The sequence below is a fragment of the Bacillus sp. YKCMOAS1 genome (assembly GCF_030268125.1).
GTDB classification, from domain to species: domain Bacteria; phylum Bacillota; class Bacilli; order Bacillales; family Bacillaceae; genus Bacillus; species Bacillus safensis.
On the sequence record NZ_BSEI01000002.1, the window covers coordinates 230686 to 346028 of the forward strand.

Below are 115343 nucleotides of genomic sequence, written 5' to 3' on the forward strand. Positions count from 1 at the left end.
AAGCAGGACGGACGGTGGAAAAGGTCATCATGATCGATTCCTATAAGAAAATTGGAGAAAGTGATTTAGAAGGACGATCCATCGAGGACGATATCGAAGCGATTGTTCATCAATCAAAGCAAAGTGAACTTGCCCAAGAAGAGCTCGTTCAAGAAGCGCTTGCTCAAAAAACGCGGGCTTATTATGAAACATTTGTTAAGGGGGTGAATCAAGGAAAGATACAAGCAGATATTGATTTCATCCAATCAGAAGAGCAAATTGAGATTCCAGACTGGATGGATCATTGGGAAAAGGCGACGACCGGTGCTTATCGCTATTATCAAGGCTACGGTCAACACGCTGACATGTTCAAAAACAAAGAATGTGCAGCCCAAAATGCCCAGCTGATCCAAAAGATCGTTAATCAAAAAAATAGAGAAGCCGTTTTGTAAACTTTAGTTCAGGCAGGGGTGCATATTGGCATCCTTGCCTGTCAAAAAAGGAAAGGAACTCATATGAAACCATCAATTATAAATAAATCAAATGTACATGAATCAATGGATACGATTTTACAAGATGTACAGAGAACGATTTTACAAACCAACGAAATCGAACGCTTCGCTGTTTTTTCTCATGAAAAAACCATTCGACCGCGGCCATATCACCTCTCTCATTTATTTCTCGACAATCACATGGAGCAGGAGGCCGCAGCTGAATCGATACAGATGCAAATGGCTTCCCCTGCTTTAGCGGACATGCCGCCCGCCCTTTCCTATGGAGGGGATCTAGATGTTAAGGCAGGAGCCCAAACCTTGCAGGACGCCTTAACAGAGGCGGCAAAAACGAAAAATGGGCTTACTTATATCGTCAATAGTGAAAATGAACTCACACAATCCTACGCGCAGTTAAAGGAGGATGCCGAGCGGGTTCTGACAGGTTTGAGGGCGTTAGGACTTGAACCGGGTGATCCTGTATTCTTTCAGTTTTCATCCAATCATGCGATGGTAACAGCCTTTTGGGCGTGTGTGTTAGGCGGATTTGTTCCAACACTAGTGTCCGCTGCACCGACCTATCGGGAAATGAATGCCTCTGTGAAGAAGCTTCATCATGCGTGGAACCTGCTGGAGCATCCGCTCATTTTAACAGATGACTCGCTGATTGATGAGGTGCAAGGATTAGCTTTATTGTGGCATACAGATAAGTTAAGTGTCGCAGCCGTTGAGCCGATGCTTTCTTTAGAAAGAGATAGAGAAGCTTATCCAGCGTCACCGGATGATTCAGTCTTTTTTATCTTAACGTCTGGAAGTACAGGGATGCCCAAATGCGTAGAGCATTCTCATCGAAGCGTGCTGGCGAATGTCAAAGGAACAGTGGCAGCCAATGGGTTTACACAAGAGGATGTGTCGTTAGACTGGATGCCCTTAGATCATATTGGCGGTATTGTGATGTTTCACCTTGTCAATGTGTACACGGGCTGTGAGCAGGTTCGGGCAAGAACAGATGATTTTATCGCTCAGCCGCTGCGCTGGCTTGACTGGATGGACCGCTACCGTGCAACGAAGACATGGGCGCCTAACTTCGCATTTGCGATGATCAATGATTATGAGAAAGACATCTCGTCAGGATCTTGGGATCTTTCTGCTATGACCTGTATGATCAATGGGGCAGAAGCGGTCGTACCGAAGACGATTCAACGATTTTTACACTTGCTGGCTCCGCACGGCTTAAAGGGAGACGTCATTAGACCGGCATTCGGCATGTCTGAAATCTCTTCAGCCGTTGTCTTCTCTTTTGCGATAGAGCGGGGAGATGAAAGCAGCGGGGTCCTAACCTTTGAGGAAACATCACTCACAGAGCAGCTAAGACCAGCGGAGGCACGGGAGACAGGAACCGTCAGCTTTACAGAGCTGGGAAGACCAATTCCGGGTATTACGATTCGTATCGTTAACCATCAGCATGAGCTTCTTCCAGAAGATCATATTGGCAGTGTGCAAATTAAAGGGCCAACGACAATGAAGGGCTATTACAAGAATGACGAAGCGAATCAAGAAGTTTTTCAAACAGACGGCTGGTTCCACACGGGGGATTTAGGTTTCCTGCACGAAGGAAGGCTGACATTAACCGGTAGAGAAAAAGACATGATCATCATCAACGGGAAAAATTATCACAACTATGAAATTGAAGTCATTGCAGAGGAAGTCCCCGGCGTCGAAACGAGCTTTGTAGCCGCTTGTTCCGCTCGGATGGAAGCATCTGCATCCGACGAGCTGATTCTCTTTTTTACACCGAAGCTGTATGAACCTTCTTATATCATGAGGGCAAGTCAAAATATTAAATCCCATATTGCAACAAAAATGGGTCTATCTGCATCGTGCGTGATCCCTGTCCAGAAGCATGCCTTTCCGAAAACAAGCTCTGGAAAAATAGAGAGGGCACAGCTCAAGAAGCGATGGCAGGAAGGCGAATTCGATGAAATCATCAAGGAGCTGGACATCAGACTTGAAAATGAACACACCTTGCCTGATTGGAGTTTACAAAAGAAGTGGATACCTGTTCCGCTCTATGAAGCTGAAAAACAAACATTAGGGAACACGGTGATCTTTGCAGATACTTTAGGACTGGCAGATCAATTGAGATCCCTTTCAAGCAATGAACAAACCTTTATTACGGTTGAACCGGGTCAAGCATTCACACAACTCACACATACACACTTCATCATCCACCCGAATCGGCCGTCTGACTACGAACAACTCTTTGAGACGCTCCGTTCGTATGGCGTTTCGGTGAAACAAATCATTCACCTTTGGAACTACACAACTCAAGAAGACACACTTCATGCAGCGTTGGCAAAAGAAGCGCAGAAAACTGGCAGCATGAGTGCATTATATGTAACAAAAGCGATCGCTGCCTATGAGGAGCCAGTAGAGATCACCTTTGTCTCTGCTCATGCGATGAATTTGCCGGAAGATCAAACACATGATGTGGAGAAAGCAACGACAGCAGGATTGATGACAGCTGTTCAGCATGAATGGCCGTTTATCAAGGTGAGGTGTCTTGATTTTTCTCTGGCAGAATCAGATACAGGTCGTTCTCATGCATCATCGATCATGACAGAACTTACACATGACACAAGCCATCATATCGCCGCTTATCGCGAAGGTGTTCGTTATACTCCTCTTTTAACGCCGCTTCATCTGGAAAAAGAACAAAGGAGGAAGAAGCCGCCATTTGAATCTTCCGGGATTTACGTGATAACAGGCGGGCTTGGCGGCATTGGACGGTTACTGAGTGAGCACCTGCTGACATCTTATCAAGCGCATCTTGTGCTGGTTGGAAGAAAGGCGAGAGAGGCTTTATCTATGGAGCAGCAAGACGTATTGATTTCACTTGAGAAACTAGCGGAAAAGCGCGGCGGTACAGTTCTTTATGAAAAGGTGGACATCACTGACGCAAAAGCCATTGAAGCGTTGATCTCAAAACAGGAGGCGGCTTTAGGCAAAAGGCTGCATGGCGTTATTCATTTCGCTGGCATCATTCAAGAAGAGCTGCTTCGTGACATGACGTCAGTGTCATTACATGCGATGTACGAAGCGAAGGTATATGGCACGATTGCGCTACATGAAGCAGCTTCTAAACGGCAGAATGTCTTATTCCTTTCTAGCTCGTCAGCTCGAACGTTAAAGGGCGGAATGACCGTTGGCGCTTATTGCGCGGCCAATGAGTTCGTTGAACAATTTGCTCATTATCAGAGGCTGACCTCTACAGTAAAGCCGTATTGCTTTAGCTTTAGTATGTGGGATGAGACCGGAATGAGTGAAGGCTCAATGATCAAGGGCATGCTAAAAGAAAGAGGCTATCTCCCGATTCCAAAACGGGCGGGCATTCAAACAATGCTGGCATGCTTGATGACAGATGCTCCTCTCATTTATATCGGGTTGGATCGGTCGAAGCAGGAAATTCAAGAAATGATACAGGAGGAGATACAAACAGAGCAGGCCGTATATGTCTTTTTCAAGACCGATCAAACAACGGCTATTGAAGAAAGGCTGTATCAGTCCATTTATACGTGTATACAGTCTCGTCTATCTGGGGAATGTTCCGTACATCTCTATCCTGAAGAATACTGGAAAGAAACAGAGGATGGGATGCCGGACGAAGTGCATTTCAATGAATTAATAGAGGAAAATGGACAGGGTTCAGAGGACAGAGCACCTCAAACTGAGACGGAAAAACTATTGGCACACATTTGGTCCGAACTGCTTGATGTTTCAAACATTAGCTGTGGTGATCACTTCTTTTTACTCGGAGGTCATTCGCTCAAGGCAACGCAAATGCTGTCAGCTGTTAGGCAGAAAACGGGATTTGACGTGCCGCTCGCCGTTCTTTTTGAGCATACGAGACTTGGAGAGTTAGCGGACTGGATTGATTTAAATGCCGAAGCCGATGAAGCGATTCCGATACAGAAAATAGAAAAGGGGCAGGAGCTTCCGATGTCCTATGCTCAGCAAAGACAGTGGTTTCTCTATCAATTACAGCCCGATCTAGCATTATACAATAATACGATTTCCTTTCGGATGAATGGACCTTTAGATGTAAAGGCGCTTCAGCACAGCCTGCAGCAAATGGTGCATAGGCATGAATCGCTCAGAACATCCTTTGCGATGAACGGCGATGAACCGGTACAGATCATACATGAGCATATGACTCTTCCAGCGCTTGAGGTGGTAGATGTATCAGACCTGGTATCACAGGAAGAAAAAGAACAAAAAGCGGCTGAATGGGCGAAAAGAGAAGCTGGCACACCATTCCGCTTAGAGCAAGATGCACTTTTTCGCGCGAAATTAATTCGGCTGTCAGAAACAGATCATTTGCTGCTGATGTCCATTCACCACATCGTGTCAGATGGCTGGTCGATTGGCATTGCCGCAAGGGAGCTATCCGAATGGTATACAGCGATGATTGAGGGGAGGGAGCCTGATCTCTCACCACTGCCGATTCAATATGCAGATTACGCACTATGGCAGAAGGAGTATTTGACGGGAGAAACACTTCAGAAGCAGCTTTCCTATTGGAAGGAGCAATTTGCGGTACCTGTGGAAGAGTTGATGCTGCCGTATGACTACACGCGTCCGGCCGTTCAATCCTATAGGGGAAAAACGAAAAAATCCCGCTTGTCGAAGCCGTTATCTGAACAGCTGGCGGTTCTTTCTAAGAAAACAGACAGTACCCTTTATATGACATTACTTTCGGCTTTCTCTACCTTGCTGCATCGATTGTCTTCACAGGATGAGTTTGTCATTGGATCCGTCATTGCCGGGAGAAATCGGACGGAGATGGAGCAGCTCATCGGCTTTTTCGTGAATACGCTGGCACTTCGAATCGATCATAGCGGGAATCCGGCTTTCACAGAGCTATTAGAGCGAGTGAAGGAAACAACAATGGGCGCCTATGCACATCAGGATGTGCCGTTTGAGATGGTCGTAGATGAACTGAATATTGTACGTGAGGCTGGGAAGCAGCCGCTGTTTCAGGTCATGTTCGTTCTGCAAAACCTGCCTCTTGAAGCTTCACCGATGGGTGAGGCGACATCCGTTTTAGCCATTGAAGATAATGATACGGCCAAGTTTGATCTATCCCTGTTTGTTTTTGAAGGAGCGGAAGGTCTTCAATTAAAACTAGAGTATGATGCAGACTTATTTTCTGACGACACGATGGAACGGTTCCTTCGTTACTACGAACAGCTGCTTGCATGTATTTGTGAAAATCCAGCCCAGCCGATCAGACAAATGAATTATCTGCCAGAGAAAGAGAAGCAGCAGCTGCTCTATGAATGGAGCGGCAAAACAGAACAACCAGCGGGCCCGCTTCTCATCACAGAACGGTTTGAAGCACAGGTGAAAAAGACACCTCATGCGATCGCCCTCGAATCTGGGGAAGACCAGTGGACGTATCAGGAGTTACAAGAGAAAGTCGATTGGCTTGCCGCTTATCTGCAGCAGCGAGGAGTGAAGCCGCATGAACCAGTAGGGCTGCTGATCGACAGGTCGCCTGAAATGATTTTTGGGGTGTTGGCGATTGTGAAAGCAGGCGGGGCCTATGTCCCAATTGATCCTGAATATCCAGATGCACGAATTGATTATATGCTGAGGGATACAGGTATTCAGCTGTTACTAACAAAAAATGAATGGCTGAAACAAGTCTCGATCAGTCAAACCGAGCTCATTTGTCTTGATCAGGGATATGAAGAGTTTTTATCAGAGGGAGAACTCAAACCTGCTGCCTTAAAACCTGATGGACTCGCTTATATCAATTACACATCAGGATCAACCGGTCAGCCAAAAGGGGTTTTGATTCCGCATCAAGCGGTCATCCGGCTTGTATGTGAAACAGATTATGTCACCCTTGATGAACATACGCGTATTTTACAAATCGCTAGCTTTTCCTTTGATGCCTTTACGTATGAAATATGGGGAGCCCTGCTCAACGGAGGAAGGCTGATACTGACCGATCGAAATACGATTTTATCAATGGATACGCTGGCTGACACGCTGACATCTTACAAGATCACAACAGGATTTCTGACAGTGCCGCTGTTTAACCGATTAACAGAGGAACATCCAGAAGCTTTATCTGGATTCGATGCCTTATTGGTCGGTGGTGATGCTTTGTCAGCTGCTCATATCCGTAAAGCGCTGCCGTATTTACCTGAAGGCCTTTTAAACGGCTATGGACCAACTGAGAATACGACGTTCTCCTGTGTGCATCACATTCGGGCAGTGGATGAGGGGCAGGCGGCGGTTCCTATCGGTCAGCCAATTGCGTATTCACAAGCTTATGTACTAGACGACCAGCTGCAGCCGGTTCCGCAAGGTGTCATTGGAGAGATCTATGTAGGCGGTACAGGGCTTGCACTCGGTTACCTTGGAGATGAAGAAAAAACATCACAATCATTTATCCCGCATCCTTTCCAAGAAGGAGCGCGTTTATATAAAACTGGCGATCTGGGCCGCTGGCTGCCAAACGGCATCATCGACTGCCTTGGAAGAATCGATCATCAAGTGAAAATTCGCGGACACCGCGTCGAATGCGGAGAAATTGAAGCCGCTATGCTGCGCTTTGAAGACATCATAGAATGTGCAGTCATTCCGCATCAGCATGAGAGTGGCCACAAGCGGTTAATCGGTTATTTTGTCCAAAAGGGCAGCGTGACCACGCAAGACATTCGCCATCAATTAAAAGAAATACTGCCAGATTATATGGTGCCAAGCCTATTAATAGAGCTGGAGGAACTCCCGCTCACGGCAAATGGCAAGGTAGACCAAAAACGTCTCCCGCCGCCAGAGTGGAGACAGGAAGAAGTGGACAAACCGGCTGACAGGGCACTCAGTGAGGAAGAACGTGTACTGGAAAAAGTGTGGACTCAGCTGCTCGGCGCTCCTTCGATTGGCGTACATGATAACTACTTTGAGCTTGGCGGAGATTCGATTATTGTCATACAAATGGTAGCGCGCTTAGCACAGGAAGGCTACGTCATTCAGCCGAGAGATGTATTTGAAAAACAGACGATTTCACAGCTGGCACTCGCTATGAAAAAGTCAGATGCTGCTGCGTTCTATGATCAGTCGCCTGTCACAGGAGCTGTTCGTCTGCTTCCGATCCAATCATGGTTCTTTGAGCAATCATTGACAAACCAAGATTACTGGAATTTATCTGCGCATATGGAATTCAAGCAATCCATACAGCTCAAGCAGCTGACACAGGTTCTCTCAAAAATTGTCGATCATCACGATATGCTGAGAGCGATTTATACACAAGCAGCAGATGGCTCGTGGATTCAAACCATTCGTGCGCCTGGCATCACCCCTTGTGTCACCTTCTTTGATTTAACGGGTGTTTCTCAGGAGGAAGCGCTGGAACAAATCCGCATGGAGACCGCCGCTTGTCAAGGAACGTTGTCATTAGAGCGAGGGGAGGTCATCAAAGCCGTTCTTTTTCACACAAGTGAAGGTACGTCTGAACTCTTTATCGCTGCCCATCATCTTGTGATGGATGGAATCTCATGGCGCATCATACAGGAAGACCTATTAAATGGACTGAAGCAGCTTGCGGCAGGGCAGGAAATCGCGCTTGCAAAGAAAACTGCGTCCTATCAGCAGTGGGCAGAAGCTCTTTATAAATATGCACAAACCGATCATTTACAAGAGCAGGTTCCTTTTTGGCAAAATATCATCAGTCAAGAGGAAGAGGGTTCTCCTTTTCAAACACCTGCGCTTTTCAATATAGAAGAACATGCAGAGATCCTGTCTATTCAATTGACGAAGGATCAAACAGATATTTTATTAAGACAGGCATCTCAAGCGTACCGAACAGAGGTAAACGATTTACTTTTATCAGGACTCACGCAAGCCGTTGGAAAGCCACTACTTATTACGTTAGAAGGGCACGGACGCGAGGATTTATTTGAACAAATGGATTTGTCACGAACAGTCGGATGGTTTACAAGCTCTTATCCTATTTTTATTCCTTTTATTCAAACCGATGTTGAGAGACAAATCAAAGATGTCAAAGAAACCTTAAGAGCTGTGCCGCAAAAGGGAATCGGCTATGGCTTGCTTCAATACATGACAGCAACTTGTTTACTCAAAAAGGCAGCGCCGCAGATGAGCTTTAATTACCTTGGACAGTTAGATCAAATAGACGAGACACACCTTTATATAGCTGATGAACGAAATGGACATGTACATGATCCAAAGGCAGAAAGACAGCATTTGATCGATGTGTACGGATATGTTGTGAACGGTCAGCTTCAGATGAATTTTATGATAAACCGTGAACTGCTTCAGTATGAAGAGGTGCGTCTGTTACCTGAACGGTTCAAAGAAAAAATGGAGGATATTCTGACGCATTGTGTAGAGACAAAAGGCGGTTTTACGCCATCTGATTTTCCAATGGTTCAGCTGACGCAAAAGCAAATCGATGATCTCCCAGACAATGTAGTAGATGTGTATCCACTATCTCCAATGCAGCAAGGGATGCTGTTTCATGCTCTATTAGATCAAGCGTCACAGGCGTATTTTGGTCAAGTGCATATGACGCTCGAAGGCTTAACGGACGGTGCAGCCTATGAAAAAGCATGGAATCTGCTTGTGGAGCGTCATTCAATTTTGCGGACAACATTTGCTTGGGAAAGGCTAAAGGAGCCTGTTCAGTTGATTCAATCAGAAGGAAGCATTCATCTCACTCAGCACGATGTGCGCCACCTGAGTGAAATGGATCAGAAGGAAGCCATCCAGAAATATTTGCAAACAGATCGTTTAAAGGATTTCAAACTAGAAGATACGGATGAACCGCTGATTCGTATTGCCTTATTCCATCGTGATGAAAACACATGCACGTTTGTTTTTAGCTTTCATCATATTTTAATCGATGGCTGGAGCTTGTTCAGCTTTATTGAAGAATCCTTTTCTTTGTACCGCTCTCTTGTGGATGAACGGGAGGTGGATCTTCCTGCTGTCCGTCCATATAAAGATTTTATCGAGTGGCTGCAAAAGCAGGATCAAGAGAAGGCGCTAGCGTTCTGGAAACATTATATGTCAGGAGTAGAGGAGACTACGCCGCTTCCAGGAGACGACGGGCATGCTTCGGATGAAGATGCAGGTGTTGATCAGCTAAGTATCAAACTAACGCCCGAGATGCAGGAGAAACTCGAAAAGATGACAGGAGAGCAGAAGGTGACAATGAGCACCCTGATTCAGACAGCATGGGGGCTGCTTTTGCATCTTCATTCAGGATCTGATGATGTCGTGTTCGGAGTGACAGTGTCAGGACGGCCGGCGGATTTACCACAGGTTGAAAGCATGACAGGGCTCTTTATTAACACATTGCCGCTCCGTTTGCCGATCACACCAGAGTGGACCATTTCCAAGCTGCTGGCACATACGCAGGAAACAGTTTTTCAAATGCGGGAATTCGAATATACCGTACTGCCAGATATTCAGCAGCTGACCCACATCCCGAATGGAGATTCATTGTTTAACAGCATTGTCGTGTTTGAAAACTATCCGATTGAATCTATCGAGCCATACGGAGTGCGCATTTTAGACATTGCGAGTCATGAAGAAACGAACTATGACCTGACCCTTGTGGCAGTTCCGGGAGATACGCTGGAGCTTCGGGTCACATATCGCCTCAATCAATATACAGAAAAGCAAATACAATCGTTGATGCAGCAGCTGATCCACACACTTGAAGCGATGACAGAACAAATGGAGACACCCCTCTCTTCCTTCACAATCGTGACGAATGAAGAAAAAGAGCGGATGATCACCGATTGGGCAAAAAACGCACAAGTCAGTGTGCTGTACCCAGATCAAGAAGAGGTCTATTCAGGTGTGCATGATCCTTCCTGTGAGACGGAAATATATGTCCTGAGCGAGGAGCATCAGCTCATGCCGATAGGATTCCCTGGAGATATTTTTATCGGCGCAAAGGATATCAAAGCACTTTGCGGGGAGCTTGCTGATTGGATGGAGACGCATAAAATTCCGCATCCATTCAAACATCAAACTGGCGAATACCTCTATCCGACAGGGGATGTCGGCGTTTGGACTGAAAAAAACAAGATTCAGATTTTGGATTGGATGTAGGAGGAGAAGAACGATGTTAGTGAGTAGACGAAAAGGACATGCAGCAAATCATATCGTCAGAATCAACGGAAAACGGATGGATCTTAAAGCATTAGAGCAAGTCATGATGCTTCATTTTCCGCTTAAGGAATGTGCCATCATTCCGAAGAAAAATCAAGAAGGCAGTCTATCGCTTGTGCTATTTGCACAGGCGAAGGATCCTTCGCTGACAAGGGAGGACCTGATGAAAGGTCCACTTCACCCTCATGAAGTGCCAGCCGTTCTCATTTTATTACCTTCTTTGCCAAAGACAGAAAGTGGAGCAGTCGACACAGAGGCACTGCTTTCAATTGAAATCATAGATCAAGAGGAATTAAGAAAGATAGAAGAGCGCACCAAAGCTATAGATGGAGTAGAGGAAGCGGCCGCTTTCATTGAAAGTCAGTCAGAAAAACAAACGCCCTATCACTTAGATGACCTGTTTTCTAATCGACAGCGTACTCAAGGGAACGGATCGCTTTCGAAAAATGAAGCGAGCGAGACAAAACAATCAACTGTACATGAGAAGCCGCCTGCACTTGTGTATGGCGGAGATGTGATCAAAAAGCCAGGCGCACCTGTCACACTGACAGAGGTGCTGATTCGAGCAGCTTTTATGTCACCAGACCGCGGGGTGACTTATTTGAAAGAAGACGGGCATACGTTGACCCAAACCTATCCTGAATTACTAACAAGCGCTGAACGGGTTCTGTCCGGTTTAAGGGCAGCAGGACTGACAAACGGTGATCAAGTGTTACTTCAATTGAAAGATCATCAAGATTTTATCACGGTGTTCTGGGGCTGTATTCTCGGAGGAATCATTCCGACCCCGGTCTCCGTGCCGCCTGTTTATGATGAAATCAATCAAGGGGTGAATAAGCTGAAGGGCGTGTTTCAGCTGCAAAATGAACCTTTCATTATTACGAATGAAGCAAATGCTGAGGACATTGCTGGGCTACGTGAGACATTTGAAGCAAAGACCATGCCTATCTTAACAATTGAAACATTGCTGGCGTATGAACCAGATGAACAACATTATGAGCCGGAGCCGGATGAGCCTGTGCTGCAGCTGCTGTCTTCAGGAAGTACGGGTGTGCCAAAGTGTATCCGTCATCATCATCAAAGCATTTTATCTAGAATTATGGCTTTTGAGCAGGTAAACGGTTTTACACATGAGGATGTGTCGCTTAACTGGATGCCGCTTGATCATGTTGGTGGGATTGTCATGTTTCATGTACATGACGTCTACCTTGGCTGCCAGCAGATTAGTCCATCCATCGATCAATTTATCGAGCGGCCGATGGTGTGGCTCGATTGGGTAGAAATATACGGTGTGACAAGGACATGGGCGCCAAACTTTGCTTTTGCCATGATGAATGAATATGAGGAGGACATTCGTAAAGGGAGCTGGGACCTGTCTACTCTGACTTATATCATGAATGCAGCCGAAGCAGTTGTCCCGAAAGTCACACAGCGCTTCATGCACATCATGGGTCATCACGGATTAAGTCGTCATGCGATGGTACCTGCTTACGGCATGTCAGAAACATCCTCAGCCATTGTTCAGTCAAAGAAATTTATGCGGAACGGTGAACAGGATGGCCAGCTGACGATTGATCAAAATTCATTAACAAGTGAGATCGAATATGTGACGCACGATCACCCGAACAAGATGACGTTTACAGAAGTCGGCACACCGATTCCGTCTGTATGGATTCGAATTGTAGATGAGCATCACGAGGTGCTGCCAGAAGATCAGGTTGGGCGCTTGCAGGTGAAGAGTCCAACAATTATGATGGGCTACTATCAAAATGAGGAAGCTAATCAAGAAGTATTTGCGGAAAACGGCTGGTTTCACACGGGGGATTTAGGCTTTATTCACGAAGGGCGTCTCGTTCTGACAGGTCGAGAAAAAGACATCATTGTTATCAACGGCGCTAACTATTTAAATTACGAAATTGAAGCGGTTGTAGAAGAGGTGGACGGGGTTGAAGTCACCTTTGCCGCTGCGTACGGCATTTATAATCCCGAATCAAGCAACGACACGCTTGCTGTCTTTTTTGTCTCACAAAGGGATTCAATAGAGGAACAAATCACAATGATTCAACAGATTAGAGAGGCCATCATTCGAAAAATCGGCATAGAGCCTGATCACATCATTCCGGTGAAAAAAGATCAATTTCCGAAAACGGAGAGTGGGAAAATCCAGCGTGCTCAGTTAGGCGCAGCACTAAAAGATGGAGCCTTCCGTGACATTGAACAGGCACTGGATCTTGCTTCTGAAAATGAACAAACACTCCCAGATTGGTTTTTTAAACGCATTTGGGCTAAGGAGAATATCGGTCCAACTCAGCCTTTTGCTGAACATGTCCTCGTTTTCGAAGATGAAAAAGGACTTTATCAATCGCTTTACGCCCAATTTGAGCAAAAGAATCAGCCATATATTTCTGTGAGAAAAGGGCATGAATTTTTGCGTCTGTCTAAAGGGATGTATCAGATAAACCCGAGAATCAAGGGAGATTACGTCAGGCTCATTGCAGCACTTGAAGCAGATGAACTAAAGACCGGGCGCATGCTCCATCTGTGGAATGTGTCAGACAGAGAAAACATCGTTGATCCTGCGCATTTCAAAGAGCTGCATGCCAGCACCAATCAATCCATTTTGTACTTGTATCAAGCATTGAGACAAGCAAATAAAGAGCCCATCCGTTTTGTCGTTGTGACAAAAGGTGGTCAATTTGTGCAGCTTGAAGACGATCTTCATGTGGAGAAAACGCCGCTTGTAGGCCTACTAAAAACCATACCGCAAGAATGGGAAGGAGCAGAGGTGTCTCACCTTGATATTGAAGCGGAGAATGTAGAACAGGATGCCAAGCATATTGCGGAAGAATTGTCTGCGATTCATATAAAAGCAGAGGTGTCTTACCGAAATGGGGACAGATTCGTACCAAAGCTGGAAAAAGTCAATATGATGGAAGCATCTCAAACAGAAGGGTTTTTAGAATATGAAGGTCTTTATTTATTGACTGGAGGACTTGGCGGGATTGGGTTTGAGCTGTCTAAGCAGATGCTCCAATTTGGCTTAAAGCTCGTCTTGATTGGACGGACATCTCTGGAAGGCAGCTTGGAAAAGAAAGAAGCCTTCTCACAGTTAAAAGGTTTTGGTGACGTCATTTATGTCCAAGCGGATGTGACCAACTTATTTGACGTCGAACAGGCGATTTATGAAGCAGAAAAGCATTTTGGACAATCGATCCGAGGTGTGCTGCATTTGGCCGGTGCTGGCAATGTGTCTGAGCATTTTCAGCAGGCGGACAAGTATACACTGGCTCATACGTCAGAAGAGGATTTCACAAAAGAAATGTCAGGGAAAGCAGACGGAGCATGGGTGCTGCAGGAAGCCTTTAAGTATGATCCGACAATACCGTTTGTCTTTTTTGGATCGGTCAATGGCTTTTTTGGCGGCACGACATTTGGGGCATACTCTGCGGCCAACAGCTTTTTAGATGGACTCGCCCACGCTCTCACCTTTCAACAAGGAAGACGAGCGATCTCATTGAACTTCAGTATGTGGGATAATCTCGGTTTGTCTAAGGGGCATACCGGAGCAGCTCTCACCGTTCGCAAGGGATTTCAATTGATTGGAAAGAAGCAAGGTCTCCATTCTTTATGTCTAGGTGTTCGGCTGAATGAAGCGCATCTATTTATCGGACTGGACGGAGCAAACCGAGACATCGCCGGGTATCTTCAGCCAGCTCCAATACCGGTCTTTGAAAAAAAGCTTTTTTACACTGTTCAGCCTGGCAAAGAAGTGCATGTTGAAGAGATCAAGAGCATCGCAGAAGGCAAATGGGACATTCAGCAAGTACAGGAAATACCGAAAAAACAAGATGGCTCTATTGATCATAAAGCTCTCAAATTGAATCATGACAAAAACGTACAAAGCCTTGAAAAGCAATTGCCAGAAACGAAGACAGAGCAGCGTCTTGCCGTCATATGGGAGGATATTTTAGATGTGGATCGCGTGTACAAAGAGGATCAATTCTTCGACCTTGGCGGACATTCACTAAAAGCGACTCAAACCATTTCTCGGATCAATCATGAATTTTCAATGAAGGCACCTTTAAAAATATTATTTGAAAGCAAACATCTGGCACATCTGGCGCAAATGATTGATGACATCAAAGGGGCGTCAGCCGTTCAGGAAGCCAAAATTCCAAAGCTTGAAAAGAAAACAAGCTATGAGCTGTCACATGCCCAGAAGCGCATTTGGTTCTTATCCACATTAGAAAAGAGCCATCATTACAATATATTAGGTGCTTGGAAGCTGACAGGACCATTACACATTCAAGCATTAACAAAAGCGATTGGCCTTTTAACAAAGCGGCATGAAGCACTTCGGGCAACATTCGAATCACTTGGCGGCAAGCCGGTCCAACTCATTCGAGAAGACCTTCCGCCATCTGTGACAGTGGCAAATTTCTCGTTATTTAATGAAAAAACAACAACGAGAAGACTGAAGCAGCTCATTCAGCAAGAGGCAGAACGCGTCTATGATTTAGAAAGAGGGCCTCTTGCGCAGTGGACGATAGTAGATATGGGGAAGGAGGAGTATTATCTCCTTTGCGCGCAGCACCACATCATTTCAGATGCATGGTCACTCAGCCTGCTCATTCAGGAATTAGAAGTGGCATATGACGCACTGCTTGCAGATGAAACGCCGCAGCTCCCAGCCTTAGAAATCGAATGGACAGATTATGTACATTGGGAAAATGAACAATTAAAGCATCATCAAGCAGACAAAACCTATTGGCTCAATACGTTACAAGGTGAACTTCCAGTGCTGGATCTGCCGTTTGACCGTCCTCGTCCGCCGGTTCAAACATTTAACGGTGCTACAGAGCAAATCGTATTGGATGAACCGCTTATCCGCCGCTTGCAGGCTTTGTCTAAGCAGCAGGGCACGACACTGTTCATGACGATGCTGTCTGCGTACTACGTCCTGCTTCACAAGCTGTCCGGACAGACAGATATCATTGTTGGATCGCCAATTGCAGGCCGGGATGCCAAACAATCAGAGCAGCTTGTTGGGATGTTTGTGAATACACTTGCGCTGAGACAGGACGTCTCAACAGCAGATACGTTCGCCGCTCTCTTGGAAAACGTGAAAGAGATGACATTAAAAGCGTTTGAACATCAGCATTATCCATTTGATAAGCTTGTCGATGACCTTTTGTTAGATCGAGATTTAAGCCGGTCACCTATTTTTCAGGCGGCCATGGGGTATGTCACCAATTCGCTTGATGTAAACCTTAAAGGGCTGACAAGTGAACATGTGATGGTCCATCATACAGTATCTAAATTTGATCTCACCCTGCATGTATTTGAACAGGAAGAGCAGCTGTCGATTCATGTGGAATACAATACGGATTTATTTGATCAAGAGACCATCCATCGTTATATGAACTATTATCTCCATGTGCTAGACGGCATGACGGCTCAGCCTGAGCGTACATTTTCTGATTATTGCTTAATGGACAAAGCGGAACAGGCGGCGATGATTATAGGGGAAAATCAAACGGAAACGCCTTATCCAAAGCGTACGCTTCAAGAATTGTTTGAAGAACAGGTGCAGCGTGATCCGCATCGTATTGCCCTGTCCTATATGGATGAGCATATGACGTATGAAGCCTTGGATAAGAAGGCGACAAAGCTTGCTGCTTACTTGCAGTCAAAAGGAATTGGACCAGGCTCCCTTGTCCCGATGCTTTTTGATCGTTCCTTTGACATGATTGTTTCGGTACTAGGAATCATCAAATCTGGTGCTGCATATGTTCCGATGTCACCTGAATATCCTGATGCACGCATCCGTCTCATCGTTCGTGATACGCAAAGCGATGTGATCATCACCCAGTCTCATTTTGCAGACCGTCTAGTGGACTTTACATGTACAAAGATTGTCATGGACAAGCCAATACCAGAAACAAATGCAGTGTATCAAAGAGAATCATCGATCATAGGTGAAGACCAGATAGCCTATGTTAATTACACATCAGGCTCAACAGGTGCACCAAAAGGCGTAATGCTTCCTCATGCAGGAGTTGTCCGCTTGGTTAGAGAAACAAATTATATAAAGCTCGGTCCAGATGACAAAATGCTTCAGCTCTCAAACTATGCTTTTGATGCCTTTACATTTGAATTATGGGGAATGCTGCTGAATGGCGGTCAGCTGATTCTGCTCCCAAAATATGCAGCACTGAATATGGACGAATTAACGCAGTTCATCAAAACGCATCAAGTAACAGCCAACTGTCTGCCAACCGCTTTATTTAATCGATTGGTGGAGCATGATCCAAAAAGCGTGGCAGGCTACCGCACATTACTCGTTGGCGGGGAAGCCATGTCTAGTGAGCATGCACGAAAGGCACTGCCGCATATGGAAGGTGTGCTCGTCAATGCTTACGGGCCAACAGAAAACACGACCTTAGCCACAACACATCAAGTCACACACGTGCCAGCAGGTGCAAAATCAGTTCCAATTGGTGTGCCGGTGTCGAACTCAACTGTTGTTATACTGGACGATGCGCTCAACCCAGTACCAGCAGGAGTCAAAGGAGAAATTTATATCGGTGGAACTGGCCTTGCTAAAGGCTACCTTCATGATCCAGAGCGGACAAAGGAGCGGTTTATTGACAATCCTTTTCCTGAACTAAAGGGAGACAAGCTGTATCGTTCAGGCGACCTTGGTACATGGCGGTCAGATGGCACCATTGAATACCTCGGCCGAAAAGATCATCTAGTGAAAATTAGAGGCTACCGAATTGAATGCGGAGAAATTGAGACAGCACTGCTCAAGCATCCACAAGTCAAAGAATGTACAGTCATCGCCAAAACGTATGGCAGCTCAAAACGGCTGGCAGCCTACCTTGTGACAAACGGAGAAAATCCTGTTCCGGGCTGGAAAGCCTTTTTGCAGGAAAGCCTGCCAGGCTATATGATTCCAAGTTACTTTGTCGTACTGGATGAAATGCCGGTGACAACGAACGGGAAGGTTGATCAAAAAGCACTGCCAGAGCCAACAGAAACAATCTCCCTTTCCCATGATGACGACAAACCGGTCACCGAAACGGAGGAACGGATTGTCGCAGCTTTCAAGGAAGTGCTTGGTGTGAAGCAAGTAGGTATGCATGACTCCTTCTTTGATCTGGGCGGCGATTCCATCATGAGTATTCAGGCTGTCGCCAAATTAAAAGAAAAAGGTGTCCATGTTGATCCAAAATGGATTTTCATGCACCCTGCGCCTGCGCAATTAGCCGCACATTTGGACGCAGTACCAGAAGCCGCTGAGAACGTCGAAAGGTCTCCGAAGGACTACGTGATCGAGCTGAAAAAAGGCGATTCAGCCGAACCAAGAATATTCTTTGCACCGCCTGCTGGTGGAACGGTGATGGGCTATATTGATGTTGCTAAGCTCATGACACATCAAGGTGCTGTGTACGCCTTGCAGTCTCCTGGCCTATATGAGGATGAAGAGCCGCAATTTCTCCATTACACGGAGCTTGTGACCCTTTTTGTTGAAGCTATTGAAACGTTCTACCGTCCGGGCATTGACTATCTTGCAGGGCATTCAATGGGCGGGCATCTTGCCTACGGAATGAATCAGCGGCTCTCTCATGCAGGAAAAGCACCGAAAGGACTCATCATTTTAGATACGGTGCCAGTGCTAAGAGATGAGGCAGATCAGGCACTTCATGCCGATATGAACGAAGAAGAAGTGAAAATGCTCGCACTTGTCCTTGGAATGGGGAACCTGGTCGGCATCCAGCCAGAAGCTTTACAAGGATTGAGCTTCCAGGAAGTGAAGCAGAAAATACTCAAAGAGGCAGAAAAGGATGAGGTTGTTCATCAATTCATGAATGATCAATATTTAGATAAATATTTGCAAATGCAAACGCATAATACGATCATGTCACAAGCCATTGAATTAGAAAAAGAACCATTCCCTGTGCCATTTTATATTGTCCAAAGCAGTGATCACGCAAGCGATTTCCAGAAGAAGTTCGCAGACTGGGAGGCTTATACGAAAGGGTCGTGCTCGTATTACCACATCAAAGGAGACCATGTCACCATGATGAAAAGACCGCAGGCAGATGAACTGGCACGGATTCTTCAAACGATTATAAAGGGGTAAAAACGTATGAATCAGTTATTTAAAACCTTTGAAAAAAAATCAGATCTCATTCAGCTTATATGTTTTCCTTTTGCCGGCGGATATTCCGCCTCATACCGTCCACTCTTTGAACAGCTAAAAGACATGGCCGAAGTCACAGCAGCAGAGCCCCCAGGGCACGGCACTAATCTCATGCCGCTTGAATCAAGCATTGACAGGCTGGCAGAGCTGTATAAAGAAGGACTCACGGACAAATTGAACCGTCCATTTATTCTGTTCGGACATTCAATGGGAGGACTTGTGGTTTACAGACTAACCCAGCTGCTAGAAAAAGAAGGGATCTATCCGGCAGCAGTGGTGATCTCAGCCATTCAGCCCCCGCAAACAAAACGGCAGATGCTGACGCATTTATCCAATGACGCATTTGTACAGCATATTGCCGAAATGGGCGGGATTCCAAAGGAATTACTAGAAAACAAACCAATGATGGATTACTTTACACCATCCTTGCGTGCAGACTATCGGGCGCTGGAAACCTTTCAGCACACAGATCAATCGATCATCGACACACCTGTTTATTTATTCAATGGAAAGCAAGATGAGAAATGCATGCAGGATGCAAGCGGCTGGCTAAAATGGGCAAAAACCATCGAACGCACCAATTTCGATGGAGGTCACATGTACATCAACACACATCCAGAGCCATTTGCAGAGCAGATGAGACATGTGATTGAACTTGTAGCCAAGCAGCAATTGATCAAGAATTAAGAAAAAACGACCCATCAATAGGGTCGTTTTTTACTGAGGAATAATACTTGAAAACGCTGATATAGCTAATGAAAATAAGAATAATAAAACGAATGGGATGTAAAATTTATAACTTCTATTTTCTTGATCTTTTAAGTGAGAATAGCACCACACACTAAATGCGACTATAACGAAAATGTTGATGTTCCATAAAAATGGAAGTGTAATCGTGCGTTCAGCATTAGATACCTTTAATAGGTATAAAATAATAACAATCAAGTTGCCTAATAAAATGTAATAGTAAGCTAATATCCCTTTTTTAAAAATATTTTTATAGGAATCTTTTATTCCGAAAATAATAAAACTTAAAAAAATGACTAATGAAAAAAATAAAACTTCAATCATTGGCTTGAATATTTCTCCAATCACAGCAAGTGAAATACCTATCCACTTACTAACTTCAATTACATCTTGATTCCCATCAATTTGTAGCTCTAGTAGATTTTTATTTATTTCATCCATTTTTAATATAGAAAGGATGAAAGCTATTATACCAGAAAGCATACATACTAATAAAATGTGTTTTTTCATAATAGCACCCTTTAACAATATCAAATTTTTATAAAATAAAATTCAATCATCGAAGCAATAAATAATAAGAAAAAACCGGTTATAAGCTGACTAGCATAGATTTTCCCTTTTGTTTTAAATGAAATTTTGTTTTTAGATATGATATATCCTATAATCTGTCTTGAGATATCAAAAGAGACAAAATAAAAAAGAAACAAACCGACAATCTCCATCGGAGCGTGGAAAATAATATAGTATAATGCTATATCAATTCCATATATATATGTATACGATATAAAAAATGCACCTAAGAAAAAACCATTTAGAAAAATAATCATGCTAGATAACAAACCTAAACTAACAATTCCAGATATTAATATTAGGAGTGACACAAAAAGGTTATTAAAAAAAATTTCTTGATAGCTATGAATCTCAATGTTGTTTTTAAAATCTATACTATCTATAAATGTTGAAGCAAAAATACTTAAACTAAAACCTCCTAAAAATAATATGATAAAAACTGAAAATTTTTAAGATAATTTTTCAAAAAATTTCTTTTCGAGTTGATCTTCATGAAAAGTCACTCCTGAAGATTTTTTTTCTGAGTGAATGATACTACCATTATCAATAAAAAGGATTTCATCACATAAGTCTGCAGCAAATTGAATGATATGTGTGGAGAGCAAAATGATTTTGTTGGCATCTCTGAAATTTCTTAAATGTTTTTTCATGTCAGCCATGTTTGTAGGATCAAGACCTGTAAATGGCTCATCTAATAAAATAATGTTTGGATGATGTAATATTGTTAAAATAAAAGACATTCTTTGTCTCATACCTCTTGAAAGAGCAGAGGAACGACGGTGAATTTGTTCTTCTAATCCATATTTGCTCAATAAATTCTTGATTTGTTCATTTTCTAAAGGTTGTTCTACAAGCATAGATTGATATTTTACAAGTTCAAAACAGGTTAAGTTTTCAAATAGAGTTGGATCGTCTTCCATATATCCGACAGAAGAAAAATTTTGCTTACTATGATTTATTAATATTTGACCTTCATCAGGATTTATCAATCCAGCAACCATTTCTAAAATAGTCGTTTTTCCAGCACCATTTTTACCTAATAGTCCGATAATTCTACCCTCTTGGAAATGCATCTCAGGAATCTTAACTTTAAAGTTAGACTCTTTGTATTCTTTAGTTAGACCTTGAATTGATAACATACAATCCCTCACTCAAATAATGTTTTAAATGATTTGTAGTTTTTATTGATTGTTCTATGCCAAAATTTAATCATTAAAAATAAAATGATGAATGAACAAGCAGCCATAACAGAATTTGTTAAAACAAAATATACTGTGCTATATGAGGAAATCACTGATAAAGCTAGAATGAAACCATAACAAATATTTAAAGTCAATTTACTAAGAGAACTTGGAACTTGATAAACAAATTCCCAATTAAAATAAGGAAATACAACAGTAGAACCGACAGTACAAATACCGACGAGAATACAAGTGTTTATTAAAGTAATCATCACGTAAAAAGGCTGATCAAGTTTTAATACAAAGCTTGAAAAAACGATATATAAAATACAAAAAAACAAGTGTAATATAATAGATAAAATAATCTTGTTTTTAATTTTATTTTTCACTAAGTTAGGTAGATTCTGTTTTAAAGGAAGAATGGGTCCATCAATATCAAAAGAGACATATGGTTGTATTGCGTTCGATATAATAATCATTGGAAAAATCACACTAAAAATAAATAAAAAATCATTTTCTATATTCAATGTTTCAAGTTGATTTGTATTAACACCATAAAGAATTAGACCAAATAAACCCCCAGATAATGTTAATATAAATAATAATACTGACCATTGAATAGGAGGATTTCTCATGAGAAGTGTAATTTCATAAAACAAAATATGATTAAACTCTCTAGATGTTCTTTTTCGTTTTTCTTTTAATTCTTTTTGGGAATTAAAAATTGGTACATTACGAACATTTTTCTTCCAATTCATCAATAACAAAAAGCTAATGAACGTGAATGTTAAAATAAAATATATTGAATAACTAGATAAAGAATTTGTTAATAAATTGAATCTAAATACAGTGAAAACCCACAGTGCAATGAGGCCAGTAGTTATATAACCAATACTCGATGAAATTGAGAAAAACTTCGGATTAGAAAGTAGCAACAAGACATGTAATCTAAGTAAGTAACCTAAAATAAAAGAAGTGGCGGCTAGAGCTGCTATTGTAAAAGCTCCCTCATACCCATTTATAATTAAATTTGCTAAGTAAGACCCTAAAATGAAGAATAATATACCAACAATAGTACTGAAAAACTTACTCATATCTTTGCTGAAGATATATTGATCTAGATGAACTTTTAAAATAGCCATCTGTTTTTTATCATTAGAGAAAAGTATTCTCATCAAACTTTTATCAATATTAACTGTAAACATAAATATAAACAGTGATAAATAGATTATTGATAAATCCTTAACGAAAAAAGGAGTTAATATACCTAGTAATAGTGGTGTTATTATGTATAAGAAAGCAAAAAATACAAAAATGAGAGCATTATTTTGTTGGTGTCTTCTTAGATCATTGATTAACAAGATTTTTGTATATGTTAAATATTTATGCATTTACAACACTTCCATTTTAAAGGTGTATAGAGAAGGCTGTTACACCTTCTCTATTAAATCTTTTTTAGAAAGAAATAGCGTATTTCACTCCGTATTTTCTAGCATAGCTAATGACCAGAGAAGCAATAGCACCAAGTCCAAAAGTACCTAAGACAGCAGCAACAGCACCCACTGTACCTGCTGCATTTAGAATTGCACTAACAGAAGTTATAGCCCAGCCAGGTATTTGAGGATAGTTTGCTACTAGATTTGCAAAAGGTGTAACTGGTTCAAGAGTCAATAAAATCATAGTTGTTAAAGTTAGAGTGAAAATAAGACTCAAGCCTACAATTGCAAAAAATCTATTTTTTAAACTCAATTCCATAATTAACACCCCTCCCTTGCTTATATACCCATACTATACAAAAAAAGGATATTAAATAAATGGGTTTTTTATACTGTATTTTTATTTCTCTGTAACGAAAGATTTAGTATTATTTTGATGAAATAAGAGAAAAGGTAGTGAAATTACTCGAGTTTATATTGATAGTGACATTACTTCAGTAACTAGCTATGAAATACAAGATAAAACCACTAAATATAATTAAACAATTAATAAGACATAAGAAAAGCGGCTCTCTTTAAAGAGGCCGCTTTTTCTTATGAATGCTGTTTCTTTACCACATTCCCGCCAATCACCCCGCCAATGACCAGCACCCCTCCGAGGAAATGATACCAATCAATCGTTTCGTGTAAAATGAGAACCCCGGCGGCGACTGTGATAAACGCGGATAAATTGTTAAAGATGCTGACCTTTGCCGCTTCAAGCTGAGAGAGTGCATAGTTTGATAAATAAGCTGTGAGAAGCGAGGAAAGAATACCTAAAAAGAACATCGACCATACAAAGGACGCTTCTGTAAATGGGCTGAAAAACTCCGGCAATGAGCCATTGATCGAATGCCGGATAAGCGCAGCGGCATTGAAAAAGACAAAGCCAAAGAAGGTCATCACAAAAGTGAGTTCGATCACATGGAATCGTTTTGTAATTACTCTGGCAAACACACTATATGCACTGGATGACAAGGCTGAAAGTAAAATCAGCACATAGCCGATGAAGTGAGAATGCTGGACATCAATTCCCTTCATGACAAAGAGAAGCATCACACCGCACACAGAAAGGAAGGTAAACAGCACTTGTATCCATGTCGCACGTTCCTTTAAAAACCAGGCTGCCAGCAGCATCGTCAAAATGGGAATCGTCGCTTGAATGATGCCAGCCTCTGAAGAAGATGTATACATCAATCCCCACACTTGAAAAGCAAAGAACAAAACAGGATAAAGCAAGGAAAACGGTACGATATAAATGAGATCACGCCATTGAATGGATATGCGATTCTTCTTTCGTAAAAATGGATACAGCAATAGAGCGGCTGCAAAAGAAACAGTAAAGCGGTGTGCCAATAAATCGATTGGGTTTGCTGATTCTAATGCTATTTTGACAAACAAAAAGGAAAAACCAATGATAGAGGCGTATGCGATCGCAGCAGCATACGCTTTTTGTTTTGAAATATTCATAACGTGACTCCTTACATGAGCATGCATGCTTCAAATGAATTGACCGGTTCTGTTCTTTTATCGTAATCGGATTATCTAACGTGTACAATAAGAGAACATGATATCTGTACCGGTACAAGGAGGAAAAGGCGTGAGGAAATATGATCAGCTTGTATTGAGTTTAAAAGGAAAAATGGATTCTGGTGAGTACAGTGCTGGGATGAAAATTCCATCCATTCGCCACTTAGCGGCTCAATATGCAGTGAGTAAAAGCACTGTCATCAAAGCGCTACACACATTGGAGCGTGAACATCTGCTGTATTCTGTAGAAAGAAGCGGCTATTATGTCGTGAAAACGAAGCAGCCAGCAGGCAAGCAGGATGGCACATGGATTGATTTTGCTTCCTCTGCACCTGATCCCGTTGTGTTTCCATATGTCGATTTTCAGCACTGCATCAACCAAGCAATCGATTTGTATCAAAATGACTTATTTATTTACGGCACAGCCAACGGCTTACCATCCCTGCTGCCAGTCATTTCAAAGCGATTAATGGATTATCAAGTGTTTGCTCATCCAGAACAGATTGTCATGACCTCTGGCATACAGCTCGCTTTATCCATTTTAAGCACCATCCCTTTTCCGAATGGAAAACAAACCATACTAGTCGAACAGCCGGGTTATCACTTATATCTCCAATATTTAGAGAAAAACCAATTGCCTGTACGCGGAATTCAGCGGACGGAAAAAGGGATCGATCTGATCGAATTAGAGCGTATCTTTCGAGAAGAGGAGATTCGTTTTTTCTATACGATGCCACGATTTCAAAACCCGCTTGGAACGAGTTTATTAAAGCAAGAAAAAAGAGCGATAGCAGCCCTTGCCGAGAAATATGATGTCTACATTGTTGAGGATGATTATATAGCAGATTTAGAATTCGACACAAAAAGAGACCCGATCTATTCATACGATCAGGCAGGAAAGGTTATTTATTTGAAAAGCTTTTCGAAAATCATTTTTCCAGGGCTTCGAACAGGAGCGGTCGTCTTACCTGAAGAACTGATTACTCCTTTTAGCGAACACAAACGGCTCATTGATATCGATAGCTCCATGTTGTCTCAGGCAGCTTTAGAAATATATTTAAAAAGCGGGATGTTTGAGCGGCATAGAGACAGAATGCGGGCGAGCTATCGAAATCGCTCCAAGCAGCTCGTAGCAAGTTTAAAAAATGATCAGGGCGCTTATCAGCTGGGAGAATGGGAGCCTGCTACCCATACACATGTACGTGTCGACCGGTCGATTCCAATGAACCAGCTCATTCAGCAGCTGAAAAAGGCATCTGTTTCCATTCAGCCAATTGACCGTCATTACCTGCAGGCCTATCAAAAGGACCCGATTTTTCAGCTAAACATCTGGCAGGTGAAAGAAGAGCAGATCACACGCGGAGTCGATCTATTAAAGACGGTATTTCAGCAAATCACACGTTATTAAAGGCGGGACAGTACATCACTGCAAGTGAGTCTCTCAACGCTATCAGCCGCAGCAGACTTTCGTGTGCATACCGCCATTTGGTAGGCAGGGTCAAGTGAATATGTTTGAACAAAGCAAGGCGTTTCATGATCAGGTAATGTCAACGTAGCCTGTCCATCCTCTGAAAGACGGGCTGTAAAGGACGAAAGACCATAGGATAATCCTTTTCCAGTCAGTTTGATAAAAGCCTCCTTCATTGACCATAGATGAAAGAAATAGGCTTCCTGCCGCTCTGCCGGCTGTGAGAGTAAATCCTGATACTCATCCGCTGAAAAAAATCGCTTGGCAATCGCCAGATCAATAGGTTTGATTTCCTCAATATCAATGCCAACAGGTGCATCATCTACTGCGCAAACGACCCAATCGCCAGAATGAGAAAGATTAAAATGAAAAGAAGGAAGCTGCCGGACGACAGGTTTGCCATTGCCCTCAGTTTCAAAAACGATCTGATCCATAGGCAGATCGTACATATCATGAATCGTTTGACGAACCAGCACCTCACCTAACAAGGTTCTTCTGGCATCGATTAAAAAACGAAAGCGATCAGCCGCTGCACGCTTTTCAGATGACACAAAGGACTTCAAACGCTCTATTTGTTGTTGTGAATTGATTTCATCTAAGTGTTGTAATTGGATAGCAAATATCTTCATAACGAACCTCTAATTTTTTACATTCATTGTACCATTGGAGAGTGACGTGCAAAAGGGTCCATTAACGTAAAAAAGACAGCGAGCCTCGCGGCTTTTACGTCTGTTTCATAATGTGTACACCATTCGGATCAATTGTCTCCATTTTATCAATATCCGTCATGACCACATCAAGCAGGGAAAGGCGTTCTCCTTTTTGCCAGTGAATGGGCTGATTCAAGGGTGATAGCAGCTGATCCACTTTAGGTGTCTGTGACAAATCAGCAGCAGCAATTGTCATAGCAAGCAGCGCATCGTTTCCAGTTTCAATGACATCTGTACGCCGCTGTAATTCAAGCCTTAGACGAAGAGGTGTCGAAAGAAACGTTCTCCGTTCTCCTTCTTGGACAGACCAGTTTAATTCTTTAGCTTGTGCAAGCAGCTGATCATATTCTTCGTTTGAGACAAGAAAGCCGATGTGATCAAACAAGACTTTTTTACTATATCCGAATGTGATATTGATCTGACCTTTTCTCATTTCAATGATTCGAAAGGTTGGCTGCTTATCTCTAAAATCATCCCATGTGAGCGGGGGATGAAAGGAACCATCCTTTGTGAAACGTCCTTTTACTTCAAAGCCCAGCGAACGATACGCTTGTTCTGTCTCTTCAACAAATGGTGTCCAGTAATGATAGTGGAAAAGCTGCATGAGATCTCCACCTCCTATGTGTGAATATTCTGTTTTTTTATTTTAACACAAGAAAAGCCATTCTGATCTTAGAATGGCTTGTTCTCATCTAGTAAGGGTTTGAACAGGTTTTTCTGCTGTTTTTGTAATGAGCAGCTGCAGGAGTCGTGTTGATTGCGGCAAGGAGAAACGAAGGACAAGACCTGTGAAGATCGCAGTCAAAATCGTTCCAATGCCGATCGGTCCGCCGAGCATCCATGCAAATAAAAGCACTGTTAACTCAATGCCATTTCGAACCCACTGTACGTTCAGTCCCGTTTTCGCTGAGATGAGCAGCATTAATGAATCCCTTGGCCCAGCGCCAAGATTGGCTGAGACATAAATGCCAACACCGTATCCAGAAACTACAACACCCGTAATAAATACATATAAAGCCGGTAAATACCCATGTGGTGCAGGTAATATCGCATTAAAGAAATCAATAAACACACCAATCAGCACCATATTCAGTAAAGCGCCGATCTTTGGAAATGATTTCGTGAAAATAGAAGTCAGTGTCACAATAAGTGCACCAATGATAATGGACCATTGTCCAATTGTGAGTCCAAAATGCTGAAACAGTCCGTAGTGGAAAGCGTCCCAAGGACCAATCCCAAGGATCTTCCCTTTCACTGTCAGCGATAGTCCAAAAGCTAGTACGATCAATCCAACAAAATAAAAAAACCAACGTAAAAGATGTTCCCGCTTCAAAAGCATTCCCTTCTTTCTTAAACACTCGATTTCCATCGTAACATACTCTCACACCCCTTTAAATGGCTTTGCTCAATTGTAATCGCTTACTCCAAAAAGAATTTTTTTGATTCGTAAAGGTCAAAACATCAAAACAAACAGCAAGACTTTCGAATTGTTTTTTTTACCAAACCAAGCCATTAATTTCCTCCTTTTAAAAGAAAAAGAAAAAAATTCAATATATTTTGACAAAAAAATAATCTAAACCAATTAAAGAATAATTATCTTTAGATAGAAGAGATTGTATGTAAACCATGTCATTAGACCTGTTGGAAAATACGGAGGTTTACGATAAAAAAAGATCATTTTATTGGAAAAAACATATGCAAATCAAACGCTGAGAGGTATCTGTTACTAAAGGTCTATTTTTGTCGAAATTAGTCATTTAGTCATGTTGTTACTTTTGAAATGTTACTGATATTCTTTACCAAAGTGTGGGAGGTGAACTGGTACATACCATTACGAGATAAAGCAAGAAAAAGGGGAGGTCAAAAAATGAATATATTGAAAAGAACAAGTCAGTTATTTCTTATATTGGTGCTGATTGCTGGAAACTTATTAACGGTCTCACCAGCTGTTACAAACGCCGCTGGGACGGTTGTTGTGAACAATACGGATTCTTATATTATTGGGAGTAGACCGCTGGTTCTTCAGCAGCTTGATGGAAATAACCCAACAAACGTAAAAGCTAGTGTACAGGTGAAAGGAATCGCTGTAGGTGCAGTGAATGGTGTTGCCGTAAGTGATCGAGAAAATACTGTATATGCAACTGCAAATGCAACTTCAAATACCGCTAGCCCTATACTATATAAAATAAATGCGACTTCAGGGCAAGCAGAGAGCGTAACCTCATTACCTGAAGGTGCTACTAATGCCGTTGTGTATCAAGATAAATATATATATTCTTATGCTTCTAATGGTGAGTATTTCCTTGGAACGTACGATTTAGTTACGGGTAAAAAAACAGCAAAAAAAATCGTAGGCTATGACATTGGGTCTGGTGTTGGCGGAGACCTTGTCGTTGATAAGGACGGTTATCTTTGGTTCGCATCAAATGGCAGTGGGGCCATTGCGCAAATGAACCCTAATACAGCAGAGGTCATTCGTGTCATTCCAATTAAAAATGCGGATGGTAAAACGATTGACGGAGGCGTTCGGGGGATTAGCTTTTTGCCCAATGGACAAATGCTATTACAGTCTGGATTAAATGATTCTATTGGTCATTCCACTCTTTTTACACTTGATGCGAAAACATTAAGTACAACTTATATGGGCACTGTAGGTGATTCATTATCTTACGACCTAGCTTCACGTGTAAAACCAGAATTTGATCCATATCCGCCAGAGCTTGAATCGGAAAAATCAGTTGTCTTACAGAAAAAAGCAGAGGGCAACACGGATGAGAAGCATCCAGAAGTAGGCGATACCCTTCTTTATACAATTAGAGCCAAAAATACAATACAATACGGCATTCTTAAAAATCTAATCATTTCAGATCAGCTTCCAAGCAGTTTAAGCTATGTTGCAGGCTCACTTAAGGTAGATGGTGCCAGTGTCACAGATGCAAAAGATCAAGACAAAGGTGATTATACAAACGGCACTGTTGCAGGACAAGTAGGTGACGTGAAAGATACCGATTGGCACACTGTGACATTTGAAGCGACAGTAGGAAAAGGTCAGGCAGGCAAGGATATTAAAAATACTGCCAATGTAAAAGGGGAGAACACACCACCAGGCAATCCAACAACAAACATAGAAATCTATCCTAGAGATCCTAAGCTTGAATCAGAAAAATCAGCGGTCTTGCAGAAAAAAGCAGAGGGCAACACAGATGAGAAGCATCCAGAAGTAGGCGACACATTGCTTTATACCATCCAAGCCCGTAATGCTGTTGAAGATAGCTTCATTGAAGATCTTGTCATTTCTGATAATTTACCTCAAGGGTTATCATATGTACCAAATTCACTTCAGGTAGATGGAAATCCAGTCACGGATACAAAAGATGATGACAACGGCGATATAACAGATGGAACTGTTACTGGAACATTCGGTGAAGTGAAAGATGCGAAATGGCATACAGTGACGTTCGAAGTGACGGTTAACAAAGGCCAGGCAGGCAAAGACATTCAAAATACAGCGAGTGTCACAGGCGGTAACACACCACCAGAGAAACCGACAACAAAAACAGAAATCTATCCTCGTGACCCGAAGCTAACATCAGAAAAATCAGCTGTCTTACAGAAAAAAGCAGATGGTAACACAGATGAGAAGCATCCAGAGGTTGGTGACACTCTTCTTTATACAATTAAAACAAAGAATACGAAAGAAGACAGTCTCGTTGAAAACTTAGTGATCTCAGATGAACTGCCGGAAGGCTTGGCATATGTACCGAATTCACTACAGGTGGATGGAGATACAGTCACAGACGCAAAGGATGACGATAACGGAGACTTTACAAACGGAGCCATTTCAGGACAATTTGGCGACATTAAGGATACAGATTGGCATACGGTGACGTTTGAAGTGACGGTTGAAAAAGGACAATCAGGCAAAGACATTCAAAATACAGCCAATGTCACAGGGGGCAACACACCACCAGATAAGCCAACAACAAAAACAGAAATCTATCCGCGAGATCCAAAGCTTGAATCAGAAAAATCAGCGGTTTTACAGAAAAAAGCAGAAGGTAACAAAGATGAGAAACATCCAGAAGTAGGCGATACCCTTCTTTATACGATTAAAACAAAGAATACGATAGAAGACAGTTTGATTAAAGATTTAGTCATTTCAGACCAATTACCAAAAGGACTGAAGTATGTCACTGGATCCCTGCAAATTGATGGAGAATCCGTCACGGACGTAAAAGACGATGATAGCGGAGACTACACAGATGGAAAGGTTACAGGATCTTTTGGTGATGTGAAGGATACGGACTGGCACAACGTGACGTTTGAAGTAACAGTTGAAAAGGGACAGGCTGGTCAAGACATTCAAAACACAGCTAGCGTCACAGGCGAAAACACACCGCCAGAAGAGCCAACAACCGAAACAAAAATTTACCCTCGTGACCCAAAACTAACATCAGAAAAATCAGCGGACATTCAAAAAAAGGCTGAGGGCAACACAGATAAAAAGACACCACAGGTCGGCGATACCCTTCTTTATACGATCAAAACAAAGAATCTTGAAGAAGACAGCATCGTCAACAATCTCGTGATTTCTGATGAACTACCAGAAGGTCTTGAATATGTCGAAGGTTCACTAAAAGTGGATGGACAAGCCGCGACAGATGCAAAAGATGAAGACAACGGAGACTACACAAAAGGCATAGTAACCGGTCAATTTGGCGATATCAAAGATACGGACTGGCATACAGTGACCTTTGAAGCGAAAGTCGCAAAAGGCCAATCAGGTAAAAGCATTCAAAACACAGCGAAAGTAACAGGCGAAAACACGCCGCCAGAAGAGCCAACAACCGAAACAAAAATTGATCCAAGAGATCCAAAGCTTGAATCAGAAAAAACATCTGAAATCTCTCAAAAAGCAGAAGGCAATACAGATGAAAAACAAGTACAGGCAGGCGACACGCTCCTTTACACCATCAAAACAAAAAATAGTGTAGAAGACAGTGTCATCAAAGATCTAGTCATCGCAGATAAACTGCCAGAAGGTCTTGAATATGTCGAAGGGTCATTAAAAGTAGATGGACAAGCCGCGACAGATGCAAAAGATGACGACAATGGAGATTACACAAAAGGCACAGTAACCGGTCAATTTGGCGATATCAAAGATACGGACTGGCATACAGTGACTTTTGAAGCGAAAGTCGCAAAAGGCCAATCAGGTAAAAGCATTCAAAACACAGCGAAAGTAACAGGCGAAAACACGCCGCCAGAAGAGCCAACAACCGAAACAAAAATTGATCCAAGAGATCCAAAGCTTGAATCAGAAAAAACATCTGAAATCTCTCAAAAAGCAGAAGGCAATACAGATGAAAAACAAGTACAGGCAGGCGACACCCTCCTTTACACCATCAAAACAAAAAATAGTGTAGAAGACAGTGTCATCAAAGATCTAGTCATCGCAGATAAACTACCGGAAGGTCTTGAATACGTCGAAGGATCATTAAAAGTAGATGATCAAGCTGTCACAGATGCAAAAGATGATGACAACGGAGACTACACAAAAGGTACGGTGAATGGTCAATTTGGGGATATCAAAGATACCAAATGGCATACAGTCACATTTGAAGCGAAGGTTGCCAAAGGATCTGAAGGGAAAACCATTCAAAATATTGCAGTCGTAAGTGGTGAGAATGTAGACGATCCAGACAAACCTGAAAACTCAACAACTGTAGAACCACCGCATAAGCCAGAAGTGCCAGCAAATCCAGATACGCCTACTAATTCAGATACGCCTTCTAGTTCAGAAACGGAGACACCTGGTCATCATCTTCCGAATACTGCAACTGCGATGTACAACCTTTTACTAGCAGGTTTTGCACTCGTATTAATAGGTGCAGCTCTTATCGTCTGGAACAGAAGAAAAAGAAACGGATAACCGGTCATGTTTCAAAAATTCATCTCAGCGATATTGATCATAGCAGGGCTTTGTCTTGCGATTGTAGGATATTTGAATATCGTTGATGGACAAAAAGAAGTAGGTCAGTCATTTCAGTATGCACAAGCAGCCATTCAGCAAAAGGGGAAAACAGATTCCCCTTTTGCGCCGCAGACTGGTGAAGCGATTGGGCTTTTGCACATCCCAAAGCTAAAAGCTGAGTTACCGATTGTAGAAGGAACAGATGCAGATGATTTAGCAAAAGGCGTTGGTCACTTTCACGAGAGTTATTTTCCAAACGAGCACGGACAAATCGTTTTATCAGGGCACCGTGATACGGTGTTTAGACGAACAGGAGAACTTGTGAAGGGAGATCAACTGATTATTGAGCTTTCATATGGACGTTTTGTCTATGAAATCGAGAAAACAAAGATAGTGAAGAAAGATGATCAAACAATTATTACGTTACAACAGGAAAAGGAAGAACTTATCCTCACCACATGTTACCCTTTTTCTTATATTGGTCCTGCACCAAACAGATATATCATATATGGGAAGCGTATTTAGTCACTGGAACAGCCTGCAGATTAACCGATTTGATCGCTTAATCCCTTCATATAGAGGGAATTGTCTATATCATATCTAGTGATGCAGGAGGGGGCAATTTGTTAAATAACGATTATGTTAAATATATAGATAAATTTGGGAGAATTGTTCTTCCGACAGAGATGAGAAAACGGTTGAACATTCATCCGCAAGATTTTATGGAGATTTATCGAGAAGAAGATCAAATAGTGATGAAGCCGTATTGGCAGGACAAACCTTGTATCGTAACAGGGCAAGTGACGTGTTCCAATAAGGTGCTATCCGGCGGTGTGGTCATCAGTCCAGAGGGAGCAAGGCTGCTCCTGCAAGATTTACTGGCGCTTCGCCTGCAAAAAGAGATATAAAAAAAGGCTGTCCTCACCACGTGAGAACAGCCTTTTTTCATCATACTGGATTCAAAATCCGGTTTAAGAATTGTTTTGTACGTTCTTCCTTTGGTCGTTTGAAGATTTCTTCCGGAGGACCTTGTTCGACGATGACGCCGCCATCAATAAAAATCACTTCGTCTGCTACTTCTTGGGCAAACTTGATTTCATGTGTGACAACCGCCATGGTCCATCCTTCCTTCGCTAGATCCTTCATGACCTTTAAAACTTCCCCGACAAGCTCAGGGTCAAGCGCAGAAGTTGGTTCATCAAAAAGCATAAGCTCTGGCTGAATGGCAAGTGCACGGGCAATGCCGACACGCTGCTTTTGACCGCCTGAGAGCTGAAATGGATACAGGTCTTTTTTATCCTCAAGACCGACCTTTTGCAAGAGCTGAATGGCTTCTTTTCGAACCATTTCCTTTGGACGGCGCTGCACCTGGACAGGACCTTCCATTACATTTTCAAGCACTGTACGGTGAGGAAACAGGTGATAATCTTGAAATACCATTCCTGATTTCCGGCGTAGCTTTAGCAGATCAGCTGATTTATTTTTTTTCGAAAAATCAATCGAGAAATCATCGAAGGTAAAGGAGCCGCCATTTGGTATTTCAAGTGCATTTAAACAGCGAAGCATCGTTGTTTTCCCAGAACCAGATGGACCGAGAATGGCCACAACCTGCCCTTTATTGATCGAAAAATCAATCGACTTTAAAATCTCATTTTCACCAAAGGATTTCTTGAGACCTTTGACTGTTAGCATGTCGTTCCCTCCTTACCTTGCGACATATCGATCAAGTCGTTTTTCAATTTGATGCTGAACGAGCGATAGAATGAAGCAGAATACCCAATAGATGAGGGCTGCTTCCATATAAATAAACAAGATCTGATCCAAGTTTGCCGCAGCAATCTCCTGTGATTTACGGAACATCTCTGCCACGAGAATTTGGGAGGCAAGGGATGTATCCTTCACCAAACTAATGAATGAATTAGACAGCGGTGGAATCGATACACGCACAGCCTGCGGTAAAATCACGCGGACGAGCGTTTTGCGATGCGTCATTCCGATTGAATAACCAGCTTCCCATTGTCCTTTTGGAACAGACAGGACGGATGCACGGATAATTTCCGACGCATACGCACCTACGTTTAAAGAAAAAGCAATAATGGCACTTGGATATGGATCCAATGTGATATTAAATGTTGGAAAGAAATAGAAAATAATAAACAATTGCACAAAAAGCGGTGTTCCGCGAACGGCCGACACGTAGATGGAGAAAATCCATCTGAGGGCTTTAATTTTAGACATTCTCGCAAGAGCTGTCACAAGCGCGATAAAAATACCAATAATAAAGGCAATGATGGCGAGGGGAATTGTATAATAAATCCCCTGCATCACCATTGGCCAAAAAGATTGCTGAAGAAGATCCCAAGGAATGACGACTCCTAGGATGTTATTTTGTAACATCTTCACCAAACCATTTCTTAGAAATCTTAGCGAGTGTACCGTCTTTTTTCATTTCTTTTAATGCGCCATTCACTTTGTCAACGACTTCGCCGCTGCCTTTTCTGAATGCGAAATAAGTTTCTTGAGGATCTCCTGTTTCAAATGCAACTTTTAGGTTTTTGTTACCGCTTGTTTTCAAGTAATTCAATACAGCCAATTTGTCATTGAACGTCAAATCAGCACGTCCTTGCTGAATCAATTGAATGGATTGTGCAAGACCTTCGACGCCTTCGATCTTAGCACCAGCATCTGTTGCTAGTTTGTTGTAGTTACTTGTTAACGATTGTGCTGCTTTTTTGCCTTTAACATCAGATAGTTTCTTGATGTCATTGTTATCTGATTTTGTCACAACAATAGCTTGAGATGTCGTGTATTTATCAGAGAAATCGTATTGATTTTCACGGCCAGTTTTCCCAACTTGGTTCGCTACCACGTCAAAACGTTTTGCATTCAGTCCAGCAAACATACTGTCCCATTGTGTTTCTTTGAATTCAGGTTTTAAGTCAAGGCGTTTTGCTACTTCAGTGATGACTTCTACATCGTAGCCAGTTAATTTATCTGTCTTTTTGTCATGGAAAGTGAAAGGAGCATAAGTACCCTCAGTTCCAATGGTTAATACACCTTTATCCTGAATGGATTTCCAAAGGTCTCCTGATTCCTTAGACCCAGATTGTTTATTCGCGTTGTCGCTTGCACCAGATCCACATGCCGTGATCAATGCAACACAAACGCCTAAAATAATGGCAAAGAACATTTTTTTCATTTTATTCCCCACTTTTCTTGTTGGTATTTACAACATATGATCTTACAGAGAAGCAACCTAAAAGTAAAGCATTTGAAACTAGCTTGAGCGAATCTCACCAACTTTATGCCTGCAAATGGTCGAACGGACAAACGTAGAACTATACCCTAATCAAAAAATGAATAAAACCAAATGCATGATCAAGAATGTTAGATAACCTATTTAATGGTAAAATTTGTTGTAATGAGCTCTCTAAGAAAATGAAGTGGTCCTACAGTGAACGAAAGGGAAGTGTGATCATTTGCATACATCGAAACAAAAACCTGTCATGATCTTAATACACGAAATATACGGAATAAATGATCATATGAAGAGTATGATCCATTATTTCGACAAAGCGGGTTTTGAGGTTTATTGTCCTCATTTATTAGGACAGGCGAAACAATTCTCCTATGTCGAAGAGAAAGAGGCATACGGCTATTTTATGAATAAAGTTGGTTTTGATGAGCCGATAATGAGCGTACTGAATGTGGCAAAAGAGTTAAAAACGAAGAATGCCGCGATAGACATATTTCTGTTAGGTTTTAGTGTGGGGGCAACCATTGCTTGGCGATGCAGTCAATATGAGCAGTTGTTTACCGGAGTCATTGGGTTTTATGGTTCAAGGATCAGAGATGACATTGATCTTGTGCCTGCCTGCAAAACGCTGTTATTTTTCCCGGAAGTCGAAGCATCCTTTAACCCCCAGGAGCTTGCGAGTGTTTTGGGGAAAAAGGAAAAACTTCGCGTGACAATAGTAGAGGGAGAGCATGGATTCGCGAATCCATATTCCACGGCTTTTCACGCTGAATCGAAAAATCACTGTTTTCAGGAAATAGATGATTTTATCAAAGGGTGTTTGTTAAAAGAATGAGGTGAAACCAGTGTGTGAAGATGAGGTGCCATGCTGGTTTTTTGTGCAAATATTTTGGGTTCGATTAAATGATCAAATCTACCTCATATTTGTGCGAACATTACTAAAATAAAGACTTTGAGACAGTGACCATAGAAGGAAGCATATTTATTATAAAAGATGTATAATTAGTAGGTTGTTTTGAAAATGGAATGAATCACATGGAGACATGTTTTGATAACAGAGCATCTTAGAAGAAGGAGGGCATCATTGTGGATGTTGGACAAAATCAGCCTGATCAATTGAAAAGGGCGATGACCTCCCGCCATTTATTTATGATTTCACTTGGCGGTGTCATTGGGACAGGCTTTTTCTTAGGAACGGGCTATACGATTGGACAAGCAGGGCCAGTCGGAGCTGTTCTTTCATATATTGTGGGCGGATTGATCATGTATTTAACCATGCTGTGTCTTGGGGAGCTGTCGGTTGCACTTCCTGTGTCGGGGTCGTTTCATACGTATGCGACGAAATTTGTCAGCCCGGCAGCGGGTTTTGCTGTCGGCTGGATTTATTGGCTCGGCTGGGCGGCAACGGTCGCCCTTGAGTTCTTATCAGCAGGACAGCTGATGAGGCGCTGGCTACCGCAAGTAGATGTGTGGATTTGGTGTCTCATATTCGGACTCTGTCTTTTCTTATTAAATGCCCGGTCAGCGAAAGCGTTCGGGGAGTCGGAGTTTTTCTTTTCTACCATTAAGATTATTGCAATTTTACTCTTTATTGGCGTAGGCGGAGCGGCGATGTTTGGGTTTATTGATACAACGAGCGGTGAACCCGCCCCTTACTTCAGCCATTTTGTGAATGATGGGCTGTTTCCAAATGGTCTGCTTGCTGTTGTGGTTACGATGATCACGGTGAATTTTTCGTTTCAGGGAACAGAGCTGATCGGGATTGCGGCAGGAGAAAGTGAAAACCCTGAGAAAACCGTTCCCCGTTCGATTCATCAAACCGTATGGCGTACACTTGTCTTTTTCGTCTTATCTATTTTCGTCTTAGCCGGTATGGTGCCTTGGAAGGAAGCCAGTGTGCTGCAAAGTCCATTTGTTACTGTGTTTGAGAGAACGGGCATTCCTTTTGCGGCAGACATCATGAACTTTGTCATTATTATTGCTTTATTATCTGTTGCGAACTCTGGCTTGTATGCATCGACGAGAATGCTGTATTCCTTATCGAAGGAAGGAATGGCAGGAAAAGCATTTAGACGCGTCAATCAGCGCGGTATTCCGATGAATGCCTTACTGCTCACTTTCCTGTTTACAGGGATTTCGCTGTTATCCGGTTTTTTTGCAGAGAAAACGGTATTTGCCTGGATCGTGTCCATTGCCGGAATGAGTGCCCAGACAGGCTGGATCACGATTACATTATCACAGCTTCTTTTCCGTAGAAAATATTTGAAGGCAGGCGGAAAGCTGGAAAACTTAAAATTTAAAACGCCTCTTTATCCGGTGCTGCCAATCATTGCGATTACACTGAATACCATCGTGTTGGTCAGCCTTGCCTTTGATCAAGAGCAGCGCATCGGGCTATATGTCGGCGTACCGCTCATGATCATTGGATATGTTGTCTACCATCGCTATGTGAAAAAGCATCAGGCACAAAGTGAGCCGCTGAAGCTGCAAATCCATGGAGATGACGAGATTCGGTTTTAAAATCAAAAAACACTAAATTTAAGAAATTTAAAAACACCTCTGATATCAATCTGAAGGTGTTTTTTTTGAAGTGATTCTGGAAGTTCTCAACTAACAACAAAAGTTAGTTCATATCCTGCTGTTTAAAATCTTGTTGTTCAAAATTTTGGAGCTTATTCTGATATCCTACGTTATTATTACCCCAAAGCTTCTCGTAATCCCATCCTGTTAGCGCTTTCAAAACACTTCTTGTTTCATCATCAGCCTGTTCCATTGAACCATTATTCTTTAACCTATTAATTTCATTAATCATAATGGAATGAGTTTTCTTAGATAATTTAAATTTAAATGAAATAACTAAACTAATACCGACTAGCCCTACAGTTCCGAAAAACAGAATACCTACAATCCCATTTATTGCTGTAGTAGACTGTGTCGTCGCGTTTGCAACGAATCCACTTTCCTGTAAAATAACTCCTACCAAGAATGTGGCTAAAGCTGTAGTACTCTTGCGTGTAAAAGTCATAATACCTGCAAATATTCCTTCTCTTCTTTTACGAGTGACCATTTCATCTACATCAGGAATGAAAGTGTAAATATTCCATGGTATATAATATAATCCACTCTTTCCGATACCTAAGATAAAAGAGAAAGCATACAGCGCTATAATCATATAAGTTGGTTGTGTGAAGTATAAAAATATATAACCACTGATACATGTAATAATAGCAGTATAAGATATTTTCAAAGATGGCGCAGGACCTATTTTAATCACGAGCCAACCAAACAATATTGTACATACCATTTGAAGTAATGAACCAATAGATAATAAATCGGCTGCGAGCACTGCATCTTTATTTAAAGAAAACACAACAAAGTAGACAAAGACAGCGTTTAAAATATCCATGGCAGTAAACGAGCAAATATACATCGTGAGGTGCTGACGGAAACTTCTAATTCTAAAAGTAGATGTTAAGTCAATGATGACTTTTTTTATGGATTCTATAGCAGGTACTTTTTCTACACCATCAGGTTCTATCATGTCTTCTTCTATTTTACGTTCCCATGTTGTTCTATGTGTAATTAATAATGAAGCCATAAAAATAAAGGTGAAGATAATCCCATTGTAGAGAAAAACTTGCGGTGAATCTTTTCCGAATATTTCGAATAATCTGCCTGGAATAAAGGTAGCTAAAAATGTTCCTAGTCCTGAATAGATTAATCTTATTGTTGAGAGCTTGGTCCGTGCATTAAAATCATTCGTCATTTCAGCTCCAAGTGTTTCAAATGGAATTAATACCATTGCTGCAAGGAATTCTAACAAAATATAAACCGTTAAATAGTACCAGTAATTCATATCTGAAATCCAAAGAAGGGAATAAATAACCATCAAAGGGCTTCCAACTAGCAAAAAGAACCTGCGTCTTCCAAATTTTTTCCCAAGTTTTGTACGACCAAAATTGTCAGTGATATGGCCCATAAGTGGGCTTGCTAAAGCATCAATAATACGAGCAATTGCAATAATAGATCCTGCTTCAACAGGGGTAAGACCACAGTATGTAATGAAAAAATATAACATCCATGCGCCTATGATAGCGAATGCTCCCCCTCCAAATAAATCCATTGTTCCATAACCAAGATAATTTTTGAGTGTTAGTTTCCTGCTCTCAGTCCGCATTCTTATTTCTCCTTTCCAAGCCTACTTATAAATTTAAAAAAACATATAAAATAAAGATGTATGACAAGGAAAAAATAAAAATATTAAACACCTGAATACGCCATAAAACCTCCATCAACAGGAATGGTCACGCCAGTAACAAATGCTGACATATGATCATCAACAAGCCATAATAGGGTACCAAGAAGATCTTCTGGCGTACCAAACCTTCTCATTGGTGTGTTCGAAATAATCTTATGAGACCTCTCTGTATAATCTCCTTCTTCAGTTAGGAGAAGGTTTTTATTTTGTGAGGTTAAAAAGAAGCCCGGTGCAATGGCATTTACTCTAATTCCTGCCTCGGCCATATGGACAGCTAACCATTTGGTGAAATTTTCAATTGCTGCTTTTGCCGCGCTATAAGCAGGCACTTTGGTCATTGGAGAAGGGGCACTCATAGATGACATGTTGATGACAACTGCTCCCTTTTGATGAACCATATTTTTAGTGAAAATTTGTGTAGGAATGAAAGTCCCCATAAAATTTAAATCAAATACATTTTGTACACTCTCTGTACTTAAATGAAAAAAAGTATTTACCTTAGGATTAGTAAGGTCTTCTGTTTGAAATATTTCGTTGGTTGTATTTGCACTGGAGTGGTTACCACCAGCTCCATTTATCAATATTGTACAATTGCCTAATTCCTCTGTTACAATCTTCTCGGCTTGTTCAATACTCTCTTTATTCAGAACATCACATTTTATCGCAATCGCTTTCCCGCCCATAAGGTTAATTTCTTCGGCTACCTTTTCACCTTTTTCGACGGTTCTATTTAAAATAGCCACAGACACGCCATGTCTAGCAAGTTCCTTAGCCATGGCGCTGCAAAGGACTCCACTCCCTCCTGTTATAACAGCTACTTTACCAGCTAAATTTTTATTTTCTTGTATGTTTACCATGTAGCTTCCTCCTTTGCTTCTTTTCGTACAGAATGGTTATTTTTTAAAGCATCCCAAGCTCCCCACAAATACATAATTCCAAGTGCTCTATCATAAAGACCATATCCAGGCCTACATTGTTCATCCCAAATGTGTCTTCCATGATCGGGTCTACAATAACCTTTGAATCCGCTTTCATAATAAGCATGTATAATGGCTGAAACATCTACTGATCCATCTTTTGATCGATGCGATGTTTCAACAAAGTCCCCGTTATCATATACACGTACATTTCTTATATGAGTAAATGGTATTCTATCAATAAATTCGTGAATCATAGAAACTAAATCATTTTCTAAGTTTGCTCCTAAAGATCCTGTACAGAGCGTTATACAATGATGTGGGCTATTATTTAGTTGTAAAATTTTTCTGATGTTATTTTGGTTAGTTACTATTCGCGGTAGACCAAAGACAGGCCAAGGTGGATCGTCAGGATGAATTGCCATCTTAATATCATGAAGTTCTGCAATTGGAATAACCTGATCTAAAAAATATTTCAAGTTGGCCCATAAATCATCTTCTGTTATATTTTTGTAGGCTTCAAAAAGTTGGTGGAGGTGATTTAACCGCTCTGGTTCCCAACCTGGCATGGTTAAACTGGAGTTCTCACTAATTTTATTTACTAAGTCTTTCGGATCAATATCTTTAATTCGACTATGTTCATAAAATAGAGCTGTAGAGCCATCAGGAAGTGTTTTATTTAAGTCTGTACGGATCCAATCAAATACAGGCATAAAGTTATAACATATGACTTTAACACCGACCTTTGCTAGCTTCTGAATTGTTTTCTTATAATTTTCTATGTATCGATCTCTAGTTGGAAGTCCGAGCTTAATGTCTTCATGAACATTCACGCTTTCAACCACTTCAATATGAAGGTTATGTTTATCAGCTAATTTTTTCATTTCTACAATTCTTTCTAGTGGCCACTCTTCTCCTACGGGCACATCATGCAGTGCCCAAACAATTCCTTCCACTCCTGGAATCTGCTTTATTTGTTCCAGTGTTATCGTGTCGTTTCCTTCGCCAAACCATCTAAATGTCATCCTCATATACCATCACCCCTAAAATATAAGTAACAACCTATTTTTATTTAAAATAATTTGGATATTCTTTCTTCAATAATTCTTTATCAACAAGTGCAATTTTCAAATGCTCTTCCATGATTGTTTCAGCTTTATCAGCATCTTGATCTTGTATAGCTTTGAAGATATTTACATGTTGAGAAAAAATATTATCCCAATTATAATCTGTTACTAGCCTTAACATGCGACTCCTATTAAAGTGTACATTCATTTGTTGAATAACTAACCATGTTTTTTCTTTTTTACACCGTTTGAAAATAGTTCTATGAAACTCCTCATCTAATTCAAACATTTTTTTATAATCTTTTTTCTTAACGCAAATTTTTTGCATACTTAAATTCATATCTAAATCAATAATCAACTCTTCAGAAGGTTCCTGGCAGGCTAGTCTAATCACTGCCTTCTCGAGATGTTCTCGCATAAACCGTGCTTCCTCCACAAGGTTCAAATCAATTAAAGAAACAAATGTACCTCGTTGAGGGTAGATACTTAATAATCCTTCTTGAGATAATTTTAAAAAGCTTTCTCTTACAGGAGTTCGACTAACATTAAATTGAACGGATATTTCTTTTTCAGAAATATTTGTCCCAGGTGGAAGCTTCAGGCTTAATATTTGATCTTTTAGCATATTGTAAACTTGTTCCCTCGTAGAGAGGTTTTGGTTTTTAAAATCAATATTCATTATTCTAATCTCCTTTCTCTAACATACTACCATACAAGTGCATTAGAATGGTAGACACTAATTTAATTTTTCTGAATATTTATCCTGTGAGCATTTATATAACTCTTGATGATTCTAAACCATGATCAATCATAAAAGTGCGGGATATTAAAAAGAAAATTCAAAAAACTATACAAAATTCAAAAAGATTGAGTTATAATGTTTTTGAGCTACCATACTAGTATAACTAGAATATTAATAGAACGAACGGTACTCTGATCTATCAGTTAGGTGAATCATTCAGTTTTTTGAAAGCGCTATCTCAATATTAGAAGTGAAAATTTATCTTCTTGCAGAAGGGAAAGATTGATATGACCAACATCGCAATTATAGGAACTGGATCTATTGCAACTGCCCATATCGAGGCTTATCTTGCAATGCCTGAAATCAGTAAGATTGTAGCTTTAGCTGATATTTATCCTGAAAAAGCAATGTCTGCAGCAACAAAATATAACCTAGAAGCACGAGTTGTCGCTAACTACCAAGAGTTATTGAATGATCCTACGATTGATGCCGTTTCCATTTGTACACCTCCTTATATGCACGCAACCATTGCCATCGATTTTCTTAAAGCAGGCAAACATGTCTTAGTAGAAAAACCTATGGCTTCTTCTCTAAAAGAATGTGACGAAATGATAAAAGCATCTATTGAAAGCCAAAAGCTTTTATCCGTTGTTGCTCAAAACAGGTTTATGACGCCCATTATGAGATTAAAACATGTCCTTGATCAAAACCTCATTGGAAAAATCGCTCATACTCAAGTTGATTCTTTTTGGTGGCGTGGTCATAGTTACTATGATTTATGGTGGCGCGGTACATGGGAAAAAGAAGGTGGAGGTTGTACACTTAATCATGCTGTCCATCATATTGATATGTTGCAATGGATGTTAGGATTGCCGACTGACATTTTTGCAGCAACTAGTAATACCTTGCATGATAATGCAGAGGTTGAAGACCTTTCTATTGCGGTACTTCGCTATGGAAATGGCAGCTTAGCACAAGTAACCAGTTCTGTTGTTCATCATGGAGAAGAACAACAATTGATTTTTCAAGGTGAAAAAGCTAGAGTATCTGTCCCATGGAAAGTAAATGCTCAAATAGCTAAAGAAAATGGGTTTCCTCAAGAGAAAAATGATGAGGATTTAGAAAATCGTATTCAGGAAGCTTTTAATCAATATCCGGAATTACTATTTGAAGGGCATAAAGGACAAATAAATAATTTTTTAATGGCCATCAAGGGTAACCAGAAGCTTTTAATTGATGGAACAGAAGGAAGAAAAACACTAGAACTTATTACAGCCATCTATAAATCTGCAAACCAAGGTGTTCATGTGAAGCTTCCTCTTTTAGCAGACGATCCTTTTTACACACGTGAAGGCATGCTCGCGAACGTTAAGCATTTTTATGAAAAACAAAGCAGCGTAGAAAATTTTTCAGACGATACGATAACCGTTGGAGGAAATTACGAGAAACTATGAGTCTAACGTTATTAAATTATTAAAAATAAACTGGAAGCTAGCTAGAGGAGGAACAATCATGCAGAAAAGTGATGGAATGAATTATGCTCCTAAGGGAAAAAGTGCCCCTGTCGTTACAGAAGGACAATTCGTAATAGCAGCTATAGGTCTTGATCATGGACACATCTATGCAATGTGCAATGGATTAACTGAGGCTGGGGCTACATTAAAATGGGTTTATGATCATGATCAGAAAAAAGTACAAGAATTTTGTAAAGCATATCCGGAGGTACAGGCAGCCAAAAGTGAGAAAGAAGTTCTAGAAGATCCAGATGTAAAGCTCGTGGCAGGCGCAGCCATTACATCTAAACGCTGTGATTTAGGGCTGCGTGTTTTAGATCATGGTAAGCATTATTTTACGGATAAATCTCCTTTTACAACGTTAGAACAATTGGAGCTTGCTCGTAAAAAAACAGCTGAAACGGGGCTTAAATGGGCTGTTTATTATAGTGAACGTTTGCACGTGGAGAGTGCCGTATTTGCTGGTCAACTGATTGAACAAGGAGCCATTGGAAAAGTGGTGCAAGTTCTTGGAACTGGCCCACATCGTAGTAATGTAGAAAGCAGACCAAGCTGGTTTTTTGAAAAGGAGTATTATGGAGGTATTCTATGTGATATTGGTAGTCACCAAATTGAACAATTCCTTTACTATTCTGGCGCAAAAGATGCAAAAGTTGTACATAGTAAAGTGGGCAATTATAAACATCATCAGTATCCAGAATTGGAAGACTTCGGCGATGCTACTTTAATTGCGGATAATGGGGCTACAAACTATTTTAGAGTAGACTGGCTGACTCCTGATGGCCTTAGCACTTGGGGGGATGGGCGTACATTCATTCTTGGAACAGATGGGTATATTGAAATTCGCAAATACGTAGACATAGCAAGGGATAAAACAGGAGACCAGTTATACTTAGTAAATCAACAGACAGAGCAACATTTTTCTCTAAATGGAGAAGTAGGATTCCCTTACTTTGGTGAACTTATTTTAGATTGTTTAAACGATACTGAAAATGCTATGACTCAAGAACATACTTTTAAAGCGGCAGAACTATGCTTAATTGCACAACGAGACGCAATCTATGTAAATACGGAGTTTGAATTAAGTAAGATTTAAAAAAGTGAGGTGTTATTTTTGTTAATAACACCTTATTTCATTTAATTGATTTTCTAAACATAAGTATAGAGGTGACTATATTGTCTACATTTCTAAGCGAAGATATGATGCTTAATCACGAAAGTTCAAAAGTTCTTTATCATGATTACGCGAAAAATATGCCAATCTATGATTTTCATACGCATTTAATGGCTGATGATATTGCTACTAACAAAAAATATGAAAATATGACTGATATTTGGCTGAATGGAGATCACTATAAATGGAGGGCTATGCGATGGTTAGGTGTAGAAGAAAGATTGATCACGGGGAATGCAAGTGACAAGGAAAAATTCTTAGCTTGGGCCCAAACGGTTCCATATACAATAGGAAACCCTCTTTATCATTGGTCACATTTAGAATTAAGTCGTTATTTCAATATAAATGAGTTGTTCTCAGAAAAAAATGCACATAAAATTTGGGATATCTGTAATGAGAGATTAAATGAAAGTAACATGTCCACAAATGGAATTTTAGAAAAATTTAATGTAAAAGTTGTATGTACTACTGATGATCCAATCGATACTTTAGAATTTCATCAAATCATACGTAAAGATGTAGGAATTACAACTAGGGTCCTCCCTACATTTAGACCGGATCATGCTTTAAATATTGAACAATCAAATTTTGTGAATTATATAGAAAAATTAGGTGAATCAATCAACGGCGTTGTTTTAACATATGAAAACTTTATCGCTTCATTACATTCACGAATTGATTATTTTCACGCGAATGGATGCAGAATTTCTGATCATGGTTTTGAAAGTTTTCCGTTTTCACCAGCTACTGAACAAGAAGTGTCTTCTATATTTGTACGTGCGCTGCAAGGAAAAACACTATCCCTAGAGGATATTAATAAATTTAAAACAAACACTCTTCTTCACCTGAGTAAAAAATATCATTCTCTTCATTGGACCATGCAATTACACATAGGTGCTTTAAGGAATAATAACACACGAATGTTCAAGTTAACGGGAAAAGATAGTGGGTACGATTCTATGTCTGACTTCCACCTAGCAAGACATTTAAATGGTTTTTTGAATGTCTTAGACAAAGATAACCTTTTACCTAAAACGATTATCTATAATTTAAATCCCGTTCATAATGCGATTGTGGCCTCTACTATAGGGAATTTTCAATCTTCTGATGCCAGAGCAAAAATTCAATTTGGATCCGGGTGGTGGTTTAATGATCAAAAAGACGGCATGCTAGATCAAATGAAAACATTATCTAATATAGGTTTGCTTAGCACTTTCGTAGGTATGCTCACAGACTCAAGAAGCTTTTTATCGTTCCCTCGTCATGAATATTTCAGAAGAATTTTATGCAATTTATTTGGGACTTGGATAGAAAATGGGGAGCTTCCAAGGGATTACGAATTTATAGGAAAAATGGTCAAAGATATTTGTTATCACAATGCCGTGAATTATTTTAATATTGAAATAAATGAGACAGTACCAATGAATACGAATTAAAAATATATGAAGACTGATTATCAATAAAGTGAAAAACTGGACATGATGTACTCATGTCCAGTTTTTTATTAATGAACGCCTTTCATCGCTTTCTTAATCACTGGTGTCAGTAATAGCATTACAACGCATAAAACGATGGCCAGCAATCCGATGATACCGAAATAGACGGTTTCTGGCACTTTATCAAACAGTTTGACTACTTGCGCATTGATCGCCTGTGCCATCGCATTTGAAAGGAACCAAAGGCTCATCGTTTGTGCTGAGAAGGCAGCAGGTGCCAGCTTTGTTGTCGCTGACAGTCCAACTGGTGATAAGCAGAGCTCTCCGATCACGACGAGGAAGAAGCTCAGAACGAGCCATAATGGGCTCACAAGTGTGTTCGGACCAGACATGTATGCAGGAATGATCATGATGATGAAGGATAATCCTGCAAACAGAAGGCCGAGTGAGAACTTAATCGGGGTAGACGGCTGTTTCTTGCCAAGTCTGACCCATAACCAAGCAAACACTGGAGACAGCAGCACAATAAAGATCGGGTTCAATGATTGGAACCACGAAGACGCTAGTGTCATCCCAAGGAAATTCAAGTTTGTTCGTTGATCTGCATATGTCGCTAAAATGTTTGAACCTTGTTCTTGAATCGCCCAGAACATCACCGCAGCAAGGAACAATGGAATATAAGCGAGAACTCTGGATTGCTCTACTTCGCTCGTCTTTTTACTGAAGTACATGATAATGAAATAAACAATCGGAATGAGCACACCAAGAACACTGACAAACCAAGTGAATAAATTAATTGTGAGTGCGCCTGTTTGAATGCCAATGACAGCAAAAACTGCGAGCAAGATCACAACCAATGATCCGTAAATTTTGAAGTTCTTACGTTCGGCAGCTGATAATGGATTTGTCACATAAGTGCCGGCAAGACCAAGGTTCGGTTTTTTTGTGACCACAAATGTAATGAGTCCAACAAGCATCCCGATGGCAGCGAGTGAGAACCCGAGGTGGAAATTCACTTTTTGACCGAGTGTTCCGACAATTAATGGGGAGATAAAGCCACCCATGTTGATCCCCATGTAGAAAATACTAAATCCAGAGTCCCTACGTGGATCTGTTTTTGTATACAGGTCGCCAACAATATTTGAAACGTTTGGCTTAAGAAGACCTGTCCCAATAATAATCAGTCCCATACTAATAAAGAGCGCTGTTGCTCCACTTGGCAAAGCCAAAATCACGTGGCCAAGCATAATGAAAACTCCGCCATAAAACACCGTACTGGACGAACCAAATACCCGGTCGGCGAGCCATCCGCCAATAACTCCTGACATATAGACAAGCGCACCGTAGACAGACATGATCGAATTGGCTGTCGTCTGGTCAAAGCCTAGACCGCCTTTTGTCACCTCTGTGTACATATAATAAATAAGCAGTGCACGCATGCCATAATAGGAGAAACGCTCCCAAAATTCAGTGAAAAACAGCGTGTAAAGTCCTTTAGGATGTCCAAAAAACCCTTTTTGAGGAACACTTTTAACAATTTTATCGTGGTCAATTGTAGACATGGCATAGATCCTTTCTTAAAAAAAGAGATATGAGAAAAATGATATTCTTGTATAGTTCTTGTGTCAATATAAAACTATTCTAAAACAGGAAAATGTTAGTTCAATAGGCTTAAAGACTCAAAAAAATGAAAAATTCATTGAAGTAAAAATTATCGGAAAGTTATTCCGGAAGAATTTATTTAAAATTTGAAGCAATGTACAAGCAAACCTTTACCACATGCATAGGATGACGAGAGAACATGTGTGAAAAGGAGTGATTTAGGTTGGGGGAATTGAATGAAGCTGATCTAAAAAAACCTGTTGTCAATGTACTAGATTTTGGCGTGATTGCTGACGGGAAAACGGATTGCACAGCCAAGCTCAATGAATGTTTAGAATGGACAAAAGCACAAGGGTATTCCCATGTCTGGCTGCCGAGCGGCACATATTTAATAGATGCGGTGTACAGAGGTGATTCATTTTTTCCTTTCCGAGGTGCAGGTATACGGGTGCCAAGTCATATATGCATTGAGATGGCGTCAGACGCTGTGATAAAGGTAAAACCAAATGATTCATGGGGGTATGCAGCCTTTTATATAGGAAAGGTTCAGAATGTGACCATCCGAGGAGGACGTATTGAAGGGGATCGTCATGAGCATGTATACAAGCCGCTACCCTCTGAACGAAAAACCCATGAATGGGGCTTTGGGGTGTGCATTGAAGGTGCCTCCCATGTCGAGGTAAATCATGTCCAAATCAAAAATTGTACGGGAGACGGCATTATTGTCAGTCCCCATGGTTTGTTGACAGAGGGTGAACCGTACTCGCCTGCTTCATCTATTGATATTTCCGGCTGCACCATCACAGATTCGAGGCGCAACAATATTTCGATTACAGGCTGTGATGGCGTCATTGTGGAGGACTGTCTCTTGGAAAGGGCGGGAGTCAATGGGGTCGAGCCGAGAATGGGCATTGATATTGAAGGCTATGGAGAAAATGCCGTTAATATGGAAGAACCGCTGAATATTCAGATTCGAAACAACATCGTCAGAGGAGGTGCTGCAAGCTCCATCTATAACTTTAATGGCTATGGTGTGATCATTGAAGGCAATCATACAGATAGCAGTATCTCCTATGGCTTCTCCACCGAAACGATCATTGCCAACAATATGATTCGTGCAGTGGGAGGAGGGGTTACAAAAGCAGGGATTACGAGCTTAGGCGTCTCACTTGGCCAAACCGAAAACAATGTGATTATTATTGGCAATATGATTGAGGGGTTTGAAAAAGGGATTGACGTGAGGGGAGACAGCGTACACATTACGGGTAATAAAATTAGTCTTTTTGAAGATGCGGCTGTGTCCGTTTATATGGCGAATCGTATTCTAATAGAAGGAAACCATATTGAATCAGGAACGAATACCGGAAAAAGGAGCGCCTCGCTGCGTATCTATCAATCGGATAGTGTCGTCTTTTCAAACAATACGGTCTATTCTGTTATCGATGCGGCCGTGGTGAGAGGAACGAATATCCTTATCCAGCACAATCAATTCAAAGAATTCAGCAGAGGAATCTGGGTGCAGGAAGGGGAAACAGGGATCAACGGCAACCACTTTATTCAAGAAGGACACCCGGAGCTAGATTCTTCCTATACGATCAGTGTCACCGGAAATGCAAAGGCTTTCATCTGGCAGAATCGCTTTAAAAACTATCAAAACTACGCTGTATACAGCAGCACGACAGGGGCATTAGAAATTAAAGACAATTCCTTTGAAGAAACATCCTTATATGTGGTGATGTATATTAAAAATGGTTCACCACAAATTGGAGATAACCGCTTCTATTTGAATCGATCGATCGGACAGCCGACAGCGATCTTTATTGACCAGGCTTCGTCAGCTCGTGTGCTACGCAATAACATCATCAATCTATCTCCTCAAAAAGCGATTGCCGTCCGCACCGCAAATTCCACTCATTCTGTCATCGCTCACAACATGCTGGAACGCAGTCAATTGTTGACACATACCACAGACCGGCTCATCGGAAATATTGAGATTGATACGCCATCATAAGCGTTTGAAATCCCTTATTTTGGAGGTTCAGAAGGCGGTTGACAATCCTGTAAAAAGGGCATATAGTAATAATTATTTTTCATTTTTCGCAACATTTGCCCTTTTTTTATTAATAAAACCGATTAATTCAATCAGAAAAATGTATCTTCTAAGGACTTCAGTTTGATACATGTAGGATATAGAAAGGATGAAGAACAAGTGTCACAGCCGAAAAGGAAGCTCAAGCTAGGCGTATTCATCGCAGGAACTGGACATCACGTTGCCTCTTGGAGACATCCGAATGCAGTACCAGACGCAGCCATGAACCTAGACTATTTTAAACAATTAGCGAAAAAGGCAGAGGAAGGAAAGCTGGATTTGCTCTTTTTAGCTGACAGTTTATCCATTAATCAAACCTCTCATCCGAACGTATTAACGAGATTTGAACCGCTCACGCTGCTTTCATCGATTGCTGAGTCTACTTCAACCATTGGTTTAGCAGCAACAGCATCCACTACATACAGTGAGCCTTTCCATATTGCAAGACAGTTTGCCTCCCTTGATCATTTATCAGGCGGAAGAGCGGCATGGAATGTGGTCACATCTTCTATTGAAGAAACAGCGAAAAATTTTAGCGGAGAAGAGCATTTAGCACACCATAAACGTTATGAGCGGGCAGAGGAGTTCGTCGAAGTCGTCAAAGGTCTCTGGGATTCTTGGGAGGAAGACGCCCTTGTCAGAAACAAGGAAACAGGAGAATTCTTCGAATCTAGTAAGCTTCATGAGCTCCAGCATAAAGGTGAGTTCTTCTCAGTCAGGGGGCCTCTCAACGTATCACGCACGCCGCAAGGGCAGCCCGTGATCATTCAAGCAGGATCTTCCGAAGATGGTCAAAAGCTTGCAGCAAAAACAGCAGAGCTCATTTTCACTGCACAAAACGATCTCGAAAAAGCGAAGGAATTTTATCAAAGCTTGAAGGGGAAAGTAGAGGCTGCTGGCCGTGCTAGAGAGGACGTCAGCATCATGCCGGGTATCTTCCCAATCATTGCTGAGACAGAGGAAGAAGCCCGAGCAAAATATGAAGAATTACAGGAGCTGATTGTTCCTGAGATTGGACTGAGTATTCTGCAAAATTACTTAGGCGGGATTGATCTGTCTCAGTATCCGTTAGACGGACCACTTCCAGAGATTGATCCGAGCACGTCAAATGCGGTGAAAAGCCGTTTTGATCTCGTGATGAATATGGCGAGAAAGGATAACCTGACCATTCGCCAGCTCTATCAATCAGTTGCCGGCTCACGCGGTCATAATATTTTCATTGGAACGCCGGAGCAGCTGGCAGATGTGATGGAAACATGGCTGGTTGAAGAAGCAGCAGACGGCTTTAATGTCATGCCGCCGCTCTTGCCAGAAGGACTGGATGTGTTCGTAGACCGCGTCGTCCCAATCCTTCAGGAACGAGGCTTATTCAAAACGGATTACACAGGACAAACCTTACGAGAAAATCTCGGACTAACAGAGCCAAAAAATCGCTACACGACATAAGGTGAGGTGACTAACGTTGGGATACACGTTTCGTCTGGCAACAGAGGCAGATATAGAGGCGCTGCTTGAACTAACAACAAGAGCCTATGAGCCAATTCGTGAGCTCGGCATCCAGTTCCAAGCAGCACATGCCGATTTCGCTCTCGTTCAGAATAATGTACAAAAGAATCTTTGCTACGTGATGGAAGAGAACGGAGAGCTTCTATCCACCTTATCACTCCGAATGCCTTGGGGAGAGCAGCCAGGACCGTTCGGCGTCCCTCACATCTGGTGGTTTGCCTCAGAACCAGCCGCCAAAAAAGGGACAGGCTCTGCCTTGCTGGAATGGGTTGAAACCGAAGTGCTAAGGGATACACTAAAGGTACCGTACGTGTCACTCGGTACAGCTGATAAGCACCCGTGGCTCGTAGAAATGTATGAGCGCAAAGGCTATGTCAGAGCAGGAGAAAAGGATTTAGGTAAAGGTCATATCACGATTTATTTTAAAAAACAATTAAGATCAGATATCACACAACCATAAGACGAAAGAAGGGTTTTCGAACATGAAAAACAAAAAGTGGCTAGTCGTTCTTTTTGCAGCAATGCTGGCAGTTTTAGCAGCTTGCGGTGGTAACAATCAAAGTGAAGGCAAAAACGAAAAAGTATTAAAAGTAGGCGCTACTGGACAAAGCTATCCATTTGCTTATAAAGACAATGGCAAGCTTGTCGGATTCGATGTTGAAGTAACAGAAGCCATTGCGAAAAAGCTTGGCTACAAACTAGACTGGCAGCTGAGCGAATTCAGCGGACTAATGGGGCAGCTGACATCTGGTAAGCTCGATACGGTGTCAAACCAAGTTGCCATTACAGACGAGCGTAAACAAACATTTAACTTTACAGATACGTACGCTTACGCAGGAACACAAATCATCGTGAAAAAAGACAACAACGACATCAAAGGTCTTGATGATTTAAAAGGAAAAACAGTGGCGGCGGTTCTTGGCTCTAACCATGCTAAAAACTTAGAGAGCAAAGACCCAGATAAGAAAATTAAGATTAAAACATATGAAACGCAAGACGGCGTATTAAATGAAGTGGCAAATGGCCGCGTAGATGCTTATGTCAACGGACGCAGTGTATTACTTGCTCAAATTGAAAAAACAGGTCTGCCGCTGAAAATCGTAGGCAACCCAATTGTGTATGAAGAAGTAGGCTACCCATTTGCAAAAGATAAAAAACATGACAAACTAAGAGAAGAATTTAACAAAGCCATCAAAGAATTAAGAGAAGACGGGACACTTAAAAAATTGTCTGAGAAATATTTCAAAGACGATGTCACAGTGCCAATTAAAAAATAACAACAGCGGCGGTGAAGAGCAGACATGAACAAAATTGATTGGCAGTATATGGTGACGGTTTTTCCGACACTGCTTCAATACTTGCCGATAACGATCTTCATGGCGATTGTCTCCATGGTATTTGCCATTATCATTGGTGTGGTATTCGCTCTTATTACGAAAAACCGGATACCTGTTTTATACCAATTTGCCAAGCTGTATATTTCTTTCTTCAGAGCGGTTCCAACCTTGGTTCAGCTCTTTCTCATTTATTTTGGTCTCCCGCAGCTATTCCCTGCGATGACCTCAATGGATGCTTTAACAGCGGTCATTATCGGATTAAGTATTAAAAACTCAGCATACTTAGCAGAAATTTTCAGAGCGGCTCTGAACTCAGTGGATGAAGGGCAGCTTGAGGCATGCTTATCTGTCGGCATGACAAGATGGCAGTCTTACGTCAGAATTATTTTCCCGCAGGCCATTAGAAATGCGATTCCAGCGACGGGGAATACCTTTATTGGTCTTTTAAAAGAAACATCTCTTGCCTTTACCATTGGTGTGGCAGAAATGTTTGCACAAGGGAAGATGATTGCATCGGCAAACTATAAATACTTTGAAACCTATTTAGCCGTAGGGATTGTGTATTGGGTGCTGACGATTATTTATAGCTTCCTGCAAGACCTGTTTGAACGAAAAATCAGCAAACCTTACCGGAATTAAGGAGGTGTGGACATGATCAAGCTCACCAATTTGAAGAAATCATTCGGCGACCTTGTCGTCTTAGACGGAATCAATCTCGACGTGCAAAAAGGGCAGGTTGTGGCCATTATCGGACCTTCTGGCTCCGGTAAATCCACCTTGCTGCGCTGCTTAAATTTATTAGAAACACCAGATGAAGGCACGATTGAAATTGGCGATGCGAAGCTCGATGCGTCTAAATATTCACGTAAAGAAGCCCATCACCTGCGTCAACAAACGGCTATGGTGTTTCAAAACTATAATTTATTTAAAAACAAGACAGCACTGCAAAACATTACAGAATCATTGCTTGTGACGAAAAAAATGACAAAGCAGCAGGCGAATGAAATCGGTATGAAACTGCTGAAGCAGGTAGGGCTAGAGCAAAAGGCTGACAGCTATCCAGTCACATTATCTGGCGGGCAGCAGCAGCGGATTGGGATTGCCCGCGCGTTAGCGGTTGATCCACATGCGATTTTGCTGGATGAACCAACGTCAGCGCTTGATCCAGAGCTTGTCTCAGGTGTGCTTCAAGTCATTAAATCCATTGCGATTCAAGAAACAACAATGATCATCGTCACACATGAAATGGCGTTTGCAAGAGAAGTGGCAGACCATGTGATTTTCATGGCAGATGGTCATATTATTGAGCAGGGCACGCCAACTGAGTTATTTGATGAAACGAAGAATGAACGGACGAAACGATTTATCCAAAAAGAAGCAGCGGCTGAAGAAGCATAAGCTGCTTTTTATTCTTTAGAGGGGTGATTGACAGTGAAATCAATAGGAAATGAAGCTTTAAACAAACGTTTAATCAACATTCGCCGAGCGCTTCATGAGCATCCAGAGCTGGCGTTTGAAGAATATGAAACGACAAAGAAACTGCGCCGCTGGTTAGAAGAGGAAGGGATCACTGTACTTGATATCCCAGCCCTGCAAACAGGCGTTGTCTGTGAAATCAAAGGAGAACAAGAAGGACCGACGATTGCTCTGAGAGCCGATATTGACGCTCTTCCGATTGAAGAAGCATCTGGCGAACCATTTTCTTCAAAGGTACCGGGCAAAATGCATGCATGTGGTCATGATTTCCATACAGCTTCTATTTTTGGGGCGGCACTTTTATTAAAGGAGCGGAAACACGAAATCAAAGGAACGGTCCGTATTTTGTTCCAGCCGGCTGAGGAAGTTGCTCAAGGAGCGAAACACGTCATAGAGGCAGGCGTTTTAGATGGAGTCGATGCGATTTTCGGCATGCACAACAAACCTGACCTGCCAGTTGGCACGATTGGCATTAGAGAAAAAGCATTGATGGCGAGTGTGGATCGGTTTGAAATCGATATTAAAGGAACGGGAGGTCATGCCGGGATTCCAAATCACACGGTGGACCCCATTGCCATCAGCGGGCAGATCACAAGTGCCCTTCAGCAAATCGTCAGCCGCCGCATCAGCTCCTTGCATCATGCGGTTGTCAGCATCACACGCATTCAAGGCGGTACATCATGGAATGTCATACCCGACCGTGTCGAGATGGAAGGAACGGTCCGGACGTTTGAGCCTGAAGTAAGAGCAATGATTCCACAGCTCATGAAACAAATCGTCAGCGGAATTGCAGAGGGATTTGGAGCAGAGGCTGAAGTGAGATGGCATCCTTATTTGCCTTCTGTCATGAATGATGAGCGTCTGACAAAGGTGGTAGAAGAAACGGCGGGCTCGCTTGACTTACGTGTCGTGCAGGCAGAGCAGTCACCGGGCGGAGAAGATTTTGCCCTTTATCAAGAACGCATTCCAGGCTTTTTTGTATGGATGGGGACCAGTGGTACGAAGGAGTGGCATCACCCTGCGTTTACTTTAAATGAAGACGCACTTCCGGTTGCTGCTGCCTTCTTTGCTGAGCTTGCCGTTCGGGCATTGGAGTCTCGATCATGGAATTAACAAAACAACTGGCAGAGGCAGTGCTTTCTGCTGATCCGCTGCAAGATGAACGGGCCATTCAGATGGCTAGAAATGGCCTGTTAGATGCTGCGGCATCAGCGCTTGCTACGAAAGAGGATGAAGGGATTCAGAAGCTGATGCAGCTTGTTGAACAGGAAGGCGGAGCCGCTCAGATTCCTGTCATGGGACAAGGGAGGAAGGTGAGCCGCCAATCCGCAGCAATGCTGAACGGCTACCTCATCCATGCTCTTGATTATGATGATGTCCATTCAGATGTGAGAGGACATCCAAGTGCGGTCATCATTCCGGCGCTGCTATCACAGCTGACAGACGGCAAAGGGTATGGCGAGCGGTTTTTAGCAGCCTACATTACAGGCGTTGAAGTGATGGCAAGACTTGGCGAATCCATCGGCAAGGCGCATTATGAGCGGGGCTGGCATAATACGGGAACACTCGGTGCCATTGCGGCAGTGTGTGCGATTGGCTATTTGAAGCAGGTCACACGAGAAGAACTGACGAAAGCAATCGGCTTTGCCGGGGCGCAATCAGCTGGAATGCGAAAGCAATTTGGCTCTGATATGAAACCATTACAAGCCGGCTTAGCTGCTAAAACAGCCGTTTGGTCTATGGATTTAGCTTGTTCAGGTTTTGGCGGGAATGACTCGGTTCTTGATGGCGCACTTGGTTTCTTTTCACTCTATGGAGATCAGGAGCGTGCGGAAAGCCGTTTGCTAGAAGGCTATGGTTCTACATGGCGTATCGTTTCACCTGGGCTGTGGTTCAAAGTATATCCATTCTGCTCAGCAGCCCACCATGCGGCAGATGCGATCCAATCTTTAATGAAAGAGCGGGCTTTTTTGCCGGAGCAGGTAAGACAGGTCGAGGTCATATTCCCGCCAGGCGGAGATGCAGCGCTTATTGAACGAACACCTTTGACTGGAGAAGAAGGACGATTCAGTGTTGAATACGTCATCGCACTTGCAGTGTTTGGACAGACGCTTACGCTGGATGCCTTTACGAAAAAAAACATTCCATCAGACATGCGGATATGGATGAAACGGGTGAGCAGAGGATATGATCAAACGATAGAGCCCCATCCCGATGCTGTTCCAAAAGGACGCTTTACGATTGTGAAGCTCACCTTATCTGACGGCACCACCATCAGCAAACGAGTTGATGTACCTCAGGGAGCACCAGGCTGTGCGTTATCGAAAGAAGATATCATACAAAAGTTAAGCGGCGTCACAAGCGCATCACAAGCACAGCAGATTTTACAGGCGGTTGAAGAGGGAAACGACGCTGCGTATTTGAAGTTGCTGGCATGATAAAAAAGCTCATCGATAGAGATGAGCTTTTTTAAATAGATCTATCATATAACTGTCAGGAAGCTCTTTATCTAAATATATGAGACTTCCTCATGAGTTAAAGAACCATAAATGACACTGTCCTCATCTTGATATGTTGTAAAGTAATGTTGAATCATAACTTCAACTAACATCTTGACCATCTTCTGCAATTCCATCATAAAAAAACTCATGTGATTCACCGCAGTATTAGTTCTTTCAAAAAGTATGAATAAAAGATGACCAAACGATGATAAGTTCATGAAAACAGTGGAATCCAATTGAGATTTGAGAGGGAAGATGTAAAATAAAGCTACATAAAGAAAAACAATGGCAGCAGCGGAGGCTGATGATGAAAATATTAATGATTGAAGATAATCAGAGTGTTTGTACAATGACGGATATGTTTTTTCAACGAGAGGGATTTCAAGCGGAATTCGTTCATGATGGATTAGAAGGACTGAATCGCTTTCAGCAAAAGGAGGATTGGGATCTGCTCATCTTAGATGTCATGCTTCCTTCGATGGATGGTCTGACCATTTGTCAAAAGGTGCGTCAGATCAGTGATGTTCCGATTATCATGCTGACAGCAAAGGAAACCGAATCTGATCAAGTGCTTGGTTTTGATCTTGGGGCAGATGATTATGTGACCAAGCCCTTTAGCCCACTAACCTTGATGGCAAGAATTAGAGCGGTGAAACGACGCTTTGCTCATACAACGACTCAAGACAAGGTGAATGAGGGTGAACGGCTGGAGACAGCACATTTTCAGTTGGATAAGAAAACGAGGGAAGTTTTCCTGGATGGAGAGCGAATAGAGAACCTCACACCAAAGGAATACGATCTGTTGTGCTTTTTTATTCAGCATCCTCGGCAAGTATTTTCACGAGAACAATTGCTTGAGCAAATTTGGGGATATCAATTTTATGGAGATGAACGAACGGTAGATGTCCATATTAAACGGCTGCGCCAAAAAATTGGGGACGGTCCTAAGCCCTTTTTGTATACAGTATGGGGCGTAGGGTATAAGTTCGATGAAGATTAAATATTTTTATCAGCTGCTGATCAGTCATCTTGGGTTATTGCTCATCGCCATTGTCATTATCAGCACCCTTTTATCTCATTTTGTGAAAGATATTGCCTATCAAAACAGAGTGAATGAAATGAGCTCCTATGGGAATGAAATCTTGCAAGATTATAAACGACTCCCTAAAAGCGAGATGACCTTTCGTCTGCGTCCATTTGAAGATATTCTTTCGACGAGGCAAATTCGTTTTTTCGTGTTTGATGAAAAAGGAGATATTCTCTCTCAGCAGCAAGAGATGCCGCCGCATGAAGTATTATTGACAAAGGATTTATGGGCCAAACTCTCAAAAGGAGAGCAAATCATTGACAAGCGAAGTGATTCACGCCGCCTTGATCAAGAGGCATCACTTGTGGCACTCCCTGTCATGGAGGATGGTAAGCTAAAGGGCGGAGTCGTCCTTATTGCCCCGATTCAAGGCGCTGAACAGCTCATCGCTCAAATGAATCGTTATCTGTATATCATCGTATTTGTGGCTCTGACGATCACCTTTATTCTCAGCCTGTTCTTGTCTAAATTTCATGTGAACCGCATCAAAAAGTTGAGAGAGGCGACTGAAAAGATTGCGCAAGGTGATTACAACATCAAGCTTGAAAACAAACACCTTGATGAAATTGGCACACTTGGTGAGGATTTTAATATGATGGCCAAGCGTCTTCAGCAATCAAGAGAGGAAATTGACCGGCTCGAAAAGCGCAGACGCCAATTCATCGCAGATGTGTCTCACGAATTGAAAACACCGCTGACCACCATTCGAGGACTGGTGGAATGGCTGAACACAGCGGATGTGTCAGCAGAAGAGAAAGAGAAATGCTATTCCTTAATTACTGACGAGACAAAACGTATGCTGCGCCTCGTCAATGAAAATATGGATTATGAGAAAATTAGATCGAATCAAATTACCCTTCAGAAATTTCACTATCCACTCATTGACACATTTGAAGTGATGAAAGAACAGCTGGGCCGAATCGCCGAAGAGAAAAACAATCAGCTTATCGTGGATGTTGATCCCAAGCTAAAGGTTTATGCGGATTATGACAGGCTCATTCAAATGCTTGTCAATATCACAAAGAACGCGATTCAATTCACAGAAGGTGGTCGTATTTACTTAAGAGGAAAACAAGGAAATCAAGAGACGATCATTGAAGTGGAAGACACAGGCATTGGCATTGCGCCAGATGAAGTCAAACACATATGGGAACGTTTTTATAAAGCGGATATCTCAAGAACGAATACACCGTATGGAGAATATGGATTGGGCTTGTCCATCGTGAAGCAGCTTGTGGACTTACATGAAGGGCATATTGATATGAAAAGTGAAAAAAACAATGGAACGACATTTACCATTCGACTGCCGTTTCCAGAAGAAAAGGGCTAAAATGAAGTTCATTTTAGCCCTTTTTGGTGAATCACCACTTATTCATTTTTGGTAAACGTTAACCCAATATGAGCAAGTGCCTGCGGTAAATCTTTTCGGATGGTGATGTCTTTAAACGATATATTGGACTGAATCGCACTTAAAGCAAGGTCTTGTTTAATGCCTGTTAAAACTGCCGAAATTCCTAAAAGTCTCAGCGTTTGTGCGTAGCTGACCAAATATTGAATGCTCTGTTCATTCAGGCTTTTTGTTCCCGATACATCAATAACCAAATGAGAGAGCGACAGCCTGTAGCTTTCCTGTAAAATGGTTTCCAAAATATGCTGAGCACGTGTCTCTTCAATATCACCAAGCAGAGGAAGCACGGCGACACCGTCAACAACTGGTACGATCGGTACAGACAATTGCTGAATCTGCCTGTTGGCACGGTCTAGCTCGAGAACGTAGCTTAATAAAGAAGCCATCGTTTCAAACATATACACATGCTCTTCTGTGAAATGATTTGGTCTCACATCAAGTCCGCAAATCGTTCCGTAGTTCGTCCCATCTGTGAAATCAATGGGAACCCCAATGAACGAGCCGCCTTGAAGATTTTTCGTGACCTCTAAGTATTTAAAACGGTCATCTTTCGAAATGTCAGGGATCACAAGTGTAGCCTGATGGTCGACCGCCAGCTTGCAAAATGTCTTTTCATAAGGAAGTTCTTCCCCTTCTTCAAGAAGCTGCTCGTCATGATTTAACACTTTTACAATTTGATTGGTGTTTTGATCATTTTTAGCGATAAACAGTGTATTCACACCAATGAATTGACTCATCATGTTTAAAATACTAGTAGAAGCATCATGAAAATTGCGAAACTGTTTTAATAGTTGTTGACGAGGCATTGTTTTAGGACTCCTTGTAGCTCCGATCATAGGTCGGAACGGATAGTTGATTTGTCTCTATCATACAAAATCAAACGAGAAATAGATACACTTTAATGCGCAGAGAACCCGAAGCGGGAGAGGAAAAAAGACTGCCGGATCCTAAGATCTGGCAGCCTGCTGATTAAAGGGAGACAGGGACAGTAGACATAGAGAAAAATTCCTCATATAAGGCATGAACAGCTTCTTTTTCTTGAGCCGCTTTGACGCCAAACATCATGCTGACCTCTGAAGAACCTTGATTGATCATTTCAATATTGACCTTCGCTTTTGACAGTGCCTTTGCCGCTCTTGCTGTTGTGCCAACATTATGACGCATCGCTTCTCCTACAACCATAATCAGCGAGAGATTCCGCTCTAAAACGACCTCATCTGCATCAAGCACGAGCTTTAAGCGGTCTAGCAGCTCTTCTTCAATATGCTGCTCCTCCAGCTGATCCTGCCGTAAAATAATGGTCATATCGTCAATGCCAGAAGGAACATGCTCATACGTAAGCCCATATTCCTCTAGTGTTTGCAGCACCTTACGTCCAAAACCGACTTCTCTGTTCATCAAATATTTACTAATGTAAATGCTACAAAATCCATTGTCTGAGGCGATTCCAACAACCGGTCCATTTGTATGATCCCGCTGATTCACGATTTTTGTACCCTTTGCCGACGGGTTATTGGTGTTTTTAATCTGAACTGGAATGCCTGCACGGAAGGCCGGAATAAGTGCTTCATCATGGAACACAGAAAAACCAGCATAAGACAGCTCGCGCATTTCCCGGTATGTCAGTTCTGTAATCTCTTTCGGTTCATGAACGATCGTTGGATTGACAGCATAGACAGCATCCACATCTGTAAAGTTTTCATACACATCTGCCTTTAGACCGTTCGCCAAAATGGAACCGGTAATATCGGAGCCGCTTCGCGAAAAGGTGACGATATCGCCCGCTAAACTAAAGCCAAAAAAGCCAGGGAATATAATGATGCCAGACCGCTCTCTTAATTTGTACAGATGATCATATGATTCCGGGAGGACTTGCGCTTGGCCAGGCTCATCGCTCACAAACAAACCAGCTTCCTTTGGATTCACATAATGAGCTTCCACACCCTGGTGGCGGAAATAGGCAGCAATGAGCTTTGCATTATTGTCTTCGCCGCTTGCTTTGATGGCATCAAGATAGCACTCAGGGCGAGATGAATCAGCCTGTAATAATGCGTCTAGATCTTGCCTGATGGTGTCGATAATGTCTTGACCTAATCCAAGTTCATCTGCAATAGAGGCATACCGCTCGATGACGGCATCCTGTAAGTCATGTGCTTCGCCTAAACGTAAATATTGTTCACCACAGCTAATTAATAGATCGGTGACCTTCGTATCCGTTGAATGCCGTTTTCCTGGTGCGGAAACAACGACTGCTTTTCGAGCTGGATCTGCTGTTACAATGTCAAATACCTTTTGCAGCTGCTTGCCAGATGCAAGTGAACTGCCACCAAATTTCACGACCTTCAATGCATACATCTCCTATAGTAAAAATTTTCTCACAAATTGAATAGTTCCTATTATCAACTCTTTTCCTTAAATTATCAAGGTTTTTCTTTACTAGAAATACAAATGTATTTACAGAGAGGACGATGTTGTATGATGATATGAAAAAAGAGCCGGCCATATGCCGAGCTCTTTTTCTTATGAAGAAGAGGAGGAGGAAGATATCTCCTGCTTCATCACTTTGTTATCACGTTTTGCCTTTAAGAAAAAGGAGAGGATGAGTCCAATGACCGCAATCAGACCAGAAATGAAAAATGACGTATTCATTCCATGAACGGCTGATTTTAATGGATTGGCCAATTCTGCATTTGCAGCAGAGCTGCTCATGATGGAAACAAGCACAGCCGTTCCAATGGAACCGCCTATTTGTCTCATCGTGTTATTCATCGCTGTCCCATGCGGGATCAAATGAGGCGGTAATGCGTTAATACCTGCCGTTGTCAGCGGCATCATGATCATCCCAACCCCGATTAAGCGAAGCGTATAGGCGACCGTAATGAGAGCGATCGATGAATCAAGGGTGAGCAGCATAAATGGCAGGGTGGTAACGGTGAGGATCGTAAATCCGCCTAATGCGAGCCCTCTTCCGCCGACTTTATCAAAAATCCGTCCGATAATTGGTGACAGGAATCCCATAAAGAGAGCACCTGGCAATAAGATCAGCCCTGTATCAAGTGCAGACAGCCCTCTGACATTCTGCGTATAAAGCGGCAGAATTGTCTCTGTACCAATTAATAAAGCAAAGACAAGCATTCCAAGGAAGGTTGTTAAGCTAAAGATCGCAAATTTAAATACGCCAAACTCAAGCATCGGTCTTGTTAAGTTCGACTGGCGCAGGATAAAGAAGAACAAGCTCACGGCGCCGACAATCAGTGAAATGAGAACAGTCGCACTCGTCCATCCATACGTGCCGACACTAGAAAATCCGTAAAGCAGCCCGCCGAAACCGAAGGACGACAAGATGACAGATAAGACATCAATACGTGTCTCTCGCTGCTGTGTGACATTTTTCATTAAGAAGAAAGCAAGAATAAGGTCGATGATACCGATTGGTAGAACAATATAGAACAAGGCCTTCCAGCTGAAGGAATCGACAATCCAGCCGCCAAGTGTTGGTCCAAGCGCTGGTGCGAACGAAATGACAAGTCCGACCATGCCCATTGCCTGCCCGCGTTTTTCTTTTGGGAAAATGGTTAAAAAGATCGTTTGCATCAGCGGCATTAAAATCCCTGCACCGGCTGCCTGTACGATACGCGCTGCAAGTAACACCGGGAAATTCGTAGCAAATGAAGCAAGAATTGTACCGGCTGTAAAGATGCTAAGTGCCGTTAAAACTAAAGAACGGCTCGAAAATTTCTCAATTAAGAAAGCCGTAATCGGGATGAGAATCCCGTTTGTCAGCATAAAGGCTGTTGTAAGCCACTGTCCTTTGCTGACCTCAATATTGAAGTCCTCCATGATATGTGGGATCGCTGGAATAAGAAGCGTTTGGTTTAATATCGCGACGAATGCCCCAACGAGAAAAATCCCAACAATCACAGATCGATTGTAAGATGTTGTTGATTGGTTCATGTTATCCCTTCTTTATCTATAAAATGATGCTTTTCAGCTGTGACACGTTTTGTGATAAAACGCTGTTTTTGCCTAAATAATCGAGCAGTGAGCTGATTAAAAAGGTTCTCGGTTGGTCCTTTGATAATTCCTGATTGAGCAGCTCATACGCAGAGAGGAGATCATCTTTTTCTTCTCCGTTTGGCCATGAGTGAAGCTCTTGTTTGATCTTTGTTAAGTACGAATTTACAAGTTTTTCTTCGTCATATTCGTCCTGTGAAGAAAGCAAATAAGAGTTCATCAGCTCGTCTGTTAACACAGGTTCAATGGAACAAGGCTTTTTCGATACACGATCCATTACACCGATGATCATTTCGGCAGCAATTTCTAATTGGATGTTTTTTTGCTCAATCGCCAGCATTAAGATGAATTCTCTCATTAATCCATTGAGAACAATCACTAAATCCCAGACATATGGAGCGACAGATTCACCATATGTACTTAAAATAATGTCTCTGTGCCGCTGCATGATAATGGAGCGTGTTTCACGTAAATGCTTAATGACAATGGGCGAATGCTGAGAAAAAGCTTCAAAGGACAGCATGTTCAAAAATTTATGATTCTCTTTAAACTCTTCAAGCTCAAGCTTAATCTTCTTTGTGAATTTTTCCTTTTTGGACAGCGTCGTTTCTGAATGAATGATGCGGGAAATCTCTCTCATTTTGCGCTGATTGTATTTAATCAGTTCTAATAGAAGAGCTTCCTTTGAATCAAACAGTTTATAAATAGACGCTTTGGATATTTTACAGGCATCGGCAATTGACTGCATGGAGACACTCATATAGCCTTTTTGAGAAAACAATTTCTTCGAAACCCGCAAAATCTCTTCTTGCTTTTCGTTCATCTTCTTAAGTCCTTTCCGAATCGGCAAAACCATATGGTCACAATGGAAACCGAGTGGTCACTTTGGCTATCATAACAAAACCAATACATTAAGACAAGAAAATGAACTTAAAAAATACCCGTCTGTATGACAGGTACTTTATCCTTCCGCATGTGCGACATATATTTTTGTTTTGCCGTGAAGTTCAACGATCAAAAGGTCTTCTCTCTCCTTCACAGAGTAAATAGCGGTCCCTTTCTGCAGCCTAGAAGCTGTACCATGTTCAAAATTTTTGGCGGCTGTTTTCTGAATGACACCTACTTGCTGATGTTTTGTGACGTGTAAGGATGTCGTCCAATCTACATTTGTTTCATACACGGTTCCTTCCCATTGAAATAAATCTGCCTGCTGATCCATAGCTAATAACTCTTCCGCACTAGGTGGTTTTGACTGGGAATGATATTGGACTGACTGGCAGGCGCATAAGGAAAACGTGAGCAGCAAGAGCAATAAACTAAACCATATGTTACGTATCAAAAAAGGTTCCTTCCCTTCAATACAGCGTTTCTTAAGTAATGGACGTGAATGAAGTTAAATCGTTACATGCCTAGTCAGTTCATGAGTTTTAGGTGAATGAGATTGTATGTTGGCACAAAATACGATACATTTATCGTATGACGAATCCAAACCATCCAAACAAAGAAGATATGAGACTGATTTCTGTGCTGCACGCATTGGCTGATCCAATCCGGTTAGAAATTGTCCGCTGCTTGGCAGAAGCGGGGGAGAGGACATGCGGCACGTATGAGATGAATATTGCCAAATCCACGCTTTCCCATCACTTCAAAGTGCTGAGGGAGGCAGGCGTCGTGAAAGTGAGAATTGACGGGAAGCACCGTTACTATTCTTTAAGAAAAGAAGACATCGACACCGCTTTTCCTGGACTCATGTCATCGATTCTAGCTGTAGATAAAAAGCGGTGGTAAGCCAGCTGTCTATGAAGAACAGCTGGCTGTTTTATTTCCCGAAAATGGCGTCATACAGCCGTTTCACTGCCGGCTGAATATCCTCTCGCCTCATATGCGAGAAGCCGAGGACGAGCGGAACAAAGCCTGGTTGATGCCCCGGCAATTGCTCATCAAGGGTAAACCGATCCATTCCGTACATTTTCAGCTTCCTTTCTTTCGCTCGCTGTAAAATCTCATGCTGCGTCCGGTTTGAACGGAACTCTGCGATAAAATGAAGCCCAGCATTTTCTCCAATAATCCGTACATTGTCAGCAAAAACCATATTGAGCTCTTCAATGAGCTGCTTCCGTTTTTCCTCATATAAACCATTCATTCGTTTAATATGCCGTTGATACGCCCCATCTTTTATAAAATGAAGAAGGGTGTATTGTGTAAAAAGATTAGCAGTTTGAATGAAAAAATGCTGTTCTTCCTTATAGCGTCTTAATAAATGCTGAGGGAGCACCATATAGCTTAGCCGCAAGCCCGGCAGCAATGATTTTGAAAAGGTGCCCATATAAATGACTTTGTCATATCGATCGAGACTTTGCAGCGCTGGAATGCTGTCTGTGCCATATTTAAATTCACTGTCATAATCATCCTCAATGATGTAACGGTCTGGCTGATCAGCTGCCCAGTTTAACAGCTGAATGCGCCGGGAAATTGGCATAATCACCCCTGTTGGAAATTGATGTGAAGGGGTAATGATCAACACATTCGGCTGTTTCTTATGAATGTCGCTCATCCGCACACCTTTTTGATCAATGCCAATCGTTTCAATTTGATGATGATTGTTTTTCAGCATTTGATAGAGCCGGCGGTAGCCAGGGTTTTCTAGCCCGTATACTTGATCGGCTGGAAGAATGCTTGATAACGAATGAATCAGTGACTGTGTGCCTGCACTTAAAATAAGCTGTTCTGGATAGCATTTGACTCCTCGCGCAAGTCCTATCAGCCTGGCAATCGTTTCCCTGAGCTCATACACACCTTGTGGATGCGGAAGCTCACCGAAGGCATCTTGGTGGAGATGGATCGCCTTTTGTTCGCTTTTCAGCCAGCTTTTAAATGGAAAGTTCGCTGTATCGACTGAGATATGTGAAAAAGAATACCAGTCGTCTCGTGCAATCGATTCTTCCTTTAAATCTACAGGAAGAGAAGAGGGTTTTAGCTGACCAGATTCGTGAAACGTTTCTAGTGACTCCACGAAAAAACCTTTGCGTTCAACCGAATATAAATACCCCTCGGCAAGCAGCTGCTGATAGGCGCCATTCACTGAATTAACGCTGACGTTTAATGTATCGGCTAACTCTCGTTTGGACGGTAATTGATCGTGTGGCTGCAGGTTGCGATTTAAGATTTCTTCTTTGATTTTCATATAAATTTGATGATAAATATATCCGTTTTGCCCTGTTTGATCTAGTTGAATTGTCAGCATCTCACCATTCCATCCTCTCTGATACCATGAAAAAAATGATATTGGTACTTTCTATCATACCAAAAAATATTCAGAATAATAAAAAAGGATATAAAGGGGATGGATGACAATGAGTCAAACGACAACAAACCGTTTTTCAACTGAAGAATGGCAGGGGAAAAGAGATCAATACGTCGCAAGAGGCGTGAGTAATGGCAACCGTCATCTTGCAGCGAAGGGGAAAGGAGCCGAGCTGTTCGATATTGATGGGAAGCGATTTATCGATTTTGCAGGCGCCATTGGCACATTAAACGTAGGACATTCACATCCAAAGGTGGTGGAAGCGGTCAAAGCACAGGCAGAGAGCCTGATTCATCCAGGTTTTAACGTGATGATGTATGAATCGTATATCGAATTGGCAGAGAAGCTTTGCCGCCTCACACCAGGAGACCATGATAAGAAAGCCATTTTCCTTAATTCAGGTGCAGAAGCTGTTGAAAATGCCGTGAAAATTGCCCGTAAATATACGAAAAGACAGGCCGTTGTGTCGTTTACAAGAGGTTTTCACGGCAGAACGAATATGACAATGAGCATGACGAGCAAGGTCAAGCCATATAAATTTGGCTTCGGACCATTCGCATCTGAGGTGTACCAAGCACCGTACCCTTATTACTATCAAAAGCCTGAAGGATTAAGTGATGCCGCGTACGATGAGTACATCATTGATCAATTCAATCAATTCTTCGTCGCAGCCGTTGCACCAGAAACCGTTGCTTGTGTGGTCATGGAACCAGTCCAAGGGGAGGGCGGATTCATTGTGCCATCGAAGCGTTTCGTTCAGCATGTTGCATCATTCTGTCAGCAGCACGGGATTGTCTTTGTTGCAGATGAAATCCAAACCGGTTTTGCGAGAACAGGGAAATACTTTGCGATTGAGCACTTTGATGTGGTGCCGGACTTAATTACTGTGTCAAAATCTCTTGCTGCGGGGTTGCCGCTTAGTGGTGTCGTTGGCAGAAAAGAAATGCTTGATGCGGCAGATCCAGGGGAGCTCGGGGGAACATATGCAGGAAGTCCGTTAGGTTGTGTAGCAGCAATGGCTGTTCTTGATATCATTGAAACAGAACAATTGAATCAACGATCTGAACAAATTGGACAAGTCATTGAGGACAAAGCAAATGATTGGAGAACAAAGTATCCGTTCATTGGGGAAGTCCGCCGATTAGGGGCAATGGCGGCGATTGAAATTGTGGAAGATCAAACAACACGTACACCGGATAAGAAAACAGCCGCAGCGATTGCAGCATATGCAAACGATCACGGGCTGCTTCTATTAACGGCAGGGATTAATGGGAATATTATTCGCTTTTTAACACCACTTGTCATCACAGATGAGCTGCTTCACGAGGGACTAGGGATCATCGAGGAAGCCTTCAAAGCACGCTAAACAACAAAGGGGGATGGTTGTATGCAAAAACAACAAATGGCAAAAACGATGTCGCAGTCAGACGTGCTGTTTTTGTCCATTGGTGCAATGCTTGGCTGGGGCTGGGTTGTACTTTCGGGAGATTGGATTTTAACAGCTGGCTTTTTAGGCAGTGTGATTGCCTTTGTGATAGGAGGCATTCTCGTGATCTTTATTGGACTCACGTATGCCGAGCTTTCATCTGCGATTCCAGAGACAGGCGGAGGGCTCGTCTTTGTCCAACGGGCATTTGGGATGAAAGCAGCGTTCGTCTCAGCATGGGGCGTATTGTTTGGTTATGTGTCTGTGATTACGTTTGAAGCTGTCGCCTTGCCGACCGTCATTGATTATGTGATTCCAACACAGCATGTTGGCTTTCTATGGAATATTGGGGGATGGGACGTGTATTTCACGTGGGTATTGATTGGATCTGGCGGTGCATTGTTTTTAACAGCACTGAATTACATTGGGGCTAAGCCTGCCGCCATTTTCCAGTCCGTGTTCACTGTGGCAATTATTCTGACAGGTTTTCTCCTTTTAGGCGGCGCAACATTTAATGGAGATTTTGCAAACCTTGAGCCGATGTTTCAAGGCGGGGTTGGCGGTCTCATGGCGGTATTAGTCATGATTCCCTTTTTATTCGTTGGGTTTGATGTCATTCCACAAGTAGCAGCGGAAATTCATGCACCAAAGAAAATCATTGGGAGAATCTTGATTATTTCTATCGTAAGCGCGGTCGTTTTTTATCTGCTTATTGTCTTTGGGGTAGCTGCTGGAATGTCAAAAGGACAGCTTGAAGCCTCTTCATTAGCGACAGCAGATGCCATGGTTCAGCTTCTCGGTCATCAAGCATTTGGAACAGTGCTGGTTATTGGCGGTGTAGCAGGGATTGTGACAAGCTGGAACGCTTTTATCATCGGGGCAAGCCGTATTCTATATGCCATGGCGGAAAGAGGCATGATTTCCAAATGGTTTGCGTATATTCATCCAAAGTATAAAACACCGACAAATGCGATTTTGTTTCTTGGGGCATTGGCCTTTTTTGCTCCATTATTAGGCCGTCCTGCCCTCGTGTGGATTGTGAATGCGGGCGGTGTCGGAATCATCGTCGGGTACTTAATTGTTTCCATCGCCTTTATGAGACTTCGCAAAATAGAACCCGAGCTTGAGCGTCCATACCGCATTAAATATTGGCGGACGACAGGCGTTCTAGCCATTGGACTGAGTCTTCTTTTTCTTTCATTTTACTTTCCAGGAATGCCGGCCTCCTTATCATGGCCAGCTGAATGGATTTTGCTTTTAGGTTGGGTACTCATTGGGTATATACTATATGTAATGAATCCAAGAACGAAGGAGACGGTAGAGCATGACAAACGAACTCAAAGTGTATAATCCTGCAACAGGAGAAGAAATTGCTTCAGTTGCTCAGCATACAAAAGAACAGATCGAAGACGCAATTTCCCGCTCACACAAAGCATTTAAAACATGGGCCAAAACGTCAGCACATGAACGTGCCAATATCATTCGCAAGTGGTTTGATCTGATGATTGAGCATAAAGAAAGGCTTGCGAAAATCATCACAGAAGAAAACGGAAAGCCGTATCAAGAAGCATTAGGAGAAATCGTCTATGCGGCTGGTTATATTGAATGGTACGCGGAAGAAGCAAAGCGAATCTACGGCAGAACCATCCCATCACATACGACGAACAAACGCCTTTTCGTCACAAAACAGCCAGTTGGTCCTGTTGCTGCCATTACTCCATGGAATTTCCCTGCGGCGATGATTACGAGAAAGGCAGCTCCAGCGCTTGCAGCAGGCTGTACATTTATTGTAAAACCTGCTGAAGACACACCGCTGACAGCCATTGAACTAGTGAAATTAGGTCATGAAGCCGGCATTCCAGAGGATGCACTGCAATGGGTTGTCGGAGATGGCAAAGAAGTGGGTGAAATCTTCACAGATAGTCCATTGATTCGAAAAATCACGTTTACAGGCTCAACGCCCGTCGGAAAGCATTTGATCAAAAACAGTGCGAGTACAGTGAAGCATGTATCAATGGAGCTTGGCGGCCATGCCCCGCTTATCGTAGACAAGGACGCAAATCTTGAACTAGCTGTCAAACAAGCAGTGGCGTCTAAGTTCCGTAATGCAGGACAAACCTGCGTCTGTGCCAACCGCTTAATTGTGCATGAAGACATTCATGAAGCATTTGCGCAAAGCTTCAGCAAAGAAGTAGAAAAGCTGAAAGTGGGAAATGGCTTTGAAGAAGGCACATCTATCGGTCCAATTATCAACAAGCGCGGCTTTGATAAAATTGTCGGCCAAATTCAAGATGCAGTGGATAAAGGGGCGAAAGTTCTTGTTGGCGGCGATACGCATTTCGACGATGACAAATCATATTATTTTGTCCAGCCAACGGTTCTTACACATGTGGACACTTCCATGAACATTATGCATGAAGAGACCTTTGGTCCAGTGGCGCCGATTACGACATTCCAAACGTTAGATGAGGCAATTGAATTAGCCAACGATACACCTTTTGGCCTTGCAGCTTATTTCTTTACAGAAAATTATCGGAACGGGCTCTACATTTCCGAACATCTCGATTATGGAATTATTGGCTGGAATGATGGCGGTCCATCAGCTGTCCAAGCACCGTTCGGCGGTATGAAAGAGAGCGGAATAGGGCGAGAAGGCGGAATCGAAGGAATAGAACCATATTTAGAAACAAAATATGTATCTATTGGTTTAGACGAATAAACGTGAAAAAGACTGTCTGAGGAATCTCAGCAGTCTTTTTTATGTTATACAGCCGGCGGGAAAAGCTGGTCCACCGTTTCTTTCGTTTCTTTCAGAATTTCATGTATGTAATCTGCAGATGCCTGCTCCATGCTGCTGAACAAAAGACGTTCGACAGGCTGAACGCCAATAAAATTGAAGACTTCAGTATCCGTTGTCATGTGATGAGAGGAGGAGAAGCTCATATTGGAATCAAGAAAATTCCTCGGGGCATCGTGCGTGTTGATGATGACCCCTTTTTTGTGCTGAAGTAAATTTTCAATCACTCCATGCTCATTCTTCTGATAAGCAAAACCCTCAGAAAAGACGCGCTCTACATACCCTTTTAGCATAGCCGGCAAGCCTGTCCACCATATTGGAAAAATAAACGTCAGCACATCCGCTTGCTGAATCAGCTTCTGCTCTCTTTGAATGGCGATCGGGACATCACCGCATTTGATCGCAGCCTTTTCTGCAATGGTGAGCTCTGGCGAAAAACCTAGGGCATAGACATCACGAACAGTCACTTTATGACCATTGTTCAATAGAGTGCTCACAACAAGATCTAATAAGGTTTGATTTAAGCTTTGCTGGGGATGAGCAAAAATGATTACATGGTTCATCTCATAGCCTCCTATGTGGTCATCTGTCTCATTATGGCATGTGGATTTATCCTATTCAATCCTATATTGGTAATAACAAGTTGGGAAAATGGAAAATAATTGATTTTTAATAAAAGTAAACAGTGAGATTCGTACATGTGTAAAGGAAGAAAAAGCGATCGTTTCTATGAAAACGATCGCTCAGCGTGTAGACAAACCCTCGCATTCTTTGTCAGTCCTGCGTGCCGGTGCTCACGAATGTCAAATTCGCTCCGCTCCGGTACTCGTCCTTCCTAGACTACAAAGGTTTTCTATCACGCTGAAAAGAAGACAAAGGGCTAAAATAAAGATCATTTTAGCCCTTTGTCAACAATATAAGCGATCGTTTCTGAAAACCGATCGCTCATACAGCTTTTATTTTTTTCTAAAAGCAAGTCCAAGTGCAATCAGCGCCACGACTAGAGCAGCAATGGACAGACCAAGGACAAGTGGTGAGGAAGAAGCAGAGGCTGTTTCAGAGGCCTTTTCTTCTTTTGGTTTTTCTTGACCATGTGAATCCGTTACGGTATTAGAAGCGACAATGTTTGTGATGGAATGAGGTTTATCAGCATCTTTATCACCAGTCCATTCAACGACCGTTCCATCCTTATAATATTGATACGCATCCCATGCAGCTTCACCAGCTTTTTCAGGGTTTTTCGCTACAAAAACGAATTGCTGAAATTGTCCAGCAAGCACACCTTTACCGGTTGCTTCCCAAGTCACTCTTGTCACCTTGCCATCTTTCTCTTCAGTTGACGTTTTCCAGCCAGGTACAGGCTCATATTGCTGGAATTCTACGCCTTTAGGAATTGTCACGACAACCTTAGTCGTTGGACTGTCACTTTCAGAAGGAACCTTTAATGTATAGGTCTCCCAAGCATTTGTCGCAGACGTATCAGGCTTGACTGTTACGTGCGCACTCACAGGAATCGCCAATAAAAATGAAGCGAGAAGCATTGGTAATAAAGCTTTAACGTATTTTTTCATATGTGATGAACTCCTTTTAGTTTCTTCTAATAAAGGTGGTATCGATATTCTTAAAAGAACCAGTTAACGCATGGATTTCAATTTTCCATGTGCCTTTTTCATTTAATAAGAGATTTTCAGCAGAGAAATGACCATTTTTTAATCGTTTCAGCTGAAATTCACTTGGTGTCTCATCACCGAATAAAGCCACCTTATGAATCTTGGCTGTCACAGATTGAATATCAGTGATCGTTTCGCCATTCTTCTTTGTAAATGCCACCTCGAATGAGTTTTTCCCCGGGGCATTCGGGGTAATGCTCAAGGACACAATGTCACGATGCTCGACCTGATTTGCGCCAAAGAAAGGCTCAGGTGCAGGCGGAGGAGGGCTCGGTATATTAGTAAAGACAGCCGTTAATAACAAAATGGCGATCCCGATCATCCATTCAGCTCGTAAGGAAACGCTGCGTTTCTGCTTTTTTTCCCATCTCAGCATCAAGTAATGCATAAGCCCAAGCAGGCCCATGATGATAAATAAACCAAGCTTGATTAAAAAGGTACGTCCGTATGCTGATTGGAAAAGAGCGTCAAACGATTGCAAAATAAAGATGGCATTCACAAATCCTGAAAACACAATAAGTCCAACAGAGAGCAGTGCCCAAGGATGAAATGCTGCGAGCGTATTCCGTATGAGCGGCTCATCTTCATTTGGCAGTTTCTTCATCAATAGAAGGACAATGGCTGTTAAACCACCAACCCAAATCGAAGCAGAGACGAGATGGATGAAATCAAGTGATGTTGTGAGTATTTTATTGTCTGTTGCGGCTGGATGCCCGATTTGTGCTTTCAACCAAAGCAGCACTGTGAAGAGAAGCAGTGGAAACAGCCAAACACGAAAAGAAGAGAAGTCCCCTTTTCTCACCGCCACAATCGTCCAGATGGTGAGAAATACAAATGATGCCATAAGCATCATCCACAGACTACCGCCAGAAGTGGACGCAATCGTTTCTTGTAAAAGCGAAGGCTGAAATGCCCCAAAAAAGGACACGTCTGCCGCTGATTTTGTCTGAATCGGCAGCTGGAACACAAGTGCTCCGCCCATCATGATCAATGACAATGTCAAAAGCCGCTTCATTCGTTTCGCCAATACAGGTGAAATCGCTGCCCTGAACCAAAGCAGTCCAAACAAAATGGTGCCAAGGAATAAGCTGAATGACGTATAAAGAAAGGCTTTATCAATAGTTGAAGCCACATCAATGGATTCATCCGTCTGACCTTGCTCTAATTGGTCAAAACCGCCAGCCGCTTTTCCAATACTAAACGGAATCATGCCAGAGACAGAGTGTCCATCCGCTGATACCGCATTCCACTGAATGGTGTAAATCCCTTTAGGTAAATTCTTTTTTAAAGCCGCTTCCATGATCTTTTGATCTTTAATGACCGTATCTCCTTTATCCACACGATCACCTTTTGCATTTAGCACCTTAATGGCATGAAACCCGCTTTCAATTCCTTCACTAAATGTGATCGAGACTGAAGGGGGCTGCTGATCCAGCTCTTCATTTGCCGCTGGGTTCGAGCTCACGACGTATGCGTGAGCAAATGCTTCCTTTGGAATGAAAAAAGCGAACATGACCATAAGAAGCAGAAGCCACTGACTATTTTTAAACAAGGTAAATAACCGCCTTTCTACCTATGAAAATGTCTCATGTATCAGAAAGAAAGCGGCAGTAAACTGTGAGTCACAGAAAAAACCGCTCCTTCTATTGTACCGCCCTCTCTAAAAGGTAAACGAAACAAATAGCAAGATGGTTCACTTTTTCTGTGTCATGTCTGCGCAGACATTTCTTAATTGAATAGGTTTGATCAATTATAAGCCTATTCGATTTAAGAAGAGGAAACAAGAAGTGACCATTTGAAAGTTGTGAAATTCCCATGAATTTTGCGTGAAAACAACGGCATATCAAGCTTTCCACCCATTATATGTTGAGATCTGACAGAGAATTCACATCATTTTTCAATTTTGTCACACACGATGTGACAAAGTGGCATTTAGTTTCAATTGATGAGAAAGTGAAAGCGTTTTACGATAGGCATAAGGGCTTCACTGAATCTTGTTCTTATATCTTTTGACCTATAAAGCCCTAAATAAAGGGAGAGAAGAAAGGAGTTTTCATAGATGCAGGAAAAAAGCGGATTTCGCGTAAAAGTACAGCGCTTTGGAAGCTATTTAAGCGGTATGATCATGCCGAATATTGGAGCGTTTATCGCTTGGGGACTCATCACTGCATTGTTCATTCCAAGTGGTTATTTTCCAAATGAACAATTAAATACACTCGTTGGTCCAATGATCAACTACTTGCTGCCGCTCTTAATCGGTTACACAGGCGGTAAGCTCGTATATGACCATCGAGGCGGGGTACTCGGTGCCACCGCTACGATTGGGGTTATTGTCGGTTCGGACATCCCAATGTTTTTAGGTGCGATGATCATGGGACCGCTTGGCGGTTATCTCATTAAGAAAATTGACCAGCTGTTTAAAGACCGAATCAGATCAGGTTTTGAAATGCTGATTAATAATTTTAGTGCAGGTATTCTAGGTGCCATTTTAGTCGCCATTGCTTTCTACGCCATCGGCCCAGTGGTACTAGGTCTGAATAAAGCCCTTGCGGCAGGTGTAGATATCATTGTCAATGCACACTTACTGCCGCTGGCAAGTATCTTCATTGAACCAGCGAAAGTATTGTTCTTAAACAATGCGATTAACCAAGGGATTTTAGGTCCATTAGGGGTGGAGCAAGCGGCGAAGACAGGCCAGTCCGTTCTGTTCTTGCTTGAAACAAACCCAGGACCAGGTCTAGGTGTTCTTCTAGCCTACATGTTCTTTGGAAAAGGGACTGCAAAACAGTCTGCACCGGGTGCGATTGTCATTCAATTCTTAGGGGGAATCCATGAGATTTACTTCCCATACATCTTAATGAAGCCAAAGCTCATTTTAGCGGTAATTGCTGGGGGAGCAAGCGGCGTTCTAACTTTTACACTGTTAAATGCGGGCCTAAAGGCTGTACCGTCACCAGGAAGTATCATCGCTCTTATGCTCATGTCACCAAAAGGCGGCCATCTTGCCGTTCTAGCAGGTGTTGTCGTGGCAGCGGTCGTATCATTCCTTGTCGCTTCTGTCATTTTGAAAGCGTCTAAAGCAGTGGATGAAGACTTAACAGCAGCAACAGAAAAAATGCAAGACATGAAAGGCAAGAAAAGTGCAGCAGCAGCTGCTCTTACAACACAAAAAGAAGGTGCTGAAGCAAATGAACAAGCAGCATCTCCAGATGAGATCAATCCAGATGACGTGAACAAAATCATCTTTGCCTGTGATGCAGGAATGGGCTCAAGTGCGATGGGCGCATCCGTTTTAAAGAATAAAGTCAAAAAGGCAGAGCTTGATATTGATGTGACAAATACATCCATCAGCAACATTCCAGATGATGCCGATGTAGTCTTCACTCATAAAGATTTAACAGATAGAGCGAAGGCAAAACTGCCAGGAGCTGTGCATATTTCAGTTGATAATTTCTTAAACAGTCCGAAATACGATGAGCTGATTGAGAAATTGAAAAAATAACATGACGAAACGGGTTGAGTCCAATTTTTCTAATTGAACTCCCCGTTTTGGTTGTTTTCTGATTTTCCATTCTAAAAAAGGTGTGTGATCTTTCATGAAACAAGTACTTTCAAAAGACAATATTTTTCTAAACGAACAAGCGGGCTCTAAAGAAGAAGCCATTAAAAAAGCAGGCGAAGTCTTAGTGGCAAACGGTTATGTCACAAGTGATTATGTGGACAAAATGTTTGAAAGAGAAAATATTTCTTCTACATTTATGGGCAACGGAATTGCCATTCCTCATGGAACAGAGGATGCGAAAGCGGCTGTCCTTCATTCAGGGATTTCCATTATCCAAATTCCAGACGGCGTTGAATACGGCGAAGGAAATGTTGCCAAAGTCGTATTTGGCATCGCTGGTAAAAACAATGAACATCTCGATATTCTTTCTCAAATTGCGATTGTCTGTTCAGAAGAAGAAAACGTAGAGCGTATCATTCATGCAAAGGATCAGGATGAACTGATCGCCATCTTTAACGAGGTGAACTAACATGAAGGCACTTCATTTTGGAGCAGGAAATATTGGCAGAGGGTTTATCGGATCTTTGTTAAAAGCATCAGGATTTGAGCTCGTTTTTACCGATGTAAATGAAGCGGTTATCAACGAGCTGAATGAAAAAGGAGAATACACGGTTGAACTCGCAGCACCAGGGCAGCAGCAAGAAGTAGTCGGTCCTGTGTCAGCCATCAATTCCGCAAAAGATCCAGCTGCTTTAATAGAGGCGATTGCAACAGCTGATCTCATTACAACAGCTGTTGGACCAGCCGTTTTGAACATCATTGCTTCGTCGATTGCTGAAGGTTTAAAACAGAAAAAGCCTGATCATATCATCAACATTGTGGCATGTGAAAATATGATTGGCGGCAGCTCTCATTTAAAGAAAGCCGTTGTCTCTCATTTAACAGCTGATGAACAAGAAGCGCTGTCACAAACAATAGGTTTTCCAAACGCTGCGGTTGATCGCATTGTCCCAATTCAGCACCATGAGGACATATTGAAAGTATCAGTCGAGCCATTTTTCGAGTGGGTGATTGATGAGACAGGCTTTATTGGAGACGTTCCTCAAATTGACGGAGCGACCTTTGTACAAGATTTGACGCCATTTATTGAACGTAAACTCTTTACTGTCAACACAGGACATGCACTAGCTGCTTATGTCGGGTACGAGAAAGGTGTGCAAACGATTAAAGAAGCTGTCGATACACAAGAGATTCGTCAAGTGGTCGAAGGTGCACTTCACGAAACAGGCAGTTATTTAATCGACACATATGGCTTTCAAAAAGAAGAACATGATGCGTATATTCAAAAAATCATTAAACGATTTGAAAATGCCTTTATCTCTGATGAAGTCACGCGTGTCGCACGCTCTCCACTCAGAAAGCTCGGAGCAGATGATCGTTTAATCGGTCCAGCGAAAAAGATCAAACAGCCACAGTATTTAGTTAAAGGCATCGTGGCAGCTTTGGCTTACGACTTTACTGAAGATGAAGAAGCTGTTCGTCTGCAGGCATTACGAAAAGAAAAAGGCATTGAAGGTGTGCTGGAAGAGGTATGTGGACTCTCGCCAACAGAGGATCTTTATCAAGCCATTATTAAAGAAGCAACTCGATAATTTGAACATCCCTTTCCAACGTGCGAAAGGGATTTTTTTCTATGGCTTTTTTTAATACTTTCCCCAGCTTGACGATATATAAAGTAAGGGGGAATTTGTTTATGAAAAAGAAAGCGCTTGCTTCAAAAAGTGTATTTTTTCAATTAATGTCTGCCATTATCGTGATCACGATTTTAACAGGCGGACTTGTTGGAACAACGGGATATTTGTTAGCGAAACATGTATTAATTGATGCAGGGAAAGCAGATTTAAAGCACATCGTCAGCGGAGCAATGGCCACACTTGAACAGTTGAATGACCGTGTGGAGAAAAAAGAACTGACGCTTGAGCAGGCGCAAGAACAGGCCCGCCTTTACTTGAGCGGACCCAAAAATGACAACGGGAAGGGATACCAATCTCAAAAATCAGATTTTATCTATAAAAATAAAGGCTATCTGATCGCATATGGCACTGACTACTCAACCCAGGTCCATCCGGTCAACGACATCGGCGTCATTCCAGATAACACGACCAATCGTCAAAAAATGGTCGCCGGTGCCAATGCAAAAGATGAGGATGCACACTATGTGACCTATATGGATAAGGACGATGCAACCGGCGAAGAAAAGGAAAAGCTTGCCTATATGAGCCAGTTTACACCGTGGAATTGGAGTGTAGGCATCGCTGTCTTCCAGGACGAATTTTATAAAGAATTAGAGCAGATGAAGCTCTATATTATTCTCATTACAGCGGGTGTCGCCCTTCTGAGTTTAGGCGTCTTTTATTTAGCTGCCAGAGGAAAAGTCAGACTGCTCAAGCAAGTCACTGCTGCTTCAAAGGAGATTGCAGCGGGGAATATTGAGCGCACGAGCTTAAAGGAAACAACGGATGAAATCGGACAGCTGGCAAAAGGCTTTAACCATATGTCAGGCGAGCTCAGAACACTGGTGAGCGGTTTACAGGAAACAAGCAGTCAGCTTGTGGAATCAGCGACAGATTTATCGGCGATATCTGAAGAAACCTCAGCCAGCAGTGAAGAAATTGGACGAGCCATCGGAGACATTTCGACTGGAACACTTCATCAAGCATCTGATCTTGAAGTAGCCAATCAACAAATGACCCAGTTTAATCAATCTATTGAGAATGTGAAAGAACAGAGTGATCAAATTAAACGGATTTCCGATCAATCGAGTCAATCATCACAGCAGGGCCAGCAAATCGTACAGCAATTAAAACAATCGAATGAACAATCAATTCAGGCGTCTCAAGGCATTAGAGCAGGAATTGAGCAGTTAAGTACAAAAGTACAAGATATCTCTCAAATCACAGATACGATTGAAAGCATTTCAAATGAGACCAATTTACTGGCACTGAATGCCAGCATTGAAGCAGCACGTGCAGGAGAGCACGGCAAAGGCTTCTCAGTTGTGGCGAGTGAAGTGCGGAATTTAGCTGAGCAGACAAAACAATCAGCCGTTCAAATTCAGCAAATGATTCAAGGCATTAAAGAAGAAACGACAACAACAGCTGGTATCATGTCTAACACAATGGATCGTTTTGCCGAGCTAGATGAAGCGGTGCATGCAACAGAACACGAATTCAATGCCATCTCTACATTGATTTCACAAACCATCGTTGAAACAAACGCGATGGCAAAAGAGCTGAATACACTGCTGGAGCAAAACGACCTTATCACAAAAGCCATGCACGGCGCAGCACATGTTTCTCAAGAAAACGCAGCGGCGATCGAAGAAATCACTGCATCCACAGACGAACAAGTGACAGCCATCTCTAATGTGGCAAAAGCAGCAGAAAGACTCAATGAACTTAGCATGCGATTGAATCAGGACATTGCGCGTTATCGTCTATAATTCATTTTGACTATGTGGTACTATGAAGTTAATCAAAACCTTGCTCACGCAAACAAAAGGAGTGTTTCAGTCATGAAAAAGAAGATATTGATGTTCTTACCTTGTGGCTATGGATACTCTACTGCTGTTTTCTTTGAAGGTAGATAGAAATTGGTGAAGTCTGTCTACAAAACGAAGAAACTAGCAGAAAAATAAACGTGAGTGAGGGACATAACATGGAAAAAATCACGAGAAAAAACCCAGAAAGTATGCCGAAACCTGTTGGTAACTACAGTCATATTACAAGGGTGCCAAAGGGTGCGGGATTATTTGTTACATCGGGTCAGGTAGGGACAGATATAGATGGGCAGAACCCATCAAGCTTAAACGACCAAGTAACGAATACGTTTGAAAATATCAAAAAAATCCTTGAATCAGAAGGATTGAATGAAGAACATGTGATCAAGGTCAATATATGGGCAACAGAAGAAATCGACTGGGATCATCTATATCCTCAGTGGGATACGATCTTCAAAACAGCTTACCCATCAATGACGGTTGCTTATGTATCAGCTTTAGGATGGCCTGAGCTAAAAATTGAAATTGAACTATGGTGTGCGGATATATGATTTCAAAAAAGAACAGCGATGCTGTTCTTTTTTACTTGAGCCGCTTTGTAATCCATCCAGCAAAGAATGTAAAGACGGTATAGACAATAACCCAAATGAGAAAAGATTCATTCCCGCCAATATAGGTGAACATGAAGATCATGCTCGCTAACAGCACAATCAAAGTAGGCATCCAAACATTCTTCAAAAGGAGCGTACCGAAAATACCAATCAGCACAGAGATAATAGGAAAGCCAAATACAATGAATAAAATAAAAACAGCCATACGACTAACTCCTTTTAACAAGTGTTTACATCAAAACATAAAAGACCGACGCAGCCATGTGCGGAAGTGCAAAAATGATCACAAGAAAAGCCGTATCAAGGCGCCACAAGCGGTGTTCTTTTGTTTCAGAATGATAGGCTGCTCGTGTCTCTTCTCCACTTGTCCATGCACCCATTAGCACCCCAGACATCACGACCCCAATAATAGAGATTCCGCCGCTGACAAACCCAATCCATTCAAGGTGCTGCAACAGGATAGCGGCGCTGCAAATCACAATCATTGAGCAAACACCGACGAAAAAAGCATGTTTTTTTCTCATTTTGGTTCACTCCCTTCAAAAACAATTAGGAGATCGAATCACATATTTCAATGAAATGACCATCAGGATCAGACACATAAGCGACTGTTTGACCCCATGGTTTTTTTGCAGGTTCCTTGATGATCGGAACCCCTTTATCTTTCATTGAAGCAATTGTTTGATCCACATCATCCACAACAAAGCCAATCTCAAACGTTTGAGACGCTTGATTTGCTTCTGGGACAGGCAATCCGAGTGCCTCTTTGACATCCTGGCGTGAATTAATCGATAACGTCACGTCTCCAGTGTCAAACTCAACATAAGATTCAACCCTCAATTTTATAGGGAAACCAAGAACATGTTGATAGAAATGAATACTTGCCTCAACATCGTTTACATATAGAATGGTATATTTCATTTTCATGTGAAAAACTCCTCTCTTCATATACGTGTCAAAAACGGAAAGGTTTCCCACTCATTGTACCATATAGGATATAAGGTGTATTTCGTGCCAAAAAAATCAAAATAATTAGCTCAATAGTCTTGAAAAACAAAAAGTGGTGACATATGATAAAAATGTAAAATTAGAAAAAATAGGGGGATTTTACATGTTGAAAAAAATCATGGTAGCTGTCTTGTCTTTAGGTCTTTTACTAAGCTTTACACAAGTCGACACCCACACAGCAGATGCAAAGACAGTGAAGTACAAAAACTGCAAAGCGCTGAACAAAGTATATAAAGGCGGCGTAGCAAAAAGCAAAAACTCGAAAAACAAAGGCGGAAAAACAAAGTACAAGCCTTATGTATCAAAAGCACTTTATCAAAAAAATATGCGGCTTGACCGTGATAAAGACGGCATTGCATGTGAACGCTAAGCACCTGTGAAAAGACCTGTCACAAGGTCTTTTTTCTATGGGATCAAACTCGTCCCTTTGTGCCAGCTTCATCTTTATATTAAAATAAAGATAGTTTCAAAAATCGATACAAAGTGGGGTACTCAATTTGTCAACACAAGCTCATAAGAAAGACATCCGATTGATTGCCATTGATATGGATGGCACGCTGTTAAACAGTGAGCACATCATTCCAGAGGAAAATAAACAAGCGATTAAAGAAGCTGAAGCAAAAGGGGTCCATGTAGTCATTAGTACAGGACGGACACTGATGACATGCCGAGAGCTGGTTGAGCCGCTCAAGTTATCTTCTTACCTTGTGACAGCAAACGGAAGTGAGATCTGGGATTCAAACTTCCAGCTGATCGAACGAGATCTGCTGCATCCTGATCACGTCCAAATGATGTGGGATTTAAAAAATAGGTACGAAACCGATTACTGGGCTTCGACTGTGGATAAGGTGTGGAGAGGTGAATTCCCAGAACGAATTCATGACCATGAATGGCTGAAATTTGGCTTTGATATTCATGATGATGACGTTCGTGAGGAAGTCCTCAATACATTGAAAACAAATAAGCATCTAGAAATCACAAACTCAAGTCCAACGAATATCGAAGTCAATGCAGCCGGCATTAACAAAGCGGCAGCTCTTGCAAAAGTAGCAGAACGCATTGGCTGTACGATGGATAACGTCATGTCACTTGGCGACAGTCTCAATGATATGGCGATGATTCAAGAGGCCGGATTAGGCATTGCCATGGGAAATGCGCAGGAAGTAGTGAAAGAGGCCGCTGATTGGATTACAGCGCCTAATACAGAACACGGCGTGGCAAAAGCCATCCAACATTGGGTGCTGTCTAAATAGGGTGCATTTCATACAAGAAAAAGTGAGAGGACTTTGCCTCTCGCTTTTTTTGTTTTCTCCTAGTTCGATTGTTATGTTTTCTGCCAATTTCATGTGCAGTCTATGCAAAGTTGGTATAATCAATATAAATTCGAATATTCGGACTTTATATTCCGTATTTCGGAACAACAAGGAGGGATTCTATGTATCAAGTGGATATCAACTGTGATTTGGGAGAAAGCTTTGGTCAATACACAATCGGTGCAGACGAACAAATCTTAGAATATGTCACTTCAGCCAACATTGCTTGCGGTTTTCATGCAGGAGATCCAACGGTCATGAGAAAGACAGTTAGAATGGCACTGGATAAAGGGGTCAAAATTGGTGCACATCCTGGTTTGCAAGATTTGGCCGGCTTTGGCAGACGTCCAATGGCTATCTCTGCAGCGGAAGCCTATGATCTTGTCATCTATCAAATTGGCGCTCTATCAGCCTTTCTCAAGGCCGAGGGCGGCACGATGCAGCATGTCAAACCACACGGCGCCCTCTACAACATGGCGGCTAAAAATACTGAATTATCTGAATCGATTGCGAAGGCTGTGTATGATGTGGATCCAAACCTTGTGTTATTTGGTTTGTCAGGGAGTGAACTTGCGTTAGCAGGTGAACGGATAGGTCTGCAAGTGGCACATGAAGTTTTTTCTGATCGGACGTATCAAACAGACGGGACGCTAACATCGCGCCGCGAACCACATGCACTCATTGAAGAGGATGAACGTGCCGTCCAGCAGGTTGTTCGTATGGTGCGAGAAGGCAAGGTTCGTACAGTTCAAGGGAAAGATATCGAGCTCAAAGCAGATACGGTCTGCATTCACGGAGACGGCAGCCATGCGCTTCAATTTGCAAAAACCATTACAGCAAAGCTAAAAGAAGCCGGCATCCATCTCAAGGCCTTTCAATAAAAATCGTCATCAAAGGGGGCAACAGCATGAAAACAGAGAAAGTCAAACACGTGAAGGCACCAAAGGGGAATCGGTCTATGCTGATGGGTGCAGCCTTTTTAATGGCAACGTCCGCGATTGGACCGGGATTTTTAACACAAACGACCGTCTTCACACAGCAGCTTGCGGCAAGCTTTGGGTTTGTCATTTTGATCTCAATTTTATTAGATATTTTTGCACAAACAAATGTATGGCGCATCATTGCCGTGTCAGAAAAACGAGGTCAGGATATTGCAAATATGGTGCTCCCGGGTCTCGGGTATGTGCTGGCCTTTTTGATTGTCATTGGAGGACTTGCCTTTAACATCGGAAATATCGCTGGGGCTGGTCTTGGTTTTCAGGTGATTTTCGGTGTCGATCCGCGAATTGGCGCAGGGATCAGTGCTGTGATTGCCATTCTCATCTTTGTGATCAAAGAGGCTGGGAAAGCGATGGACCGTTTCACACAGGTAGCAGGCTTTGTCATGATTGGACTGATGCTGTATGTAGCGATTTCAACAGCGCCGCCAGTTGGAGAAGCGGCGGTGAGAACATTTGTCCCAGAGAAGATTGATATTTTATCCATTGTGACACTTGTGGGCGGAACGGTAGGCGGCTATATCGTCTTTGCTGGCGGGCATCGCTTGCTGGATGCAGGTATTAAGGGGAAGGAAGCACTGCCCCAAGTGACGAAAAGCTCTATTTTCGGTGTCTTAATTACTTCTGTCATGCGTGTAGCACTCTTTCTTGCCACATTAGGAGTTGTTTCAAAAGGCTTGCAGATAGATCCATCCAACCCGCCTGCCTCTGTTTTTCAATTAGCTTCAGGAAATATCGGATATAAAATGTTCGGGATTATTATGTGGGCTGCGGCGATTACATCCGTCATTGGAGCAGCATACACATCTGTTTCTTTCTTCAAAACCTTCTCGCCAAAAATTGAGCAAAACCAGCGTGGCATTATCATTGGTTTTATTGCTCTTTCAACCCTTTGTTTTATTACGATTGGAAGACCTGTGAACATCTTGATATTAGTTGGAGCGATCAATGCATTGATTTTGCCGCTCGCCCTTGGCACATTGCTTGTTGCGGCTTATAAGAAAGACATTGTCGGAGATTATCGCCATCCTTTCTTTTTGACAGTGTCTGGTGCATTTGTTGTGGTCATCATGGCGATAATGGGCGGTTATACCATCATCAATGAAATCCCGAAACTATGGAGCTGATTCAGATGAATACTTACCAAAAATATGAACCTTCACAAATTCGAGAATTGATTCGCGAAAAAAAGATCGCAGGACCAACGGCTGGCTTTGCTGAGGGGTTTGCTCAAGCCAATTTAATGATTGTCAAAAAGGAACTTGCCTTTGATTTTCTTTTATTTTGTCAGCGGAATCCGGCTGCATGTCCCTTGCTTGATGTACTGGACCCAGGTGATCCAGTGCCAAGACGGTCGGCGCCTCAAGCGGATATTCGTACGGACTTTCCTAAGTACCGTATTTACCGAAAAGGGATTTTTGAAGAAGAGGTTACAGATATCACTGCTTATTGGGAGGATGATATGGTTGCCTTTCTCATTGGATGCAGTTTTACGTTTGAGCACGCGCTTATGCTGAATGACATTCCTGTCCGCCATATTGAAGACGGTCATAACGTACCCATGTATCAAACGAATATAGCTTGTGAAAAAGCAGGAGTCTTTCATGGCCCGATGGTGGTCAGCATGAGACCTATTCCGGCGCATCAGGTCACAAGAAGTGTTCAAGTGACATCTCGATTTCCATCAGTCCATGGCGGACCGATCCATATAGGGGACCCAGCGGTGATTGGCATTTCCGATGTGAACCAGCCTGACTTTGGAGAACCATCTGTGATCAAAGAAGGAGAAGTCCCGGTGTTTTGGGCATGTGGTGTGACACCGCAAGCCATTGTCATGCATACAAAACCCGACATTGCGATCACTCATGCACCCGGTCATATGTTCATCACAGATCGAAGAGATCAAAAGCTCGGTGTACTGTAGAAAGAGAGGTGTCCTCAAGTGGCTTTTTCAACGATAAAAGATTCCATCACCTACCACCCGCTGGGAGATGCAGCAATCGTCATCCAAGCTGGAGCTGACATACATGAGGAGATTCATGCACGTGTTGAGCAGCTGTTTGCATGTATTGAACAGCACCCATTTGAAGGGTATGTAGAAGCGGTTCAAGCCTTTACAAACGTGACTGTTTTTTACGAGCCTTATACCGTTCATCAATCGGCCCAGCTTCAAAAACATGACCTGTCTCCGTATGAATGGGTCAAAGTCTATATTGAACAACTTCTTGAAGACAAATGGCAGGAGGGAGTTCAGGTAAAGCGCCGCATTGTGGATATTCCAGTCTGTTACGGGGGAGCGCTGGGCCCTGATTTAGAAGAGGTTGCCCGTATCAATGGTTTAACGCCAGAGGAAGTCGTACGTATTCACACTGCCGGGACGTATCTTGTCTATATGATTGGATTTGCCCCAGGGTTTCCGTTTTTAGGCGGGCTGTCTGAAAAGATCGCGGCACCACGCAGAGAAACACCAAGGATGTCTATTCCAAAAGGCTCTGTTGGTATTGCGGGAAAGCAGACAGGCGTTTATCCAATTTCCACACCAGGGGGCTGGCAGCTCATTGGACAAACCCCGCTGCTGCTTTTTCGCCCAGACGAGGAAATTCCGAGTCTATTGAAAGCAGGGGACGAGGTCAGATTTGTCCAAATGTCTGAAAAGGAATTTTTCAGCATGAAGGAGGCAGAACGTTGAGTATTCATGTCGTCGAGCCAGGGATGTACACAACCATTCAAGATAAAGGGCGGCAAGGCTATCAAAAGTATGGCGTCTTAACGAGCGGCGGCATGGACCCGCTCTCACTTAGAATCGCCAACATTCTCACTGGCAATCAAGAAAACGAAGCCGTTCTGGAAGTCACGTTGATGGGGCCGGGTCCTGTGCTCACATGTGAGAAGGATCAGCTCATTGCAGTCACTGGTGCTGATGTAGAGATTGATATTGACGGAGAGCGGGCACCTTTATGGAAGCCGCTCTTTGTCCGATCAGGAAGCACGATCACCTTTGGTCTTTGTAAGAGAGGCTGCCGCGTTTATCTTGCTGTGGCAGGTGGATTTGATGTGGAGCCAGTCATGCAGAGCAAAAGCACTTATGTAAGAGCAGGGATCGGTGGACTGAATGGGCGTCCTCTTGAAAAAGGCGACGTTCTGCTCAATGGAGAGCCGTCTATCGTAGCGGATCATTTGTTTGATAGGCTAAAAAATAAAGTGAATCAGTCGGGATACGGCGCACCAGATTGGACAGTGAGTCACGATTATTTTTTGCCGTTGCGGAAATCGCCAGTGATTCGTGTGCTGGCAGGGAGGCATCTTTCTCATTTTCAAGAAACATCTCAAACTGCATTTTTTGAGAAGTCTTATCAGGTCACACCCCAATCAGATCGTATGGGCTGCCGGCTGAAGGGGAAGCCGGTTCATTTAAAAGAAAAGCTGGAATTGATCTCAGAAGCTGTCGCCTTTGGATCCATTCAAATTCCTCCCGATGGCCAGCCGATTATTCTGCTGGCAGATCGGCAAACGACAGGGGGATACCCGCGTATTGGAGAAGTAGCGACTGTAGATTTGCCGCTTATTGCACAGGCGATGCCTGGGGCAAAGCTGTATTTTGAACAAATAGATCATCGGGATGCAGAGCAGGCGTTATTTAAGCAAGAAGCGGAACTGAGGGAGCTTACCGCAAGAATCAAGCTGGAAGCATTCTCGTTTAGAAAAGGTGAAGAAGATGCAAAACACAAATAAAACGGTTGTGAAATCAATGGAGATTTTGCGGCTGTTTATCGCTCACGATCAATTAACATTAAATGAAATGATCGAACTATCTGGTATGCCGAAAACATCTGTCCATCGCATGGCGACCTCTTTAGCCGATATGGGGCTGTTAGAAAAGCAAGAAACAGGTGCTTATCGATTAGGCTTAATGTTCCTTGAATACGGTCAGCTTGTGGCGGACCGCCTTGATATTCGAAGAATTGCAAGACCATTTATGGAAAGCTTACGGGATGAAGTGGGAGAAGCTGTACAGCTCATTGTTCGCGAGGGTGACGAAGCCATTTACGTGGAAAAGATAGAAGGTACGCAGCCTGTTCGTCTCTACACTGCCGTCGGTAGACGCTCCCCCCTATATGCAGGTGCCTGTGCGAGAAGTATTCTTTCCTTTTTGCCAGAGAGCGAAAGACTCGCCTATATTGACTCAATTGAGCTGGGTAAGATCGGAATTGGGACTATTACAGATAAAGAGGTTCTAAGAAACATGCTGGAAGAATCAAATGCGCGGGGATATACGTTAAGTTATTCTGAGCTTGAAAACTATACAGCGGCCATTGGAGCTCCTATTTTCAATCATCTGGGGGAAGTGGCAGCAGGTATTAGCATTGCAGGATTTGAAGCAGGCTATCAAAAAGAACGCTTACCTTACTTAATTCAACAGGTGAAAAAAGCCGCCAGTGATATTTCGAGAGAATTAGGCTTTTCGTCCGAACAAATAAAAAGCCAATGACCGTCAAGATCATTGGCTTTTTTGCGTGCAGTTATTAGAAAGTTTTTCCTAAAGCTTTTGCACGTTCGATTGCATCTGCTTTAATTTGCTCTGCTTTCGCAGGCTCAGCATTGTGACCTTCAACGATAAGACCTTCGAAAGAAGGAATTCCGAAGAAGTTCGCAATTGTACCAAGGTAACGGTGACCTGCTTCAAGTTCAGCAGCAGGACCTTCAGTGTAGTATCCACCACGTGCTTGGATGTGAAGAGCTTTTTTGTCTGTTAATAAACCAACAGGACCTTGCTCAGTGTATTTGAATGTTTTACCAGCTACAGCAACAGAGTCGATGTATGCTTTAAGAACTGGCGGGAATGAGAAGTTCCAAAGTGGTGAAACAAATACATATTTGTCAGCAGAAACGAATTGATCACTTAATTCGTTTAGGCGAGCAACTTTTGCTTGCTCTTCAGCTGAAAGTGTATCGAAGCCAGCACCAGATTGAAGTTTGCCCCAGCCAGCAAATACATCTGCATCAATGTGAGGAATGTTTTCTTTGTACAAATCGATATGTACAACCTCGTCACTTGGGTTTGCTTCCTTATAAGATTCGATAAATGCCTTAGCAGTAGCCATACTGTAAGAAACTGTTTCATCATGCGGATGTGCAGTGATGTATAAAACTTTTGCCATGTTCATTCAATCCTTTCTGTTTCGGTTATTTTTTTAGCGTATCCCAAAGGTACGCTGAATATGTGGCATCTTTAATCATATTGGAATGCTATGAAAAAGATGTAACAAGCACAGTTACATAAAAACTGATATTTTCATTGTAATCACATTGTAGTTTGAAGTCAAGATATAAAGTCTCGAAATCAAGATAAAAAGTTTGTAAATTTTTCTGGAACACTTAAACACGCAGATTTCAGCGCAAAAAACCTACTCTTATTGAACAAAAAATCGTTCAATACCGCAAGTAAAGAGTTTGTAAAGGCGCTGCAGCTCAAAAAAAGATGGATGCCCCTAAGTCATCTGCTACAAGCATCTGTTCTCCAAATTCGTATATATAAGAGAAGGCAGGAGAGAGTGAGGGATAAGAGTGGGACGATCCTATGTTGCGATTGGGGATTCCTTAACAGTTGGGGTGGGGGCACGTTTATTTGGTGGAGGATTTACTCAGCGGTTTCGATGGCTGCTTGAAAAAAAGACGCATGCACCGGTCGAGCTGTCTGTATTTGCAAAGTCAGGGTTAACGACCGATGAGATTTTACAGCTCTTTAAACGGTCTGAGGTGAGACGTGCCATTGCAGCTGCTGACATCATCACCATCACAGGCTGTGGAAATGACCTTGTTCAAGCTGTTCAACAGTATGAAGAAGGTGAAGATGAAAAGAAACTACTGCAAGCGGTCATGCATTGCCAGGCGAATTTTAGCAAGATGATTCAAGAAATTGCTCAGATCAAAAGAGGGCAGCATGAGCCCTATTGCGTATATCTCATGAATTTATATAATCCTTTTCCACAAATACCAATAGCCGGGCGGTGGCTTCAGCAATATAATCAACAACTTCGTTTGCTTGCTGCGAATCCGCATGTAGAAGTTGTGGATGTGTATCGCGCGTTTGAAGGGCATGAAAGAGCTTACTTATCGATTGATCAATTTCACCCGAATCCTAAGGGGTATGATGCAATGGCAGAAGCATTGTATCAACAATACTGTAAACAGCTGTAATCCGGTGGGATTGCAGTTTTTTTCATCCTTTTCAATAAATGACGGTTTCGATATGATAAAAGAAACGAAGGCGAAAGAGGTGTGCAGGCATGGAGGAGATCAATGCGTTTTTTCAAAAGATGACAGGAACGGCTTATGAAGTAGGAAAACAGCAGGCTCTCTGGCTGAAGGAGAACCCGCTGCTGCAGACACAATATATTCGAACAGAACCGGTAACACAACAGGCTGTGAAGGAAACGAAGCAGCTGATCCGTCCTTTTCTTCCTCAATTAGATGAAGAAATTGCTGGGTTTTGTGATGAAATGCAATTAGATGAGCGTTATTTGACCTTTTTCTATTCATCGCATCTTCAGCCAGGCTGTTCCCATTGTGTGAGGCAGGGGAATATGGCAGCCGGTCAACAAACGGTCATGCTGCGTAACTATGATTTCTCCCCGATTTTTGATGATATGCGTCTTGTGACGACACATGTGAAAGGCTTGGCATGTCATACAGGTTCGTCGCTGCTGTTGTTTGGCAGATCTGATGGAATGAATGAGCATGGTCTTGCTGTGACTTTCTCCGCTTGCGGTCCGCCGGTTGGCAATGAACCCGGTTTAAAGCCTCCAGCAGTCGCCGGTTTGCAGGTGTATCATGTGATTCGCTCTGTTCTGGAATCTTGTCAAACGGTCGAGGAAGCCATTCGCTCAATCCAGGAAATGCCCGTTGCCTCAAATGTTCATATCATGCTTGCGGATCGAAAAGGAGAGGCGGCTGTGATTGAAATCATCGATGGTCAAAAAAGGGTGAGAAGACCGGAGACAGGTTATATTGCCGCAACGAATCATCCGGTAGCTGATCAAACAGCAAAAGGGATGACCAAACATCATTCTATTGTCAGATACGATATGTTAATGGAGGCTTTAAAAGAACAACGATCAAATGATTCTCTTGTGAAGCTGTTCCAGACAGAATATCCTGATGGTCTAACTGTGCACAATTATGAAGAGCTGTTTGGAACGATGCGAACCGTCATGTTCCGTCCGGAAGAAGGCACAATCGATTATTGCTTTGGCTCTCCAGTGTACAATCCGACTTATTCTTTAAAAGCCGGGGGTTCACTGCCTTTTCATGAACAAAAGGTACAATTTCATCAAAAGGATTATGGACCGTCATTTTGGAGGAGTGTCTAATGATCCCTTGTTTATATTTTGTCACAGCCGCTGTGCCAAATTCAGATTAACTTAAGATTGCATCGCTCGTTGAAAGCGTTTTATATTAAGGTGTGACAATAGACCTATTTATACAGAAGGAGGCATTTCATGTACATAACGGCACGAGAACAGAAAGTCATTAAATACATCATTCAGCAAAATCGTTATGTCACCATTCGTGAGATAGCCGATTCTGTTCAGGTGAGTACAAGAACGATCCATAGAGAACTAAAATCTATTAAACCAATTTTGAAAGATTATCATCTTTCATTAGATAAACAGCCGGGAAAAGGCTTAAAGGCAGTTGGCGAACAGGAGGATAAACAGCGGCTTCTTGCTCATATGTCAAGTGAGGATCAAATTGAATATAGCTCGGATGAACGAAAGCTCTTAATCCTATGTGCGCTGCTTGAAGCGAAGGAACCGGTGAAATTATACACACTCGCAGCTGACTTGCAGGTAACAAATGCGACGATCAGCTATGATTTAGATGAACTGACGGAGTGGATTGCTCCATACGGTTTGCAGCTTATCCGCAAGCGCGGGTACGGCATTGAATTAAAAGGGCCGGAGGAAGCAAAACGGAAAATTGTCGGCAATCTCATTGTTGACCGGCTCGACATTCAATTGTTTTTAGAAACGATTGAAATGAATATCAAACATCGAACGAAAGCAACGGAAAAGGTGTTTGGCGTTGTCAGCAGAGGTCAGCTGCTCAAGGTAGAAAGACTGCTCTTTCATTTGAAAGATCGACTGTCACTTTCCTTATCTGATAGTGCCTATATTGCACTTGTTGTTCACTTAACCTATGCCATCGAACGTATTCAGCTTGGGGAAACCATTCGAATGGAAGAGGAAGAGCTGCTGGAATTAAAGCGGACGAAGGAATTTGAATCATCACTCCGAATGGCAAGAGCGCTTGAACGCATGTTTAATGTGGAGATCCCTGAAGCGGAGGTCGGATATATGACCATCCACCTTCGCAGTGCAAATCGCAGCTTTGGGGCAGAATACCGTATTGATGAAATCGAGCTGGATATCGCGCTGAGAACGAAAAAGCTCATTGATTTTATTTCAAATAAAACCGGCTATCATCTCAATGAAAATGATTCATTGTATGAGGGACTCGTATCTCATCTCGAACCTGCCATGAACCGTCTAAAGGAAAAGATGAGAATCTATAATCCGCTCACACAACAAATTAAAAAAGACTACTTTTTGCTGTTTATGGCGATTGAAGAAGGAGTCGAGCGCTTCTTTCCTGAGATTGAATTTCCAGAGGATGAAATTGCCTTTATTGTGCTTCACTTTGGCTCAGTGCTTGAAATCAAAAAAGAAGAAACAAAAATTCATGCGCTTGTTGTTTGTTCAAGCGGCATCGGTTCCTCGAAAATGCTCGCCTCCCGGTTGAAAAAAGAATTGCCGGAGATCGCCAAATTCGATCTATCCTCTTTGATGGAGCTAAAGGAAATTGATGCATCGAGCTATGACATGATTGTCTCGACCGTTCCAATCCCATATGAGCATATCGATTACATTATGGTCAGCCCCCTCCTAAACGAGGATGATGCCATGCGTGTGAAGGCTCATATTAAACGGAAGATTCCTTATATCATCGAGAAAAAAAGAACAAAAGAATCTCCCAAAGAATTGGTGCAAGAAACCGTTAATATGATGACGGTTGCAGAGCAGGTGACGAATTATATGTTTGTGATTCGCAGTATCCTGTCCCGTTTTATCATTGAAAAAAGAAAGACGATGCCGCGGCATGATGAAAACATCAGGCAGCTGCTTCGTCAGCTTGAAGAGGAAGGGCTTATCATACATGCAGATGATGTGGCGAGCGGCCTTTTGGAACGTGAACAGCAAGGCGGCTTAGGCATACCTGGTACTGAATTTGCTCTTTATCATTTAAAGCATGCATTCATCAAGGAACCAATCTTTCATATTTATGATCTTGATCAAGCATACGAGGTTAAAAGCATGGATGGCGGGCAGCAGCAGATGTCACGAATGCTCATGATGCTGGCGCCGCAAGAGCTTGGCAAGGAAGGGTCAGAAATGTTTAGTCTGATCAGTTCATCCATCATTGAAAGTGAAGAAAGCATGGCGCTTTATGGACAAGGGACAAAGGAAGACATTGAACAGAAATTACATCAGCTTTTCTATCAATTTGTCAAAGAGGCAAAGTGGTAAGAAAAAGGCCGAGAGCTTAGTCGCTTCTCGGCTTTTTTGCTGTGACACAGACAGCAAGGGTAGGACGAATGTCTTCATACTCAATAGAAAATTGGTCAAACCCTGCAAACTGCATGTCATTTAATATGGTTTCACCCATCTCTTTTGTTCGATTGGCGTCAGCTCCTTTTTCTCTTGGTTGCATGACAATAACGAGTGTTCCTCCTGGTTTCAAGGTGTGGTAAAGATTGAGTAAGCCCGTCTTTGGATCATCCCAAATCGTAAAATTGTTAACAGACAGCACTTTGTCATACTGCTCTCCGGGAAGGCGTGTTTTCTCGATTTTTCCGACATACAATCGGACCTGTTTGTCTTTTGCTCGTTTGCTGACGCGGGACTGTGCTTGCTCCTGCATGGTCGAAGAAGCATCCAGCCCATCAATGTGAAGATCTTGATAATACTTGAGCATATGTTTAATGCTGTAGCCGGGTCCATAGCCAATCTCCAAAATGTTTTCACCATCTGTCAGATTTAAGTGGCGGATGGCCCACTGATTCAATGCTTTATTTTCATTTACCATAATGAGTCCAGCGATGCTTCCGAGCCAGCCTTTTGGTCTGCTAAAGGTTTTTGAAATGGTAGACAGCATGTGAGAACGCTCCTTTTTGATGATCATGTAACCGATTTTTCTTCTCTTCAAACATGTTGATTTTCGGGAACACATCTGTACAGCTTCATGATGTTTGAGTGGAAAAATGAGGTGGTAATGAAAGGATACATCAACAAATCAAGGAGGAGCTTACACATGGATTTACGTGAATATTTAACAAATGGCATTCCGCGCCAAACGCAGGATCAGCAGCCAGGCAGTGAAAGAGAAATGAATCCAGCGCCGATCTTTGAGGATGAATCATATCAAGGTTCTGGCAAGCTAAAAGGAAAAGTGGCACTGGTTACAGGCGGAGATAGTGGAATCGGACGGGCAGTATCTGTTGCCTATGCAAAAGAAGGAGCACATGTCGCCATTGTGTATTTAAATGAACATGAGGATGCAGAAGATACGCAAAAACGTGTAGAACAGGAAGGCGTCAAATGCTTAACGATTGCAGGAGATGTCGGTGACGAAGCCTTTTGCGAGAAAGCAGTAGAAAAAACAGTTGAAGCCTTCGGGCAATTAGATATTTTAGTAAATAATGCGGCTGAACAGCATCCGCAAGAACGTATTCAAGATATTTCAAGTGAACAGCTTCACCAAACCTTTAGAACCAACTTCTATTCCTATTTCTATTTTACGAAAAAGGCACTGGATTATTTAAAACCGGGAAGCTCCATTATTAACACAACATCAATTAACCCATATAGAGGTAACCCAGTGCTAATTGATTATACGGCGACAAAAGGAGCCATTAACGGCTTTACGCGTTCTATGGCACAATCGCTTGTGAAAGATGGGATTCGGGTAAACGGTGTAGCGCCAGGTCCAATTTGGACGCCGCTCATTCCATCTACATTTGATGAAGACAGCGTGGAAAGCTTCGGGGCAGAAACCCCGATGGGAAGACCAGGACAGCCTGTTGAGCATGTCGGCTGCTTTGTGCTGCTGGCTTCTGACGAATCGTCTTATATGACAGGACAGACACTTCACGTCAATGGCGGTTCCTTTATGAATACATGATCTACGCGGCACCGCCCAGCTTTGATTGGGCGGTGTTTTTAGTATTTCTTGCGATTTTTCTGCACAGATGTGACAGACCATACGATAATGCCCACAACAACTGCAGCAATGACAAGTGAACTCAAATGGAACAACGTTTCATGATGCATGTTCAACTTCTCCCTTCATTGAACCTGTTTTCTATAGCATCAGCCAGAAAGTATCTTTTTATGAAAAACACATTTCTTTGTTTAATGAATGGGCTGTCGTGGAAACCTACGAATACGGATGAAATTTTGAAGGAGTGAAACGATATGTCTCAAGAAGAATTAAAACAAAAGGTATTAAACCTATTAGATGAACAAAAGGTCGGAACATTGGCGACTGTTGAACAGGATAAGCCGCATACTCGCTACATGACGTTTTTCCATGAAGGTCTAACGTTATATACACCAACGAGTAAAGAAACACATAAAGCAGATGAAATTGAAAAAAATCCGAATGTGCATATTCTCATTGGATATTCAGGCGAAGGATTCGGTGATACTTATGCAGAAATTGCAGGCACCGCAACATTAACCGATGATCCGGAATTGATCGACCGCCTTTGGTCTGATGAGATGGAGAAATGGTTTAAAGGAAAAGATGACCCGAATCTAGTGATTCTGAAAATTGATCCAACCTCCATTCGTTATATGAATGAAGGAAGCCGTACACCAGCAGAATTATCACTTTAACACTTGCGTAAGCAGGGGGAATGTGTTATAGTTTGATATTAAGTGTTGAAATAAGCAAATAAATAAAGAAAGTAAACTTTCTTTTTTCTATGACACAATGAGAAGCAATAGAGCTTCTACTTGATAAGAACGAGACGCTGTCAAAGCGAACAAACTTATTCTTTTCCTTCTGCACCCGCCCCCCTATATAAGCGGAAGAATGGAAAAAAGACGTTTTGATTTACAATTCACACTGGCACGGCTTCGGAGCCGTAAGGACGAATGAGAGGTAGGGCTTTCGTTGTCTTGTTATCCAGAACTTCCATGGCGTTTACTTTCAAACGTAGGTTCACTCGGAACACATATGACACACTGATATGATCGAATCTTAATTCATACACTCCGTAACGGAGATTAAACATTGATTATTTATTTGCATGAAAAGAGTAAGTAACAGGCTGCCATCTATTTGGCAGCCTTTTTCATTTGGTCTAACAAGAAGACCCCAAAACCAATGAGCCCAAGAAAAGGGAAGATGAAGATACAAACCAATCGCATAGCGTCCGCTCCAAAAGGGTTCGATACTAGCAGCAGACCGATGAATGCACAGATGATTAGAGTGAATAAGGCGGGCTTCATGATCATTTCCTCTGCCCTTTTTTCTGATACCGCCAAATCCGTTCAATAAAAAAGAACATCACTGCAAACAAAATAGAAAACATGAACATATCCAGCAGTGTCACGCCTCTATTTGGGTGCACAAGACCAAACCAAACGAATTGCAGCACAAAAGAGATCGCAAAATATAGAATCGATTTTTTCATGATTGTCCTCTTTTCACTTATTTTTTTGTCCCTTAAGCCACATCAGCCAAATGATGAAGGAACCAATCACACATGAGAGCAAAGTGACAGGCGGCAAGGTGTGCCAGCTAGTCAGCCCCTTTACAAAACACATATAAAAAAAGAAAATGGAAATGGATACGAGTACCCATTGCTTGAACCAGCGAGGGACACGCAGCCACGCCGCTAGAATGATTGATGATAGCTTATCCAATGAGATAACTCCTTTTTTCAATCTGATTGGATTTTATCGTAAACAACAAAGTTTGTAAAATATGGATTTCAAAGGCTTTGATGGTATTCTTCTAGCGTGAAACATTTTCGCTGTACTGACGTATAAGTTAAAGGAACCTCATGAAAGGAAGCGATCAAGTGAAAAGAATACCAGTCATCTTCCTCAGATATATTGTCTTCTTTATTCCAGCAATCATTCTCAGTGTCTTGGTGTGGAACCATTATCAAGATGATTTGTCAGATGGGAAAGTAACAGAGAATAACGTCAAAGGAATGTTCACATTTGATGAAGGCAAAAGAGTGGTGAGTGCTGTATCAAAAGACCAGCAGCTCCATTTTGCAATGGTTGATCCTCAATCAGGAAAAAGAATGAGTGAATGGACCACAGAAAGTGATTCGTTTAATGAAATGTGGCCATCCATTCAAGGAAACAATCTCTTGCTTGCTTTAAAGAATAAAGACGGGCAGCTGATGATTGAGAAATTAACACCAAGCGGAGAAAAGAAAGAGCTCGTTCAAAATAACCTGCAGATTCCTTCATTTTTAAAAACGAATACATACCAATGGAATGGACGGCTCGTATTTACAGGAGAAATGGACGGTGCCGCTGCAGTCATTGGTGAGCTGAAGAACGGGCAATTTTATGTACACAATCTTAACGAGCTAAAGCTGCCGGCAAGGCCTGTCTCCATGGATGCTGTCATGAATTCCTTTAGAGGGCAGACCCCTATTCCTATATTTGAAGTAGCCTTGAAAAATGATCAAAAGGCTTATGTCAGCGGCATTTCAAACGAGAAACATCAGCTTGGCCTCTATGTCTCAAAAAATGCTGAACCGTTTAGCCTTGTGGAAGATACAGTTGAGCAGAGGCTGCAAAAAACGATCGGATCATCACAAAACTTTGCTGTCGCCGTGGAATCGGAATATCCAAAAAGGGCAAGGAAAGTGAATGCAGAAGGAAGGCTTGGGGAAGTCGTTCCAACGCCAAAGCCAATATACCAAACGTATGTGTACCAGCTTAATGAGGAAGAAGTGCTGATTGCAGGCTCTACAGCAAAGGACGAAGCAAAAGGTAAGCTGACGGGTTATATTTATAACCATCGCACGAATAAGGCGGTGTCTGCCAGCAAGCTGTTTCAATCATTGTCTTATGAATCTTTACAAAAAGAAGGGCTCTCTTTCAATAAAAATGTGAAGAGCGATTGGCTCTATTATTCATTTGACAATCAATTAACGGGTGCATTTGAGACGAAAAGCAAAGAGCTAAAGGAATTTCCTTTGCAAAAGGTCATCTCAATTGAAAACGCCAGTCCAGCCCACCAAACGTCTGTTGATACCTTTATGCAATATGTAATGAAGGGCGGACCGCTCATTCTTAACTGGGCGATATGGATCTTGATCCCGCTGTTATTATTTGTACTAGCGATCTTCCTGCCGCCGATTTTGAGACTGGTGAGAAGAAACAAGATAAAGGACAGTGTCACATTACAAGCCTATATTGTGTCCGTGAAAGAAACGGGCACCTATATCAACGAACAGCCAGTTGTCAGCATGCGGCTTCAATTTGAATATGAAGGGCAAAGTATAGAAAAGACGGTTAAAACGGTTGTATCCTACACCCAGATACCACAGCCAGGCCAGCCTATTGCCATTCACTATGATCCGAAGAAGCAAAAGGCAATGCTTTTAAAAGAGGGTGACTTCTCGCAGCCAAGTGAGCCAAAGTTCATCAAAGGCGCTGTTTTAAGAAATATAGAATCATATGGAACCGTAGGACGGGGCACCGTCTTATCACTCACATTTGAATTAGATCAGAAAACGTATATCATTCCGATGATTCAAGCCGCTGGTTTTGAATTTAGAACAGGAGAAAAAGCCGATCTCGTCGACATCAATGGCCAGCTGAAAATGGCTGCCTATGGCTATGAAGTTCGGAATCGATCGGGGAAAGATATGACGTTAACTGGAACCATCCAGCGTGTGAAGCAATATCCAATTGCCATCCATGAACAAAAGCCTATTCAGCTGGATGTGACAGTGTCAAACGGAGATCAGTCCATCACCAAAACGGTCAGCCAGTTCATCCCTGATCATATGCAGATCGCAGCGGGCACTCAAATGACGATCCAGACAAAGAAAGAAGAGCTGGATAGAGAAATGGGCCTCATGCAAGAGAAACAAGGAAGTGCAAAAGTGACCAATGTCGAATTTGCTGGCGTCATCGGCAATCTGCCGTTAGCAATCATTCAAGTTGAGAGAAATGGCATGATGTATGAAGTGAAACAGCCAATCGATCCAATCACCAGCGTCTTGCCTGGTGATGAATTATGGGTGGCATATCACGATATGACGCGTCAAGCAGCCATTGTTAAATATGCATCAATATAAAAAAGCGTTCCTTTTAGGAACGCTTCAGCGTGTAGACAAACCCTCGCATTCGTTGTCAGGTCTGCGCTTCGGTGCTCACGAATGTCAAATTCGCTCCGCTCCGGTACTCGTCCTTCCTAGACTGCAAAGGTTTTCTATCACGCTGAAAAGAAGACAAAGGGCTAAAATCAAAATCATTTTAGCCCTTTGTCAACAATCTGAAGCGTTCCTTTTAGGAACGCTTTTTCTATTAAGCTTTTGTATCATATTGGCGGAGCACCTTATCGTAGGCGAAATTGCCGAAAGGAATGAATGCCGCAAAAAAACCGGCGATGGACCATTTCAAATGCCAGCGAAGTTTAAATGTCACATATGCCAAAACGAGCATATAGATGACAAATAATGCGCCGTGAAGAGAGCCTACAATGGTGACTGCCATCGGAATATCCGCAAAATATTTTAGAGGCATGGCAATTAAAAGAAGGGTTAAAAGAGACATACCCTCAATAAAACCCGCCTGTCGCAGACGGCTAATACTTGTATGCATATACAAATCCTCCTGTATAAAAGCTAGTTTCTCATCTTCTAATATAAACGAAAGATCGTCTGGACATGCTGAAATCTACGAAAAATTCAAAATATGTTCATGGATTGCTTAAAAAATGGGAAAAGTCCTTTACTGTTTGTTTGTTTCAGAGAGTACTTGCTTTAAGTGCATGACATCATGTAATAAATGCTCAGTCATTGCTTGAACCGCTTCTGTGGAGCGGCGCTTTTTTATTTCAGAATAGATCGCTGCATGCTCTCTTTGAATGGTTTCAGCACGAGCCCCGCCGCTAAAATGGAAAATGCGGCAATAGTGAATGAGTGCATTCACGTGATTCAATTGTTTGGATAAACGGTCATTGTGACTCGCCAAAATGATTTTTTGGTGAAAGGATTCATGTAACTGGACGATCTCTTTAGATGGCAGCTCCTGCTTGATCGCTTCGTCCGCCTCTGTGAGAACCTGCTCAATTTCATCCATTTCTCTTTGCGTGGCTTCCTTACAAGCAAGTTCAACAGCAAGTGGTTCTAAGGCCACCCGAATTTGATAGAGCTCCTCGACATCTTTTTCTGTTAACGTATAGACGGAATAGCCTGATCGATGATCCGCGATTAAAAGCTCGTCTTTTTCTAACAGCCTCATCGCCTCTCTTACAGGTGAACGGCTTACGCCAAATTGCTTGGCCAGCTGCGTTTCATTGATGCGCTCTCCTGGCTGAAACTGGCCATCAAAAATCATTTGCTTCAGCTGTTCATAAAATTGCATGTGGTACGGTGTTGGTCTTTCCATCTCGAATGAATTCATCCCATCATTCCCTCTTTTGTACATCATCTTTTGTCTCATGTTATCCAAGTTTTTCCCTCTAGGCAAGCCTGCATCGAAAAGTCAATATCGTACAATCCAAGAAAAAAAGGGTGTGCTACACTAATGATGAGTTCAGTGAAAAGAGGGGATCGACATGAGAACATTAGAGGAACGAACAGTCCATTTTGACCAGGACTTGCAAATAGAGGCGTATCGCTTTCATGCCATCATCAAAAAGTTCCCAAAACATTTTCATACATACTATGTGATTGGATTTATTGAAGGCGGTCAAAGACGTATGTTCTGCCAAAATCAAGAATACATCATTGGAAAAGGAGATATCCTTCTTTTCAATCCGTACGATAATCACGGATGTGAACAATTTGATCACAAGCCGCTAGATTATCGCAGCTTAAATATTGAACCAGAGTTGCTGGAGAAGATCTTTCAGCACAAGCCGCATTTTAAAGCCCCTGTGGTTTCACAAAGTGAACTAGCAAAGCAATTATATGATCTTCATCAAATGATCACAGAAGAAGCTCCTGCTTTGAATAAACAGGAAGCCTTTTACTTTTTGATGAAGCAGTTGATCGAAACCTATTCTGATACACCAGAGGAAAAAGCATCAGCAGCCAATGCCAATGCCAATGAACAAAAAGTCCAAGACGTACAGCAATATATTGAAACACATCTCACGGAAAATATATCGTTAGATGACTTAGGTGAGCTCGTGTCCATGAACAAATATTCATTGCTGCGTGCTTTTACAAAGTTCAGAGGAATTACGCCGTATCGTTATTTACAGACAATCAGGGTGAACTATGCGAAGGAGCTTCTCGCCCAAGGAATGAAGCCAATAGATGTAGCTGCTGCCGCTGGATTTTCTGATCAAAGTCATTTGACTCATTTCTTTTCGGAATTTATTGGGCTTACGCCAGGGCAGTATCAGCAAATTTTTGAAAAGCAGGTAACAGCAAAATGAAAAATAAACAGCTTCTTGGTCATATAGCAGCCATGTTCACCATTTTTTTATGGGGATCTACCTTTATATCAACCAAAATATTATTAACGGCTTTTTCTCCAACAGAGATTTTATTTTTTCGTTTTTTCCTTGGGTACCTTACCCTGATGATCATTTATCCAGTCACCATGAAGGTGCAGCGTAGAAAGCATGAAGGGATGTTTGCGCTCGCAGGGTTATGCGGTGTGGTCTTATACTATTTTTTAGAAAATGTTGCACTTACTTATACGTTCGCTTCGAATGCAGGTGTCATCAGCTCCGTTGTCCCATTTTTCTCTTTTCTATTGTCTTATTTTTTATTAAAAGATGAGCCGCTGCACAGCCGCTTTTTCATAGGCTTTTTCATCGCGATGATGGGAATTGTACTGATTAGCTTTAATGGGATGACGACGTTCCAATTGAATCCGCTCGGTGATGCTTTAGCATTTATGGCTACCATCGTCTGGGCATTTTATTCCATTTTATCGAAAATGATCAATCAATATGGCTACCATATTATTCAGGTGACAAGACGTGTCTTCTTTTACGGGCTGCTATGGATGATTCCGCTAATCTGGCATTTTAAGATTCGTTTAGACTGGGAGCGGTTCACGAATCCATCGTTTGCCTTCCACTTGCTGTTTTTAGGCGTCTTTGCATCTGCTATTTGTTTTCTGACATGGAGCTTTTCCGTGAAGACGATCGGTGTGGTGAAATCAAGTGTGTATATTTATGGAGTGCCCATTATCACGATGATCATTTCAATGATCGTTCTTCACGAGAGTCTGACCTTCATGTCGGCACTAGGAACGGTACTGACCTTAGGAGGTTTGCTGCTTTCAGATAAAAAAGGTGCGGGAAGAAAGAAACAGAAGTCCCCGATACTGGTGCAGGATAAAAAGGCGCTTTGATCAAAAAGCGTCTTTTGTCTATTGTAAGAACAGGCACTCTTTAGTAAACTCAAATTAAAAGGTCGACGGTCGACCGATGACAAAGGGGGAAAAATCAATGAAGCATGTTTCAATTGCAGCGATACCAGGAGACGGAGTTGGAAAGGAAGTTGTGCCTGAAGCCATCCGAGTTTTGAAAGCGATATCAGAGGTGCATGGCGGTCTATCTTTCACCTTTCAGGATTTTCCGTGGAGCTGTGAATATTATTTAGAGCATGGCGAAATGATGCCAAAGGATGGATTGGAACAACTAAAAGCCTTTGACAGCATTTTCTTAGGGGCCGTCGGAGATGCCAATTTAGTGCCGGATCATGTATCACTTTGGGGATTGCTCATTAAAATTAGACGTGAATTTGAGCAGGTGATCAATGTTAGACCTGCAAAACAGCTGAGCGGCATTCGCTCACCGCTTGCTCAGCCAAAGGATTTCGATCTTCTTGTTGTAAGAGAAAACGGTGAAGGTGAATATAGTGAAATTGGGGGCCGTATCTATCAAGGAGAAGATCAGCTTGCCATTCAAAATGCTGTTTTCTCCAGAAAAGGGACAGAGCGAGCCATGCGTTTTGCCTTTCAATTAGCAAAAAAGAGAAGAAAGCATGTGACAAGTGCAACCAAATCGAATGGAATCGTTCATACAATGCCATTTTGGGATGAAGTGTTTCAAGACGTAGCAAAGGATTATCCAGAGGTGACAGCAGACTCACAGCACATTGATGCACTCTCAGCCTTCTTTGTGACAAGACCTGAGAAATTCGATGTGATTGTAGCCAGTAATTTATTTGGTGATATTTTGACTGATCTTGGAGCTGCCATTATGGGAAGTATTGGCGTGGCGCCTGCCGCCAACATCAATGTGAATGGCAAATATCCGTCTATGTTTGAGCCTGTACACGGCTCAGCCCCAGACATTGCAGGAAAAGGGATTGCAAACCCAATCGGTCAAATTTGGACAGCTAAACTCATGCTTGATCATTTCGGAGAAGAAGAACTGGGCACACACCTGCTCGAAATCATCGAGTCAGTCACAGCAGACGGCTTTTTAACAGCAGACATCGGCGGAGCCTATCAAACACAAGAAATCACCAACGAAATCATCAAGCGCTTGAAGAAATAATCCGTCATTAGAACCGCATCTCCACGTCTGCTATAATAAAAGGATGGATAGAAGAAAGAGATGTGAAATCTAGTGTCAAAAACAGTTGTATTAGCAGAGAAACCTTCAGTAGGACGTGACTTAGCGCGTGTGCTGAAGTGTCATAAAAAAGGAAATGGTTTTTTAGAAGGAGACCAATACATTGTGACGTGGGCGCTTGGCCATTTGGTCACACTGGCTGATCCAGAAGGCTACGGAAAAGAATTTCAATCTTGGCGTTTAGAGGATTTACCGATCATTCCAGAGCCCCTCAAGCTTGTCGTCATGAAAAAGACAGGCAAACAATTCCAAGCAGTGAAAGCGCAGCTTGCAAGAAAAGATGTAAAAGATATTGTCATCGCAACAGATGCTGGACGTGAAGGGGAGCTTGTCGCAAGATGGATTCTTGAAAAAGCGCATGTGAAAAAGCCGCTGAAACGACTATGGATCTCATCTGTTACGGACAAAGCCATCCAAGAAGGCTTCAAACGATTAAAAGATGGCAGAGAATATGATAACCTGTACTGCTCAGCGGTTGCACGTGCAGAGGCAGACTGGATAGTAGGGATCAACGCAACAAGAGCGCTGACGACTAAGTTCAATGCACAGCTTTCCTGCGGACGGGTACAAACACCAACGATTGCCATGATCGCCAAACGAGAAGAAGACATTCAGCAATTCCAGCCGAAGCCGTTCTATGGAATGACTGCACAAGTAGATGGGCTTACGTTGACATGGCAGGATGCCAAAACAAAGCAAAACCGCACATTCCAAGAGAATGTCATAAAAGAGCGTTTGGCAGGATGCAAAGGAAAACCAGCAGTGATCGATGCATTGAAAAAAACAGCGAAAAAAGCTTTTGCTCCAGGGCTGTACGACCTGACTGAATTGCAGCGTGATGCACATAAACGCTACGGCTTCTCAGCAAAAGAAACCTTGTCTACGCTTCAGCGATTGTATGAGCAGCATAAGCTTGTGACATATCCGCGTACAGATTCACGATTTATTTCAGCGGATATCGTTCCTACATTAAAAGATCGTTTAAAAGGAATGAACGTCAGACCGTACGCACAGCATGTGAACCGCATTTTACAATCAGGCGTGAAAGCGCACAAAGGCTTCGTCAACGATGCAAAAGTGTCAGATCACCATGCGATCATTCCAACCGAGGAAGAGCTGTATCCTGGTGCACTAAGTGATAAAGAGCGTAAATTATATGATCTTATTGCCAAACGATTCCTTGCTGTACTCATGAATCCTTTTGAATACGAGGAAACAACGGTGTTTGCCAAGATAGGCAGTGAAACGTTCACGGCAAAAGGAAAAACCGTACAATCAGCCGGCTGGAAAGCCGTGTATGATGATTCCTATGAAGACGAGGAATCAGCCGAAGCAGATCAGCATCTGCCGCTGCTCTCAGAAGGGCAGTCACTTGAAGTACGCCAGCTGAAAGAAACAAATGGAGAAACGAAACCTCCTGCCCGGTTTAATGAAGCAACTCTGCTATCTGCTATGGAGAACCCAGCGGCATTTATGCAGAATCAGGAAAAGGATTTAGTGAAAACCCTCGGTGAAACAGGCGGACTAGGAACAGTGGCCACAAGAGCCGATATCATTGAAAAACTGTTCAACAGCTTCTTAATCGAGAAAAAGGGCAAAGACATTTTCATCACATCGAAAGGGAAACAGCTGCTCTCCTTAGTGCCTGAAGACTTAAAGTCTCCTGCGTTAACAGCGGAATGGGAACAAAAGCTTTCTAAAATCGCAAAAGGACAGCTGAAGGCTTCTCAATTCATGAGTGAAATGAAGTCCTATGCAAAACAAGCCGTATCTGAAATCAAACAGACGAACCAAACCTTTAAGCATGACAATGTCACTGGCACCCATTGTCCCGACTGCGGAAAACTTATGCTGAAAGTGAACGGAAAACATGGCACAATGCTCGTGTGCCAAGACCGAGAATGCGGCCACCGTAAAAATGTAGCGAAGAAAACAAACGCACGCTGCCCGAACTGTCATAAAAAGCTCGAACTGCGCGGAGAAGGCGATGGTAAAATCTTTGCTTGTGTGTGCGGCCATAGAGAAAAACTGTCTGTTTTCGAAAAACGCAAATCACAAACCAATCAAAAGAAAGCCAGTAAGCACGATGTGTCTAAATATATGAAGAAACAAAAGAAAGTGGAAGAACCAATCAATAACGCACTGGCTGAGCAATTAAAGAAATTAAAATTAGATCAATAGTAGTATATAAACCCATGCTGAAATGCATGGGTTTTTCTGAGTAATCAAGTATATCGGCATATGGTTTTTCTGAAAATGGGAATATGTGTGCAAAAAGACTCGTAATTTGGTATAAAATATTTATTTAAATTTTAACAAAAACACTCTATAATAAATCGTTAGAGCTAAGAGAACGGGAGTTGAAAGGGGACACGAATGGTTACAGCCATACATCGCACGGCTATTGGTTTACTCATTGTTTTTCTATTAGGCGGATGTACCTGGAAACAGCAGAAGGAATCAGCTGATCCAGTATCTCCACAGCCTGTATTGCCTGGAGAATATTTTATCACTCATCACCTCATGACAGATCAAGGCATGATTCGCACTTCATTAGCGGAGCAGCACATCTACCTATCTGAATCGCTTGGACTTTGGATGGATTATCTTGTTCGAAAAAAAGACCAAAATTCTTTTGACCAACAATTTGGTGTCCTGCAAGATCAATTTTTATTAGAAGATCACCTTCTCAGCTGGCAAATCGAATCTGATCAAAAAAGTAAGGCCAATGCTCTAGTTGATGACTTACGGGTAGTGGCGGCACTTCAAAAAGCAGATCGTTTATGGAAGAAAACAGCGTATCAAACCACAGCAAAAGAAATCGCACAAGCGTTAAAAGACAAGAATATGTATAGAGGCATCTTGTCCGATTATTATGATGCATCAACAAACCGAACTTCACACACAATCACACTCTCATATGTAGACCCAAAAGCAATCAAAGAATTGGAATCCCTCAAAATATTCACGAAACAAATGACGAGTAACCAATTGACCATTCTAAAACAAGCACCGAGAAAAAAAGGATTCTTTCCTAAATCCTATGACATAAAGAAAAAAGCCTATTCATTTGATCAAGAAATCAATATGATTGATCAACTCTATACGGCTCTACATGCCGATCGTGCAAAGGTGAGTACGTCCGCGATCATGAAATGGCTAAAAACGACTTTTAAAAAAGAAGGAAAACTGTACGGTAGATATAAACTGAGCACATTGCAGCCATCGGTGACGTATGAATCGCCTTCTGTATATGCATTGGTCACCTTGTATGCTCTTAAACGAAACGAACCGGAATTCGCAAAAGAGGTTTATGACCGCATGAAAGAATTACAAATTCAAGATCCTCTCAAGGATTATTATGGAGGATACATGAACGAAAAAGACACACACTCATTTGACAACTTATTGCCTCTCATTGCAGAAAGGGAGCTTTTTAATGAATCGGTTATTCAGTAATACGTATCGTTTATATTATTCTCTGCTCCTCACGTTTGCAGGTCTTATTTTGTTTATGGGCTACCTTGGCGTACATGATGCAGAGAGCTTTTTGATGATCACACTGATTTTTGTCGTGTTAGGATGCGGGATTTTATTTGGCATCTTACCAGCATTAATTTTTACCTTGCTGATGTTGTTCTTTATAGGAAGTGCTATGTTCTTTACAGAGCTTGGTCACACAAATCCTTTCTTTTCCAATCGAACATTGCAGGATGTGGTGGTTTGGGGCGTAGCCCTTCTCTTTTTCGCGATTTCAGCAGGAAGCTTGCATGAGCGGATCAAGACGATGCGTCACACCATTGAACAACAAAAGCAGGCGATGAAACAATTTGTGGCGATTGACTCGACAACTGGATTTGACAATGCAGATCGGATGAAGCTGGAATTATCCGAGGAAATGAAACGGGCAGAACGTTACAAACAGCCATTCGTTTTTATCCTTCTTCATATCCATTATGCAGCGGAATTCAAATCGTTATATGGAGAAAAAGAAATGCAGCACCTATTTCAGCAATTAAGTATCAAGATTCGCGAAAGTGTCAGAGAAACTGATAAGAAATTTCGATTATCCGAAGAAAGAATAGGCTTGCTGCTTACTCACACACCAGAAGAGAATGTCTCTGTCGTCCTCGAGAAGCTAAAAGATAAATTGCAAAAGCATGTGCTGTTAAACGGTCGTGAAGTCACCCTGACTTTTCATGTCTGTCATTTAACTAGCAGTTCGGAATATCGTACGGCAGAGCAATTTTTAGAAGAACTAGAAAAAGAGATGATGATGAATGAACTTTAATTCTTTGATGAAATGCTGTTTGCTGCTTGCTCTTTTTTTGATTTTTTCTTTTAAATACATGGCTTCAGCCGACGCTCTTGCCAAGCCAGATACCCTGATCGTTTATTCGACAGAATCGGGGGAAGCGACACCAGCAGTGCATATGCTGGATCTACTCGCCGGACATTTTTCCAAACAGATGACGATTGTATCTGATGAACATTTGGCTGAAAAGAAGATCAGTGAATTTCAGCAAGTCATCTACCTAGGGGAAATAAAGAGAACCTTACCGAAGCAGACCGTTCGTATGATGAATGAAGCACAGAAGGTGATAGCCATTGGATACAATGCGGAACAGCTTCGCCCATTCTCCAAGCTTACTTTTCACAAACAAGATCATACGAGTCAAATCAAATATACAGATGATCAAACTTACCGTCAGCTAGAGAAAAGTATCAGTGCATTAACGGTTCAAGGGGCAGACTTGCAAAGTGAATTTTTATTGAAGAAGCATGAAGCTGATCTTCCATTTGTGATTCAAACAAAGGAAGGGGCAGACTATATTGGAATCTTAAATGTCGTGCAGCAGAACGAGCTGCTTGCAGAAGTGCTGGAAAAACACCTGCCTTCTTCTGATCAGCTGACCACAAAGTATTTAAAGTTTGGGAACATCAGTCCTGTCACTGACGAAAAGAAGCTGCTTGAGCTTGGACAATACGTATCGACTCGGCATGTTCCGTTTCTGATAGCGGTAACCCCTGTTTGGGTGGATCGAACAACAGGTGATGAAGTGACACTGAGTGACCGCCCGAAGCTCGTAAAAGTGTTAAAACAATTGCAAAGCGATGGAGCCAGCATCATTCTTCATGGATTTAGCCGAACGTATCGAACAGAGGACTCTGGTCAGGACTTTGAGTTCTGGGATGCAAAGAATGATCAGTCCATTACATCAAATGACCCAAAAAAAGCCGAGAAGAAGCAAAGTGAAAGCCATTTCTCGAATGAAAAAGACTTCCATGCTTATACGAGGTCAAATCAACAGCAAGAAATCATCTACACAGAAGAAAAACTAACAAAAGGCATTGAGCTTCTTGCGCAGCAAGGTCTATATCCGCTGGCATTCGAGGTGCCGCATGAGGCTATATCTCAACAAGGCTATGAAGTGATATCTAGACATGTGTCCAGTCTGTTTGGACAGGTACAGCTGTCGGACCATACGTGGAAAACAGCCGGTGCTCCGCCACTCGTGACGAAACCCGCCATGCTTCATGGCATGACCTTATATCCTCAGCAGCCAGTTGAGGCAGCATCTGACGAAGAAGGTTCAAATGTTTTAACAGAACAGAAAATTCAATCCATCCAGCATCTTCAATCAGCCGCAATTGGGCTTTCCTATGATGTGGAATCGGGAATAGCTGGACTGCAAAATCTGATGATGCAGATGGATGCAATTCCTTCTAGTGAATGGCTGGATTTGAAGAAAGCAAAACAAACAGTCCAAACATCACATGTGCAGATCAAAACATCAGGGAATGGACATATTCAAGTAGAACAATCCAATAGAGCAGAAACCAAAACAGTCAAACGAAGCGGCATGGAAAATATGCTGCGCATTCTCACAGTCGTGGTGATGCTGTTTATTGCGGCATTTGCTTTTTACACATTGTATTTAAGACTGACAATGAAAAAACGAATTTTTAAGGAGAGAAAACTAGGTGGCTGATGTCTTATTTTATCTTTCATTAATACTGATTTGGATCATGCTCCTATACCACATGTTTCTCATGCAGGGCGGCTTTCAGCACTACCTGACCTACGAAAAAGTGCTGCCTGAATGGACGAAACAAGGGAAAGAGCTGCCGACCGTCAGCATTCTGATTCCTGCTCATAATGAAGAAGTTGTCATCCGGCAAACGCTAAAAGCAATGGTCCAGCTATCCTACCCTAAACATCTCCTTGAAATCATTGTGATTAATGACAATTCCTCCGATGGCACAGGGGACATCGTGCGGTCATTCAGTGAGCAATATGATCATGTCCATATGATTGAAACAAAGCCGCCATTTGCCGGAAAGGGAAAATCCACTGCACTGAATGAAGGCTTAAAGGCTTCAACAGGAGAAGTCATCTGCGTATACGATGCAGATAACATGCCTGAACAAAAGGCCGTCTATCACTTAGTTCTTGGTTTATTGAACGACCCTAAGGCAGGTGCTGTTGTCGGGAAATTCAGGGTCATTAATGCAGCCAAAAATCTCCTGACCAAATTTATTAATATTGAGACCATCTGCTTCCAATGGATGGCGCAGGGCGGAAGATGGAAGTGGTTTAGGATTGCGACAATACCAGGCACCAACTTCGCCATCCGCCGCCATATTTTAGAAGAACTTGGTGGCTGGGATGTTCATGCGCTGGCTGAGGACACCGAATTAACGATTCGTGTCTATAACCTTGGCTATGTCATTCGATTTTTCCCGGCAGCGATCACTTGGGAACAAGAGCCTGAGACGTGGAAAGTCTGGTGGCGGCAAAGAACGCGCTGGGCTCGAGGCAATCAATATGTTGTACTCAAATTTTTAAAGCAGTTTATGAAGCTGAAACGAAAACGAATGATTTTCGATTTGTTTTATTTCTTCTTTACGTATTTCTTATTTTTCTTCGGTGTCCTGCTCTCAAACGGGATCTTTATCGTGAACCTATTTGTTGACCTTCACTTATCTGTAGGAGCTGTTGCCCTGATCCTGTGGGGATTGGCCTTCTTCCTATTTCTAACAGAAGTGATGATTACATTAAGCATTGAGAAAACAGAGCTCACCAAACAAAATATACTCATTGTGGCGCTCATGTACTTCACTTACTCTCAAGTATGGATTGCGCTAGTCGTGTACTCTTTATTTGTAGAGACAAAGAGCCGTTTATTCAAACAAGAAGTAAAATGGTACAAAACCGAGCGTTACGATCAACAACAAAAGAAAAGCGGGTGACAAATTGAAATCAGTAAAATGGATGGTTTTTATATTGGTGATATCCCTTGCCACTCAGCCTTTTTTCATGGCGGGGCAAGCACTGGCGCAATCAAATCGAGTACAAGTGAAAGATGACTGGATTCGCTCATCAAAAGGAAGCCAAAAAGAAACGCAAGCATTATCAGAAGATGTAGTGACCTTGTATGGACAAGAAGACCGCACTGAATTTTCCTATCAAATAGAAAAAGAAAAAGTAGAGTCTAGCACCCTTACATTAAATATAGAGGCATCACCATTACTCATTTCGCCATCATCGTTCACAGTCATGATTGATGGAGAGATTGAAAAGACCATTCCCGTAACAGGAAAAAACCAAAAGAAATCGATTCAAATCAAATTGAACAAATCGCAATTGAAAAAAGGTTCTCATCGGATTCAGCTCGCATTTTATGGCGTGTTAAAAGAAGGTGTGTGTATCAACCAAGAGACACCTGCCAATTGGCTGAAAGTATACCCTGAAAGTGAGCTGGATTTCAAAGGGACTCAAACGAAAGACGTGACGTTAGACAGCTTCCCTTCACCTTTCATTCAAACAGGTGATCAGAAAGAACAAACAGATATTGTGATTCCGAATTCACCGGAAGCATCTGAATTAGAAGCGGCTATGAAAGTATATCGTACGTTGAAAAACAAAGACCGCCAAGCAGACCTCAAACTCGTCCAAGAAAAGGACCTCAAGCAAATCGCGCATCCAACCATTGCTGTAGGAGCAAAAGGAAACTGGGAGGGGCGAGTGAAATCGATCGAGCAAGCTGCGAAGATGAAAACTGCAAACAATCACCTCACGTTAGCGGTGAGAACCCTGACAGGGAAGAAAAAAGAACAGCCCATTTTATTTGTTACTGCTGAACAGCCAAAGACAATTGCTGAAAAAATCAATGTCTTGACTCAACCAGAACTGACCGATCAGCTCACTGGGACAGATTTACTCCTTCAAAAGGTTACGGCTAAAGCATCAAAACCATCTCATCAAATTCGTTTAAAAGATTTTGGTGGTGATGATGTCACGGTTGGAACCAAAAAGACGGTATCTGATCATTACTATTATCCAAAGGCATTGATCGCTAATCAAAAATCAGGTGCAAAACTCAATCTATCATTTAAAAAATCTGATAAAGCGAACAAAGCGGAACGCTTAACAGTCATGATCAATAACGAACCACACGATGTACCGTTAACAAAACTAGGAAACAAAGATGGGAATGGATTCTATCATGTGTCAATTCCAGTAGATGCACAAGTCCTTCAAAAGAACGAGTATATTGATCTCCAATTTGTCACTACAGGCTTTAAAAACATGGAAGCCTGCAGACATACGGATGAAGAAGGCTGGATTTACATTGATAATAACAGCTCTCTTCAAATACCAGAAGGGACGACTAGTGATACACCGGATTTAGCCGCATGGCCGCTTCCTTTCACATCAAAAACGCAGCAAGGAAAACCATTGATCATCTTGCCAGATCAAATCAAGCAAGAAACGATCAATCAAATGGCAATGCTGACAGAATCATTTAGTCAGCCGGAAGCTGCTCAATATCAGTTGATCAAAGCATCAAATGTGACAAATAATCAATTGAAAAATCACTCTCTTATTTTCATCGGGGGCATTCATACGTTCTCTCTTTTAAAAGAAAAGGCAGACGATCTCATCGTTCCAGCGAAAAAGGATCAGTATGATGTATCCTCCTTTGGCATGATCAATGAAACGACTGCTCGTATTGTATGGACGCAGCCATCTGTATGGAATAAAGAACAAACAATGACCGTCTTTTCAGGAATGAATGCAGCCGACGCTGATCTTTCACATGAAGTGATTCATTTCCTGCAAACAAATACGGAAACGGCAACAGTTGCAATCGAGAGCAAAAACAAAGACATGTTCTCTAATCATCAAACGGTCAGCAGCACAACAAATGATCTCCAAAAAGGTGAAAAGCAAGGCGTTGGTGATTCTTGGATTTACTTTGCATGTATCGCTGTGCTAATTATTTTTGTGGTCGTAATGATTATTTATTTCGTACGAAAAAACCGCAAAAAGACTGATTGATAAACGATCAAAAGACCTTGAAAAAATGTCTTTACTTTGGTGTCAAACGGGAGTATGATCTCTTTTATAAAAGACCAATCGCTGAATCATTTCGATGAGCGGGGGAACCATTAGTAGTGTAAAGCACTACGTGGGGTGAATCCTTTTTAGGTAGGGCAAAGTCTCATGCGCCCGAATCCGTCAGCTAACCTCGTAAGCGTTAAAGAGAGCAAAGACCAACCTGTGATCTAAATAATAGACGCAGGGGCATTCTATTGCCTCTGTGTCTTTTTGGCGATCCATCTTTTGTAACTTAAATCGTTTGACACTAAAGGAGCGGGCATCACATGTACAGTTTGATGAAGCGTATTTTAATTGGGAAACCATTAAAATCACAGGCAGCAGGAGAACAAAAACTATCAAAAATCAAAGCGTTGGCATTATTGTCATCAGACGCATTGTCATCTGTTGCATACGGTACAGAACAAATATTGATTGTTCTTTCAGTCGTTAGTGCAGCAGCATTTTGGTACTCACTCCCGATAGCAGGTTGTGTATTAATTCTTTTAATGGCGTTAATTCTATCTTACCGCCAGATTATTTATGCTTATCCAGAAGGCGGCGGGGCCTATGTCGTCTCAAGCAGAAACTTAGGTGAAAAACCAGGACTGATCGCAGGCGGATCATTGCTTGTAGATTATATTTTGACTGTAGCAGTGAGCATATCAGCGGGTACCGATGCTATCACATCGGCTTTTCCGGCACTATATCCATATCATGTGCTGATTTCAATTGTATTGGTCATTATGATCATGGTGCTTAACCTTCGTGGATTGACAGAATCGGCATCTATTTTGGCTTATCCCGTATACTTGTTTGTCATATCACTCCTTATATTAATTGGAGTCGGAGGCTTTAAATTATTAACAGGAGGCGTTCCTCCAGCTCCTGAGCATACAGCAATAGGCACACATGTATCTGGCATTACATTATTTCTTTTATTAAAAGCATTTTCGTCTGGCTGTTCTGCACTAACTGGGGTAGAAGCCATTTCAAATACCATTCCATCCTTTAAAAAACCTGCTGCACAAAATGCAGCGAGAACATTGTTGATGATGGGTGGATTACTAGCCGTATTATTTGTTGGCGTGACATTGCTTGCGTTTGGTTTTGGCATCTCACCAAAGCCAGAAGAAACGGTTGTATCACAAATTGCATCAGATACATTTGGACGTACATTTTTCTATTATGTCATTCAGGCTGTCACAGCTTTAATCCTGATATTAGCGGCAAACACCGGCTTTTCCGCCTTTCCTTTATTGGCGGTCAACTTAGCAAAGGATAAATATATGCCGCGCATGTTTACAGTAAGAGGGGATCGACTTGGTTATTCAAATGGCATTATCTTTTTAGGTGTAGCTTCCATGCTGCTCATTTGGTTGTTTGATGGGAAAACGGAACACCTCATCCCGCTATATGCTGTCGGTGTATTTATTCCATTTACCTTGTCACAGACCGGCATGTGTGTGAAATGGATTCGTGAAAAACCGCAGGGCTGGAAAACGAAAATGCCTATCAATATAGTCGGAGCACTGATTTCTTTCACGGTTCTCATGATTCTCATTTTGACTAAGTTCCATCTTGTATGGCCAGTATTTGTTTTCATGCCAATTGTCTTATTAATCTTTCACTCCATTAAAAAACATTATCTGTCTGTTGGAGAACAACTGCGTTTAATGAATGAAACAGAGCCTGTTGAGATTAAAGGAAATGTGGTCATCGTGCCAATAGCCGGCGTAACACGTGTCGTCGAGCAATCTGTTCAATATGCAAAATCCTTATCAGAGCAAGTGATAGCAGTTCATGTATCCTTTGATAAAGAAAAAGATAAGAAAATTGAAGCGGATTGGGAAAAGCTGAATAGCGGTGTGCGGCTTGTGATGCTGCATTCGTCTTATCGAAGTCTTATTCATCCGCTTGATAAATTTCTTGAAACGGTTGAGGCAAAAGCAAATGCGCATCATT

General features: G+C 42.2%; 92 protein-coding genes and 1 riboswitch (2 of these 93 only partly in view). Of the genes, 56 read left to right on the forward strand and 36 right to left on the reverse strand.

Annotation, left to right across the window (positions count from 1 at the left end):
* The 4 genes from QSJ46_RS06080 to QSJ46_RS06095 all read left to right on the forward strand — a co-directional run.
* A protein-coding gene (locus tag QSJ46_RS06080) for a non-ribosomal peptide synthetase (protein ID WP_285604454.1) crosses the window boundary here: on the forward strand, nucleotides 1-431 show its end. 3403 nt of this gene lie to the left of the window's left edge; only the last 431 of its 3834 coding nucleotides appear in the window; its start codon lies beyond the left edge, outside the window; it ends in the stop codon at nucleotides 429-431.
* A 63-nt stretch (nucleotides 432-494) separates the two neighbouring features.
* Entirely contained in the window at nucleotides 495-10625 is a 10131-nt protein-coding gene (locus QSJ46_RS06085; protein ID WP_285604455.1) for a non-ribosomal peptide synthetase, read from the forward strand.
* A 13-nt stretch (nucleotides 10626-10638) separates the two neighbouring features.
* The gene (locus QSJ46_RS06090) at nucleotides 10639-18834 is read left to right on the forward strand and encodes a non-ribosomal peptide synthetase (protein ID WP_285604456.1); all 8196 of its coding nucleotides are present in this window, start codon (nucleotides 10639-10641) and stop codon (nucleotides 18832-18834) included.
* 6 nt (nucleotides 18835-18840) lie between these two features.
* Nucleotides 18841-19581 carry a thioesterase II family protein gene (locus QSJ46_RS06095; protein WP_285604457.1) on the forward strand — a complete coding sequence of 247 codons (741 nt, stop codon included), beginning with the start codon at nucleotides 18841-18843 and terminating at the stop codon, nucleotides 19579-19581.
* A gap of 30 nt (nucleotides 19582-19611) precedes the next feature.
* Here QSJ46_RS06095 and QSJ46_RS06100 read toward each other — a convergent pair whose 3' ends face one another.
* From QSJ46_RS06100 to QSJ46_RS06120, 6 genes are all read right to left on the reverse strand, one after another.
* Nucleotides 19612-20151, reverse strand: a complete 540-nt coding sequence (locus QSJ46_RS06100; protein WP_075610865.1) for a hypothetical protein — start codon at nucleotides 20149-20151, stop codon at nucleotides 19612-19614.
* Nucleotides 20152-20171: 20 nt separating this feature from the next.
* Nucleotides 20172-20645: a stage II sporulation protein M gene (locus tag QSJ46_RS19585; RefSeq protein WP_352230645.1), complete on the reverse strand. Its 474-nt coding sequence runs from the start codon at nucleotides 20643-20645 to the stop codon at nucleotides 20172-20174.
* A gap of 15 nt (nucleotides 20646-20660) precedes the next feature.
* Nucleotides 20661-21350 (reverse strand): ABC transporter ATP-binding protein, encoded by a 690-nt coding sequence (locus QSJ46_RS06105; protein ID WP_047202719.1) that lies wholly within the window; start codon nucleotides 21348-21350, stop codon nucleotides 20661-20663.
* Nucleotides 21351-21358: 8 nt separating this feature from the next.
* A complete protein-coding gene (locus QSJ46_RS06110; RefSeq protein ID WP_285604458.1) occupies nucleotides 21359-22783 on the reverse strand; it encodes a hypothetical protein in 1425 nt (474 codons plus the stop codon).
* A gap of 64 nt (nucleotides 22784-22847) precedes the next feature.
* On the reverse strand, nucleotides 22848-23147 hold the full coding sequence (locus QSJ46_RS06115; RefSeq protein WP_024427284.1) for a hypothetical protein: 300 nt from the start codon (nucleotides 23145-23147) through the stop codon (nucleotides 22848-22850).
* Nucleotides 23148-23422: 275 nt separating this feature from the next.
* Nucleotides 23423-24337, reverse strand: a complete 915-nt coding sequence (locus QSJ46_RS06120) for a DMT family transporter (RefSeq protein ID WP_212040581.1) — start codon at nucleotides 24335-24337, stop codon at nucleotides 23423-23425.
* Nucleotides 24338-24467: 130 nt separating this feature from the next.
* Between QSJ46_RS06120 and QSJ46_RS06125 the strand changes: the two genes are divergently transcribed.
* Entirely contained in the window at nucleotides 24468-25805 is a 1338-nt protein-coding gene (locus QSJ46_RS06125) for an aminotransferase-like domain-containing protein (RefSeq protein ID WP_285604459.1), read from the forward strand.
* Here the strand turns inward: QSJ46_RS06125 and QSJ46_RS06130 are convergent.
* From QSJ46_RS06130 to QSJ46_RS06140, 3 genes are all read right to left on the reverse strand, one after another.
* Nucleotides 25802-26494, reverse strand: coding sequence for a 4'-phosphopantetheinyl transferase family protein (locus QSJ46_RS06130; protein ID WP_285604460.1), 693 nt, complete (start codon nucleotides 26492-26494; stop codon nucleotides 25802-25804). The two genes, QSJ46_RS06125 and QSJ46_RS06130, sit on opposite strands and share 4 nt — an antisense overlap.
* A gap of 94 nt (nucleotides 26495-26588) precedes the next feature.
* Nucleotides 26589-27179, reverse strand: coding sequence for a hypothetical protein (locus tag QSJ46_RS06135; RefSeq protein WP_212040584.1), 591 nt, complete (start codon nucleotides 27177-27179; stop codon nucleotides 26589-26591).
* Between the two features lie 84 nt (nucleotides 27180-27263).
* On the reverse strand, nucleotides 27264-27908 hold the full coding sequence (locus QSJ46_RS06140; protein WP_041089049.1) for a YczE/YyaS/YitT family protein: 645 nt from the start codon (nucleotides 27906-27908) through the stop codon (nucleotides 27264-27266).
* Between the two features lie 534 nt (nucleotides 27909-28442).
* On the opposite strand from QSJ46_RS06140, the gene QSJ46_RS06145 reads away from it, so the two are divergent.
* From QSJ46_RS06145 to QSJ46_RS06155, 3 genes are all read left to right on the forward strand, one after another.
* The gene (locus tag QSJ46_RS06145; protein WP_285604461.1) at nucleotides 28443-32507 is read left to right on the forward strand and encodes an isopeptide-forming domain-containing fimbrial protein; all 4065 of its coding nucleotides are present in this window, start codon (nucleotides 28443-28445) and stop codon (nucleotides 32505-32507) included.
* A 6-nt stretch (nucleotides 32508-32513) separates the two neighbouring features.
* A complete protein-coding gene (locus tag QSJ46_RS06150; protein WP_285604462.1) occupies nucleotides 32514-33074 on the forward strand; it encodes a class D sortase in 561 nt (186 codons plus the stop codon).
* A 98-nt stretch (nucleotides 33075-33172) separates the two neighbouring features.
* Nucleotides 33173-33457: an AbrB/MazE/SpoVT family DNA-binding domain-containing protein gene (locus tag QSJ46_RS06155; RefSeq protein WP_039176465.1), complete on the forward strand. Its 285-nt coding sequence runs from the start codon at nucleotides 33173-33175 to the stop codon at nucleotides 33455-33457.
* A gap of 40 nt (nucleotides 33458-33497) precedes the next feature.
* Here the strand turns inward: QSJ46_RS06155 and QSJ46_RS06160 are convergent, their stop codons facing one another.
* The 3 genes from QSJ46_RS06160 to tcyA are packed head-to-tail and all read right to left on the reverse strand — an operon-like array spanning nucleotide 33498 to nucleotide 35748.
* The gene (locus tag QSJ46_RS06160) at nucleotides 33498-34241 is read right to left on the reverse strand and encodes an amino acid ABC transporter ATP-binding protein (RefSeq protein WP_041089051.1); all 744 of its coding nucleotides are present in this window, start codon (nucleotides 34239-34241) and stop codon (nucleotides 33498-33500) included.
* Between the two features lie 12 nt (nucleotides 34242-34253).
* Complete coding sequence (locus QSJ46_RS06165; RefSeq protein WP_024424286.1) at nucleotides 34254-34946, reverse strand: amino acid ABC transporter permease; 693 nt, start codon at nucleotides 34944-34946, stop codon at nucleotides 34254-34256.
* Nucleotides 34933-35748 carry a cystine ABC transporter substrate-binding lipoprotein TcyA gene (tcyA, locus tag QSJ46_RS06170; protein ID WP_024424285.1) on the reverse strand — a complete coding sequence of 272 codons (816 nt, stop codon included), beginning with the start codon at nucleotides 35746-35748 and terminating at the stop codon, nucleotides 34933-34935. The genes QSJ46_RS06165 and tcyA overlap by 14 nt, the downstream gene beginning before the upstream one ends.
* 280 nt (nucleotides 35749-36028) lie before the next feature.
* Between tcyA and QSJ46_RS06175 the strand changes: the two genes are divergently transcribed.
* On the forward strand, nucleotides 36029-36640 hold the full coding sequence (locus tag QSJ46_RS06175) for a dienelactone hydrolase family protein (RefSeq protein WP_047202711.1): 612 nt from the start codon (nucleotides 36029-36031) through the stop codon (nucleotides 36638-36640).
* Between the two features lie 251 nt (nucleotides 36641-36891).
* The gene (locus QSJ46_RS06180) at nucleotides 36892-38325 is read left to right on the forward strand and encodes an amino acid permease (protein WP_080967161.1); all 1434 of its coding nucleotides are present in this window, start codon (nucleotides 36892-36894) and stop codon (nucleotides 38323-38325) included.
* 103 nt (nucleotides 38326-38428) lie between these two features.
* On the opposite strand, the gene QSJ46_RS06185 is transcribed toward QSJ46_RS06180, so the two are convergent.
* The 4 genes from QSJ46_RS06185 to QSJ46_RS06200 all read right to left on the reverse strand — a co-directional run bounded on the left by QSJ46_RS06185 (nucleotide 38429) and on the right by QSJ46_RS06200 (nucleotide 42726).
* On the reverse strand, nucleotides 38429-39982 hold the full coding sequence (locus tag QSJ46_RS06185) for an MFS transporter (protein WP_285604463.1): 1554 nt from the start codon (nucleotides 39980-39982) through the stop codon (nucleotides 38429-38431).
* Nucleotides 39983-40065: 83 nt separating this feature from the next.
* The gene (locus QSJ46_RS06190) at nucleotides 40066-40920 is read right to left on the reverse strand and encodes an SDR family oxidoreductase (RefSeq protein ID WP_285604464.1); all 855 of its coding nucleotides are present in this window, start codon (nucleotides 40918-40920) and stop codon (nucleotides 40066-40068) included.
* Nucleotides 40914-42011: a mannonate dehydratase gene (gene uxuA / locus QSJ46_RS06195; protein WP_285604465.1), complete on the reverse strand. Its 1098-nt coding sequence runs from the start codon at nucleotides 42009-42011 to the stop codon at nucleotides 40914-40916. The genes QSJ46_RS06190 and uxuA overlap by 7 nt, the downstream gene beginning before the upstream one ends.
* Before the next feature lie 37 nt (nucleotides 42012-42048).
* Nucleotides 42049-42726: a GntR family transcriptional regulator gene (locus tag QSJ46_RS06200; protein ID WP_285604466.1), complete on the reverse strand. Its 678-nt coding sequence runs from the start codon at nucleotides 42724-42726 to the stop codon at nucleotides 42049-42051.
* Nucleotides 42727-43076: 350 nt separating this feature from the next.
* Here QSJ46_RS06200 and QSJ46_RS06205 point away from each other — a divergent pair, with 350 nt between their 5' ends.
* From QSJ46_RS06205 to uxaC, 3 genes are all read left to right on the forward strand, one after another.
* Entirely contained in the window at nucleotides 43077-44243 is a 1167-nt protein-coding gene (locus tag QSJ46_RS06205; RefSeq protein WP_058837317.1) for a Gfo/Idh/MocA family protein, read from the forward strand.
* Nucleotides 44244-44301: 58 nt separating this feature from the next.
* Nucleotides 44302-45399, forward strand: coding sequence for a Gfo/Idh/MocA family protein (locus tag QSJ46_RS06210; protein WP_285604467.1), 1098 nt, complete (start codon nucleotides 44302-44304; stop codon nucleotides 45397-45399).
* Nucleotides 45400-45479: 80 nt separating this feature from the next.
* The gene (uxaC, locus tag QSJ46_RS06215) at nucleotides 45480-46913 is read left to right on the forward strand and encodes a glucuronate isomerase (protein ID WP_285604468.1); all 1434 of its coding nucleotides are present in this window, start codon (nucleotides 45480-45482) and stop codon (nucleotides 46911-46913) included.
* A 68-nt stretch (nucleotides 46914-46981) separates the two neighbouring features.
* On the opposite strand, the gene QSJ46_RS06220 is transcribed toward uxaC, so the two are convergent.
* The gene (locus QSJ46_RS06220; protein ID WP_285604469.1) at nucleotides 46982-48475 is read right to left on the reverse strand and encodes a peptide MFS transporter; all 1494 of its coding nucleotides are present in this window, start codon (nucleotides 48473-48475) and stop codon (nucleotides 46982-46984) included.
* Between the two features lie 263 nt (nucleotides 48476-48738).
* Between QSJ46_RS06220 and QSJ46_RS06225 the strand changes: the two genes are divergently transcribed.
* From QSJ46_RS06225 to QSJ46_RS06270, 10 genes are all read left to right on the forward strand, one after another.
* Entirely contained in the window at nucleotides 48739-50526 is a 1788-nt protein-coding gene (locus QSJ46_RS06225; RefSeq protein ID WP_285604470.1) for a right-handed parallel beta-helix repeat-containing protein, read from the forward strand.
* Nucleotides 50527-50724: 198 nt separating this feature from the next.
* The gene (locus tag QSJ46_RS06230) at nucleotides 50725-52050 is read left to right on the forward strand and encodes an LLM class flavin-dependent oxidoreductase (protein ID WP_041089068.1); all 1326 of its coding nucleotides are present in this window, start codon (nucleotides 50725-50727) and stop codon (nucleotides 52048-52050) included.
* A 16-nt stretch (nucleotides 52051-52066) separates the two neighbouring features.
* On the forward strand, nucleotides 52067-52570 hold the full coding sequence (locus tag QSJ46_RS06235) for a GNAT family N-acetyltransferase (protein WP_107164139.1): 504 nt from the start codon (nucleotides 52067-52069) through the stop codon (nucleotides 52568-52570).
* A gap of 22 nt (nucleotides 52571-52592) precedes the next feature.
* Nucleotides 52593-53387, forward strand: coding sequence for an amino acid ABC transporter substrate-binding protein (locus tag QSJ46_RS06240; RefSeq protein WP_285604471.1), 795 nt, complete (start codon nucleotides 52593-52595; stop codon nucleotides 53385-53387).
* Nucleotides 53388-53411: 24 nt separating this feature from the next.
* The gene (locus QSJ46_RS06245) at nucleotides 53412-54086 is read left to right on the forward strand and encodes an amino acid ABC transporter permease (RefSeq protein ID WP_041089072.1); all 675 of its coding nucleotides are present in this window, start codon (nucleotides 53412-53414) and stop codon (nucleotides 54084-54086) included.
* Between the two features lie 12 nt (nucleotides 54087-54098).
* The gene (locus tag QSJ46_RS06250) at nucleotides 54099-54845 is read left to right on the forward strand and encodes an amino acid ABC transporter ATP-binding protein (RefSeq protein ID WP_039176505.1); all 747 of its coding nucleotides are present in this window, start codon (nucleotides 54099-54101) and stop codon (nucleotides 54843-54845) included.
* Between the two features lie 33 nt (nucleotides 54846-54878).
* Entirely contained in the window at nucleotides 54879-56036 is a 1158-nt protein-coding gene (locus QSJ46_RS06255; protein WP_285604472.1) for an amidohydrolase, read from the forward strand.
* Entirely contained in the window at nucleotides 56027-57361 is a 1335-nt protein-coding gene (locus QSJ46_RS06260; protein ID WP_285604473.1) for an MmgE/PrpD family protein, read from the forward strand. The genes QSJ46_RS06255 and QSJ46_RS06260 overlap by 10 nt, the downstream gene beginning before the upstream one ends.
* A gap of 370 nt (nucleotides 57362-57731) precedes the next feature.
* Nucleotides 57732-58424, forward strand: coding sequence for a response regulator transcription factor (locus QSJ46_RS06265; RefSeq protein WP_047202695.1), 693 nt, complete (start codon nucleotides 57732-57734; stop codon nucleotides 58422-58424).
* Complete coding sequence (locus QSJ46_RS06270) at nucleotides 58414-59841, forward strand: sensor histidine kinase (protein ID WP_047202694.1); 1428 nt, start codon at nucleotides 58414-58416, stop codon at nucleotides 59839-59841. Before QSJ46_RS06265 ends, QSJ46_RS06270 begins: the two co-directional genes overlap by 11 nt.
* A gap of 38 nt (nucleotides 59842-59879) precedes the next feature.
* On the opposite strand, the gene QSJ46_RS06275 is transcribed toward QSJ46_RS06270, so the two are convergent.
* From QSJ46_RS06275 to QSJ46_RS06295, 5 genes are all read right to left on the reverse strand, one after another.
* Nucleotides 59880-60725, reverse strand: a complete 846-nt coding sequence (locus tag QSJ46_RS06275; protein WP_039176521.1) for a GAF domain-containing protein — start codon at nucleotides 60723-60725, stop codon at nucleotides 59880-59882.
* A 163-nt stretch (nucleotides 60726-60888) separates the two neighbouring features.
* Nucleotides 60889-62265, reverse strand: coding sequence for an aspartate kinase (locus QSJ46_RS06280; RefSeq protein WP_285604474.1), 1377 nt, complete (start codon nucleotides 62263-62265; stop codon nucleotides 60889-60891).
* A 174-nt stretch (nucleotides 62266-62439) separates the two neighbouring features.
* Complete coding sequence (locus QSJ46_RS06285; RefSeq protein WP_144464113.1) at nucleotides 62440-63873, reverse strand: MDR family MFS transporter; 1434 nt, start codon at nucleotides 63871-63873, stop codon at nucleotides 62440-62442.
* Between the two features lie 16 nt (nucleotides 63874-63889).
* Nucleotides 63890-64756 (reverse strand): TetR/AcrR family transcriptional regulator, encoded by an 867-nt coding sequence (locus QSJ46_RS06290; protein ID WP_228285979.1) that lies wholly within the window; start codon nucleotides 64754-64756, stop codon nucleotides 63890-63892.
* A 138-nt stretch (nucleotides 64757-64894) separates the two neighbouring features.
* The gene (locus QSJ46_RS06295; protein WP_224930251.1) at nucleotides 64895-65272 is read right to left on the reverse strand and encodes a hypothetical protein; all 378 of its coding nucleotides are present in this window, start codon (nucleotides 65270-65272) and stop codon (nucleotides 64895-64897) included.
* A 137-nt stretch (nucleotides 65273-65409) separates the two neighbouring features.
* Between QSJ46_RS06295 and QSJ46_RS06300 the strand changes: the two genes are divergently transcribed.
* Complete coding sequence (locus QSJ46_RS06300; protein WP_047202727.1) at nucleotides 65410-65721, forward strand: ArsR/SmtB family transcription factor; 312 nt, start codon at nucleotides 65410-65412, stop codon at nucleotides 65719-65721.
* 31 nt (nucleotides 65722-65752) lie between these two features.
* Here QSJ46_RS06300 and gabR read toward each other — a convergent pair whose 3' ends face one another.
* Nucleotides 65753-67177, reverse strand: a complete 1425-nt coding sequence (gene gabR, locus QSJ46_RS06305) for a MocR-like transcriptional regulator GabR (protein ID WP_047202690.1) — start codon at nucleotides 67175-67177, stop codon at nucleotides 65753-65755.
* Between the two features lie 109 nt (nucleotides 67178-67286).
* Here gabR and gabT point away from each other — a divergent pair, with 109 nt between their 5' ends.
* From gabT to QSJ46_RS06320, 3 genes are read left to right on the forward strand one after another with little or no spacing between them, the layout of a single operon-like run.
* Nucleotides 67287-68603 (forward strand): 4-aminobutyrate--2-oxoglutarate transaminase, encoded by a 1317-nt coding sequence (gabT, locus tag QSJ46_RS06310; protein WP_212040461.1) that lies wholly within the window; start codon nucleotides 67287-67289, stop codon nucleotides 68601-68603.
* Nucleotides 68604-68624: 21 nt separating this feature from the next.
* On the forward strand, nucleotides 68625-70013 hold the full coding sequence (locus tag QSJ46_RS06315; RefSeq protein ID WP_047202688.1) for an APC family permease: 1389 nt from the start codon (nucleotides 68625-68627) through the stop codon (nucleotides 70011-70013).
* A complete protein-coding gene (locus QSJ46_RS06320) occupies nucleotides 69988-71382 on the forward strand; it encodes an NAD-dependent succinate-semialdehyde dehydrogenase (protein ID WP_285604475.1) in 1395 nt (464 codons plus the stop codon). Before QSJ46_RS06315 ends, QSJ46_RS06320 begins: the two co-directional genes overlap by 26 nt.
* 44 nt (nucleotides 71383-71426) lie before the next feature.
* Here QSJ46_RS06320 and QSJ46_RS06325 read toward each other — a convergent pair whose 3' ends face one another.
* The 3 genes from QSJ46_RS06325 to QSJ46_RS06335 form a co-directional block, all read right to left on the reverse strand.
* A complete protein-coding gene (locus QSJ46_RS06325; protein ID WP_047202686.1) occupies nucleotides 71427-72023 on the reverse strand; it encodes an NAD(P)H-dependent oxidoreductase in 597 nt (198 codons plus the stop codon).
* Between the two features lie 393 nt (nucleotides 72024-72416).
* A complete protein-coding gene (locus QSJ46_RS06330; protein WP_041089100.1) occupies nucleotides 72417-73031 on the reverse strand; it encodes a YcnI family copper-binding membrane protein in 615 nt (204 codons plus the stop codon).
* 16 nt (nucleotides 73032-73047) lie between these two features.
* The gene (locus QSJ46_RS06335) at nucleotides 73048-74682 is read right to left on the reverse strand and encodes a copper resistance CopC/CopD family protein (RefSeq protein ID WP_107164130.1); all 1635 of its coding nucleotides are present in this window, start codon (nucleotides 74680-74682) and stop codon (nucleotides 73048-73050) included.
* Nucleotides 74683-75189: 507 nt separating this feature from the next.
* Here QSJ46_RS06335 and QSJ46_RS06340 point away from each other — a divergent pair.
* The 5 genes from QSJ46_RS06340 (at nucleotide 75190) to QSJ46_RS06360 (ending at nucleotide 80742) form a co-directional block, all read left to right on the forward strand.
* Nucleotides 75190-76632, forward strand: a complete 1443-nt coding sequence (locus QSJ46_RS06340) for a PTS mannitol transporter subunit IIBC (RefSeq protein WP_285604476.1) — start codon at nucleotides 75190-75192, stop codon at nucleotides 76630-76632.
* A gap of 94 nt (nucleotides 76633-76726) precedes the next feature.
* On the forward strand, nucleotides 76727-77161 hold the full coding sequence (locus QSJ46_RS06345; protein WP_008347215.1) for a PTS mannitol transporter subunit IIA: 435 nt from the start codon (nucleotides 76727-76729) through the stop codon (nucleotides 77159-77161).
* 1 nt (nucleotide 77162) lies between these two features.
* Nucleotides 77163-78284 (forward strand): mannitol-1-phosphate 5-dehydrogenase, encoded by a 1122-nt coding sequence (locus QSJ46_RS06350; RefSeq protein ID WP_285604477.1) that lies wholly within the window; start codon nucleotides 77163-77165, stop codon nucleotides 78282-78284.
* Nucleotides 78285-78385: 101 nt separating this feature from the next.
* Entirely contained in the window at nucleotides 78386-80134 is a 1749-nt protein-coding gene (locus tag QSJ46_RS06355) for a methyl-accepting chemotaxis protein (protein WP_047203813.1), read from the forward strand.
* A gap of 215 nt (nucleotides 80135-80349) precedes the next feature.
* Nucleotides 80350-80742: a RidA family protein gene (locus tag QSJ46_RS06360; protein ID WP_285604478.1), complete on the forward strand. Its 393-nt coding sequence runs from the start codon at nucleotides 80350-80352 to the stop codon at nucleotides 80740-80742.
* A 31-nt stretch (nucleotides 80743-80773) separates the two neighbouring features.
* Here the strand turns inward: QSJ46_RS06360 and QSJ46_RS06365 are convergent, their stop codons facing one another.
* From QSJ46_RS06365 to QSJ46_RS06375, 3 genes are read right to left on the reverse strand one after another with little or no spacing between them, the layout of a single operon-like run.
* Nucleotides 80774-81007 (reverse strand): DUF2651 family protein, encoded by a 234-nt coding sequence (locus QSJ46_RS06365; protein ID WP_039176568.1) that lies wholly within the window; start codon nucleotides 81005-81007, stop codon nucleotides 80774-80776.
* Nucleotides 81008-81032: 25 nt separating this feature from the next.
* A complete protein-coding gene (locus QSJ46_RS06370; protein ID WP_039176570.1) occupies nucleotides 81033-81326 on the reverse strand; it encodes a DUF5316 family protein in 294 nt (97 codons plus the stop codon).
* 25 nt (nucleotides 81327-81351) lie between these two features.
* Entirely contained in the window at nucleotides 81352-81729 is a 378-nt protein-coding gene (locus QSJ46_RS06375; protein WP_106025686.1) for a VOC family protein, read from the reverse strand.
* 184 nt (nucleotides 81730-81913) lie between these two features.
* Here QSJ46_RS06375 and QSJ46_RS06380 point away from each other — a divergent pair, with 184 nt between their 5' ends.
* The 8 genes from QSJ46_RS06380 to QSJ46_RS06415 all read left to right on the forward strand — a co-directional run bounded on the left by QSJ46_RS06380 (nucleotide 81914) and on the right by QSJ46_RS06415 (nucleotide 88610).
* Nucleotides 81914-82180: an excalibur calcium-binding domain-containing protein gene (locus QSJ46_RS06380; protein WP_080967217.1), complete on the forward strand. Its 267-nt coding sequence runs from the start codon at nucleotides 81914-81916 to the stop codon at nucleotides 82178-82180.
* A 127-nt stretch (nucleotides 82181-82307) separates the two neighbouring features.
* Nucleotides 82308-83063 carry a Cof-type HAD-IIB family hydrolase gene (locus QSJ46_RS06385; RefSeq protein ID WP_024425552.1) on the forward strand — a complete coding sequence of 252 codons (756 nt, stop codon included), beginning with the start codon at nucleotides 82308-82310 and terminating at the stop codon, nucleotides 83061-83063.
* Nucleotides 83064-83245: 182 nt separating this feature from the next.
* Entirely contained in the window at nucleotides 83246-84004 is a 759-nt protein-coding gene (locus QSJ46_RS06390; protein WP_224930274.1) for a LamB/YcsF family protein, read from the forward strand.
* Between the two features lie 26 nt (nucleotides 84005-84030).
* Nucleotides 84031-85248: an NRAMP family divalent metal transporter gene (locus QSJ46_RS06395; RefSeq protein WP_107164124.1), complete on the forward strand. Its 1218-nt coding sequence runs from the start codon at nucleotides 84031-84033 to the stop codon at nucleotides 85246-85248.
* Between the two features lie 5 nt (nucleotides 85249-85253).
* Nucleotides 85254-86045: a putative hydro-lyase gene (locus tag QSJ46_RS06400; RefSeq protein ID WP_047203817.1), complete on the forward strand. Its 792-nt coding sequence runs from the start codon at nucleotides 85254-85256 to the stop codon at nucleotides 86043-86045.
* 18 nt (nucleotides 86046-86063) lie between these two features.
* On the forward strand, nucleotides 86064-86810 hold the full coding sequence (pxpB, locus tag QSJ46_RS06405; protein WP_285604479.1) for a 5-oxoprolinase subunit PxpB: 747 nt from the start codon (nucleotides 86064-86066) through the stop codon (nucleotides 86808-86810).
* Complete coding sequence (locus QSJ46_RS06410; protein ID WP_285604480.1) at nucleotides 86807-87853, forward strand: 5-oxoprolinase subunit C family protein; 1047 nt, start codon at nucleotides 86807-86809, stop codon at nucleotides 87851-87853. The genes pxpB and QSJ46_RS06410 overlap by 4 nt, the downstream gene beginning before the upstream one ends.
* Complete coding sequence (locus tag QSJ46_RS06415; RefSeq protein WP_058837344.1) at nucleotides 87837-88610, forward strand: IclR family transcriptional regulator; 774 nt, start codon at nucleotides 87837-87839, stop codon at nucleotides 88608-88610. Before QSJ46_RS06410 ends, QSJ46_RS06415 begins: the two co-directional genes overlap by 17 nt.
* 34 nt (nucleotides 88611-88644) lie before the next feature.
* On the opposite strand, the gene QSJ46_RS06420 is transcribed toward QSJ46_RS06415, so the two are convergent.
* A complete protein-coding gene (locus tag QSJ46_RS06420) occupies nucleotides 88645-89280 on the reverse strand; it encodes an FMN-dependent NADH-azoreductase (RefSeq protein ID WP_024720223.1) in 636 nt (211 codons plus the stop codon).
* Nucleotides 89281-89686: 406 nt separating this feature from the next.
* Here QSJ46_RS06420 and QSJ46_RS06425 point away from each other — a divergent pair, with 406 nt between their 5' ends.
* The 3 genes from QSJ46_RS06425 to QSJ46_RS06435 all read left to right on the forward strand — a co-directional run bounded on the left by QSJ46_RS06425 (nucleotide 89687) and on the right by QSJ46_RS06435 (nucleotide 93708).
* Nucleotides 89687-90319 (forward strand): GDSL-type esterase/lipase family protein, encoded by a 633-nt coding sequence (locus tag QSJ46_RS06425; RefSeq protein WP_064498688.1) that lies wholly within the window; start codon nucleotides 89687-89689, stop codon nucleotides 90317-90319.
* Between the two features lie 89 nt (nucleotides 90320-90408).
* Nucleotides 90409-91491, forward strand: coding sequence for a C45 family autoproteolytic acyltransferase/hydrolase (locus tag QSJ46_RS06430; RefSeq protein WP_106025681.1), 1083 nt, complete (start codon nucleotides 90409-90411; stop codon nucleotides 91489-91491).
* Between the two features lie 129 nt (nucleotides 91492-91620).
* Nucleotides 91621-93708, forward strand: a complete 2088-nt coding sequence (locus QSJ46_RS06435) for a BglG family transcription antiterminator (protein ID WP_285604481.1) — start codon at nucleotides 91621-91623, stop codon at nucleotides 93706-93708.
* A gap of 16 nt (nucleotides 93709-93724) precedes the next feature.
* Here QSJ46_RS06435 and QSJ46_RS06440 read toward each other — a convergent pair whose 3' ends face one another.
* The gene (locus QSJ46_RS06440; RefSeq protein ID WP_285604482.1) at nucleotides 93725-94336 is read right to left on the reverse strand and encodes a class I SAM-dependent methyltransferase; all 612 of its coding nucleotides are present in this window, start codon (nucleotides 94334-94336) and stop codon (nucleotides 93725-93727) included.
* A 156-nt stretch (nucleotides 94337-94492) separates the two neighbouring features.
* Here QSJ46_RS06440 and QSJ46_RS06445 point away from each other — a divergent pair, with 156 nt between their 5' ends.
* Together QSJ46_RS06445 and QSJ46_RS06450 are read left to right on the forward strand one after the other, a co-directional pair.
* Entirely contained in the window at nucleotides 94493-95362 is an 870-nt protein-coding gene (locus QSJ46_RS06445) for an SDR family oxidoreductase (RefSeq protein ID WP_058837349.1), read from the forward strand.
* Nucleotides 95363-95655: 293 nt separating this feature from the next.
* Entirely contained in the window at nucleotides 95656-96078 is a 423-nt protein-coding gene (locus QSJ46_RS06450; RefSeq protein WP_047203824.1) for a pyridoxamine 5'-phosphate oxidase family protein, read from the forward strand.
* 444 nt (nucleotides 96079-96522) lie between these two features.
* Here the strand turns inward: QSJ46_RS06450 and QSJ46_RS06455 are convergent, their stop codons facing one another.
* From QSJ46_RS06455 to QSJ46_RS06465, 3 genes are read right to left on the reverse strand one after another with little or no spacing between them, the layout of a single operon-like run.
* Complete coding sequence (locus tag QSJ46_RS06455; RefSeq protein ID WP_285604483.1) at nucleotides 96523-96696, reverse strand: hypothetical protein; 174 nt, start codon at nucleotides 96694-96696, stop codon at nucleotides 96523-96525.
* A 2-nt stretch (nucleotides 96697-96698) separates the two neighbouring features.
* Entirely contained in the window at nucleotides 96699-96881 is a 183-nt protein-coding gene (locus QSJ46_RS06460) for a hypothetical protein (RefSeq protein ID WP_047203826.1), read from the reverse strand.
* Between the two features lie 13 nt (nucleotides 96882-96894).
* Complete coding sequence (locus tag QSJ46_RS06465) at nucleotides 96895-97113, reverse strand: hypothetical protein (protein ID WP_034283837.1); 219 nt, start codon at nucleotides 97111-97113, stop codon at nucleotides 96895-96897.
* A gap of 158 nt (nucleotides 97114-97271) precedes the next feature.
* Between QSJ46_RS06465 and QSJ46_RS06470 the strand changes: the two genes are divergently transcribed.
* The gene (locus QSJ46_RS06470; RefSeq protein WP_258182648.1) at nucleotides 97272-99521 is read left to right on the forward strand and encodes a hypothetical protein; all 2250 of its coding nucleotides are present in this window, start codon (nucleotides 97272-97274) and stop codon (nucleotides 99519-99521) included.
* A 229-nt stretch (nucleotides 99522-99750) separates the two neighbouring features.
* On the opposite strand, the gene QSJ46_RS06475 is transcribed toward QSJ46_RS06470, so the two are convergent.
* Nucleotides 99751-100047 carry a DUF3817 domain-containing protein gene (locus QSJ46_RS06475; protein ID WP_285604484.1) on the reverse strand — a complete coding sequence of 99 codons (297 nt, stop codon included), beginning with the start codon at nucleotides 100045-100047 and terminating at the stop codon, nucleotides 99751-99753.
* Nucleotides 100048-100176: 129 nt separating this feature from the next.
* Nucleotides 100177-100851: a GntR family transcriptional regulator gene (locus QSJ46_RS06480; protein WP_047203841.1), complete on the reverse strand. Its 675-nt coding sequence runs from the start codon at nucleotides 100849-100851 to the stop codon at nucleotides 100177-100179.
* A 154-nt stretch (nucleotides 100852-101005) separates the two neighbouring features.
* On the opposite strand from QSJ46_RS06480, the gene QSJ46_RS06485 reads away from it, so the two are divergent.
* From QSJ46_RS06485 to QSJ46_RS06530, 10 genes are all read left to right on the forward strand, one after another.
* Nucleotides 101006-101833, forward strand: coding sequence for an AraC family ligand binding domain-containing protein (locus QSJ46_RS06485; protein WP_041089152.1), 828 nt, complete (start codon nucleotides 101006-101008; stop codon nucleotides 101831-101833).
* Nucleotides 101830-102762: a DMT family transporter gene (locus tag QSJ46_RS06490; RefSeq protein ID WP_047203829.1), complete on the forward strand. Its 933-nt coding sequence runs from the start codon at nucleotides 101830-101832 to the stop codon at nucleotides 102760-102762. Before QSJ46_RS06485 ends, QSJ46_RS06490 begins: the two co-directional genes overlap by 4 nt.
* A gap of 97 nt (nucleotides 102763-102859) precedes the next feature.
* A complete protein-coding gene (locus QSJ46_RS06495; RefSeq protein ID WP_041089156.1) occupies nucleotides 102860-103915 on the forward strand; it encodes a tartrate dehydrogenase in 1056 nt (351 codons plus the stop codon).
* 72 nt (nucleotides 103916-103987) lie between these two features.
* On the forward strand, nucleotides 103988-106174 hold the full coding sequence (locus QSJ46_RS06500) for a DNA topoisomerase III (RefSeq protein WP_285604485.1): 2187 nt from the start codon (nucleotides 103988-103990) through the stop codon (nucleotides 106172-106174).
* A 195-nt stretch (nucleotides 106175-106369) separates the two neighbouring features.
* On the forward strand, nucleotides 106370-107452 hold the full coding sequence (locus QSJ46_RS06505) for a glycosyl hydrolase family 8 (RefSeq protein ID WP_285604486.1): 1083 nt from the start codon (nucleotides 106370-106372) through the stop codon (nucleotides 107450-107452).
* On the forward strand, nucleotides 107433-108284 hold the full coding sequence (locus tag QSJ46_RS06510) for a GGDEF domain-containing protein (RefSeq protein ID WP_285604487.1): 852 nt from the start codon (nucleotides 107433-107435) through the stop codon (nucleotides 108282-108284). The genes QSJ46_RS06505 and QSJ46_RS06510 overlap by 20 nt, the downstream gene beginning before the upstream one ends.
* On the forward strand, nucleotides 108274-109986 hold the full coding sequence (locus tag QSJ46_RS06515; protein WP_285604488.1) for a DUF2334 domain-containing protein: 1713 nt from the start codon (nucleotides 108274-108276) through the stop codon (nucleotides 109984-109986). The genes QSJ46_RS06510 and QSJ46_RS06515 overlap by 11 nt, the downstream gene beginning before the upstream one ends.
* Before the next feature lie 37 nt (nucleotides 109987-110023).
* Nucleotides 110024-111247 carry a glycosyltransferase family 2 protein gene (locus tag QSJ46_RS06520; RefSeq protein ID WP_417894866.1) on the forward strand — a complete coding sequence of 408 codons (1224 nt, stop codon included), beginning with the start codon at nucleotides 110024-110026 and terminating at the stop codon, nucleotides 111245-111247.
* Nucleotides 111248-111251: 4 nt separating this feature from the next.
* Nucleotides 111252-113339 (forward strand): cellulose biosynthesis cyclic di-GMP-binding regulatory protein BcsB, encoded by a 2088-nt coding sequence (locus QSJ46_RS06525; protein ID WP_285604489.1) that lies wholly within the window; start codon nucleotides 111252-111254, stop codon nucleotides 113337-113339.
* A gap of 69 nt (nucleotides 113340-113408) precedes the next feature.
* A riboswitch (cyclic di-AMP (ydaO/yuaA leader) is annotated at nucleotides 113409-113553 on the forward strand.
* Nucleotides 113554-113665: 112 nt separating this feature from the next.
* Nucleotides 113666-115343: the 5' portion of an APC family permease gene (locus QSJ46_RS06530; RefSeq protein ID WP_224930307.1), read on the forward strand. The gene runs 149 nt beyond the window's last position; 1678 of the gene's 1827 nt are visible here — the first part of the coding sequence; the start codon lies at nucleotides 113666-113668; the stop codon falls past the right edge of the window.

What these genes read in the sequence shown, in the direction of transcription:
- QSJ46_RS06085 (WP_285604455.1), top strand. Translation starts at nt 495, where the DNA reads ATGAAACCATCAATTATAAATAAATCAAATGTACATGAATCAATGGAT.
- QSJ46_RS06090 (WP_285604456.1), top strand. Translation starts at nt 10,639, where the DNA reads ATGTTAGTGAGTAGACGAAAAGGACATGCAGCAAATCATATCGTCAGA.
- QSJ46_RS06095 (WP_285604457.1), top strand. Translation starts at nt 18,841, where the DNA reads ATGAATCAGTTATTTAAAACCTTTGAAAAAAAATCAGATCTCATTCAG.
- QSJ46_RS06100 (WP_075610865.1), bottom strand. Translation starts at nt 20,151, where the DNA reads ATGAAAAAACACATTTTATTAGTATGTATGCTTTCTGGTATAATAGCT.
- QSJ46_RS06105 (WP_047202719.1), bottom strand. Translation starts at nt 21,350, where the DNA reads ATGTTATCAATTCAAGGTCTAACTAAAGAATACAAAGAGTCTAACTTT.
- QSJ46_RS06110 (WP_285604458.1), bottom strand. Translation starts at nt 22,783, where the DNA reads ATGCATAAATATTTAACATATACAAAAATCTTGTTAATCAATGATCTA.
- QSJ46_RS06115 (WP_024427284.1), bottom strand. Translation starts at nt 23,147, where the DNA reads ATGGAATTGAGTTTAAAAAATAGATTTTTTGCAATTGTAGGCTTGAGT.
- QSJ46_RS06120 (WP_212040581.1), bottom strand. Translation starts at nt 24,337, where the DNA reads ATGAATATTTCAAAACAAAAAGCGTATGCTGCTGCGATCGCATACGCC.
- QSJ46_RS06130 (WP_285604460.1), bottom strand. Translation starts at nt 26,494, where the DNA reads ATGAAGATATTTGCTATCCAATTACAACACTTAGATGAAATCAATTCA.
- QSJ46_RS06135 (WP_212040584.1), bottom strand. Translation starts at nt 27,179, where the DNA reads ATGCAGCTTTTCCACTATCATTACTGGACACCATTTGTTGAAGAGACA.
- QSJ46_RS06145 (WP_285604461.1), top strand. Translation starts at nt 28,443, where the DNA reads ATGAATATATTGAAAAGAACAAGTCAGTTATTTCTTATATTGGTGCTG.
- QSJ46_RS06150 (WP_285604462.1), top strand. Translation starts at nt 32,514, where the DNA reads ATGTTTCAAAAATTCATCTCAGCGATATTGATCATAGCAGGGCTTTGT.
- QSJ46_RS06160 (WP_041089051.1), bottom strand. Translation starts at nt 34,241, where the DNA reads ATGCTAACAGTCAAAGGTCTCAAGAAATCCTTTGGTGAAAATGAGATT.
- QSJ46_RS06165 (WP_024424286.1), bottom strand. Translation starts at nt 34,946, where the DNA reads ATGTTACAAAATAACATCCTAGGAGTCGTCATTCCTTGGGATCTTCTT.
- tcyA (WP_024424285.1), bottom strand. Translation starts at nt 35,748, where the DNA reads ATGAAAAAAATGTTCTTTGCCATTATTTTAGGCGTTTGTGTTGCATTG.
- QSJ46_RS06185 (WP_285604463.1), bottom strand. Translation starts at nt 39,982, where the DNA reads ATGCGGACTGAGAGCAGGAAACTAACACTCAAAAATTATCTTGGTTAT.
- QSJ46_RS06190 (WP_285604464.1), bottom strand. Translation starts at nt 40,920, where the DNA reads ATGGTAAACATACAAGAAAATAAAAATTTAGCTGGTAAAGTAGCTGTT.
- uxuA (WP_285604465.1), bottom strand. Translation starts at nt 42,011, where the DNA reads ATGAGGATGACATTTAGATGGTTTGGCGAAGGAAACGACACGATAACA.
- QSJ46_RS06200 (WP_285604466.1), bottom strand. Translation starts at nt 42,726, where the DNA reads ATGAATATTGATTTTAAAAACCAAAACCTCTCTACGAGGGAACAAGTT.
- QSJ46_RS06205 (WP_058837317.1), top strand. Translation starts at nt 43,077, where the DNA reads ATGACCAACATCGCAATTATAGGAACTGGATCTATTGCAACTGCCCAT.
- QSJ46_RS06210 (WP_285604467.1), top strand. Translation starts at nt 44,302, where the DNA reads ATGCAGAAAAGTGATGGAATGAATTATGCTCCTAAGGGAAAAAGTGCC.
- QSJ46_RS06220 (WP_285604469.1), bottom strand. Translation starts at nt 48,475, where the DNA reads ATGTCTACAATTGACCACGATAAAATTGTTAAAAGTGTTCCTCAAAAA.
- QSJ46_RS06240 (WP_285604471.1), top strand. Translation starts at nt 52,593, where the DNA reads ATGAAAAACAAAAAGTGGCTAGTCGTTCTTTTTGCAGCAATGCTGGCA.
- QSJ46_RS06245 (WP_041089072.1), top strand. Translation starts at nt 53,412, where the DNA reads ATGAACAAAATTGATTGGCAGTATATGGTGACGGTTTTTCCGACACTG.
- QSJ46_RS06250 (WP_039176505.1), top strand. Translation starts at nt 54,099, where the DNA reads ATGATCAAGCTCACCAATTTGAAGAAATCATTCGGCGACCTTGTCGTC.
- QSJ46_RS06260 (WP_285604473.1), top strand. Translation starts at nt 56,027, where the DNA reads ATGGAATTAACAAAACAACTGGCAGAGGCAGTGCTTTCTGCTGATCCG.
- QSJ46_RS06265 (WP_047202695.1), top strand. Translation starts at nt 57,732, where the DNA reads ATGAAAATATTAATGATTGAAGATAATCAGAGTGTTTGTACAATGACG.
- QSJ46_RS06270 (WP_047202694.1), top strand. Translation starts at nt 58,414, where the DNA reads ATGAAGATTAAATATTTTTATCAGCTGCTGATCAGTCATCTTGGGTTA.
- QSJ46_RS06275 (WP_039176521.1), bottom strand. Translation starts at nt 60,725, where the DNA reads ATGCCTCGTCAACAACTATTAAAACAGTTTCGCAATTTTCATGATGCT.
- QSJ46_RS06285 (WP_144464113.1), bottom strand. Translation starts at nt 63,873, where the DNA reads ATGAACCAATCAACAACATCTTACAATCGATCTGTGATTGTTGGGATT.
- QSJ46_RS06290 (WP_228285979.1), bottom strand. Translation starts at nt 64,756, where the DNA reads ATGAACGAAAAGCAAGAAGAGATTTTGCGGGTTTCGAAGAAATTGTTT.
- QSJ46_RS06300 (WP_047202727.1), top strand. Translation starts at nt 65,410, where the DNA reads ATGACGAATCCAAACCATCCAAACAAAGAAGATATGAGACTGATTTCT.
- gabR (WP_047202690.1), bottom strand. Translation starts at nt 67,177, where the DNA reads ATGCTGACAATTCAACTAGATCAAACAGGGCAAAACGGATATATTTAT.
- gabT (WP_212040461.1), top strand. Translation starts at nt 67,287, where the DNA reads ATGAGTCAAACGACAACAAACCGTTTTTCAACTGAAGAATGGCAGGGG.
- QSJ46_RS06315 (WP_047202688.1), top strand. Translation starts at nt 68,625, where the DNA reads ATGCAAAAACAACAAATGGCAAAAACGATGTCGCAGTCAGACGTGCTG.
- QSJ46_RS06320 (WP_285604475.1), top strand. Translation starts at nt 69,988, where the DNA reads ATGACAAACGAACTCAAAGTGTATAATCCTGCAACAGGAGAAGAAATT.
- QSJ46_RS06325 (WP_047202686.1), bottom strand. Translation starts at nt 72,023, where the DNA reads ATGAACCATGTAATCATTTTTGCTCATCCCCAGCAAAGCTTAAATCAA.
- QSJ46_RS06330 (WP_041089100.1), bottom strand. Translation starts at nt 73,031, where the DNA reads ATGAAAAAATACGTTAAAGCTTTATTACCAATGCTTCTCGCTTCATTT.
- QSJ46_RS06340 (WP_285604476.1), top strand. Translation starts at nt 75,190, where the DNA reads ATGCAGGAAAAAAGCGGATTTCGCGTAAAAGTACAGCGCTTTGGAAGC.
- QSJ46_RS06345 (WP_008347215.1), top strand. Translation starts at nt 76,727, where the DNA reads ATGAAACAAGTACTTTCAAAAGACAATATTTTTCTAAACGAACAAGCG.
- QSJ46_RS06350 (WP_285604477.1), top strand. Translation starts at nt 77,163, where the DNA reads ATGAAGGCACTTCATTTTGGAGCAGGAAATATTGGCAGAGGGTTTATC.
- QSJ46_RS06355 (WP_047203813.1), top strand. Translation starts at nt 78,386, where the DNA reads ATGAAAAAGAAAGCGCTTGCTTCAAAAAGTGTATTTTTTCAATTAATG.
- QSJ46_RS06360 (WP_285604478.1), top strand. Translation starts at nt 80,350, where the DNA reads ATGGAAAAAATCACGAGAAAAAACCCAGAAAGTATGCCGAAACCTGTT.
- QSJ46_RS06365 (WP_039176568.1), bottom strand. Translation starts at nt 81,007, where the DNA reads ATGGCTGTTTTTATTTTATTCATTGTATTTGGCTTTCCTATTATCTCT.
- QSJ46_RS06370 (WP_039176570.1), bottom strand. Translation starts at nt 81,326, where the DNA reads ATGAGAAAAAAACATGCTTTTTTCGTCGGTGTTTGCTCAATGATTGTG.
- QSJ46_RS06375 (WP_106025686.1), bottom strand. Translation starts at nt 81,729, where the DNA reads ATGAAAATGAAATATACCATTCTATATGTAAACGATGTTGAGGCAAGT.
- QSJ46_RS06380 (WP_080967217.1), top strand. Translation starts at nt 81,914, where the DNA reads ATGTTGAAAAAAATCATGGTAGCTGTCTTGTCTTTAGGTCTTTTACTA.
- QSJ46_RS06390 (WP_224930274.1), top strand. Translation starts at nt 83,246, where the DNA reads ATGTATCAAGTGGATATCAACTGTGATTTGGGAGAAAGCTTTGGTCAA.
- QSJ46_RS06395 (WP_107164124.1), top strand. Translation starts at nt 84,031, where the DNA reads ATGAAAACAGAGAAAGTCAAACACGTGAAGGCACCAAAGGGGAATCGG.
- QSJ46_RS06400 (WP_047203817.1), top strand. Translation starts at nt 85,254, where the DNA reads ATGAATACTTACCAAAAATATGAACCTTCACAAATTCGAGAATTGATT.
- QSJ46_RS06415 (WP_058837344.1), top strand. Translation starts at nt 87,837, where the DNA reads ATGCAAAACACAAATAAAACGGTTGTGAAATCAATGGAGATTTTGCGG.
- QSJ46_RS06420 (WP_024720223.1), bottom strand. Translation starts at nt 89,280, where the DNA reads ATGGCAAAAGTTTTATACATCACTGCACATCCGCATGATGAAACAGTT.
- QSJ46_RS06430 (WP_106025681.1), top strand. Translation starts at nt 90,409, where the DNA reads ATGGAGGAGATCAATGCGTTTTTTCAAAAGATGACAGGAACGGCTTAT.
- QSJ46_RS06435 (WP_285604481.1), top strand. Translation starts at nt 91,621, where the DNA reads ATGTACATAACGGCACGAGAACAGAAAGTCATTAAATACATCATTCAG.
- QSJ46_RS06440 (WP_285604482.1), bottom strand. Translation starts at nt 94,336, where the DNA reads ATGCTGTCTACCATTTCAAAAACCTTTAGCAGACCAAAAGGCTGGCTC.
- QSJ46_RS06445 (WP_058837349.1), top strand. Translation starts at nt 94,493, where the DNA reads ATGGATTTACGTGAATATTTAACAAATGGCATTCCGCGCCAAACGCAG.
- QSJ46_RS06450 (WP_047203824.1), top strand. Translation starts at nt 95,656, where the DNA reads ATGTCTCAAGAAGAATTAAAACAAAAGGTATTAAACCTATTAGATGAA.
- QSJ46_RS06455 (WP_285604483.1), bottom strand. Translation starts at nt 96,696, where the DNA reads ATGAAGCCCGCCTTATTCACTCTAATCATCTGTGCATTCATCGGTCTG.
- QSJ46_RS06460 (WP_047203826.1), bottom strand. Translation starts at nt 96,881, where the DNA reads ATGAAAAAATCGATTCTATATTTTGCGATCTCTTTTGTGCTGCAATTC.
- QSJ46_RS06475 (WP_285604484.1), bottom strand. Translation starts at nt 100,047, where the DNA reads ATGCATACAAGTATTAGCCGTCTGCGACAGGCGGGTTTTATTGAGGGT.
- QSJ46_RS06480 (WP_047203841.1), bottom strand. Translation starts at nt 100,851, where the DNA reads ATGAATTCATTCGAGATGGAAAGACCAACACCGTACCACATGCAATTT.
- QSJ46_RS06485 (WP_041089152.1), top strand. Translation starts at nt 101,006, where the DNA reads ATGAGAACATTAGAGGAACGAACAGTCCATTTTGACCAGGACTTGCAA.
- QSJ46_RS06490 (WP_047203829.1), top strand. Translation starts at nt 101,830, where the DNA reads ATGAAAAATAAACAGCTTCTTGGTCATATAGCAGCCATGTTCACCATT.
- QSJ46_RS06495 (WP_041089156.1), top strand. Translation starts at nt 102,860, where the DNA reads ATGAAGCATGTTTCAATTGCAGCGATACCAGGAGACGGAGTTGGAAAG.
- QSJ46_RS06505 (WP_285604486.1), top strand. Translation starts at nt 106,370, where the DNA reads ATGGTTACAGCCATACATCGCACGGCTATTGGTTTACTCATTGTTTTT.
- QSJ46_RS06510 (WP_285604487.1), top strand. Translation starts at nt 107,433, where the DNA reads ATGAATCGGTTATTCAGTAATACGTATCGTTTATATTATTCTCTGCTC.
- QSJ46_RS06515 (WP_285604488.1), top strand. Translation starts at nt 108,274, where the DNA reads ATGAACTTTAATTCTTTGATGAAATGCTGTTTGCTGCTTGCTCTTTTT.
- QSJ46_RS06520 (WP_417894866.1), top strand. Translation starts at nt 110,024, where the DNA reads ATGCTCCTATACCACATGTTTCTCATGCAGGGCGGCTTTCAGCACTAC.